General features: G+C 54.4%; 107 protein-coding genes (2 of these 107 only partly in view). 71 read left to right on the top strand and 36 right to left on the bottom strand.

Going from position 1 to position 114267, the window contains the following annotated elements; all coding sequences use genetic code 11:
- Together EHV07_RS21800 and EHV07_RS21795 are read right to left on the bottom strand one after the other, a co-directional pair.
- Positions 1-475, bottom strand: the 5' portion of a protein-coding gene (locus EHV07_RS21800) for a DcrB family lipoprotein (protein ID WP_147200697.1). It extends 83 nt beyond the left edge of the window; only the first 475 of its 558 coding nucleotides appear in the window; it begins with the start codon at positions 473-475; the stop codon falls past the left edge of the window.
- Positions 476-570: 95 nt separating this feature from the next.
- The gene (locus EHV07_RS21795) at positions 571-1236 is read right to left on the bottom strand and encodes a 7-cyano-7-deazaguanine/7-aminomethyl-7-deazaguanine transporter (protein WP_147200696.1); all 666 of its coding nucleotides are present in this window, start codon (positions 1234-1236) and stop codon (positions 571-573) included.
- 194 nt (positions 1237-1430) lie between these two features.
- Here EHV07_RS21795 and tusA point away from each other — a divergent pair, with 194 nt between their 5' ends.
- Positions 1431-1676 (top strand): sulfurtransferase TusA, encoded by a 246-nt coding sequence (gene tusA / locus EHV07_RS21790; protein WP_147200188.1) that lies wholly within the window; start codon positions 1431-1433, stop codon positions 1674-1676.
- A gap of 38 nt (positions 1677-1714) precedes the next feature.
- Here tusA and EHV07_RS21785 read toward each other — a convergent pair whose 3' ends face one another.
- Positions 1715-3988 (bottom strand): zinc/cadmium/mercury/lead-transporting ATPase, encoded by a 2274-nt coding sequence (locus EHV07_RS21785; RefSeq protein WP_147200187.1) that lies wholly within the window; start codon positions 3986-3988, stop codon positions 1715-1717.
- 89 nt (positions 3989-4077) lie between these two features.
- On the bottom strand, positions 4078-4704 hold the full coding sequence (locus tag EHV07_RS21780; protein WP_147200186.1) for a lysoplasmalogenase: 627 nt from the start codon (positions 4702-4704) through the stop codon (positions 4078-4080).
- Between the two features lie 148 nt (positions 4705-4852).
- Between EHV07_RS21780 and EHV07_RS21775 the strand changes: the two genes are divergently transcribed.
- The gene (locus EHV07_RS21775; RefSeq protein ID WP_147200185.1) at positions 4853-5206 is read left to right on the top strand and encodes a DUF2500 domain-containing protein; all 354 of its coding nucleotides are present in this window, start codon (positions 4853-4855) and stop codon (positions 5204-5206) included.
- A gap of 86 nt (positions 5207-5292) precedes the next feature.
- On the opposite strand, the gene EHV07_RS21770 is transcribed toward EHV07_RS21775, so the two are convergent.
- On the bottom strand, positions 5293-5562 hold the full coding sequence (locus tag EHV07_RS21770) for a DUF1145 family protein (protein WP_147200184.1): 270 nt from the start codon (positions 5560-5562) through the stop codon (positions 5293-5295).
- A complete protein-coding gene (gene rsmD, locus EHV07_RS21765) occupies positions 5552-6157 on the bottom strand; it encodes a 16S rRNA (guanine(966)-N(2))-methyltransferase (protein ID WP_147200183.1) in 606 nt (201 codons plus the stop codon). The genes EHV07_RS21770 and rsmD overlap by 11 nt, the downstream gene beginning before the upstream one ends.
- Positions 6158-6321: 164 nt before the next feature.
- Here rsmD and ftsY point away from each other — a divergent pair, with 164 nt between their 5' ends.
- The 4 genes from ftsY to rpoH all read left to right on the top strand — a co-directional run bounded on the left by ftsY (position 6322) and on the right by rpoH (position 10649).
- On the top strand, positions 6322-7893 hold the full coding sequence (gene ftsY, locus EHV07_RS21760; RefSeq protein WP_147200182.1) for a signal recognition particle-docking protein FtsY: 1572 nt from the start codon (positions 6322-6324) through the stop codon (positions 7891-7893).
- Between the two features lie 5 nt (positions 7894-7898).
- Positions 7899-8567, top strand: coding sequence for a cell division ATP-binding protein FtsE (ftsE, locus tag EHV07_RS21755; RefSeq protein ID WP_147200181.1), 669 nt, complete (start codon positions 7899-7901; stop codon positions 8565-8567).
- Positions 8557-9543, top strand: a complete 987-nt coding sequence (ftsX, locus tag EHV07_RS21750; protein ID WP_147200180.1) for a permease-like cell division protein FtsX — start codon at positions 8557-8559, stop codon at positions 9541-9543. Before ftsE ends, ftsX begins: the two co-directional genes overlap by 11 nt.
- Positions 9544-9794: 251 nt before the next feature.
- Positions 9795-10649: an RNA polymerase sigma factor RpoH gene (gene rpoH, locus EHV07_RS21745; protein ID WP_147200179.1), complete on the top strand. Its 855-nt coding sequence runs from the start codon at positions 9795-9797 to the stop codon at positions 10647-10649.
- Between the two features lie 212 nt (positions 10650-10861).
- Here rpoH and panM read toward each other — a convergent pair whose 3' ends face one another.
- Positions 10862-11257: an aspartate 1-decarboxylase autocleavage activator PanM gene (panM, locus tag EHV07_RS21740; RefSeq protein ID WP_147200178.1), complete on the bottom strand. Its 396-nt coding sequence runs from the start codon at positions 11255-11257 to the stop codon at positions 10862-10864.
- A gap of 126 nt (positions 11258-11383) precedes the next feature.
- Here panM and EHV07_RS21735 point away from each other — a divergent pair, with 126 nt between their 5' ends.
- The 11 genes from EHV07_RS21735 to ugpQ all read left to right on the top strand — a co-directional run bounded on the left by EHV07_RS21735 (position 11384) and on the right by ugpQ (position 21916).
- The gene (locus tag EHV07_RS21735) at positions 11384-11581 is read left to right on the top strand and encodes a hypothetical protein (protein WP_147200177.1); all 198 of its coding nucleotides are present in this window, start codon (positions 11384-11386) and stop codon (positions 11579-11581) included.
- Between the two features lie 60 nt (positions 11582-11641).
- Entirely contained in the window at positions 11642-12757 is a 1116-nt protein-coding gene (locus EHV07_RS21730) for a branched-chain amino acid ABC transporter substrate-binding protein (RefSeq protein WP_147200176.1), read from the top strand.
- 191 nt (positions 12758-12948) lie between these two features.
- Positions 12949-13875, top strand: coding sequence for a high-affinity branched-chain amino acid ABC transporter permease LivH (gene livH / locus EHV07_RS21725; RefSeq protein WP_147200175.1), 927 nt, complete (start codon positions 12949-12951; stop codon positions 13873-13875).
- Positions 13872-15146, top strand: a complete 1275-nt coding sequence (locus tag EHV07_RS21720) for a high-affinity branched-chain amino acid ABC transporter permease LivM (RefSeq protein WP_147200174.1) — start codon at positions 13872-13874, stop codon at positions 15144-15146. The genes livH and EHV07_RS21720 overlap by 4 nt, the downstream gene beginning before the upstream one ends.
- Positions 15143-15907, top strand: a complete 765-nt coding sequence (gene livG / locus EHV07_RS21715) for a high-affinity branched-chain amino acid ABC transporter ATP-binding protein LivG (RefSeq protein WP_147200173.1) — start codon at positions 15143-15145, stop codon at positions 15905-15907. Before EHV07_RS21720 ends, livG begins: the two co-directional genes overlap by 4 nt.
- A 1-nt stretch (position 15908) precedes the next feature.
- Positions 15909-16619 carry a high-affinity branched-chain amino acid ABC transporter ATP-binding protein LivF gene (gene livF, locus EHV07_RS21710; protein WP_168199658.1) on the top strand — a complete coding sequence of 237 codons (711 nt, stop codon included), beginning with the start codon at positions 15909-15911 and terminating at the stop codon, positions 16617-16619.
- Between the two features lie 200 nt (positions 16620-16819).
- Entirely contained in the window at positions 16820-18136 is a 1317-nt protein-coding gene (gene ugpB / locus EHV07_RS21705; protein WP_147200172.1) for a sn-glycerol-3-phosphate ABC transporter substrate-binding protein UgpB, read from the top strand.
- 238 nt (positions 18137-18374) lie between these two features.
- Positions 18375-19262, top strand: coding sequence for a sn-glycerol-3-phosphate ABC transporter permease UgpA (ugpA, locus tag EHV07_RS21700; protein WP_147200171.1), 888 nt, complete (start codon positions 18375-18377; stop codon positions 19260-19262).
- Positions 19259-20104 carry a sn-glycerol-3-phosphate ABC transporter permease UgpE gene (gene ugpE / locus EHV07_RS21695; RefSeq protein WP_147200170.1) on the top strand — a complete coding sequence of 282 codons (846 nt, stop codon included), beginning with the start codon at positions 19259-19261 and terminating at the stop codon, positions 20102-20104. The genes ugpA and ugpE overlap by 4 nt, the downstream gene beginning before the upstream one ends.
- A 1-nt stretch (position 20105) precedes the next feature.
- Positions 20106-21176 carry a sn-glycerol-3-phosphate import ATP-binding protein UgpC gene (locus tag EHV07_RS21690; protein WP_147200169.1) on the top strand — a complete coding sequence of 357 codons (1071 nt, stop codon included), beginning with the start codon at positions 20106-20108 and terminating at the stop codon, positions 21174-21176.
- Positions 21173-21916, top strand: a complete 744-nt coding sequence (ugpQ, locus tag EHV07_RS21685) for a glycerophosphodiester phosphodiesterase (protein WP_147200168.1) — start codon at positions 21173-21175, stop codon at positions 21914-21916. The genes EHV07_RS21690 and ugpQ overlap by 4 nt, the downstream gene beginning before the upstream one ends.
- Positions 21917-21971: 55 nt before the next feature.
- Here ugpQ and EHV07_RS21680 read toward each other — a convergent pair whose 3' ends face one another.
- Entirely contained in the window at positions 21972-22262 is a 291-nt protein-coding gene (locus EHV07_RS21680) for a DUF2756 domain-containing protein (protein WP_147200167.1), read from the bottom strand.
- Positions 22263-22462: 200 nt separating this feature from the next.
- Between EHV07_RS21680 and ggt the strand changes: the two genes are divergently transcribed.
- Positions 22463-24169 carry a gamma-glutamyltransferase gene (gene ggt, locus EHV07_RS21675; protein WP_147200166.1) on the top strand — a complete coding sequence of 569 codons (1707 nt, stop codon included), beginning with the start codon at positions 22463-22465 and terminating at the stop codon, positions 24167-24169.
- Positions 24170-24252: 83 nt separating this feature from the next.
- Here ggt and EHV07_RS21670 read toward each other — a convergent pair whose 3' ends face one another.
- Positions 24253-24813, bottom strand: a complete 561-nt coding sequence (locus EHV07_RS21670) for a GNAT family N-acetyltransferase (RefSeq protein ID WP_147200165.1) — start codon at positions 24811-24813, stop codon at positions 24253-24255.
- A 342-nt stretch (positions 24814-25155) separates the two neighbouring features.
- Between EHV07_RS21670 and EHV07_RS21665 the strand changes: the two genes are divergently transcribed.
- The 4 genes from EHV07_RS21665 to gntU all read left to right on the top strand — a co-directional run bounded on the left by EHV07_RS21665 (position 25156) and on the right by gntU (position 29063).
- Positions 25156-25851 (top strand): pirin family protein, encoded by a 696-nt coding sequence (locus tag EHV07_RS21665; RefSeq protein WP_147200164.1) that lies wholly within the window; start codon positions 25156-25158, stop codon positions 25849-25851.
- Positions 25852-25942: 91 nt separating this feature from the next.
- Positions 25943-26938, top strand: coding sequence for a gluconate operon transcriptional repressor GntR (gene gntR, locus EHV07_RS21660; protein ID WP_147200163.1), 996 nt, complete (start codon positions 25943-25945; stop codon positions 26936-26938).
- Positions 26939-27179: 241 nt separating this feature from the next.
- Positions 27180-27713 carry a gluconokinase gene (gntK, locus tag EHV07_RS21655; RefSeq protein WP_147200162.1) on the top strand — a complete coding sequence of 178 codons (534 nt, stop codon included), beginning with the start codon at positions 27180-27182 and terminating at the stop codon, positions 27711-27713.
- Positions 27714-27722: 9 nt separating this feature from the next.
- Positions 27723-29063, top strand: coding sequence for a gluconate transporter (gene gntU / locus EHV07_RS21650; RefSeq protein ID WP_147200161.1), 1341 nt, complete (start codon positions 27723-27725; stop codon positions 29061-29063).
- Positions 29064-29130: 67 nt separating this feature from the next.
- On the opposite strand, the gene EHV07_RS21645 is transcribed toward gntU, so the two are convergent.
- Positions 29131-29724, bottom strand: a complete 594-nt coding sequence (locus EHV07_RS21645) for a YhgN family NAAT transporter (RefSeq protein ID WP_147200160.1) — start codon at positions 29722-29724, stop codon at positions 29131-29133.
- A gap of 281 nt (positions 29725-30005) precedes the next feature.
- On the opposite strand from EHV07_RS21645, the gene asd reads away from it, so the two are divergent.
- Positions 30006-31115, top strand: a complete 1110-nt coding sequence (gene asd, locus EHV07_RS21640) for an aspartate-semialdehyde dehydrogenase (protein ID WP_147200159.1) — start codon at positions 30006-30008, stop codon at positions 31113-31115.
- A 195-nt stretch (positions 31116-31310) separates the two neighbouring features.
- Here the strand turns inward: asd and EHV07_RS21635 are convergent, their stop codons facing one another.
- Positions 31311-31520, bottom strand: coding sequence for a hypothetical protein (locus tag EHV07_RS21635; protein ID WP_147200158.1), 210 nt, complete (start codon positions 31518-31520; stop codon positions 31311-31313).
- A gap of 105 nt (positions 31521-31625) precedes the next feature.
- Here EHV07_RS21635 and glgB point away from each other — a divergent pair, with 105 nt between their 5' ends.
- From glgB to glgP, 5 genes are all read left to right on the top strand, one after another.
- On the top strand, positions 31626-33812 hold the full coding sequence (gene glgB, locus EHV07_RS21630) for a 1,4-alpha-glucan branching enzyme (RefSeq protein WP_147200157.1): 2187 nt from the start codon (positions 31626-31628) through the stop codon (positions 33810-33812).
- Positions 33809-35794 carry a glycogen debranching protein GlgX gene (gene glgX, locus EHV07_RS24715; protein ID WP_174822372.1) on the top strand — a complete coding sequence of 662 codons (1986 nt, stop codon included), beginning with the start codon at positions 33809-33811 and terminating at the stop codon, positions 35792-35794. Before glgB ends, glgX begins: the two co-directional genes overlap by 4 nt.
- 12 nt (positions 35795-35806) lie before the next feature.
- Positions 35807-37096, top strand: a complete 1290-nt coding sequence (gene glgC, locus EHV07_RS24710) for a glucose-1-phosphate adenylyltransferase (RefSeq protein WP_174822371.1) — start codon at positions 35807-35809, stop codon at positions 37094-37096.
- Positions 37097-37162: 66 nt separating this feature from the next.
- Positions 37163-38596 (top strand): glycogen synthase GlgA, encoded by a 1434-nt coding sequence (gene glgA / locus EHV07_RS21620; RefSeq protein WP_147200156.1) that lies wholly within the window; start codon positions 37163-37165, stop codon positions 38594-38596.
- 21 nt (positions 38597-38617) lie between these two features.
- Positions 38618-41065: a glycogen phosphorylase gene (gene glgP / locus EHV07_RS21615; protein ID WP_147200155.1), complete on the top strand. Its 2448-nt coding sequence runs from the start codon at positions 38618-38620 to the stop codon at positions 41063-41065.
- A 63-nt stretch (positions 41066-41128) separates the two neighbouring features.
- Here the strand turns inward: glgP and glpD are convergent, their stop codons facing one another.
- Positions 41129-42637 carry a glycerol-3-phosphate dehydrogenase gene (glpD, locus tag EHV07_RS21610; RefSeq protein ID WP_147200154.1) on the bottom strand — a complete coding sequence of 503 codons (1509 nt, stop codon included), beginning with the start codon at positions 42635-42637 and terminating at the stop codon, positions 41129-41131.
- A 226-nt stretch (positions 42638-42863) separates the two neighbouring features.
- Between glpD and glpE the strand changes: the two genes are divergently transcribed.
- The 5 genes from glpE (at position 42864) to malQ (ending at position 49704) form a co-directional block, all read left to right on the top strand.
- Positions 42864-43208: a thiosulfate sulfurtransferase GlpE gene (gene glpE / locus EHV07_RS21605; RefSeq protein WP_147200153.1), complete on the top strand. Its 345-nt coding sequence runs from the start codon at positions 42864-42866 to the stop codon at positions 43206-43208.
- A 28-nt stretch (positions 43209-43236) separates the two neighbouring features.
- Positions 43237-44055, top strand: a complete 819-nt coding sequence (glpG, locus tag EHV07_RS21600; protein ID WP_147200694.1) for a rhomboid family intramembrane serine protease GlpG — start codon at positions 43237-43239, stop codon at positions 44053-44055.
- A 36-nt stretch (positions 44056-44091) separates the two neighbouring features.
- Positions 44092-44850 carry a DeoR/GlpR family transcriptional regulator gene (locus EHV07_RS21595; protein WP_147200152.1) on the top strand — a complete coding sequence of 253 codons (759 nt, stop codon included), beginning with the start codon at positions 44092-44094 and terminating at the stop codon, positions 44848-44850.
- Positions 44851-45206: 356 nt separating this feature from the next.
- Positions 45207-47636, top strand: coding sequence for a maltodextrin phosphorylase (gene malP, locus EHV07_RS21590; protein WP_147200151.1), 2430 nt, complete (start codon positions 45207-45209; stop codon positions 47634-47636).
- On the top strand, positions 47620-49704 hold the full coding sequence (malQ, locus tag EHV07_RS21585; RefSeq protein ID WP_147200150.1) for a 4-alpha-glucanotransferase: 2085 nt from the start codon (positions 47620-47622) through the stop codon (positions 49702-49704). The genes malP and malQ overlap by 17 nt, the downstream gene beginning before the upstream one ends.
- 91 nt (positions 49705-49795) lie before the next feature.
- Here malQ and nfuA read toward each other — a convergent pair whose 3' ends face one another.
- Together nfuA and gntX are read right to left on the bottom strand one after the other, a co-directional pair.
- Complete coding sequence (gene nfuA / locus EHV07_RS21580) at positions 49796-50371, bottom strand: Fe-S biogenesis protein NfuA (protein ID WP_147200149.1); 576 nt, start codon at positions 50369-50371, stop codon at positions 49796-49798.
- Positions 50372-50430: 59 nt separating this feature from the next.
- Positions 50431-51114: a DNA utilization protein GntX gene (gene gntX, locus EHV07_RS21575; protein WP_147200148.1), complete on the bottom strand. Its 684-nt coding sequence runs from the start codon at positions 51112-51114 to the stop codon at positions 50431-50433.
- Between the two features lie 33 nt (positions 51115-51147).
- On the opposite strand from gntX, the gene bioH reads away from it, so the two are divergent.
- On the top strand, positions 51148-51924 hold the full coding sequence (gene bioH, locus EHV07_RS21570; RefSeq protein ID WP_147200147.1) for a pimeloyl-ACP methyl ester esterase BioH: 777 nt from the start codon (positions 51148-51150) through the stop codon (positions 51922-51924).
- Between the two features lie 170 nt (positions 51925-52094).
- The gene (locus tag EHV07_RS21565; RefSeq protein ID WP_147200146.1) at positions 52095-52364 is read left to right on the top strand and encodes a DUF1471 domain-containing protein; all 270 of its coding nucleotides are present in this window, start codon (positions 52095-52097) and stop codon (positions 52362-52364) included.
- A gap of 18 nt (positions 52365-52382) precedes the next feature.
- Here the strand turns inward: EHV07_RS21565 and EHV07_RS21560 are convergent, their stop codons facing one another.
- The 5 genes from EHV07_RS21560 to greB all read right to left on the bottom strand — a co-directional run bounded on the left by EHV07_RS21560 (position 52383) and on the right by greB (position 59934).
- The gene (locus EHV07_RS21560; protein WP_147200693.1) at positions 52383-54092 is read right to left on the bottom strand and encodes an alpha-amylase family glycosyl hydrolase; all 1710 of its coding nucleotides are present in this window, start codon (positions 54090-54092) and stop codon (positions 52383-52385) included.
- Positions 54093-54185: 93 nt separating this feature from the next.
- Positions 54186-56489 (bottom strand): Fe(2+) transporter permease subunit FeoB, encoded by a 2304-nt coding sequence (gene feoB / locus EHV07_RS21555; RefSeq protein WP_147200145.1) that lies wholly within the window; start codon positions 56487-56489, stop codon positions 54186-54188.
- A 10-nt stretch (positions 56490-56499) separates the two neighbouring features.
- On the bottom strand, positions 56500-56727 hold the full coding sequence (locus tag EHV07_RS21550) for a FeoA domain-containing protein (protein WP_147200144.1): 228 nt from the start codon (positions 56725-56727) through the stop codon (positions 56500-56502).
- A gap of 306 nt (positions 56728-57033) precedes the next feature.
- The gene (locus tag EHV07_RS21545; RefSeq protein WP_147200143.1) at positions 57034-59358 is read right to left on the bottom strand and encodes a Tex family protein; all 2325 of its coding nucleotides are present in this window, start codon (positions 59356-59358) and stop codon (positions 57034-57036) included.
- A 96-nt stretch (positions 59359-59454) separates the two neighbouring features.
- Positions 59455-59934 carry a transcription elongation factor GreB gene (greB, locus tag EHV07_RS21540; RefSeq protein ID WP_147200142.1) on the bottom strand — a complete coding sequence of 160 codons (480 nt, stop codon included), beginning with the start codon at positions 59932-59934 and terminating at the stop codon, positions 59455-59457.
- Between the two features lie 289 nt (positions 59935-60223).
- Here greB and ompR point away from each other — a divergent pair, with 289 nt between their 5' ends.
- Entirely contained in the window at positions 60224-60943 is a 720-nt protein-coding gene (gene ompR / locus EHV07_RS21535; RefSeq protein ID WP_001157751.1) for a two-component system response regulator OmpR, read from the top strand.
- Positions 60940-62292: a two-component system sensor histidine kinase EnvZ gene (envZ, locus tag EHV07_RS21530; protein WP_147200141.1), complete on the top strand. Its 1353-nt coding sequence runs from the start codon at positions 60940-60942 to the stop codon at positions 62290-62292. The genes ompR and envZ overlap by 4 nt, the downstream gene beginning before the upstream one ends.
- A gap of 49 nt (positions 62293-62341) precedes the next feature.
- Here envZ and pckA read toward each other — a convergent pair whose 3' ends face one another.
- The 4 genes from pckA to EHV07_RS21510 all read right to left on the bottom strand — a co-directional run bounded on the left by pckA (position 62342) and on the right by EHV07_RS21510 (position 67933).
- Positions 62342-63955 (bottom strand): phosphoenolpyruvate carboxykinase (ATP), encoded by a 1614-nt coding sequence (gene pckA / locus EHV07_RS21525; protein ID WP_147200140.1) that lies wholly within the window; start codon positions 63953-63955, stop codon positions 62342-62344.
- Positions 63956-64342: 387 nt separating this feature from the next.
- On the bottom strand, positions 64343-65221 hold the full coding sequence (gene hslO / locus EHV07_RS21520) for an Hsp33 family molecular chaperone HslO (protein WP_147200139.1): 879 nt from the start codon (positions 65219-65221) through the stop codon (positions 64343-64345).
- A 22-nt stretch (positions 65222-65243) separates the two neighbouring features.
- Complete coding sequence (hslR, locus tag EHV07_RS21515; RefSeq protein ID WP_147200138.1) at positions 65244-65645, bottom strand: ribosome-associated heat shock protein Hsp15; 402 nt, start codon at positions 65643-65645, stop codon at positions 65244-65246.
- Between the two features lie 149 nt (positions 65646-65794).
- Positions 65795-67933, bottom strand: a complete 2139-nt coding sequence (locus EHV07_RS21510; RefSeq protein ID WP_147200137.1) for an intracellular growth attenuator family protein — start codon at positions 67931-67933, stop codon at positions 65795-65797.
- A 411-nt stretch (positions 67934-68344) separates the two neighbouring features.
- Between EHV07_RS21510 and nudE the strand changes: the two genes are divergently transcribed.
- A complete protein-coding gene (gene nudE / locus EHV07_RS21505) occupies positions 68345-68911 on the top strand; it encodes an ADP compounds hydrolase NudE (RefSeq protein WP_147200136.1) in 567 nt (188 codons plus the stop codon).
- Positions 68912-69052: 141 nt separating this feature from the next.
- On the opposite strand, the gene mrcA is transcribed toward nudE, so the two are convergent.
- A complete protein-coding gene (gene mrcA, locus EHV07_RS21500; RefSeq protein WP_147200135.1) occupies positions 69053-71608 on the bottom strand; it encodes a peptidoglycan glycosyltransferase/peptidoglycan DD-transpeptidase MrcA in 2556 nt (851 codons plus the stop codon).
- Between the two features lie 117 nt (positions 71609-71725).
- On the opposite strand from mrcA, the gene pilM reads away from it, so the two are divergent.
- The 12 genes from pilM (at position 71726) to trpS (ending at position 81637) form a co-directional block, all read left to right on the top strand.
- Positions 71726-72556 carry a type IV pilus biogenesis protein PilM gene (pilM, locus tag EHV07_RS21495; protein WP_147200134.1) on the top strand — a complete coding sequence of 277 codons (831 nt, stop codon included), beginning with the start codon at positions 71726-71728 and terminating at the stop codon, positions 72554-72556.
- Positions 72543-73088 carry a PilN domain-containing protein gene (locus EHV07_RS21490; RefSeq protein ID WP_168199657.1) on the top strand — a complete coding sequence of 182 codons (546 nt, stop codon included), beginning with the start codon at positions 72543-72545 and terminating at the stop codon, positions 73086-73088. Before pilM ends, EHV07_RS21490 begins: the two co-directional genes overlap by 14 nt.
- Positions 73081-73575, top strand: coding sequence for a hypothetical protein (locus EHV07_RS21485; protein WP_147200132.1), 495 nt, complete (start codon positions 73081-73083; stop codon positions 73573-73575). Before EHV07_RS21490 ends, EHV07_RS21485 begins: the two co-directional genes overlap by 8 nt.
- Positions 73565-74002, top strand: a complete 438-nt coding sequence (locus EHV07_RS21480) for a HofP DNA utilization family protein (RefSeq protein WP_147200131.1) — start codon at positions 73565-73567, stop codon at positions 74000-74002. Before EHV07_RS21485 ends, EHV07_RS21480 begins: the two co-directional genes overlap by 11 nt.
- Positions 73905-75164, top strand: a complete 1260-nt coding sequence (hofQ, locus tag EHV07_RS21475; protein WP_147200130.1) for a DNA uptake porin HofQ — start codon at positions 73905-73907, stop codon at positions 75162-75164. Before EHV07_RS21480 ends, hofQ begins: the two co-directional genes overlap by 98 nt.
- A 389-nt stretch (positions 75165-75553) precedes the next feature.
- Positions 75554-76075 (top strand): shikimate kinase AroK, encoded by a 522-nt coding sequence (gene aroK / locus EHV07_RS21470; protein ID WP_004160692.1) that lies wholly within the window; start codon positions 75554-75556, stop codon positions 76073-76075.
- A gap of 51 nt (positions 76076-76126) precedes the next feature.
- A complete protein-coding gene (gene aroB, locus EHV07_RS21465) occupies positions 76127-77218 on the top strand; it encodes a 3-dehydroquinate synthase (protein ID WP_147200129.1) in 1092 nt (363 codons plus the stop codon).
- 68 nt (positions 77219-77286) lie between these two features.
- A complete protein-coding gene (locus tag EHV07_RS21460; protein ID WP_147200128.1) occupies positions 77287-78273 on the top strand; it encodes an SPOR domain-containing protein in 987 nt (328 codons plus the stop codon).
- Positions 78274-78395: 122 nt separating this feature from the next.
- A complete protein-coding gene (dam, locus tag EHV07_RS21455) occupies positions 78396-79217 on the top strand; it encodes an adenine-specific DNA-methyltransferase (protein WP_147200127.1) in 822 nt (273 codons plus the stop codon).
- Positions 79218-79269: 52 nt separating this feature from the next.
- Entirely contained in the window at positions 79270-79956 is a 687-nt protein-coding gene (gene rpe / locus EHV07_RS21450) for a ribulose-phosphate 3-epimerase (RefSeq protein WP_147200126.1), read from the top strand.
- Complete coding sequence (locus tag EHV07_RS21445; protein WP_147200125.1) at positions 79940-80617, top strand: phosphoglycolate phosphatase; 678 nt, start codon at positions 79940-79942, stop codon at positions 80615-80617. The genes rpe and EHV07_RS21445 overlap by 17 nt, the downstream gene beginning before the upstream one ends.
- An 18-nt stretch (positions 80618-80635) precedes the next feature.
- On the top strand, positions 80636-81637 hold the full coding sequence (gene trpS / locus EHV07_RS21440) for a tryptophan--tRNA ligase (RefSeq protein ID WP_147200124.1): 1002 nt from the start codon (positions 80636-80638) through the stop codon (positions 81635-81637).
- 166 nt (positions 81638-81803) lie between these two features.
- Here trpS and cysG read toward each other — a convergent pair whose 3' ends face one another.
- From cysG to nirB, 3 genes are all read right to left on the bottom strand, one after another.
- Positions 81804-83168, bottom strand: coding sequence for a siroheme synthase CysG (cysG, locus tag EHV07_RS21435; RefSeq protein WP_147200123.1), 1365 nt, complete (start codon positions 83166-83168; stop codon positions 81804-81806).
- An 80-nt stretch (positions 83169-83248) separates the two neighbouring features.
- A complete protein-coding gene (gene nirD / locus EHV07_RS21430; RefSeq protein ID WP_147200122.1) occupies positions 83249-83575 on the bottom strand; it encodes a nitrite reductase small subunit NirD in 327 nt (108 codons plus the stop codon).
- Positions 83572-86106 carry a nitrite reductase large subunit NirB gene (gene nirB / locus EHV07_RS21425; protein ID WP_147200121.1) on the bottom strand — a complete coding sequence of 845 codons (2535 nt, stop codon included), beginning with the start codon at positions 86104-86106 and terminating at the stop codon, positions 83572-83574. The genes nirD and nirB overlap by 4 nt, the downstream gene beginning before the upstream one ends.
- 260 nt (positions 86107-86366) lie before the next feature.
- Between nirB and EHV07_RS21420 the strand changes: the two genes are divergently transcribed.
- A complete protein-coding gene (locus EHV07_RS21420) occupies positions 86367-87632 on the top strand; it encodes a cytosine deaminase (RefSeq protein ID WP_371419706.1) in 1266 nt (421 codons plus the stop codon).
- A 211-nt stretch (positions 87633-87843) separates the two neighbouring features.
- Here EHV07_RS21420 and tsgA read toward each other — a convergent pair whose 3' ends face one another.
- Positions 87844-89028: an MFS transporter TsgA gene (gene tsgA, locus EHV07_RS21415; protein ID WP_147200119.1), complete on the bottom strand. Its 1185-nt coding sequence runs from the start codon at positions 89026-89028 to the stop codon at positions 87844-87846.
- A 270-nt stretch (positions 89029-89298) separates the two neighbouring features.
- On the opposite strand from tsgA, the gene ppiA reads away from it, so the two are divergent.
- The 4 genes from ppiA (at position 89299) to EHV07_RS21395 (ending at position 92412) form a co-directional block, all read left to right on the top strand.
- On the top strand, positions 89299-89871 hold the full coding sequence (ppiA, locus tag EHV07_RS21410) for a peptidylprolyl isomerase A (RefSeq protein WP_147200118.1): 573 nt from the start codon (positions 89299-89301) through the stop codon (positions 89869-89871).
- A gap of 74 nt (positions 89872-89945) precedes the next feature.
- Positions 89946-90506, top strand: a complete 561-nt coding sequence (locus EHV07_RS21405) for a putative adenosine monophosphate-protein transferase Fic (protein WP_147200117.1) — start codon at positions 89946-89948, stop codon at positions 90504-90506.
- Between the two features lie 32 nt (positions 90507-90538).
- Positions 90539-91114 carry an aminodeoxychorismate synthase component II gene (locus EHV07_RS21400; RefSeq protein ID WP_147200116.1) on the top strand — a complete coding sequence of 192 codons (576 nt, stop codon included), beginning with the start codon at positions 90539-90541 and terminating at the stop codon, positions 91112-91114.
- 80 nt (positions 91115-91194) lie between these two features.
- Positions 91195-92412: an aspartate aminotransferase family protein gene (locus tag EHV07_RS21395; protein ID WP_147200115.1), complete on the top strand. Its 1218-nt coding sequence runs from the start codon at positions 91195-91197 to the stop codon at positions 92410-92412.
- A 43-nt stretch (positions 92413-92455) separates the two neighbouring features.
- Here EHV07_RS21395 and EHV07_RS21390 read toward each other — a convergent pair whose 3' ends face one another.
- Positions 92456-94531 carry a YccS/YhfK family putative transporter gene (locus tag EHV07_RS21390; protein WP_147200114.1) on the bottom strand — a complete coding sequence of 692 codons (2076 nt, stop codon included), beginning with the start codon at positions 94529-94531 and terminating at the stop codon, positions 92456-92458.
- 58 nt (positions 94532-94589) lie between these two features.
- The gene (gene crp / locus EHV07_RS21385) at positions 94590-95222 is read right to left on the bottom strand and encodes a cAMP-activated global transcriptional regulator CRP (protein ID WP_017803012.1); all 633 of its coding nucleotides are present in this window, start codon (positions 95220-95222) and stop codon (positions 94590-94592) included.
- A gap of 309 nt (positions 95223-95531) precedes the next feature.
- On the opposite strand from crp, the gene EHV07_RS21380 reads away from it, so the two are divergent.
- Positions 95532-95936 carry an OsmC family protein gene (locus EHV07_RS21380; RefSeq protein WP_147200113.1) on the top strand — a complete coding sequence of 135 codons (405 nt, stop codon included), beginning with the start codon at positions 95532-95534 and terminating at the stop codon, positions 95934-95936.
- A 16-nt stretch (positions 95937-95952) separates the two neighbouring features.
- Here the strand turns inward: EHV07_RS21380 and EHV07_RS21375 are convergent, their stop codons facing one another.
- The 3 genes from EHV07_RS21375 to EHV07_RS21365 form a co-directional block, all read right to left on the bottom strand.
- The gene (locus EHV07_RS21375) at positions 95953-96822 is read right to left on the bottom strand and encodes a phosphoribulokinase (protein ID WP_147200112.1); all 870 of its coding nucleotides are present in this window, start codon (positions 96820-96822) and stop codon (positions 95953-95955) included.
- Between the two features lie 96 nt (positions 96823-96918).
- Entirely contained in the window at positions 96919-97137 is a 219-nt protein-coding gene (locus EHV07_RS21370; RefSeq protein WP_147200111.1) for a YheU family protein, read from the bottom strand.
- 1 nt (position 97138) lies between these two features.
- On the bottom strand, positions 97139-98131 hold the full coding sequence (locus tag EHV07_RS21365; RefSeq protein WP_147200110.1) for a hydrolase: 993 nt from the start codon (positions 98129-98131) through the stop codon (positions 97139-97141).
- Positions 98132-98215: 84 nt separating this feature from the next.
- Here EHV07_RS21365 and EHV07_RS21360 point away from each other — a divergent pair, with 84 nt between their 5' ends.
- The 7 genes from EHV07_RS21360 to tauD all read left to right on the top strand — a co-directional run bounded on the left by EHV07_RS21360 (position 98216) and on the right by tauD (position 103667).
- Complete coding sequence (locus EHV07_RS21360; protein ID WP_147200109.1) at positions 98216-98818, top strand: LysE family translocator; 603 nt, start codon at positions 98216-98218, stop codon at positions 98816-98818.
- Between the two features lie 202 nt (positions 98819-99020).
- Entirely contained in the window at positions 99021-99665 is a 645-nt protein-coding gene (locus tag EHV07_RS21355; RefSeq protein WP_147200108.1) for a pesticin C-terminus-like muramidase, read from the top strand.
- Positions 99655-100002 carry a hypothetical protein gene (locus tag EHV07_RS21350; RefSeq protein WP_147200107.1) on the top strand — a complete coding sequence of 116 codons (348 nt, stop codon included), beginning with the start codon at positions 99655-99657 and terminating at the stop codon, positions 100000-100002. The genes EHV07_RS21355 and EHV07_RS21350 overlap by 11 nt, the downstream gene beginning before the upstream one ends.
- A gap of 230 nt (positions 100003-100232) precedes the next feature.
- On the top strand, positions 100233-101210 hold the full coding sequence (gene tauA, locus EHV07_RS21345) for a taurine ABC transporter substrate-binding protein (protein ID WP_147200106.1): 978 nt from the start codon (positions 100233-100235) through the stop codon (positions 101208-101210).
- 8 nt (positions 101211-101218) lie between these two features.
- Positions 101219-101986 (top strand): taurine ABC transporter ATP-binding subunit, encoded by a 768-nt coding sequence (tauB, locus tag EHV07_RS21340; RefSeq protein WP_147200105.1) that lies wholly within the window; start codon positions 101219-101221, stop codon positions 101984-101986.
- Positions 101983-102813, top strand: a complete 831-nt coding sequence (tauC, locus tag EHV07_RS21335) for a taurine ABC transporter permease TauC (protein WP_147200104.1) — start codon at positions 101983-101985, stop codon at positions 102811-102813. Before tauB ends, tauC begins: the two co-directional genes overlap by 4 nt.
- Entirely contained in the window at positions 102810-103667 is an 858-nt protein-coding gene (gene tauD, locus EHV07_RS21330) for a taurine dioxygenase (RefSeq protein ID WP_147200103.1), read from the top strand. The genes tauC and tauD overlap by 4 nt, the downstream gene beginning before the upstream one ends.
- A 9-nt stretch (positions 103668-103676) precedes the next feature.
- Here tauD and EHV07_RS21325 read toward each other — a convergent pair whose 3' ends face one another.
- Positions 103677-104399, bottom strand: a complete 723-nt coding sequence (locus EHV07_RS21325; protein ID WP_147200102.1) for an NUDIX domain-containing protein — start codon at positions 104397-104399, stop codon at positions 103677-103679.
- A 216-nt stretch (positions 104400-104615) separates the two neighbouring features.
- Here EHV07_RS21325 and prs point away from each other — a divergent pair, with 216 nt between their 5' ends.
- On the top strand, positions 104616-105497 hold the full coding sequence (prs, locus tag EHV07_RS21320; RefSeq protein WP_147200101.1) for a ribose-phosphate diphosphokinase: 882 nt from the start codon (positions 104616-104618) through the stop codon (positions 105495-105497).
- Positions 105487-106971, top strand: coding sequence for a nicotinate phosphoribosyltransferase (locus EHV07_RS21315; RefSeq protein WP_147200100.1), 1485 nt, complete (start codon positions 105487-105489; stop codon positions 106969-106971). Before prs ends, EHV07_RS21315 begins: the two co-directional genes overlap by 11 nt.
- Before the next feature lie 23 nt (positions 106972-106994).
- Here EHV07_RS21315 and EHV07_RS21310 read toward each other — a convergent pair whose 3' ends face one another.
- Positions 106995-108896, bottom strand: coding sequence for an ABC transporter ATP-binding protein (locus EHV07_RS21310; RefSeq protein ID WP_147200099.1), 1902 nt, complete (start codon positions 108894-108896; stop codon positions 106995-106997).
- Positions 108897-109021: 125 nt separating this feature from the next.
- Here EHV07_RS21310 and kefG point away from each other — a divergent pair, with 125 nt between their 5' ends.
- From kefG to slyD, 4 genes are all read left to right on the top strand, one after another.
- The gene (kefG, locus tag EHV07_RS21305) at positions 109022-109573 is read left to right on the top strand and encodes a glutathione-regulated potassium-efflux system ancillary protein KefG (RefSeq protein ID WP_147200692.1); all 552 of its coding nucleotides are present in this window, start codon (positions 109022-109024) and stop codon (positions 109571-109573) included.
- Complete coding sequence (kefB, locus tag EHV07_RS21300; RefSeq protein WP_147200098.1) at positions 109573-111378, top strand: glutathione-regulated potassium-efflux system protein KefB; 1806 nt, start codon at positions 109573-109575, stop codon at positions 111376-111378. Before kefG ends, kefB begins: the two co-directional genes overlap by 1 nt.
- A 12-nt stretch (positions 111379-111390) precedes the next feature.
- The gene (locus EHV07_RS21295) at positions 111391-111585 is read left to right on the top strand and encodes a YheV family putative zinc ribbon protein (RefSeq protein WP_147200097.1); all 195 of its coding nucleotides are present in this window, start codon (positions 111391-111393) and stop codon (positions 111583-111585) included.
- 139 nt (positions 111586-111724) lie between these two features.
- Entirely contained in the window at positions 111725-112273 is a 549-nt protein-coding gene (gene slyD / locus EHV07_RS21290; protein ID WP_147200096.1) for a peptidylprolyl isomerase, read from the top strand.
- Positions 112274-112334: 61 nt separating this feature from the next.
- Here the strand turns inward: slyD and EHV07_RS21285 are convergent, their stop codons facing one another.
- A complete protein-coding gene (locus EHV07_RS21285; RefSeq protein ID WP_147200095.1) occupies positions 112335-112553 on the bottom strand; it encodes a protein SlyX in 219 nt (72 codons plus the stop codon).
- A gap of 288 nt (positions 112554-112841) precedes the next feature.
- Between EHV07_RS21285 and fkpA the strand changes: the two genes are divergently transcribed.
- Together fkpA and EHV07_RS21275 are read left to right on the top strand one after the other, a co-directional pair.
- Positions 112842-113684 (top strand): FKBP-type peptidyl-prolyl cis-trans isomerase, encoded by an 843-nt coding sequence (gene fkpA / locus EHV07_RS21280; protein WP_147200094.1) that lies wholly within the window; start codon positions 112842-112844, stop codon positions 113682-113684.
- Between the two features lie 194 nt (positions 113685-113878).
- Positions 113879-114267, top strand: partial view of a transcriptional regulator gene (locus tag EHV07_RS21275; protein ID WP_147200093.1) — the 5' portion only. The gene runs 334 nt beyond the window's last position; only the first 389 of its 723 coding nucleotides appear in the window; it begins with the start codon at positions 113879-113881; its stop codon lies beyond the right edge, outside the window.

Raw genomic sequence — 114267 nt, 5'->3', positions numbered from 1 at the left:
GCGTCAGCAGTTTGCCATCGACTTTCGCCAGTACCACGGATGACCATGAAGACTGGCTCTTCGCTGAAATTACAGTATCCAGCTGCTGCGCCTGCTGGCCTTTCAGTTCAATCGATTTATTGGTGACAACCTGCAACTGTGGATCGCGATTACGCTGCTGAGCTTCCAGGCGTTTAGCCATTACATCCAGGCCTTCAGTGGTTGCGTCGCCTTCAATGACAATAATCGCTTTCTGACCCGACGCGTCGGCGTAGACGTGCATATTATTAGCCTGAGTACCCAGCTTGCCGCTCTGATCGGACATGCCCGCTGGCAGCGAGAAGCTGAGTTTGCCATCCAGCAGGGTAACGGTCTGGCTGCTTTGACTGCTGCTGACGCCGTTATCATCGGCTGCGGCTTTTTCATCTTTGCCGTCGCAGGCGGTCAGACCGACCACCAGTAAGCCAATGCCGGCATATTTCAGTAAGTTACGCATCATGATCCCTTTTACGTTAAGTGTGCTCTGTTCAGCCACTCATACAATAGTAATCAGTTGGCAAAAGCAACCGACACTCTGTGACAGAATGCAGCTTAGCCGAAGTTAACCTGAGCGCCAGAGGATTTTTCCGTTAAGCGTTTGAGCGTGGCGTTTAACAGCACGCCATAGGCGGGCAGGAAGAAAACCATGCAGATAAGCACTTTAAAGCTGTAGTCGACCATCGCGATCTCGACCCAGTTTTGCGCCATAAACGCATCGGGGCTCTTATAGAAAGCGATAAAGAAGAACGCCAGCGTATCGCTGATATTACCGAGAAACATAGCGGAAGCCGGCGCTATCCACCACTGCGGCAGCTTGCGCAGGCGATTAAAGACCTGCACATCCAGAATCTGCCCAAGCGCGTAAGCCATAAAGCTGGCGCAGGCGATACGGGCGACAAACAGGTTAACTTTTTCCAGCGCGGCAAACCCTTGCCATTCCCCCTGATAAAACAGCGCAGAAACGCCATAGGAGATAAACAGGGCGGGGATCATCACCGCAAGGATGATGCGACGGGCCAGCGGCGCGCCAAAAATCCGTACGGTTAAATCGGTTGCCAGGAAAATAAAGGGAAAGCTAAACGCGCCCCAGGTGGTATGCAGGCCAAAAACAGAGATCGGTAGCTGCACCAGATAATTACTGGAGGTAATGACCAGCAAATGAAAGAGCGACAGCCAGATCAACGCATGCGTGCGTTGACGTGAAGAGAATAAAATCATCATCTTACCTTTTTGAATATTGGGGTGAGGGAACCCAAAAAAAGAGATCTCGCCAGAGCGATTGCGCGGCATCTTACCGAATCAATCTGCTATTGCAATGGTTAATTTTAGCGCAAACGATACCGGCAGGTTGCTTGCACATACTAACGCTACGGGTAAAATGGCAGTAGTTTTCCCGTCAGAATGAGAGTCCTATGAGCGAGCCGTTCGCTAATCCCGATCAAACCCTTGATGCGCTTGGCCTGCGTTGTCCCGAGCCGGTGATGATGGTACGTAAAGCCGTACGCCATATGCAGGAAGGCGAAACGTTGCTGATCATCGCTGATGATCCGGCGACCACCCGCGATATTCCCGGCTTTTGCCGTTTTATGGAACATACGCTGGTGGCGCAGGCGACCACAGAGTTACCTTATCGCTACCTGCTGAAAAAAGGTCTTTAGGCGCACTGGCTGTTGGTGCCAGCGCATCTCTTTTTGTTTCAGCGCTTGCTCAACAGCCGCAATGCGTTAGCGGTTACTAACGCCGTGGCCCCCGAATCCGCAAGTACCGCCAGCCATAAGCCGGTAATGCCAGCGAGGGTAGTAATCAGAAACAGACCTTTTAACCCCAACGCCAGAGCAATGTTTTGGCGAATATTGGCGTGGGTGGCACGTGCCAGCCGAATCATGGTTGCCAGACCTTGCAACCGGTTATGCGTTAGCGCGGCATCGGCCGTTTCAAGCGCCACATCGCTGCCGCTACCCATAGCAATGCCCACTGTCGCTGTCTTCATTGCCGGTGCGTCATTAATGCCGTCGCCGACCATCGCGACAGGTTGCTGCCGATTCATTTCGCTGATGGCTGCCACCTTGTCAGCCGGTAACAGACCTGCCCGGTAATCAATGGCCAGTTCGGCGGCAATCGCGGCGGCAGCCCTGGGATTATCACCGGTCAGCATCACCGTGCGGATATTCAGCGCCTGAAGTTCACGTAAGGCAGAAGCCGCATCCGCACGAAGCGTATCGCGCAATGCGAACAGCGCAACGGGTTGCTCATCCTGTAACATCACCACCACCGTATTACCTGCGGATTCAAGCTCTGCAATCTGCTCCTGGTGTAAGTGAATCAGATTGCTATCCAGCCTGCCTGGGGAAGAAAGAAGGAGTGAGTGATCACCAACCGTTGCCGTCACGCCGCTTCCTGCCAACGCTTGTTGATCGGCGGCTGGCGGGATGCTCAGCTGCCGTTTTTCCGCCAGTGCGACAATGGCCCGGGCCAGCGGATGAGAAGAACCGCTCTCAACAGCAGCGGCTTTTGCCAGCAGATCTCCTTCGCTTTCGGCAGTCAGCGCGACAATAGCCGTTACCTGCGGTTTGCCTTCCGTCAGCGTGCCGGTTTTATCAAAAGCAAAGGTACGGACTGCATTCAGGCTTTCCAGCGCCGCTCCTCCTTTAATCAATACGCCGTGCCGACTGGCCGCCGCCAGGCCAGAGGTAATGGCCGCAGGCGTGGAAATCACCAGTGCGCACGGGCAGCCAATCAGCAGCAGCGTAAGGCCTTTATAAATCCAGGTTTGCCAGTCGCCTGTAACCAACGGTGGAACAACGGCCACCAATAGCGCGAACGCCATAATCAGCGGCGTATAGATACGGCTGAAGCGATCGAGAAAACGTTCTACAGGCGCGCGGTGGCTGTCAGCTTCTTCAATTAAATGCAGAATACGGTCGATCGCACTGGCACCAGGTTCTGAGACGACCGACAGCCTCACCTGACGATCGACACTGAGGCTGCCCGCAGCGATAACCTCTCCCTGCTGATGCTCGACAGGAACCGACTCGCCGGTCAGCGCGCTTTCATCGAAGCTGGCAAAAGGGGAAACCAGACGCGCATCGGCTGGCAATCGGGCGCCGGGCGCGACCTCAATAATATCACCGGGTCGCAGCGCGCTCAGCGGCACCGTCTGGCGTTTATCGTTTTCAATGCGCAGCGCCTCTTCCGGTTTTAACGCCATCAGCGCCGTGACACCGCGTCGCGCGCGCCCGGCGGCATAGGATTCCAGCCGCTCACCCAGCATAAACAGCAGCAGTACCATGGCGGCTTCAGCCGTCGCACCGATAAATAACGCGCCGATGGCGGCCACGGTCATCAGCGTTTCAATCGCAAAAGGCGTTCCGCTACGCAGCAGGCGCAGTGCGGTGCGGGCAATCGGCCAGCATCCCACTAATGTGGTAAGGACAAAGGCGGCCTGTCCGGCGGGATGGCTGACGGACTCCAGCCCCCAGCTTATCAGCATCAGGGCGCACAGAAGCAGCAGAGTGCCGTTTTGCTTCAGGAAGCCAGGCGCGTTCTCGGCGGGCTGCATGTGGTCACTGCGTTTGAGGGTAAAGCCCGCTTTTCGCACCGCTTGTTCCACGCGCTCGCGAACGTCCTGGTGAGTATTCACTACCAGCTTTTCCGTAGCAAACATCACGCGAGCACGGGTAACTGCGTCAATCTGATTGACGGCATTTTCTATTTTCCGGGCGCAGGCCGGGCAATCCATTCCGCTTATCAGCCAGCTCCAGTCCGCTGCGGTGGCGGCTCTGTCGCTTTCCTCATCGGGAGAGCCGCCGGAACTGCATCCCGCTTCGCCACAGCAGCTCGCCTCCGTTTGAGCAGGCTGAACATGGAGAGAGGTAATTTTGCCAATAACCGGACGTGACGAGCTGCTACAGCCGTGCTGACCGATGGCGTGGCGATGGCCACAGGTGCATGAAGATGAGTGCTGATGCATGACGCCTCCAGATGAGAACGACGGGAAAGGCTCCCGTCGCTGCCATCTTACACTCTGGAGTGGACTCCAGAGTCAAGGCTGTTATGAGGTTAAAGGTAGAGCGAACGAACAATCATAAAGTGCCCGGCAAAGTAGCAGGCCGCCACGATGGCGCTGTCAGACGTAAAGCGACGGCGATAGTGACTGACGAACCAGACGATATTTGCCAGCAGCAGCAACGAGGTGCCGACCATCAGCGAAAAACCGTAATCGGTTGGGCGGAAGAAATATTGTTCGGTCGTCAGCCATACCATCAGCAGCGTCATGCCGATAAATGTGCAGATTGGCCAGCGCAGATCGTCCAGCTTTGACCAGATCGTAGCGATGAGCGCGACCCCAATCACCAGTACGACCAATGGGATTGGCCAGAAGAATGTCAGCGTCATGTGGCTGGCGAAGCAAATAGTATAGAGCAGGTGCGAAAGGAAAAAGGCACCAATAGCGTAGAGCATGCGCCGGTTAGGCAATAACGTCAGCGCATCGCCAATAAGCGTGGCAAGTAAGCCAAACAGGATCAGGTAGTCCGTGGTTTGCAATACCGGTGCCTGCCACGCCCACGCCAGTAATAACAGCAGGGTAACGGGTTTAAACACCCAGCGCTGCCACTGCGGACCCCGATAGGAAGCGTCAACGTACAGCCAGCCGGAGAAAAATACTGCCAGAAATGACCAAAGCATAATGTGTCCCTTTGTTTTAGATGCAAAATTCCACAATTCTGAATCTAGTCTAGGTCAGGACTTTGCGATGTGACAATGGGACGGCTCTGGTTGTATTCTTTTCGGTCGTAGAAATGAATAGCCTTGTCCGGAGCAAAGGGAGCAGCAAATCATGAAGCCACCACTGATCTTTTTTATCACGCTGGCGATTATCGCCGTTTTAGCCACACGCCAGTTTATTAAGCAGCGTCAGGAGGTGGCCGTGAACGATGCCTCGCCGGTACGCTGCCTGCCCGTACAGGTCAAAGCCAAACGGGCGTCTCCGGCTTCTAACCGGCGTTCACGCCAGCGCGAAACAATCCCGGTAGAAGAGATGAAATATGAAGCCTGGTTTCATCCTCTCAATGGCGCGGGCGATTTCAAACTGGTGTTAAAAGCGCAGGATTATCAGCAAATAGAGCAGGGCGAGAAGGGCAAACTGAAGCTTCAGGGAACGCGGTTTATCTCTTTCCAAACGTTATAAGCTCGCCGAAAAAGGGCGGCCAGTGGCTACGCTTTTTCGGCTGGCTTTAGTATCAGGCTGGCAGCGCTGATGCGCCTGCTTTCAGCTTACTGTTTTGGAAAGTTCTTCTTTTGCCAGGCCAGCAGCTCAAACACGCCAAAAAAGAAAATTTTGGTTTGCATCAGCGCGCTCAGTTTCGCGGCGCCTTTTGGCTGCGTGGCGCGCATCAGCACCAGCTGCAATCCGTGCATAATCACCATAAAGAACAGGGCAACGTTCACAAAATATTTCAGTGGCGCAGGGAATGGATGCACGACGTTGAGCAGTAAAAAGGCCCAGACGCCTACCATCAATAATCTTCCCAGATTAATCAGCATCGTTTTCTCTCTTATCAGCGGCATGACGATTATAAAGACGATAAGCGACCTGACCGGCAATTTTTTCCCGATGCAGCTGCCAGCTAACCGGCACGGGCGGCAGACCGTTTTCGACCTCGCTTTCCACGTAAATCAGCGCCTCATCGGCCAGCCAGCCCTGCGTTTCCAACAGCGTCAGCGTTTGCTCCAGCAGGCCTTTGCGAAACGGCGGATCGATAAAGACCAGGTCGTGCGGCGCGCCGGCCTGGGCCAGGAATTGCAAGGTGTTGGTATTCACCACCCGGCCAGATTTCGCACCGAGCGTCGCCAGGTTTTTTTCCAACTGTTGCGCAACGGGCCGTTCCAGCTCAAGCAGCGTGGCGGAACCCGCGTGTCGTGAAAGGGCTTCCAGGCCTAACGCACCGCTGCCGGCAAAGCAGTCCAGACATCGCGCGCCCTGAATATCAGGTGCCAGCCAGTTAAACAGTGTTTCACGTACGCGATCGGTTGTAGGACGAAGCCCGGTGCTGTCTGGCACCGGAAGTTTTCTGCCGCGCCACTGGCCGCCAATAATGCGGATTTGTCCAGCGCCGCCGCTGCGGGGTTTTTTATTCATGCAGCTTACTCTTCACAATTTGTTGCACAGTTTAACGCGCGATCCGGGCCGAGGAAACGTAAAAAGGGTGCTGTGTTGCGTTAGCAGGAAAGTGTTAGACTAGGGGATTAAGATGATTTTCAGAGACCTGACAGGTTTTTCCCCGCGAGGAGTGTGGTTGCACCATGGCAAAAAATAAAAAACGTGGCTTTTTTTCCTGGCTGGGATTAGGGCGTGAAGAAAAAACGCCTCAGGAAGAGGCCGAACCGTTACAGGAACAGCAAAGTGCTGCTGAATCGGATGCCGCCACGCCCGCTGAGCCAGAAACGCCTGCGGCAAAAGAGATCGTTGAGGTAACTGAAGCGGTTGCCCGTGAACAGGCCGTGCAACATCACGTTGCCGAGCCGGACGTCGTGCGTCCTGCTGAAACAGTGGATTTACCGCAGGATAATGCTGCATTTACGCCAGCGCCGGAAGAAGAGCTGCTGCCGGAAGAGGTGGCAGAAGTGAAGCCGGAACCGGAAGAAGAGCTGCTGCCGGAAGAAGTGGCAGAAGTGAAGCCGGAGCCGGAAGAAGAGCTGCTGCCGGAAGAGGTGGCAGAAGTGAAGCCGGAGCCGAAAGAAGAACTGCTGCCGGAAGACGTGGCAGAAGTGAAGCCGGAGCCGGAAGAAGAACTGCTGCCGGAAGAAATCCTGCCGGAAGAACTGGAAGCCCTGGCGCTCGCAGCGGATGCCAGCGAAGCTGAACAGATCGAAGAAGAAGAGTCTGTTGCCGCTGCGCTGGTGAAGGTCGATCAGGCGAATGCCTCAGCGCAGGCCGAGCAGGAGCGTCCAACGAAAGAAGGTTTCTTCGCTCGCCTGAAGCGCAGCCTGGTCAAAACCCGTCAGAATTTAGGTTCAGGATTTATCGGCCTGTTCCGCGGTAAGAAAATTGACGACGAGCTGTTTGAAGAGCTGGAAGAGCAGCTGCTGATAGCGGACGTCGGTGTGGAAACAACCCGTCGCATTATCAATAACCTGACCGCGCAGGCGAGCCGCAAACAGCTTCGCGACGCCGAGGCGTTGTACGGCCTGTTGAAGCAGGAAATGTCAGAGATTCTGGCCAACGTTGACGAGCCGCTGGACGTCACCGGCAAAACGCCGTTCGTCATCCTGATGGTAGGCGTCAACGGCGTAGGCAAAACCACCACTATCGGTAAGCTGGCTCGTCAGTATCAGGCCGAGGGCAAATCGGTGATGCTGGCGGCGGGCGACACGTTCCGTGCCGCGGCGGTCGAACAGCTTCAGGTTTGGGGCGAGCGCAACAACATCCCGGTGATTGCTCAGCATACCGGTGCGGATTCCGCCTCGGTAATTTTTGATGCGATTCAAGCTGCCAAAGCGCGCAACGTTGACGTGCTGATTGCCGATACGGCTGGTCGTTTGCAGAATAAATCGCATCTGATGGAAGAGCTGAAAAAAATCACCCGCGTGATGAAAAAGCTCGACGACCAGGCACCGCATGAAGTGATGCTGACTATCGATGCCAGCACCGGACAGAATGCCATCAGCCAGACTCATCTGTTCCACGAGGCCGTTGGCCTGACAGGAATTACGCTAACCAAGCTGGACGGTACGGCTAAGGGCGGCGTTATCTTCTCCGTCGCCGATCGGTTCGGTATTCCTATCCGTTACATCGGCGTAGGCGAAGGAATTGAAGATTTACGTCAATTCAAGGCTGACGATTTTATTGAGGCACTATTTGCCCGAGAGGACTAATTTGGATGATTCGCTTTGAAGAAGTCAGTAAGGCTTATCTCGGCGGTCGGCAAGCGCTGCAGGGGGTAGATTTTCATCTGCAACCGGGTGAAATGGCGTTCCTGACCGGCCATTCCGGAGCAGGGAAAAGTACCTTGCTGAAGCTGATTTGTGGCATTGAACGCCCGAGTGCCGGACATATCTGGTTCGGCGGGCACGACATCAGCCGTCTGAAAAGCCGGGAAGTGCCTTTCCTGCGTCGGCAGATCGGCATGATTTTCCAGGACCACCATCTGCTGATGGATCGCTCAGTCTACGACAACGTGGCGATCCCGCTGATTATTGCGGGTGCCAGCGGCGAAGATATCCGCCGTCGCGTTTCAGCGGCGCTGGATAAAGTTGGGCTGCTCGATAAAGCGAAAAGCTATCCTATCCAGCTGTCTGGCGGTGAGCAGCAGCGCGTTGGCATCGCTCGTGCGGTGGTCAACAAACCTGCGGTTCTGCTGGCGGATGAGCCTACCGGCAACCTGGATGATGCGCTGTCGGAAGATATCCTGCGGCTGTTTGAAGAGTTTAACCGGGTTGGCGTAACCGTTCTGATGGCGACGCACGATCGTGCGTTGATCTCTCGACGTAATTACCGCCTGATGACGTTGAATCAGGGGCGTTTGCACGGAGGCCTGGGTGGCGAATAAACGTAATACGCGGCCGACCAAAGCGGCAAAGCAGAAGCAGCCTTCTAAAAGCAAAGCGCTGCGTGGAGGCTGGCAGGAACAGTGGCGTTATGCGCTGCGCGGCACGCTTTCTGATATGTGGCGGCAACCGCTGGCAACGCTGCTGACGGTGATGGTAATCGCCATCTCTCTGACGCTGCCCAGCGTCTGCTTTATGGTTTGGAAAAACGTCAGTCATGCTGCGGAACAGTGGTATCCCGCGCCGCAGCTGACGGTCTATCTGAGCAAAACGCTGGATGACACCGCCGCAGAAAATGTGGTGGCACAGCTGAAGCAGGAAGATGGCGTGGAAAAGGTCAATTACCTGTCACGCGAAGAGGCGCTGGGCGAGTTCCGTAACTGGTCTGGTTTTGGCGGCGCGATGGATATGCTTGAGCAGAATCCCTTACCCGCTGTGGCAATCATCACCCCGAAACTGAATTTCCAAAGCTCAGATACGATGAGCAGCCTGCGCGATCGCGTGGCGAAGGTGCAGGGCATTGATGAAGTGAAAATGGATGACAGCTGGTTTGCCCGCCTCGCGGCGCTGGCGGGTCTGGTCGGTCAGGTGGCGACAATGATCGGGATTCTGATGATTGTTGCGGTGTTCCTGGTGATTGGTAACAGCGTGCGGCTAAGCATCTTTGCCCGTCGCGATACCATCAACGTGCAGAAGCTGATTGGCGCGACGGATGGTTTCATCCTGCGGCCTTTCCTGTACGGTGGTGCACTGCTTGGTTTTACCGGCGCGCTGCTGTCGCTGCTGCTTTCCGAGGTGCTGGTATTCCGTCTGGAATCCGTGGTGACACAGGTGGCTGCGGTATTTGGCACCACGTTTAGCCTGCGCGGCCTTGCATGGGATGAAAGCCTGCTGCTGCTGCTGATCTCGGCCATGATTGGCTGGGTTGCCGCCTGGCTGGCGACGGTCCAACATTTACGTCGTTTTACGCCGCAGTAACCTCTTCTCACTATTTTTGATATAATATTCCTCTGTTGCACGAGCGTTGTGCCGCAGAGGATATTCCCTCCCGGCCCAACTTCCCCTGCCCGAAAGCTGTGTGTATAATACACACCGCTGATACTGAACTTGTGGATAACTTTGCAGTCGAAGTAGCACAGATTGCTTTCCTTTCTCGTTGCCTTTCACGTAGTCTTGTGAATCGCGCAGGGAAATGCGCAGCAACATTGCTTAACACAGAGAGGGTTTGAATGACCAAAGAAATGCAAACTTTAGCTATTGCTCCTTTAGGCAACCTGGATTCCTATATCCGGGCGGCTAACGCCTGGCCTATGCTGACGGCAGAAGAGGAAAAAGCGCTGGCTGAACGGCTGCATTACCAGGGCGATCTGGAAGCAGCTAAGACGCTGATCCTGTCTCACCTGCGCTTTGTTGTTCATGTCGCTCGTAACTATTCGGGCTACGGACTGCCGCAGGCAGACCTGATCCAGGAAGGGAATATCGGCCTGATGAAAGCCGTGCGCCGCTTCAATCCAGAAGTGGGTGTGCGTCTGGTCTCTTTCGCCGTGCACTGGATCAAAGCCGAAATTCACGAATACGTGCTGCGTAACTGGCGTATCGTGAAGGTTGCTACAACCAAAGCTCAGCGCAAACTGTTCTTTAACCTGCGTAAAGCCAAGCAGCGTTTAGGCTGGTTTAATCAGGATGAAGTTGAAATGGTTGCCCGCGAGCTGGGCGTTTCCAGTAAGGACGTGCTGGAGATGGAGTCGCGTATGGCGGCTCAGGATATGACCTTTGACCCAACGCCTGATGACGAAGGCGAAGGTCGCTCAATGGCACCGATGCTCTATCTGCAGGATAAGTCTTCTGACTTTGCGGGTGGCATTGAAGAGGACAACTGGGATGCTCACGCTGCTGATAAGCTTAGCGATGCGATGCAGGGCCTTGATGAGCGTAGCCAGGACATTATTCGTGCCCGCTGGTTGGACGATGACAATAAAACCACCTTGCAGGAACTGGCCGATAAGTACGGCGTTTCCGCAGAGCGTGTACGTCAGTTAGAAAAAAATGCGATGAAAAAACTGCGTGTGGCGATTGAAGCGTAAATCACAGCAGTCATAAGAAAAGGCGACCTCGGGTCGCCTTTTCTGTTTCTGAAACCGGGCAAACGTTGCACGCCCAATCGCGCCGAGGTTCTGGCTTTCTCGCAACCGTTGCCGCTCAATCGCCCCAATGCTCTGTCTTCCACGCAATCGCTGACAACCCGCCAGCTCAGTTAATCTGTTTTCCTTGCCGTCGCGGGCAGCCCGCCAGCTCGTTATGGCTGTTGGTAAGCCCAACCGCCAGGTTGAGCAATAAAACGGTGTTTTTGCATAAAAATCGCCAGCGCCTGAGGATCTTTATCGCCGCTATCCGCCATCCACCAGTGCGTAATTGCCGCGTTTTGCGTCAGCACTTCTTCCAGTAAATAACTTCCCACGCCACGGCGTCTTGTCACTTCCCGCACCATAAACGCTTCCAGCTGCCCCTGCGTGCCATGCAGATGAACCTTTACCGCGGCCAGCAGGCGGTCATTGAATTTCGCTGCATACAGCTGGTGATGCTCATCCAGACTCTTTTCCAAAGCCGTTATATCGGCATCGGGCCAGATTTTTGCCAGATCGAGGCGATCCTGAGCGGTGAGGTGCTGCAATCGTAGGATGGTGAGTTTCATAAAGGCTACCGGACTGATGCGAAAGGCATATTGTAGCGAAATTACCCAGAAACGGCCGCAGAACTTTTTTGTTCGAAAACGAAGCAATCTGCCCAATCGACGATTAAAGTTAAAGATAAACACTGAATGGAGTGCAAAAAGGCAGCAGATCCCGCTGGCGAAGCGGTGAAAAAGACACCATTAATGCCAGTTGTTTATCCTGATTCGGGCGGTGATATCACAATGTGTCAGTTGATTTACAGAAGAAAATTCCTGTTTAATGGCATGAAAAATAAAGCCTTATTACTAAAAAAGGCTGTGGTACCCGCTAACCCATTATTCTGAATAGGTTTTATCCGGGGAGCACAGTATAAAAACGCAAACACAACTGATGGGGTAGTACGGATGAAAATGAGTAAAGGTAGCGCTTTCCTGGCAGGCTGCGTGGCATTAGCGTTGAGCCATGCCGCCCTGGCGAAAGAGATCAAGATTGCCATCGTCGGTGCGATGTCCGGCCCGGTTGCGCAATATGGCGATATGGAATTCACCGGCGCAAAACAGGCGATCGCCGATATCAATGCCAAAGGCGGCATCAATGGCGATAAGCTGGTTGGCGTCGAATACGATGATGCCTGCGATCCTAAACAGGCCGTGGCGGTAGCGAACAAAGTCATTAATGATGGCATCCGCTATGTGATTGGCCACCTCTGCTCCTCCTCAACCCAGCCCGCTTCAGATATTTATGAAGACGAAGGCGTACTGATGATCACCCCAGCGGCGACCAATGCCGATCTGACCACGCGTGGTTACAAGATGATCATGCGTACCACCGGCCTGGACTCCGATCAGGGGCCGACCGCCGCAAAATATATTCTTAGCAACATCAAACCTCAGCGTATTGCGGTCATCCATGACAAGCAACAGTACGGCGAAGGTCTGGCGCGTTCCGTGCAGGACAGCCTGAAAAAATCGGGTGGCAACGTTGTGCTGTTTGAGGGCGTCACCGCAGGTGATAAAGATTTCTCCACGCTGGTGGCCCGCCTGAAGAAAGAGAACGTCGATTTCGTCTATTTTGGCGGTTACTACCCGGAAATGGGGCAGATCCTGCGCCAGTCTCGTGCAGCAGGCCTGAAAACTGGCTTTATGGGGCCAGAAGGCGTAGGCAACTCATCGCTGTCTAACATTGCCGGTGCGGCTTCAGAAGGCATGCTGGTGACGCTGCCGAAGCGCTACGATCAGGTGCCGGCCAACAAACCGATTGTTGATGCGTTGAAGGCGAAAAAACTCGATCCGACCGGGCCTTTTGTCTGGACCACCTATGCTGCGTTGCAATCTTTGACCCTCGGTATGGAGCGCAGTAAAAGCGCAGAGCCGGAAGAGATTGTCAAAAACCTGAAAGAAGGCGCGCCGGTGCCAACGGTGATGGGCGATTTGAGCTGGGATGCCAAAGGCGATCTGAAAGGGTTTGAGTTTGGCATCTTCACCTGGCATGCCGACGGATCGTCCACCGCGGTAAAATAATCATTTTGCAGGTTTGTTCCGCTTAATCTTCGCGGGCCGGATGGATACGGCCCGGACCAGTGAAAGTGCGTGCCGGGCGAAATGCATTCTGCCCGGTTCGCTGACACCGGCCACCATGACGGAATTTATTCCGCCCGTGTTGATATTGCTAAGTTTTTCCGCCAGGGCGGAAAAGGGTAAGGTATCCCGTTATGTCAGAGCAGTTTCTCTATTTTCTGCAACAAATGTTCAACGGCGTGACGTTGGGCAGCACCTACGCGCTGATCGCCATTGGTTACACCATGGTCTACGGCATTATCGGCATGATCAACTTCGCCCACGGCGAGGTTTATATGATTGGCAGCTACGTCTCGTTTATCGTCATCGCCGCGCTGATGATGATGGGCATTGACGTTGGCTGGATGCTGATAGCCGCCGGCTTTATTGTTGCCATCGTGATCGCCAGCGCCTATGGCTGGAGTATCGAACGCGTGGCCTATCGTCCGGTGCGTTCTTCCAAGCGCCTGATTGCACTGATTTCCGCCATCGGCATGTCCATCTTCCTGCAAAACTACGTCAGTCTGACGCAGGGTTCGCGTGATTTAGCTTTACCGGGCCTGATTTCAGGCCAGTGGACGCTGGGCGTCAGCAACGGCTTTGCCGCCACGATTTCGACGATGCAAGTTGTTATCTGGGGGGTGACCTTCCTGTCGATGCTGGCACTGACGCTGTTTATTCGCTATTCCCGCATGGGGCGCGCCTGCCGTGCCTGTGCTGAAGACCTGAAAATGGCCAGCCTGCTGGGTATTAATACCGATCGCGTTATCTCGCTGACCTTTGTGATCGGCGCGGCAATGGCAGCGGTTGCAGGCGTGCTGCTGGGACAATTCTACGGCGTAATCAATCCCTACATTGGCTTTATGGCCGGGATGAAAGCCTTTACCGCGGCGGTACTTGGCGGTATCGGCAGCATTCCTGGTGCGATGCTGGGCGGCCTGATCCTGGGTATTGCCGAGGCATTGACGTCGGCATATCTGAGCACGGAATACAAAGATGTGGTCTCGTTTGCGCTGCTGATTGTCGTGCTGTTAGTCATGCCAACCGGCATCCTGGGGCGTCCGGAGGTTGAGAAAGTATGAAACATCTCAACCTGGTTAACGCGCTGGTCTCCGCGCTGATGTTAGTGGTGCTGGCGGCTTTCTTTATGGGCATGCGGCTGAATCTGGACGGTACGCATCTGGTGGTTAACAACGCCGGTAGCGTCCGCTGGAATTGGATCGCCGCAGGCTGCGTCGTGGTATTTTTCTTCCAGCTATTACGCCCGCTTTTCCAGCGCGGCCTGAAAAAGATCTCCGGCCCTGCGCTGATCCTGCCGGGCATTGATGGCTCCACGCCAAAGCAAAAACTCTTTCTGCTGTTGCTGATTGTCGCCGCCGCCGTCTGGCCATTTTTGGTGTCACGCGGCACGGTAGATATTGCCACGCTGACGCTGATTTACGTCATGCTCGGCCTCGGACTGAACGTGGTCGTTGGGCTTTCTGGCTTGCTGGTACTGGGCTACGGCGGCTTTTACGCCATCGGCGCCTATACCTTTGCGCTGCTGAATCACTACTTCGGTCTGGGCTTTTGGGAATGTTTGCCGCTGGCAGGTATCGTGGCGGCGATGTTTGGCCTGCTGCTGGGCTTCCCGGTACTGCGCCTGCGCGGTGATTATCTGGCGATCGTCACGCTGGGCTTTGGCGAAATCGTCCGTATTTTGCTGCTAAACAACACGGCCATCACCGGCGGACCGAACGGGATCAGTCAGATCCCGAAACCCTCGCTGTTCGGGTTGGAGTTTAACCGCAGCGTGCGGGAGGGGGGCTGGGATACCTTCAGCCACTTCTTTGGTCTGAAATACGATCCCAGCGATCGTATTATCTTCCTCTACATGGTGGCGCTGCTGCTGGTGGTGATTACGCTGTTTGTGATTAATCGTTTGCTGCGTATGCCGCTGGGCCGTGCGTGGGAAGCGCTTCGTGAAGATGAAATCGCCTGCCGTTCGCTCGGCCTCAGCCCAAGACGTATTAAGCTGACGGCTTTCACCATTAGCGCCGCCTTTGCGGGCTTTGCCGGTAGCCTGTTTGCCGCACGCCAGGGGTTTGTCAGTCCGGAATCCTTTACCTTTGCGGAGTCTGCCTTTGTGCTGGCAATCGTGGTGCTGGGCGGCATGGGATCGCAGTTTGCGGTCATCCTCGCCGCCGTATTGTTGGTTGTTTCACGCGAGCTGATGCGTGACCTGAATGAGTACAGCATGCTGGTGCTGGGAGGATTGATGGTGCTGATGATGATCTGGCGGCCTCAGGGACTGCTGCCGATGAAGCGTCCGCATTTGAAGTTGAAAAGCGTGCCAAAAGGAGAGCAGTCATGACGCCTTTACTCGCCGTAAACGGCCTGATGATGCGCTTTGGCGGGCTGCTTGCCGTAAACAACGTGGCGCTCGAACTGCATGAGCAGGAGATCGTTTCACTGATTGGTCCTAACGGTGCCGGAAAAACCACGGTGTTTAACTGCCTGACCGGCTTTTACCGTCCGACCGGCGGCAGCATCCAGCTGCGGGATCGGCAGCTTGCCGGTTTGCCAGGTCAGAAGATTGCGCGAATGGGCATTGTGCGGACCTTCCAGCACGTTCGTCTGTTCCGTGAGATGACGGTGATTGAAAACCTGCTGGTGGCGCAGCATCAGCATCTGAAAAGCGGCGTGTTTGCCGGTCTGTTAAAGACGCCGGGCTTCCGTAAAGCGGAAAGCGAAGCGCTGGACCGGGCCGCGGGCTGGCTGGAGCGCGTTGGCCTGCTTGAAATGGCCAACCGGCAGGCGGGCAACCTGGCCTACGGTCAGCAGCGGCGGCTTGAAATTGCCCGCTGTATGGTGACAAGGCCAGAAATCCTGATGCTCGATGAACCTGCCGCCGGGCTTAACCCAAAAGAAACGCAGGAGCTTGACGAGCTGATCGCCGAGCTACGAGGCCAGCACAAGGTCTCGGTACTGCTGATTGAGCATGATATGAAACTGGTAATGGGTATTTCTGACCGTATTTACGTGGTTAACCAGGGCACGCCGCTGGCCAGCGGGACGCCGGAAGAGATCCGTAATAACCCGGACGTGATCCGCGCTTATTTAGGAGAAGCCTAAGATGAACCCGATGCTTTCTCTGCAAAACGTCAGCGCGCATTACGGCAAGATTCAGGCGCTACACAACGTTAGCCTGCACATCAATCAGGGCGAGATTGTGACGCTGATTGGCGCGAACGGTGCCGGTAAAACCACTATTTTGGGCACGCTGTGTGGTGAACCCCGCGCCACTCAGGGAACCATTTCGTTTGATGGCAAAATCATTACCGACTGGCAAACCGCGCGCATTATGCGTGAAGCCATCGCCATTGTGCCGGAAGGGCGACGCGTATTCTCGCGCATGACGGTGGATGAGAATCTGGCAATGGGCGGCTTTTTTGCCGATCGCCAGCAGTTTCAAACGCGCATCAAGCGGGTGTACGCGCTTTTCCCGCGTCTCTATGAGCGCCGTGTTCAGCGTGCCGGGACAATGTCTGGCGGGGAACAACAGATGCTGGCGATAGGCCGTGCGCTGATGAGCCAGCCGCGCCTGTTGCTGCTGGATGAACCTTCGCTCGGCCTCGCGCCAATTATCATTCAGCAGATCTTTGACACAATCGAACAGCTGCGTCAGGAAGGGATGACCATATTCCTCGTGGAGCAGAACGCGAACCAGGCACTGAAACTGGCCGATCGTGGCTACGTGTTGGAAAACGGTCACGTGGTGTTAGAGGATACCGGCGAAGCGCTGTTGGCGAACGAAGCGGTACGAAGCGCCTATCTGGGAGGATAAGTTTTCGTGTCCGGGGCCGGTTTGTCATGGCCCCGGACAGCTTGCCAGCCAGTAAAAATTCATCATAAAACCCGCTTGTCACCCGCCTGTCATCATACCGTCTTCTAACCGTTATATTTCCGTCATTTTTACATGTCATGTTTCTTGCCGGACAACCTTGCGCGTTTTTACGCGAATTACACCAGGCACAGGAAACCGATATGTCATCGTTCTCACTTCGTCACACCGCAGTCGTACTGGGACTGGCTTTCAGCGGCCATGCGCTGGCGGCGACCGATATTCCGTTCTGGCACTCCATGGAGGGCGAGCTGGGCGTTGAGGTGAATTCTCTGGCCCAGCGCTTTAACGAATCGCATCCGGATTACAAAATCGTACCGACCTATAAAGGTAACTACGAGCAGAGCCTGGCGGCGGGGATTGCAGCCGTGCGTTCCGGCAAAGCGCCAGCCATTCTTCAGGTTTATGAAGTGGGAACGGCAACCATGATGGCTTCAAAAGCGATTGTGCCGGTGTATGACGTGTTTAAAACGGCGGGCATAGCTTTTGATGAAAAACAATTTGTTCCCACGGTTTCCGGCTACTACAGCGACTCCAAAACCGGCCACCTGATCTCTCAGCCTTTCAACAGCTCCACGCCGGTGCTTTATTACAACAAAGACGCCTTTAAAAAAGCCGGTCTGAACCCGGAGGAGCCGCCAAAAACCTGGCAGCAGCTGGAAAAAGACGCGGCGGCGCTGCGTAAAGCGGGCATGAAATGTGGCTATGCCAGCGGCTGGCAGGGCTGGATCCAGATTGAAAACTTCAGCGCCTGGCACGCTCTGCCCGTCGCGACCAAAAACAATGGCTTTGACGGCACCGATGCGGCGCTGGAATTCAATAAACCCACTCAGGTTGCGCACATTCAGATGCTGCAACAGATGAACCAGAAAGGCGATTTCACCTACTTTGGCCGCAAAGATGAATCTACAGCCAAGTTCTACAACGGGGACTGTGGTATCACGACCGCTTCTTCTGGCTCGCTGGCCGATATTCGTCACTATGCCAAATTTAACTATGGCGTAGGCATGATGCCTTATGACGCCAGCGTGCCGAACGCGCCGCAAAACGCCATGATCGGTGGCGCAAGCCTGTGGGTAATGAAGGGCAAAGATGCGGCGATTCATAAAGGCGTGGCGGAGTTTATGCAGTTCCTCGCCCAACCTGAAATTGCCGCCGAGTGGCACCAAAAAACGGGCTATCTGCCGATTACTACCGCCGCTTATGAGCTGACCCGCCAGCAGGGCTTTTACGATAAAAATCCGGGGGCTGATACGGCAACCCGCCAGATGCTAAACAAACCGCCGTTGCCGTTCACCAAAGGCATGCGGCTGGGCAATATGCCGCAGATCCGCACCATCATCGATGAAGAGCTGGAAGGCGTCTGGACCGGTAAAAAAACGCCGCAGGCGGCGCTGGACAGTGCCGTAACGCGAGGCAATGTATTGCTGCGTCGCTTTGAGCAGACGGCGAAGCAGTAAATGAGGAGATTGTTGACAACGTGCAGGCTCAGGGAGCCTGCACGCTCCGCAAAAATGCAAAAAGCGCCGTCCAGGGCAGCTCAGCATGGGCCGACCATGGCCCGTACTGCTTTGTGCCGGGCGTATGCTCCCTTCGCTTCGGTTTTGTCAGCAGTCTGAAAGAGAGCCGTCAGGCGGGGCCGTTGTTACTGTCCCGCTTTTCACCCCCTCAAACTTTTTGCAGGTTCAAAGCGATTTTATGTCTTCTTCACGTCCCGTTTTCCGCTCGCGTTGGCTGCCTTATGTACTGCTACTGCCGCAATTGCTGATTACCGCGGTCTTTTTCCTCTGGCCAGCAGGCGAAGCCTTGTGGTACTCGGTGCAGAGCGTCGATCCCTTCGGCCTCTCCAGCACCTTTGTCGGGCTGGAAAACTTCAGGCGGCTGGTGGGTGATGAGTATTATCTTGATTCCTTCTGGACCACGCTAATTTTTAGCGGGCTGGTCACGGTAATCGGCCTGGTGGTCTCGCTTTTTTTTGCCGCGCTGGTCGATTATGTGCTGCGGCTGAAGCGCTTTTACCAAACGCTGTTTTTACTGCCTTATGCCGTAGCACCCGCGGTGGCTGCCGTACTGTGGATGTTTTTGTTTAGTCCCGGCCTGGGTTTGATTACCCATTTCCTTGGCTGGATCGGCTACAGCTGGAACCATGCGCAAAACAGCGGCCAGGCGATGGTGCTGGTAGTCATCGCGTCCATTTGGCAACAGATGAGCTATAACTTTTTGTTTTTCTTCGCCGCACTGCAATCGATTCCTAAATCGCTGACCGAAGCCGCCGCAATCGACGGCGCAGGTCCGGTGCGACGTTTTTTCCAGCTGTCGCTGCCGCTGATTACCCCCGTCGGCTTCTTCCTTATGGTTGTTAACCTGGTATATGCCTTCTTCGATACCTTCCCGGTTATCGATGCGGCAACGGGCGGCGGGCCGGTGCAATCCACCACCACGCTAATTTATAAAATTTACCGTGAAGGCTTTGCCGGTCTGGATCTCTCGTCTTCCTCGGCACAGTCAGTGGTGCTGATGGTGCTGGTCATTATCCTGACGGTGATTCAGTTTCGCTACGTCGAAAAAAGGGTGCGCTACCAATGATCGAGAACCGACGCGGGCTGGATATTTTCAGTCATATCATGCTGGGTTTAGGCATTTTGACGGTACTGTTTCCGCTTTATGTCGCTTTTGTGGCCGCCACGCTGAATAACAGTGAAGTGTTTCAGGCTCCCATGACGCTGATCCCCGGCCATTCACTGTGGGACAATATTGCTACCATCTGGCAACACGGGGTGGCGCAGAACAGCGCACCTTTTGGCGTGATGCTGCTGAACAGTTTGATCATGGCGCTGAGCATTACGGTTGGAAAAATCTCGGTGTCGATCCTGTCGGCTTTCGCGCTGGTGTGGTTTCGTTTTCCGCTGCGCGGACTCTGCTTCTGGCTGATTTTTATCACCCTGATGCTGCCGGTTGAAGTGCGTATTTTCCCAACCGTTGAGGTGATTTCCACGCTGAATATGACCGACAGCTACAGTGGCCTGACGCTGCCGCTGATGGCTTCCGCCACCGCCACCTTCCTGTTTCGCCAGTTTTTTATGACGCTACCCGATGAGCTGATCGAAGCGGCACGTATCGATGGCGCCGGGCCGGTGCGTTTCTTTCGGGATATCGTGCTGCCGCTGTCGAAAACCAATCTGGCCGCGCTGTTTGTGATCACCTTTATCTACGGCTGGAATCAGTATTTATGGCCGCTGTTAATCATCAACGATACCGGGCTGGGCACCGCTGTGGCAGGCATTCGCAGCATGATTGGCAACGGTGACGGCTCCACGCAGTGGAATCTGGTTATGACGGCCATGCTGCTGACCATGCTGCCGCCGGTGGCCATCGTTTTAATTATGCAGCGCGCCTTTGTTCGCGGGCTGGTAGAGAGCGAGAAATAAAATGGCAGGCGTAAAATTTCAGGCGGTGAGTAAATCCTATGACGGCAAAAACCAGATCATTGCGCCACTGGATGTCGATATTCACGATGGCGAATTTATGGTGATGGTCGGGCCGTCGGGCTGCGGGAAATCCACGCTGTTGCGGATGGTTGCCGGGCTGGAGCAGGTCAGCGGCGGCGATATTTATATCGATAGCCAGCGTGTGACCGATCTGGAACCGAAAGATCGCGGCATCGCGATGGTCTTTCAAAATTACGCGCTCTATCCACACATGAGCGTAGAGCAGAATATGGCCTATGGCCTTAAAATTCGCGGTATGGGAAAAGCGCATATCCGCCAGCGGGTTCAGGAAGCGGCAAAAAGCCTTGAGCTGGAAGCGTTGCTGCATCGCCGCCCGCGTGAGCTTTCTGGTGGGCAACGCCAGCGAGTAGCAATGGGACGCGCGATTGTGCGGGAGCCCGCCGTCTTTCTGTTTGACGAGCCGCTTTCCAACCTTGATGCGCGACTACGCGTACAGATGCGCCTTGAATTGCAGCAGCTCCATCGCCGCCTGAAAACCACCAGCCTGTATGTGACGCATGACCAGGTCGAAGCGATGACGCTGGCGCAACGCGTAATGGTGATGAATAAGGGTATGCTGGAACAGTTAGGCACGCCTGTTGACATTTATGAGCGGCCCGCCACGCGTTTTGTTGCCAGTTTTATCGGCGCGCCCGCCATGAATTTGCTGGAAGGCGAGCTAAATAGTGACGGGACGCGTCTTGCACTGACGGATCGCTTCACGCTTCCATTGCCTCAGGCCAAACCGCACTGGGCCGGGCGAGCATTGACGCTTGGCATCCGCCCGGAGCATATTACGCTTTCTGCCCAGCCTGGCGCACTGCCGCTGGTGGTCGACACGCTGGAGATGCTGGGTGCGGACAACCTGGCTCACGGCAAGTGGGGCAATAGCGGCGTGGTGGTGCGCCTGCCCCATGTCGAACGACCGGCGATTGGCAGCACGCTGTGGCTGCATTTCCCCCCGGACTCGCTACACTTTTTTGATACCCATAACGGACAACGGCTCGAATGACTGATAACGCCTGGCCTTATCCCGCCATCGTCGCGCATCGCGGCGGCGGCAAACTGGCACCAGAAAATACGCTTGCTGGTATCGATACCGGCGCGGAACTGGGCCATAAAATGATTGAGTTTGACGTGAAGCTCTCCAGCGATGGCGAAATTTTCCTGCTGCACGACGATACGCTGGACAGGACCAGTAATGGCTGGGGGATTGCCGGTCTGCTGCCCTGGGAAAAACTGTTGCAGCTGGATGCAGGCGGCTGGTTCGGTAACGATTTTGCCGGTGAGCGACTGCCGCTGCTGTCACAGGTGGCCCAGCGCTGTGCTGGCTATTCGCTGATGGCGAACATTGAGATCAAGCCAACTACCGGGCTTGAAGCGGAAACGGGCCGCGTTGTGGCGCTGGCCGCCCGGGAACTTTGGCAAAACCAGCCTGCGCCGTTGCTGTCATCGTTCTCTGTTATCGCGCTGGAAGCGGCGATGCAGACCGCCCCTGAATTGCCGCGCGGCCTGTTACTGCACGAATGGCATGACGACTGGCAGCAGATGACCGATCGGCTCGGCTGCGTGTCGGTGCATTTTAATCATAAAGTATTGAATCAACAGCGGATCAGCCAGCTGAAAGCAGCCGGGTTGCGGATTCTGGTTTATACGGTAAACAGCCCGGCGCGGGCAAGGGAACTGCTGGCGTGGGGCGTTGATGCGATCTGTACCGATCGTATCGATATTATTGGCCCTGATTTTAGCTGACGTGGATAACGAAAAAGCGGCCTGCGGTAGCCGGGAAGCGCCGCAGGCCGTTTGATTAATTATTGTTTTGCTGGACCGGTGGCGTGCTGTTGCTGCCGGGCTGCGATTGCAATACGCGCGTTGAGGCGCTGTTGCGCTGCTCCTGAACTTTACGCTGTAAATCCTGGCTCTGCTGTTGCTGCTGTTGTTGCAGCTGCAGTTTCTGCTGGGTTTGTTGCGTCTGCATTTGCTGCTGCATCCGTTGCGTGCTCGGATTATAACCCGGCTGGTTTGCATCGTTATTATTCAACATCTTTGCCATGCCGCTCAGCGGCACCAGTACGGCACAAACGAGTAACCATTTCATAAATTATCCTCCATGTTGCTGTGACATAAGTGTATGCCAGCGCCACCTGTCCGGCTTTATCAGTAATCTGAAATTTGCTTAACATCTCGCCTTTTGTCTTATTTCGTACATAGTTAGATGCGGTAAACAAACGTAAATAATATTAATAAGAGGTGAACATGGCTGGACAGGTCAGGATAGGGCGGTTTGCAGGGTCGCTGATGGCAGGGCTGCTTTTATGGCAGGGAGCCACCGCAGCACCCACTGCGCCACCGATTTCGTATGGCGTAGGAGCGGATACTTTTCATCCGGTAAAAGAGCAGCATGGCATGGTTTCTTCCGTTGATGCGCTGGCCACTCAGGTTGGTGTCGACATTCTCAAGCAGGGCGGTAACGCGGTCGATGCGGCGATTGCCGTCGGCTACGCGCTGGCGGTGACACATCCGCAAGCCGGCAATCTGGGCGGCGGCGGCTTTATGATGATCCGCACCGCTTCCGGGCGCACTACCGCCATCGATTTCCGTGAGATGGCCCCAACCAAAGCCAGCCGCAATATGTTTCTGGATGCCGCAGGCAATGCCGACAGCAAAAAATCGCTGACTTCTCATTTGGCTTCCGGCGTGCCCGGCACCGTGGCCGGTTTTGCGCTGGCTAACAAAGAATACGGCACAATGCCGCCTGGCCAGCTGATCGCTCCCGCGCAGAAACTGGCAGAGAAAGGGATTGTGGTTAACGAAGCGCTGGCCGACGATCTGAGCGTTTACGGCAAGGAAGTGTTGGTCAATCATCCCAACAGCAAGGCCATTTTCTATAAGCAGGATGGCGCGCCCTATGCCCGGGGCGAAAAACTCGTACAGCGTAATCTGGCGCACAGCCTGAGCTTAATCGCCAGACAGGGACCGGATGCGTTTTACAAAGGGGAAATCGCCGATCAAATTGCGAAAGAGATGGCGGCAAACGGTGGTCTGATCGATAAAGCGGATCTGGCGAATTACAAAGCCGTAGAGCGTAAACCCGTTAGCGGAACCTATCGCGGCTATGAAGTCTTTTCCATGCCGCCGCCCTCCTCCGGCGGGATCCACATTGTGGAAATCCTTAATATCCTGGAAAACTTCGATCTGGCTAAAATGGGTTTCGGCAGCGCGGACGCGATGCAGGTGATGGCGGAAGCGGAAAAATATGCCTATGCCGACCGTTCTGAATATCTCGGCGATCCGGATTTTGTGAAGGTGCCGTCGCAGGCGCTGACCAGCAAAGCCTACGCCAAAACGCTGGCGCAGCAGATCGACGTCAATAAAGCACGCCCTTCCAGCGAAATTAAGCCGGGCAAGCTGGAGCCTTATGAAAGCAACCAGACCACGCATTTCTCGGTGGTGGATAAGCAGGGCAACGCGGTGGCTGTCACCTACACGCTGAACACCTATTTTGGCAGCGGTATTGTGGCCGGCAACAGCGGCATCCTGATGAACAACGAGATGGACGATTTCTCCGCCAAGCCCGGTACGCCAAATATTTATGGTCTGGTCGGCGGCGAAGCGAATGCGGTTCAGCCTTATAAGCGTCCGCTTTCCTCTATGTCACCGACCATCGTGGCGAAGGATGGCAAAACCTGGCTGGTGACGGGCAGTCCCGGCGGCAGCCGAATTATTACTACCGTGCTGCAAATGGTGGTTAACAGCATTGATTTCGGGATGAACGTCGCCGAAGCGACCAATGCACCCCGTTTCCATCACCAGTGGCTACCGGATCAGCTTCGCGTGGAGAAAGGCTTCAGTCCGGACACGTTGCAACGGCTGGAAGCAAAAGGTCAGCATGTGAAGGTTCTGCCAGCTATGGGCAGCACGCAGAGTATTATGATTGGCCCGGACGGCATGCTGTATGGCGCTTCAGATCCGCGTTCGATTGACGATCTGACGGCAGGGTATTAGTACGACGACAGCGCTAAATTAAGTCGTGACTAAAAGGCATTCCTTTTATCAGGAATGCCTTAGGCTATGATTGATATTTAGCGTTAGCCGCTGCTGGTACAAACTCCCGATCCTGCAGGGAATGGATTATTTCCGACGCTGTCAATCTGCGTTGCTCTCAGTCGCGCCATATACAGCGCATCAACTTTCCTGCCGTTACGTGTTGCAAACCCTTTTGCCAGGCCTTCGGTTTCAAAACCAAAACGCTGATAGAGCCGAATTGCGCGCTCGTTGTCGGCAAAAACCGTTAGCTCAATGCGTTCGACGCTTAGCCAGTTATCGCAAAGGTTAATCATCTCCTGCATCAATGCGGAAGCAACGCCGCGGCCGCGGTAGTTGCAATCTACGCACAGGCCAAATGTGGCGGTATGGCGGCGGCGTGCGCGATCGCTGACCTCCAGGTACATTTCGCCTACCATCTCTCCTTCAATGCAGGCAACCAGCCGCTGCCTGCCCGCAGACACGTTAGCAAAACGTTCCTGGAGGAGCGGGAGAGAGGGATGAGGGATTTGTAGCGTATCGGCATAGGTTTCCGGCTGGCTAAGGATCCGGTGCATGGCAGCGGCATCTTCCGGGACGGCATGACGTATCACTATTTCACTCATCTTTACTCTCCTGTTGATGGGAATCCTTCTTAAGATCATGGGCTTTTGTTGTAAAATCAAGCAAAAAAATGGCAGGAAAAACTTTACAAGTGAGAATGATAATGATTATTATTGTCATGCGTTTTCGACATGGGCTTCACGGACCAGACGAAAAAGCACGACATTGCTCACATTGCTTCCAGTATTATTTTAGCCAGCTCGGGTGCTGGCTTTTTTTTTGCCTGCGATTTCTATCCTGCCGTTTTGTCTGTCGAATAATTTGAACAGAGGAGACAGTTTTCTCCGCTATCTTCCCCCTCAGAACCGGTCCAGACTATGTGAAAACGTTGAGGAGGATTGAATATGATTTACTTACGCAAAGCACAAGATCGCGGTCATGCTAATCACGGCTGGCTGGACAGCTGGCATACGTTCTCCTTCGCTAACTACTACGACGCCAACTTTATGGGTTTTTCGGCGCTGCGAGTGATTAACGAAGATGTGATCGATGCAGGCCAGGGCTTCGGCACCCATCCCCATAAAGATATGGAAATTCTGACTTACGTGCTCTCCGGTACGGTGGAGCATGAGGACAGCATGGGAAACAAAGAGCAGATCCCGGCCGGTGAATTCCAGATTATGAGCGCCGGTACCGGTGTGCGTCACTCGGAATACAATGCCAGTAAAGAAGTGCCGCTGCACCTGTATCAGATCTGGATTATTCCAGAAAAAAATGGCATCACGCCGCGCTACGATCAGCGTCGTTTTGATGACGTTCAGGGTCGCCAGCTGGTGCTGTCGCCCGATGCCCGTGACGGATCGCTGAAAGTGTATCAGGACATGACGCTGTCTCGCTGGGCGCTGAAACCGGGCGAGCAGGGTGCAGTTGACGTGGACGCAGGCCGTCGGATCTGGATTCAGGTCGTGAAAGGCGACGTGACTGTCAACGGTGAGCAGGCTGGCACCAGCGATGCTTTTGCCATCTGGGATGAGGCAAAGCTGGATATTACTGCTGCCAGCGACAGCGAAATTCTGCTGTTTGATCTGCCGCCGGTTTAAGTGACTTCGGGTGCGGTTTTCCGCACCCTTCACCGTTTAGGCGTCATTTTTGTTACACTCTTCCCATCTCCCCTCATGACACTGTCAAACGATGAAGAAGAAAAGGCCGGTTTTACAGGATGTTGCCGATCGTGTGGGCATAACCAAAATGACCGTCAGCCGCTATCTGCGCAACCCCGATCAGGTCTCTGTAGCCCTACAGAGCCGTATCGCTGACGCGCTGGATGAGCTGGGTTACATTCCCAATCGTGCTCCCGATATTTTATCGAATGCGACCAGTCGCGCTATTGGCGTGCTGCTGCCCTCACTGACCAATCAGGTTTTTGCCGATGTGCTGCGAGGTATCGAAGCCGTTACCGATGCGGCGGGCTATCAAACCATGCTGGGCCATTTTGGCTACAGCGCCGAAAAAGAAGAGTTGCAGATGCGTTCGCTGCTGGGCTGGAACATTGATGGCCTGATCCTGACCGAACGGACCCATACGCCTGCCAGCCTGCGCATGATTGAAACCGCAGGTATCCCGGTGCTGGAAATGATGGACTGCGTTTCTCCTTGTCTGGATCTCGCCGTCGGCTTTAATAACGTCGAAGCCGCACGTCAGATGACCCATGCCATTTTGAAAAAAGGCCATCGGCGGACGGTCTATCTTGGCGCACGCCTTGATGAGCGTACTCTGTTGAAGCATCAGGGTTACGAGCAGGCGATGCGTGAAGCGAACCTGCAACCACGCAGCATTATGATGGAAGAAGCCTCGTCATTTTCAATGGGTGGCACGCTGCTGCAATTAGCGCTTGAGCGCTATCCCGACACCGACAGCCTGTTCTGTACCAACGATGACCTTGCCATCGGCGCGATGTTTGAGTGTCAGCGTCGGGGACTGCGGGTGCCGGATGACATCGCGATTGCTGGTTTCCACGGTCATGATATTACGCAGGTTGTGACGCCGGCGCTGGCAACGGTCTTGACGCCGCGTGAAAAAATGGGGCAGGTTTCCGCCACGCTTTTGTTGGCGAGGATTCGCGGAGAACAGACGGGATCGCAGCAGATCGACGTTGGGTTTACGATTTCCGAAGGCGGGAGCATCTGAATTTTTAGCGTTAGCGAGCTCGCATGACGGGTTCAGAGATAACGCACAACGCGGCTAATTTGACCCTTTGTGCCACTCGCACTCTGAATCTGTCATTTTTATGAACCACTTCACATTTACCAGCTTTTTCCTCGCCAGCTGTTGCCATACTCCATGGGCGTCCAGACAATGTTACCGATAACAACGTAACGCTAACAATGAAACGGGCACAATCAAAGCCTCTTCCGCCGGAGTGAATATCATGACTACATCTCTTCCGTCCAACCACGTTTTCGTGCTGATGGGCGTATCCGGCAGCGGCAAATCCGCCGTTGCTAATGCGGTAGCTTATCACTTAAAAGCCGCTTTCCTGGATGGCGATTTCCTCCACCCGCGAGCCAATATCAACAAAATGGCGGAAGGCCACCCGCTGAACGACGACGATCGTAAACCCTGGCTGAAAGCGATTAACGATGCCGCTTTTGCCATGCAGCGAACCAACCAGGTTTCGCTGATCGTCTGCTCCTCGCTGAAGCAGAGCTATCGCGACATTCTGCGCGAGGGCAACGATAACCTGTCATTTGTTTACCTGAAGGGTGATTTCGACACTATCGAGTCTCGTCTGCGCGCGCGCAAAGGGCACTTCTTCAAGCCGCAGATGTTGGTGACGCAGTTCGAAACGTTACAGGAACCGGGTAGTGACGAGGACGATGTGTTAGTCGTGGATATTAATCAGACGCTGGATGAGGTTGTGGCTGCCACCATCGCCACCATCGAAGGTGCGATAAAAAAATAAGTTGGGTGTATGGCTACTGCAACACTGGTATTAACCGCAGCAGGATCCGTATTACTGCTGCTGTTCCTTGTTATGAAAGCACGTATGCATGCCTTTCTGGCGCTGATGCTGGTTTCTGTCGGCGCCGGTATTTTCTCCGGCATGCCGCTCGATAAAATTGCTGACACCATGCAGAAAGGCATGGGCGGTACGCTGGGGTTTTTAGCCGTGGTGGTCGCGCTTGGCGCCATGTTCGGCAAAATCCTGCATGAGACCGGTGCGGTCGATCAGATTGCCATCAAGATGTTGAGAACTTTTGGTGAAAGCCGGGCGCATTACGCCATGGGCATCGCCGGTTTAATCTGCGCACTGCCGCTGTTTTTTGAAGTGGCCGTGGTTCTGCTGATCAGCATTGCTTTTGCCGTGGCACGCCGTACTGGCGACAATCTGGTGAAGCTGGTGATCCCCCTGTTTGCAGGCGTCGCGGCCGCGGCGGCTTTCCTGCTGCCGGGACCTGCGCCGATGCTGCTGGCTTCGCAGATGCATGTCGATTTTGGCTGGATGATCGTTCTCGGCCTGTGCGCGGCGATCCCAAGCATGCTGATTGCCGGTCCGCTGTTCGGTAACTTTATCAGCCGCCATGTCGAATTTACCCTGCCGACAGAAACCAATCATCCTGAGTTTGAGGAGAGCAAACTGCCGTCTTTTGGCTTCAGTCTGTCGCTGATCCTCTTCCCGCTGGTGCTGGTTGGGCTGAAAACCATCGGTGCGCGCTTTGCTACTGAAGGCACAACGCTGTACGAGTGGCTGGAGTTTATTGGCCATCCGTTTATTGCCATCCTGCTGGCCTGTCTGGTGGCTATCTATGGTCTGGCCTACCGTCAGGGAATGAATAAAGAGCGCGTAATGCAGATTTGCGGCAGCGCATTGCAGCCTGCGGGTATTATCCTGCTGGTTATCGGTGCGGGCGGGGTCTTTAAGCAGGTGCTGGTGGATTCTGGCGTGGGTCCGGCGTTGGGTCATGCGCTGACGGGCGCGGGCCTGCCGGTGGCGCTGGCGTGCTTTATCCTGGCCGGTGCCGTGCGCATCATTCAGGGTTCGGCCACGGTTGCCTGTCTGACCGCGGTTGGCCTGATTATGCCGGTTATTGAACCGCTGCATTATTCAGGCGCGCAGATGGCCGCGTTATCTATCTGTATCGCGGGCGGCTCGATTATCTTCAGTCATGTTAACGATGCGGGCTTCTGGCTGTTTGGCCGTTTTACCGGCGCAACGGAAGGGCAAACGCTGAAAACCTGGACGATGATGGAGACCATTCTCGGCACCACCGGTGCACTTGTCGGCATGGTAGCGTTTGAGCTGCTGTCTTAATGCGTTTGAGCCTGACGGGCAGATGACCTCTGCCCGTTTTTCTCTTTTAATCTTCTTTACTGACAACTTAAAACTTCAAATAAGCCCGGATCCCATCAAGGAACATCTGGGTCGCCAGCATAATCAAAATCAACCCCATCAGCCGCTCCAGCGCGTTGACGCCTTTCTCACCCAGCAGCCGCAGAAACAGACCGGAAAGCAGCAGGATGGTCACCGTTGCGCCCCAGGCAATCAGCAATGCGCCCACCAGATGGGTAAGTTGATCGGGATACTGATGCGACAGCAGCATTAAGGTGGCCAGCAGTGAAGGACCGGCGACCAGCGGAATGGCTAACGGCACCAGAAACGGTTCTTCTCCGGCGGGTAGTCCGCTGCTGCTGCTCTCCTGTGACGGAAAAATCATTTTTATCGCGATCAGGAACAGGATGATCCCACCGGAAATCGAGACGGTTTCAGTACGCAGGTTGAGGAAGGCAAGAATTTTTTCGCCCGCGAACAGAAAAAGCAGCATGATCACCAGCGCAATCAGCATTTCGCGGATCAGCACCACCCGGCGACGTTTCGGCTCCAGATGCTTCAAAACCGACATAAAAATCGGCAGATTGCCCAGTGGATCCATAATTAACAACAATAATACTGTGGCCGAGATCATTTCAGTCATGGTCAGGCTTCCCTGGTTGTGCGATTAACTGTCGGTTATAAGCAGCACTGCTAAAAAAGGGGCGGCAATCGATTTAATTCACTTGCCACTTTTGCAGCATTTTGTAAGGTGTTCATCAGATCTAATTCTTATCACTTTTATTTTAACAGGCCAGGCATAACTGCCCGCCGTTTCGCTTTCCCTGGCATGCCGCCATTGTAGCCTGGTTGAAACAGGTAAAAGCGGCGAGCGCTGGCAGAAAAACACGATGGCAAGGCAAAGTACCCTGGAGCAGGTGAAACATGAAATCAGTAGGCTTAATTGGTTGGCGTGGCATGGTCGGTTCTGTGCTGATGCAGCGCATGGTGGAAGAGCGTGATTTTGACGTAATCCGCCCGGTGTTTTTCTCTACCTCTCAGCACGGGCAGGCCGCTCCGGCGTTTGGCGGGCAGGCTTCCGGCGTGTTGCAGGATGCTTATAATATCGACGCCCTGAAAGCTCTTGATATCATTATCACCTGCCAGGGCGGCGATTATACCTCCGATATCTACCCTAAACTGCGTGCGGCAGGCTGGAAGGGCTACTGGATCGATGCGGCATCAACGCTGCGTATGCAGGATGACGCGCTGATCATCCTCGATCCGGTTAACCACCACGTCATCCACCAGGGGCTGAATAAAGGCATTAATACGTTTGTTGGCGGGAACTGTACCGTCAGCCTGATGCTGATGTCGCTGGGCGGCCTGTTTGCTCACGATCTGGTTGAATGGGCTTCCGTTGCCACCTATCAGGCGGCTTCCGGCGGCGGTGCTCGCCATATGCGTGAGCTGCTGGCACAAATGGGCATGCTGCACGATGGCGTGGCAAAAGAGCTGCAAAACCCGGCTTCAGCCATCCTGGACATTGAACGTAAGGTCACTGAAATGAGCCGTAGCGGCGTACTGCCGACGGACAACTTCGGCGTACCGCTGGCGGGCAGTCTGATCCCCTGGATCGATAAGCAGCTGGAAAACGGCCAGAGCCGTGAAGAGTGGAAAGGCCAGGCGGAAACCAACAAGATTCTGCAAACGGCTAACACCATCCCGGTTGATGGTTTGTGCGTGCGCGTGGGTGCGCTGCGCTGCCATAGCCAGGCCTTTACGCTGAAACTGAAAAAAGACGTGCCGCTAAACGAAATCGAACAGCTGCTGGCTTCACACAATGAGTGGGTCAACGTTGTGCCGAACGACCGCGAACTGACGATGCGTGAGCTGACGCCTGCGGCAGTAACCGGTACGCTGAAAACGCCGGTAGGGCGCCTGCGTAAGCTGAATATGGGGCCAGAGTATCTTTCTGCCTTCACCGTCGGCGACCAGCTGCTGTGGGGCGCTGCCGAACCGCTGCGCCGTATGCTGCGTCTGCTGGTAGATTAATGTTTTAGCTTTACACCGCTTCTGCTCAGGCAGGGGCGGTGAAGCTGTAGCCCGTCAATCCACAGCATCGATTTCCTTTATTTTGTAAGAAACAGATCGTTTCTCTTCCTTTTTTACCTTGCCTTATCGCCTCCAACAGAGAGCTTGTCCGCTTACCGCCGGGGCTGAACTCTTGCTGAAATATTCTGTTATTCCCTAATGTTGTTCAATAATTTGACCACTAAACCATGAAAGTTTGATCTGAAAACCATATTTTTCTTCATTCCGTGCTGGCTTTACTTGCGGCTTAGCTATGCTTACCCATATCGCCTGATCAGCAGGATCCCGGAATTCGGCTCCAATCCCGATCGAAAGCGTTTGAGTATCCAACTGAAGTTGTCGCACGCTGCGGCGGTTCTTTCGCACAGGATTGCTCCACCCGTCAGCGTGTTTTTGGCTCAATGAAGAGCAGTGCATTCCTCGATCGCAATATCGAGCGAATCGTCTGCCATTTATCACGGGAAGAGAGACATGCCTGAGCTTACGGATCGTCGGCTTATTAATGCGTTAATTTCCGGTCATTATGCAGACCCTTTTGCGCTCCTTGGTATGCACCAGACTGAAAACGGTCTTGAAGTGCGAGCGCTGTTACCAGATGCCACAGAAGTTTGGGTGATTGAAACCAATACCGGACGAAAATGTGCTCAACTGGAATGCTTTGATTCAAGGGGTTTTTTCCATGGCATTATTCCGCGCAGGAAGAATCCCTTTCGCTATCAGTTAGCCGTAACCTGGCATGGACAGCAAAACCTCATTGACGACGCCTATCGTTTTGGTCCGCTGCTGGCCGAACTGGATAGCTGGCTGCTGGCCGAAGGCACCCACTTACGCCCTTACGAATCAATGGGGGCGCACGCCGAAGTGATCGATGGCGTTATCGGCACCCGCTTTTCGGTGTGGGCACCGAATGCACGCCGTGTGTCGGTCGTAGGGGATTTCAACTTTTGGGATGGCCGCCGCCATCCAATGCGTCTGCGCCAGGAAAGCGGCGTATGGGAGCTGTTTGTGCCCGGCGCGGTAACGGGGCAGCTGTATAAATATGAAATTATTGACGCCAACGGCCTGCTGCGGCTGAAGTCCGACCCTTACGCTTTTGAAGCGCAAATGCGACCGGACAGCGCCTCAATGATTTGCGGCATCCCGCCCAAAACGACGATGTCAGAAGCGCGTCAGCGGGCCAACGATTTTGACGCCCCGATTTCCATTTACGAGGTACACCTCGGTTCCTGGCGACGTCATACCGATAACAACTATTGGTTAAGCTATAAAGAGCTGGCCGAGCAGCTGGTGCCCTATGCGAAAGAGATGGGCTTTACCCACCTCGAACTGATGCCGATTAACGAGCATCCGTTTGACGGCAGCTGGGGCTATCAGCCCACGGGTATGTATGCGCCGACGCGCCGCTTCGGTACGCGTGATGAGTTCCGCAACTTTATCGCTGTCGCCCATCAGGCTGGCCTGAACGTGCTGCTCGACTGGGTGCCTGGCCATTTCCCGGCCGATGACTTTGGCCTGGCAAAATTTGACGGAACCGAGCTTTACGAACATGGCGACCCGCGCGAAGGCTTTCATCAGGATTGGAACACGCTGATTTATAATTTTGGCCGTCGTGAAGTCAGTAACTACCTGACAGGCAATGCGCTGTACTGGATAGAGCGCTTCGGCATCGACGGCCTGCGCGTCGATGCCGTGGCGTCGATGATCTATCGCGATTACAGCCGCAAAGCAGGGGAATGGATACCTAACCATTTCGGCGGTCGGGAAAATCTCGAAGCCATTGCGTTCCTGCGCTATACCAACCGCACGCTGGGCAATGCCGCGCCCGGCACCATCACGGTTGCAGAGGAGTCCACCGACTTCCCGGGCGTATCACGTCCTTCAGAGACCGGCGGCCTGGGGTTCTGGTTTAAATGGAACCTGGGCTGGATGCACGACACGCTGGATTATATGAAGCTGGATCCGGTACACCGTAAGCATCATCACCATAACCTGACCTTCGGCATGCTCTACAACTCGACCGAGAATTTTGTGCTGCCGTTGTCGCACGATGAAGTGGTACACGGCAAGCGCTCAATTCTGGATCGTATGCCTGGCGATGCCTGGCAGAAGTTTGCCAATGTGCGCGCCTATTACGGCTGGCTGTTCGGTTTTCCCGGTAAAAAACTGCTGTTTATGGGCAATGAATTTGCCCAGGGCAAAGAGTGGAACCACGATATCAGTCTCGACTGGCATCTGCTGGAAGGCGAAGACAACTGGCATAACGGCGTACAGCGTCTGGTGCGCGACCTGAACCATACCTACCGTGACCAGCCGCCGCTGTATCAGCTGGATTTTGATCCGATGGGCTTTGAATGGCTGGTCGTTGATGACTATGAAAACTCCGTATTCGTCTTTGTGCGGCGCGATCGGGAAGGCAATGAGCTGATCGTGGCCAGTAACTTTACGCCGGTACCTCGCCATCATTATCGCTTTGGCGTGACGCAGCCGGGCAGCTGGCGCGAAGTGCTGAATACCGATTCTGCCCATTATCACGGCAGCAATCTGGGTAATCTGGGCGAAATCAAAAGTGAAGCGCTGCCCAGCCATAATCGTGAACACTCCGTCAGCATGACTCTGCCACCGCTGGCGACGGTCTGGCTGGTGAGGGAGGCGTCATGAGCCTTATGCAGCCCGGACAACCGACCCCATCCGGGGCGTCGTACGACGGCAAAGGCGTAAACTTTACGCTGTTTTCCCAGCATGCGGAGCGGGTAGAGCTATGCCTGTTTGACGAGTATGGTCGCGAGACGCGGATGACGTTACCGGGCCGCACCGAAGATATCTGGCATGGCTATCTGCCGGCGATTAAACCCGGGCAGCGCTACGGCTATCGTGTCCATGGTCCCTGGCAGCCTGAAGCGGGGCATCGCTTCAATCCCTACAAGCTGCTGGTCGATCCCTGCGCGCGAGAAGTACAGGGCGAAGTCACGGACGATCGGCGCTTCCAGTGCGGTGAAAAGATTATGGACACGACCGACAGCGCTGAGATCGCGCCGAAAAGCGTGGTGCTGGCCGATGATTTTGACTGGGAAGATGATAAGCCGCCGCGTGTACCGTGGGGCTCAACGGTTATCTACGAAGCCCACGTTCGTGGCCTGACTAAACGTCATCCGGGGATCCCGCCAGAGATTCAGGGCACCTATGCGGCGCTGGGTCATCCGGTGATGATTAGCTATTTCAAACGGTTAGGCATCACCAGCCTCGAACTGTTGCCGGTGGCGTATTTTGCGCATGAGCCACGCCTGTTACGGTTGGGGTTGAAGAATTACTGGGGGTATAACCCGCTGGCCACCTATGCGCTGGACGGGCGCTACGCTTCCGGCATGCACGGCCTGCATCCACGTGACGAATTTCAGCAGGCGGTTAAAGCGCTGCACGAGGCGGGCATCGAAGTGATTCTGGACGTGGTATTTAACCATACCGCCGAGCTGGATGAATGTGGCCCAACCCTGTGCAAACGCGGCGTAGACAACAAAAGCTTCTACTGGCTGGATGAAAAAGGCAAGTATGAGAACTGGACCGGCTGCGGTAACACCCTGAACATCAGCCATCCCAACGTACTTAACTGGACGCTGGAATGCCTGCGCTACTGGGTTGAAGTCTGTCATGTGGATGGTTTTCGCTTCGATCTTGCAACCGTGCTGGGTCGTACGCCGGAATACTATCCGCACGCGACGTTCTTTGAGCTGCTCGCGGCCGATCCTCTGCTTTCACAGTGCAAGATGATTGCCGAACCCTGGGATATTGGGCCAGATGGCTACCAGGTGGGAAATTTCCCCGAGCCGTTTGCCGAATGGAACGACCAGTATCGTGACGCTATGCGCCGCTACTGGCTGCACGGCGACATTTCCAACGGGCATTTTGCCAAACGTTTTGCCGGGTCCAGCGATATTTTCCAGCGCGGCGAACGACGGCCGTCGGCCACCATCAACCTGATCACTGCCCATGACGGTTTTACCCTGACCGACGTGGTGTGCTTTAACAAAAAACATAACGAAGCCAACGGCGAAGACAATCGCGACGGTCATAACAGCAATTTCAGCCATAACCATGGCGTGGAAGGCTTAAACGCGCCGCTGCTGATTGCGGAGCTGCGCCTGCGTAGCGTTCACGCGTTACTGACTACGCTGCTGCTGTCGCAGGGCACGCCGATGTTGCTGGCAGGTGATGAACATGGCCACAGCCAGCACGGCAACAACAATGCCTACTGTCAGGACAACGAACTGACCTGGCTCGACTGGGAAAAAAACAACAGCGGGCTGTTCGCTTTTACCGCCGCACTTATCCACCTGCGAAAACGTATTCCGGCCCTGGGACTGGATCGCTGGTGGGAAGTGGGCGATGGCAACGTGGAATGGCTTGGCCCGGACGGACAACTGATGACCGCCAGAGAGTGGCGACACGGTGAGCATCGTATGCAAATCCGTTTATCGCAGCACTGGCTGATTACGCTTAACGCCACCGAAGAAGTGTGTGAGATCAAGCTACCACCGGGGAAATGGCATGCCATTCCTCCTTTTGCCGGGGATGATAACCCGATTTTGTTAACTGTCTGGCATGGACCAGCCCACGGCGTGTGCGTGTTCCAAGAGCAATCATAACAGGAGTCAGACATGGCCTACTTAGATAAGAACGATCCCATGATGCTGGCGAGGCAACTGCCGGCACAAACTGTAGCCCTCATCCTGGCGGGTGGACGCGGTACGCGGCTGAAGGATCTTACCGCGAAACGTGCCAAGCCTGCCGTCCACTTTGGCGGGAAATTTCGCATTATCGATTTTGCTCTGTCGAATTGTCTGAACTCCGGGATCCGACGGATCGCTGTGATCACTCAGTATCAGTCGCATACGCTGGTGCAGCATATCCAGCGCGGCTGGTCGTTCCTCAATGAGGAAATGAACGAGTTTGTCGACCTGCTACCTGCGCAGCAACGGCAGGCGACGGAACACTGGTATCGCGGAACGGCTGATGCCGTGACGCAGAACCTCGACATCATTCGCCGCTACCAGGCGCAATATATCGTGATCCTTGCCGGTGACCATATCTACAAAATGGATTACTCACGCATGCTGTTGGAGCACGTTGAGAACGGGGCGAAATGCACGATCGCCTGTTTGCCGGTGCCGATTGAAGAAGCCAGCGCGTTTGGCGTGATGGCGGTGAATGATGACAATAAGGTCGTTGATTTCCTTGAAAAACCTGCCGATCCGCCGCATATGCCCGGCGACGAGACGCAGGCGCTGGCCAGCATGGGGATCTACGCATTTGATGCGGAATATCTCTATCAGCTGCTGGAAGATGACCTGAAAATTCCTGAATCGAATCACGATTTTGGCAAAGACATTTTGCCAAAAATTGTCGCGACGGGTGAAGCGCTGGCGCACTCCTTCAGCGTTTCCTGCGTGCAAAGCAATCCTGACGCGCCGCCTTACTGGCGCGATGTGGGAACGCTTGAGGCGTACTGGAAGGCGAATCTCGATTTGGCTTCCGTGACGCCAGAACTGGATATGTATGACCGTGAATGGCCCATCCGTACGCATATGGAGCCGCTGCCGCCGGCAAAATTTGTGCAGGATCGTTCGGGCAGTCACGGTATGACCATGAATTCACTGGTATCGGGAGGCTGCATTATTTCCGGTTCAGTGGTGGTGAACTCGGTGCTGTTTTCTCGCGTACGAATCAACTCTTTCTGCAATATCGAATCCTCTGTGTTGTCGCCGGACGTGGTGGTAGGACGCTCCTGTCGTCTGCGCCGCTGCGTTATTGATCGTGCGTGCGAACTGCCGGAAGGGACGGTAATCGGGGAGAACCCGGATGACGATGCGCGCCGTTTCTACCGTTCGGAAGAAGGGATTGTATTGGTAACTCGTTCCATGCTGGCAAAGCTGGGATGGCGCAGTTAGCCGTAAAACAGGGTCAGGCGTATCTGATGCGGAGGAACGCGTCAGAACACAGTTAAGGAGCCGATAATGCAGGTTTTACATGTCTGTTCAGAAATTTTCCCGCTGTTGAAAACCGGCGGGCTTGCTGATGTTGTTGGAGCATTACCGGCGGCGCAGATTGCAGAAGGTACTGACACCAGAGTTTTGATTCCGGCTTTTCCCGATCTGAAAAAGGGAATTCCTGAAACACAAGTTGTCGCCAGACTGCAAACCTTCGCGGGATATGTTGAGCTGCTTTACGGCAAGTTCAACGGGGTGGGGATTTACCTGATTGATGCGCCGGGCCTGTACGATCGGCCCGGCAGTCCGTATCACGACGAATCACAGTTCGCCTATACGGATAACTATCTTCGCTTTGCGCTGCTGGGCTGGATGGGGTGTGAAATCGCCTGTGGACTGGACACCTTCTGGCGGCCAGAAGTGGTGCACGCGCACGACTGGCACGCCGGACTGACCTGTGCCTATCTTGCCGCGCGCGGTCGTCCGGCAAAGTCAGTTTTTACCGTACACAATCTGGCGTACCAGGGACTTTTTTACGCGCATCACATGGAAGAAATCCAGCTGCCGTGGTCGTTTTTCAATATGCACGGGCTGGAGTTTTACGGACAGATCTCCTACCTCAAGGCCGGACTGTTCTATGCCGATCACATTACGGCGGTTAGCCCGACCTATGCGCGCGAAATCACGCTGCCGGAATTTGGCTACGGAATGGAAGATTTGCTCAAACAGCGTCAGCTGGAAGGGCGGCTTACCGGTATTCTGAACGGGGTTGATCCTGCCATCTGGGATCCGGCGGAAGACCTGTTGTTAACGGCCCGCTATAACCGCGACGTGCTGGACGCCAAGCAGGAGAATAAACGCCAGCTGCAAATTGCGATGGGGCTGAAGATTGATGACAAAGTGCCGGTCTTTGCCGTGGTCAGCCGCCTGACTAAGCAAAAAGGTCTCGATCTGGTGCTGGAAGCGCTGCCGGGTTTACTTGAGCAGGGCGGTCAGCTGGTGCTGTTGGGTGCCGGAGATGCGGTTCTCCAGCAGGGATTCCTGGCGGCGGCGGCGGAATATCCGGGGCAGGTAGGCGTGCAGATCGGTTATCACGAGGCGTTTTCGCACCGCATCATGGGCGGTGCCGACATTATCATGGTGCCCAGCCGCTTTGAGCCTTGCGGCCTGACGCAGTTGTATGGTCTGAAGTACGGCACGTTGCCGCTGGTCAGGCGTACCGGAGGGCTGGCCGATACGGTACACGACAGCTCGCTGGAAAACCTTGCCGATGGCATCGCCAGCGGTTTCGTCTTTGAAGACAGCAACGCCTGGTCACTGCTGAGGGCGATTCGTCGGGCCTTTGTGCTGTGGTCTCGTCCTTCACTGTGGCGCTACGTTCAGCGCCAGGCGATGGGGATGGACTTTAGCTGGCAGGTGGCCGCCGTGGCCTACCGCGATCTCTATCAACGACTGTTGTAATCAGAAATCGGGAAATTTGATATGAACGCACCTTTCATCTATACCGCCCCGACGCTCAGCGTCGAGGCGTTAAAGCATTCCATCGCTTATAAACTGATGTTCACCATTGGCAAAGATCCCTCGATTGCCAATAAGCATGAATGGCTGAACGCCACGCTGCTGGCGGTGCGTGACAGAATGGTCGAGCGCTGGCTGCGTTTTAACCGTGCGCAGCTGTCGCAGGATGTGCGTCAGGTCTATTACCTGTCGATGGAGTTCCTGGTTGGCCGCACCCTATCCAATGCGCTACTGGCGATGGGCATCTATGAAGATGCCCGCGCGGCGCTGGAAGAGATGGGTTTCGATCTGGAAGAGCTGATCGAGGAAGAGAGCGATCCGGGATTGGGGAACGGCGGCCTGGGTCGCCTCGCCGCCTGTTTCCTCGACTCGCTGGCAACGCTCGGCCTGCCGGGGCGCGGCTACGGTATCCGCTATGACTACGGCATGTTTAAGCAGAATATTGTCGATGGACGTCAGGCGGAATCCCCGGACTACTGGCTGGAATATGGCAATCCCTGGGAGTTCCAGCGCTTCAATACGCGCTATAAAGTGCGTTTTGGCGGACGTATTCAGGTGGAGGGTAACCGCTCCCGCTGGCTGGAAACCGAGGAGGTGTTGGCAACGGCCTATGATCAAATCATTCCAGGTTTCGATACCGATGCCACCAATACCTTACGTCTGTGGGGCGCGCAGGCCAGTAACGAAATCAATCTGGGGAAATTCAACCAGGGGGATTATTTTGCGGCGGTAGAAGACAAGAACCATTCGGAAAACGTGTCGCGCGTGCTCTACCCCGACGACTCCACCTATTCCGGACGTGAGCTGCGTCTGCGTCAGGAGTACTTCCTGGTATCGGCAACCGTGCAGGACATTCTTAACCGTCACTGGGCGATGCACCAAACGTTTGATAATCTTGCAGATAAAATTGCCATTCACCTGAATGATACGCATCCGGTGCTGGCGATCCCCGAGCTGATGCGGCTGCTGATCGATGAACATAAGTTTGGCTGGGACGATGCGTTCGAAGTGACCTGCCAGGTGTTCTCTTATACCAACCATACGCTGATGCAGGAGGCGCTGGAGACCTGGCCGGTCGATATGATCGGCAAGATCCTGCCGCGTCATTTGCAAATCATCTTCGACATCAATGACTACTTCCTGAAGACGATCCAGGATTACTACCCGGATGATTGGGATCTTCAGTCGCGCATCTCGATCATTGATGAAAACAATGGCCGACAGGTGCGCATGGCCTGGCTGGCCGTGGTCGTCAGTCATAAAGTTAACGGCGTTTCAGAACTGCACTCCAATTTGATGGTGCAGTCGCTGTTTGCTGACTTTGCCGCGCTGTTCCCGGGACGATTCTGCAATAAAACCAACGGCGTAACGCCTCGCCGTTGGGTTGCGCTGGCAAATCCGTCTCTTTCCGAAGTGCTGGATGAAACCATTGGTCGCAACTGGCGCACCGAGCTGAGCCAGCTGGACGAGCTGAAACAACATATCGATTATCCCGGCTTCCTGAAGCAAATTAGCGACTCCAAGCTGCTCAACAAAAAGCGGCTGGCCAGCTATATTGCCCAGAAAATGGATATTGTTATCGATCCTCATGCGCTGTTCGATGTGCAGATCAAACGTATTCACGAATACAAGCGTCAGCTGTTGAACGTGCTGCACGTTATCACTCGCTATAACCGGATCAAAGCCGATCCCGACGCTAACTGGGTGCCTCGTGTGAATATTTTTGCCGGTAAAGCCGCTTCGGCTTATTACATGGCAAAACACATTATCCACTTGATTAATGACGTGGCGACGGTGATCAACAACGATCCGCAGGTTAAAAACAAGCTGAAAGTGGTGTTTATCCCTAACTACAGCGTCAGCCTGGCACAGATCATCATTCCGGCAGCCGATCTTTCTGAACAGATCTCGCTGGCGGGAACCGAGGCTTCCGGCACCAGTAACATGAAGTTCGCACTGAACGGCGCACTGACCATTGGTACGCTGGACGGCGCGAACGTTGAGATGCTGGAGCATGTGGGAGAAGAGAATATCTTTATTTTCGGTAATACCACGCCACAGGTCGAGGCGCTACGTACCAGTGGCTATAACCCCCACAAATTCTACGAGCAGGATGCCGAGCTGCATCAGGCATTAACGCAGATCGCGACCGGCACATTCAGTCCGCAGGAGCCAGGTCGTTATCGCAATATCTTTGACTCGCTGGTGAATCTGGGTGATCACTATCAGCTGCTGGCGGATTACCGCAGCTATGTGGATACGCAGGATAAAGTGGATGAACTGTATCGACAGCCGGAAGAGTGGACGCGGCGAGCGCTGCTGAATATCGCCAATATGGGCTATTTCTCTTCGGACAGGACGATTCAGGAATACGCCGATGAGATTTGGGGAATTAAACCGATTCGGCTGTAGGCATAACCGCGAAGAACAAAAAAGCCGGCGCTAATGCCGGCTTTTCAGTTTTTACTGCATTGGTTACGACGCCAGCGACAGTGCAGGCTTCTTCGCATGCTGCGCCAGCCATTCACCTACACGGGCGCGCTGCGCATCATTCAGCCACATACCTTCTTTGGTGCGGCGCCACAGCGCATCATCCTGCTCGCGTACCCATTCGTTTTCAACCAGGTAACGCAGCTCCGCTTCATAGAAGTGATGACCAAACAGTTCGCCCAGGTCTTCCAGGCTTTTCGCCGACTTCAGGAACAGCTCGGTATTGCTACCGTAAGTACGCGCGTAGTGGCGCGCCATCACTTCGGTAATAAACGGATAACGACGACGCAGGCTTGCCGCATAGTCTTCACGCGTACCGGCAATGTCACCGCCCGGCAACACGCAGGTTTTGGTCCACGCCGGGCCGGCTTTTGGATAGTACTTAACCAGTTTTTCCATCGCCGCTTCGGCCAGCTTGCGATAGGTGGTCAATTTACCGCCAAAGACCGACAGAAGCGGTGCCTGGCCGTTGTCGTCACGCACATCCAGCGTGTAATCGCGGGTGATCGCCTGCGGTGAATCGGACTCATCATCACACAGCGGGCGCACGCCGGAGTAAGACCAGACAATGTCGCTTTTGCTCAGCGTCTTTTTGAAATGGCTGTTAAAGACTTTCAGCAGATATTCAGTCTCGTTATCGTCGATATGAACGTTTTTCGGATCGCCTTTGTACTCAACGTCGGTGGTGCCGATAATGGAAAACTCGTCCATCCACGGGATCACAAACACGATACGGTTATCTTCGTTTTGCAGAATATAGGCTTGCTTCTGTGTGTGAACGCGCGGAACCACAATATGGCTGCCTTTAATCAGGCGGATGCCGTAAGGGGATTTCAATTGCAGACCGTCATCGAACAGCTGCTTAACCCACGGGCCAGCGGCGTTGACCAGACCTTTCGCCTGCCAGGTTAGCGTTTTGCCGGAATCGATATCTTCCGCTTCCACCGTCCACAGGCCGTTCTCACGCCAGGCACGAGTCACTTTAGTGCGGGTGCGCACTTCGCCGCCGCGTTTCTCAACTTCCTGTGCGTTCAGCACAACCAGGCGCGCATCATCTACCCAGCAGTCGGAATATTCGAAACCGCGCGAAATTTCAGGTTTTAGTACTGAGTCTGAGCCGAAACGCAAACCTTTACTGCCTGGCAAGCTGGTGCGTTTACCCAGATGATCGTACATAAACAGACCCACGCGGATCATCCATGCCGGGCGCAGGTGCGGACGGTGCGGCAGGCGGAAACGCATTGGGAAAGCGATATGAGGGGCCATTTTCAGCAGCACCTCACGTTCGGCCAGCGCTTCGCTGACCAGACGGAATTCATAGTGTTCCAGGTAGCGCAAGCCACCGTGGATCAGTTTCGAGCTGGCGGAAGAGGTGGCGCAGGCCAAATCTTGCGCTTCCAGCATCAGCACAGACAGGCCGCGTCCTGCGGCGTCTGCCGCAATACCAGCGCCGTTGATGCCGCCGCCGATTACGATCAAATCTTTGGTTTCCACGTCATCTCCCCCGATGTTCGGAATAGTTCTTAAATGTTCGTTTTCGAGCATATAATAAGCGCAAAGCGACATTGACGCCAGTGTTAACCGAATAAAAACATTTATGCGTGATGTGGGTAACATAATTGAGGGGCAAAAAGGGCATTAACCTTTCGTTTTATTGGGTTATTGTCAGCATTGTTCACGATACAATAGCGGCCAACTTTCCTTATTTGAGATTCTGCCCATGGAACAATTTGAGTGCATCAGCGTACAGCAGGCGCAGTCACAGCTGGCCGATAACAAAGCGCTGCTGGTCGATATTCGCGATCGCCAAAGTTATGACGCAGCGCACGCGAGCGGCGCAATTCATTTGACGAACGAGACGCTGGCACCTTTGCTTGAGCAGGCTGATTTGTCGTTACCGGTACTGGTGATGTGCTATCACGGTATCAGCAGCAAAAGCGCCGCTCAGTATTTGCTTAGTCAGGGATTTGAACAGGCTTGCAGCATTGATGGCGGCTTTGAAGCCTGGCAGGCGACATTCCCGCAGCAGGTCGAATCATCCGCCCGCCAGACGGCCGTCTTTTAGCTCATTAACAGGGAATTTTCAGGCGATGATGCGCATTACCGATTTCTCCAATCCCCGCATAGCGCAGGCTTTTGTGGACTATATGGCTACACGCGGCATCAGTTTGCGGATTGAGCACGACAACCACTATACGCTGTGGCTGGATGACGATTCGAAAGTAAATCTGGTCGAAAACGAACTCAATCAGTTTCTCCGCGAGCCTGAACATCCTCGCTATCAGGCCGCCAGCTGGCATTCCGGCACCACGAACAGCGGTATCGAATACCAAAGTTCTTCATTAATGGCCAATATTCGCGAACGTGCAGGCCCGCTGACGCTGTCGGTGATGGCTGCCGCGGTTTTCGTGTTTCTCCTGATGCAGTTTGTCGGGGACCAAACCGTGATGAGCTGGCTCTCCTGGCCTGATGAAGATCAGCATTTTCAGGTTTGGCGCTGGTTCACGCATGCGTTGCTGCATTTTTCCGTGCTGCATATCGTGTTTAATCTGCTCTGGTGGTGGTATCTGGGCGGTGCAATTGAAAAACGCCTCGGCAGCGGTAAGCTGTTTGTTATTCTGCTGATTTCAGCGCTACTGAGCGGGTGGATGCAGGCTAAATTCAGTGGCGTTATGTTCGGCGGCCTCTCTGGCGCGGTCTATGCATTAATGGGATATGCCTGGCTCAGAGGTGAACGCGATCCCGAAAGCGGCATCTGGCTTGAACGTGGACTGATGGCATTTTCAGTGGTCTGGTTGGTTGTCGGCTATATGGGCTGGTTTGGCCTGTCAATTGCTAATGCTGCGCACGTCACCGGTCTGCTGGTCGGCCTGGCGATGGCGCTTGCCGATACCTGGCGGAAAAAAGCCTGAAACAGAAAGCAGGGAATTGATAAACAGGAGAGCTTTGTGAAGCAGACGCAACGTCACGACGCCATTATTGAACTGGTTCGTCGTCAGGGCTATGTCAGTACCGAGGAGCTGGTAGAACATTTTACCGTCAGCCCGCAAACCATCCGTCGCGATCTGAACGATCTGGCGGAGCAGAATAAAATTCAGCGTCATCACGGCGGCGCGGCGCTACCGTCAAGCTCGGAAAACACCGCCTGGCAGGATCGTAAAATGATGTGGTCGGCGGAGAAAGCCCGCATTGCCCAGCGTGTTGCCAGCCAGATACCCGACGGCGCTTCGCTGTTTATTGATATCGGTACCACGCCGGAAGCGGTGGCGCATGCCCTGTTGAATCACAGCAATTTGCGGGTCGTCACCAATAACCTCAATGTGGCGACGCTGCTGATGTCGAAGCCGGATTTCAGCCTGATTATTGCCGGTGGTGAAGTACGTACCCGCGATGGCGGGATTATTGGGGAAGCCACGCTCGACTATATTTCCCAGTTCCGGCTGGACTACGGCATTCTGGGGATCAGCGGCATTGATATGGACGGTTCGCTGCTGGATTTCGACTATCACGAAGTGCGCACCAAACGGGCGATCATAGAAAATTCGCGCTGCGTGATGCTGGTGGCTGACCATTCTAAGTTCGGTCGTAATGCCATGGTTAACCTGGGAAATATGAGCCTCATCGACTATCTGTTTACCGATGAAACCCCACCGCCAGGCGTACTGAAAACCATAGAAGAGCATGAAGTGCATCTGGAGCTGTGCTGACCTGTTAGCACGTTTTCGCAGCATGGACGCTGCAAACGTACCTTCTCGCGTCGCCTTCAGAAACCGTCAAAAAAATCGACAGCATCCTGAATGCGCTGGCGATATTGCCGAACATCGACCCCCTTGCCACGCCTGACGAACACCGGCCATCTCATGCGTCATGACCCGATATTGCTGGTTTTCAACGTCAGGAACCGGGCATAAGCGCTTTTTACCCTAACCACCCTGTTTCTCCTCAGCCCACTGATTATCCAATTTATTTGCTTCTCTTTTGAGCATTTTTTTCTGTTCGGGTCTTAACTGTAAGTGACTCAGCCCGTTTGCAAACTTCGTTCCCCCTTTCAGAAGGAAGCGGTATGTCGCAACAGAAATTCAATCAGGCCCGATTTGAGGCGGCTTTGACGCGCCAGTGGCAGCATCTTGGATTATCTTCAGCACGTGAAATGACCTCCCACCAATGGTGGCAGGCGGTGAGTGGTGCGCTGGCAGAAATGCTGGCTGCTGCGCCCCTCAATAAACCCGCAAAGAAGCAGCGCCACGTAAACTACATTTCGATGGAATTTTTAATCGGCAGGCTGACCGGTAATAATCTGTTGAATTTAGGATGGTATGACGAAGTGAAAGCGGTGCTGGCCGCGCACCAGTGCGATTTAAGCGAGCTGCTTGAGGAAGAAGTGGATCCTGCGCTGGGCAATGGCGGATTGGGCCGACTGGCCGCCTGTTTTCTCGACTCAATGGCGACAGTAGGGCAATCCGCGACCGGTTATGGACTGAATTATCAGTATGGCCTGTTCCGGCAATCCTTTCGGGACGGCCAGCAGATTGAATCTCCAGACGACTGGCATCGCAGCAGTTATCCGTGGTTTCGCCACAATGCCGCGCTGGATGTGAAGGTGGGACTCGGCGGCAAAGTGGAAAAAAATGCCCAGGGCGGTTTTATCTGGCATCCCGCTTTTACCCTGCGCGGTGAGGCCTGGGATTTGCCTGTGACCGGCTATCGCAATGGCATCGTGCAGCCGCTGCGGCTGTGGCAGGCGACGCATATTCATCCTTTCAACCTGACGCTATTCAACGACGGGAAATTTTTACAGGCGGAACAGCAGGGCATTGATGCGGCAAAGCTGACTAAGGTGCTCTATCCCAACGATAACCATCAGGAAGGCAAACGTCTTCGGCTAATGCAGCAATATTTTCAGTGTGCCTGCTCGGTAGCTGACATCCTGCGCCGTCATCATCTTGCCGGGCGGAAAATTGCCGAGCTGCCCGATTACGAAGTCATTCAGCTTAACGATACGCACCCAACCATCGCCATCCCGGAAATGCTGCGCGTCCTGCTGGATGAACACCAGCTGGCGTGGGATGACGCCTGGGCGATAACCAGCCGAACCTTTGCCTATACCAACCATACGCTGATGCCGGAAGCGCTGGAGCGGTGGGATCAGCGACTGGTGCGCACGCTGCTGCCGCGTCATTACATGATTGTTAAAGAGATTAACCGTCGATTCAAGAAAGTGGTTGATAAACACTGGCCCGGCGACGAAGCCGTATGGGAAAAGCTGGCCGTGTTGTACGACCACCAGCTACGAATGGCGAATCTGTGCGTGGTCAGCGGCTTCGCGGTCAACGGCGTGGCGGCGCTGCACTCGGAGCTGGTGGTAAAAGATCTGTTCCCGGAATATCACCAGCTGTGGCCGAAAAAATTCCATAACGTCACGAATGGGATAACGCCGCGCCGCTGGCTTAAGCAGTGTAATCCCGAGCTGGCGACGCTTATCGATCAAACGCTCAACGTCGAATGGGCTAACCATCTGGACGTATTGAAAGGGCTGGAGGCATGTGCGGACGATGCGGATTTCCGCAAGCGTTACCGACAAATCAAGCATAACAACAAGGTCCGTCTGGCGGACTATATCCATCGCCTGACCGGCATCAAGGTTAGCCCGGAGGCGATGTTCGATGTACAAATCAAACGTCTGCACGAGTACAAACGCCAGCATCTTGGCCTGCTGCATATCCTCTCCTGCTACAAGCAGCTGCGCGACAATCCGCAAATGGATTTTGTCCCGCGCGTTTTCCTGTTTGGGGCGAAAGCTGCGCCGGGCTACTACCTGGCGAAAAACATTATTTACGCCATCAACAAAGTAGCCGAGAAGATTAACAACGATCCGAAGATTGGCGACAAGCTGAAGGTCGTCTTTATCCCGGATTACCGCATTACGGCGGCTGAGCTAATGATCCCGGCGGCCGATCTCTCAGAACAAATTTCTACGGCGGGTTACGAGGCTTCCGGCACGGGCAACATGAAGCTGGCACTGAACGGTGCATTAACTATTGGCACGCTGGACGGCGCTAACGTGGAGATCGCGCAACAGGTAGGTGAAGAAAATATCTTTATCTTTGGTAACACCGTGGATGAAGTGAAAGCACTGAAAGCCAGCGGTTATGCGCCGCTAAAGCTGCGGAAAAAAGACAAGCATCTGGATGCCATTTTGAAAGAGCTGGAAAAGGGTTTTTTCAGCAATGGCGACAAGCACGCCTTCGATATGTTTCTCGACAGCCTGGGGAAATATGGCGATCCGTGGCTGGTTCTGGCAGATTTTGCCAGCTACTGCGCCGCGCAAAAACGCGTAGAAGCGCTCTGGCGCGATGAAGAAGCCTGGACTCGCACGGCCATTCTTAATACTGCCCGCTGCGGCATGTTCAGTTCCGATCGATCAATTCGCGATTATCAGCAACGTATCTGGCAGGCCAAACGGCCCGGGAGAGGCGATGGACAAGAAGTTTGAGCAGGCCGCTAAAGACGCGGGTATTGCGTCAGAATACATCAATGCCAAAGGGCAAAAAGAGCAGATAGATGTCGACATTCGCCGGCGTTTGCTGGCGGCGATGTCATCTGAAAAACGTAAAGCAAAGCCTGGCCCAATCCCGGGCTGTAAGGTGTTTCAGCACAAGCGCCTTTTGCAGCTGGAAGTTGGAGGAAAGGGCGCTTATCAATGGCAGCTGGTGACTGAGAACGGACGTGAATATCAGGGTGAGGTATCAGCAGGTGAAGCGATGACGTTGCCCGCCAACCTGGCGCTGGGCTACCACCAGCTGTGGCTGACGCAGGCCAAAAAAAGCTGGCAATGCCGGGTGATTGTGGCACCCAAACGCTGCTATGAACCGACATCGGTGCGGCAGGGCGATAAAATCTGGGGACTGAGCGTACAGCTCTATTCCGTGCGTTCAGAACAGAATTGGGGGATCGGCGACTTTGGCGATCTGAAACGAATGGTGACGGAAGTGGCCGAACGCGGCGGCGATTTTATTGGTCTGAATCCGATCCATTCGCTCTATCCCGCCAGTCCGGTCAGCGCCAGCCCCTATAGCCCTTCGTCACGGCGCTGGCTAAACGTGCTCTATATCGACGTGAGCGCCGTGCCTGAGTTTCAGCAAAGCGACGAGGCACAGCTGTGGCTAAGGGGGGAAAACATCCAGCGCCGGCTAAAGCAGGTTCGCGAAGGCGATTGGGTCGATTACGGCATCGTCGGCGAACTGAAAATGATTTCCCTGAGTCTGGCCTGGAAGACTTTCTGTCAGCATGGCGAGGATCATCCCAGGCAGCGGCATTTCGCCGATTTTATCGCTAAAGGTGGCGAAAGCCTTTACTGGCAGGCGGCTTTCGATGCCTTGCACGGGGCGATGATCAAGGAAAATGATAACTTCTGGGGCTGGCCGGTCTGGCCGGAAGCGCTGCGTGACGTTCATAGCGAAGCGGTACGGGAGTTTTGCGAGCAGCATCAGGAAGAAGTGCGTTTCTGGCTGTGGCTGCAATGGCTGGCGAATCGTCAGTTTGAAGAGTGCTGGCAACTCAGTCAGCAGCGAGGCATGGCGGTTGGATTGTATCGCGATCTTGCCGTAGGCGTCGCGGAAGGCGGCGCTGAAACCTGGTGTGACCGCGAGCTCTACTGCATGGACGTTTCGGTTGGCGCGCCGCCCGATATCCTTGGGCCGCTCGGACAAAACTGGGGCTTGCCGCCGATGGATCCGCACGTGATGGCGGCAAGAGGCTATCAGCCGTTTATCGATCTGCTGCGGGCAAATATGGCCAGCTGCGGCGCCTTGCGTATCGACCACGTCATGTCGCTGCTGCGGCTGTGGTGGATACCTTATGGTGAAACGGCCAACTATGGTGCCTATGTTTCTTATCCGGTCGACGATCTGATCGCGATCCTGGCGCTGGAAAGCCAGCGAAACCAGTGCATGGTGCTGGGCGAGGATTTGGGTACGGTGCCGCAGGAGATCGTCGCTAAGCTGCGCAACGCCGCGATTTACTCGTGGAAGGTGCTCTATTTCGAACAGGAAAAACATGAACGCTATCGTGCGCCCGCAGCCTGGCCGCGTCAGTCGGTGGCGAGCGCCACCACGCACGATCTGCCAACGCTACGAGGTTTCTGGAATGCGGTCGATTTAGAAATGGGCGAAGTGCTGGGACTCTATCCCGATAAAGTGGTGTTGCATGGCCTGTATCAGCAACGTGCGCGTCAAAAGCAGGCTTTACTGGAAGCCTTACATCAATATGGCTGCCTGCCGAAAAGCGCGGGCAAAAAAGCCAGCCTGATGAAAATGACCCCGGTTCTGAATCGCGGCATGCACCGTTTTATTGCCGACAGCGGCAGCGCTTTGCTGGGATTACAGCCGGAAGATCTGCTGGATATGGATAAGCCAGTCAACGTGCCGGGCACGGTCGATCAGTATCCCAACTGGCGACGCAAGCTAAGCGTCTCGCTGGAAACGATGTTTAATGATGCGCACGTTAATGCGTTGCTCAAAGATGTGCATCGCAGGCGCAAAGCGGGGAAAAAACAGGCGTAAAGGCCGAAAGCAGGGGCGAAGGCGCGTCGTCTTTTTCTGTCAGGATGCTATCCAACAGAACGTTACGGCAGCGCTATCGCCTGTCTGGCAATCAGTAGAAGGAGTGCTCGCCGCGCTGGTGCTCGGTCAGGTCACGCACGCCTTTCAGTTCCGGGAAGGCAACCAGCAGCTCTTTTTCGATCCCTTCCTTCAGCGTCACGTCGACCATTGAACAACCGTTACAGCCGCCGCCAAATTGCAGAATGGCAAAGCCGTCATCAGTGATTTCCATCAGTGAAACTTTACCGCCGTGACTGGCCAGCTGCGGGTTAATCGTTGCCTGGAGCTGATACTCAACGCGCTCAATCAGCGGCGCATCGTCGCTCACTTTACGCATTTTGGCGTTAGGCGCTTTTAGCGTTAGCTGGGAACCCAGGTTATCGGTGACGAAATCAATCTCGGCCTCTTCCAGATAAGGGGCGCTCAGTTCGTCAACGTATGCGGAAAGCTTTTCGAACTTCAGCTCGGTGTCGGTGGCTTCTACTGCGTCGGGTGGACAGTAGGAGACGCCGCATTCCGCGGTTGGCGTACCCGGATTGATCACGAATACGCGAATCTGGGTGCCCTCTTCTTGTTTTGACAGCAGTTTTGCGAAGTGCTCTTGCGCAGAATCAGTAATTCGGATCATGGCTATTGCTCAATAGTTGACTAAATTAGTGGGTTTATTTTACGCCGATCGTCGACGCTCTACAAGGTGCGGCACAGGCACCAGATCTGCACGCTGGCGGCACCTTCAGCCAGCAGTACGCGGCTAATTTCTTCGACCGTACTGCCCGTGGTAACAACATCATCCAGTAAGGCGATATGCCGTCCAGCCACCGCCGTTTCAACCCTGAACGCGCCGCGAAGATTCCTGCGGCGAGCGCTGGCCGGTAAACGATGCTGAATCCGGGTCTTGCGCCTGCGTGACAAGCCAGCCGCCTCATAAAAGCAGCCTGTCCAGCGAGCCAGACAGCGGGCCATATCATCCAGCTGATTATAACCGCGCTGCCAGGCCCGCTTTTTATGCAGCGGCACACACAGTAACAGGTCTGGCCGGTACAGGTGGCGATCGCGCCGCTCAGTTAACCAACTTAGCAAAAATAGCCGCGCAAGCATCACCGAGAGTGCTGTTGCCTGCAAAAACTTGAGACGCTGAACCAGTTCCCGCAGCGGCGGCTGCCAGTCAGTAACAAAAACGATGCGCTGCCAGGCGGGCGGGCGTAACTGACAGCGGCCGCATTCCCGGCGACTATGCAGCGCTGGTAAACCACAGCGCGGGCAGCATTCAGCCTGCATTGGCAGACGGCGCAAACAAAAGCAGCAGAGGCCGTGGTGGGGTAAAGCGAGTGGCATCTTGCATAGCCAACAGGCGGTGGGCATTGATAGCATAGCGTCCTCCATGACAAAAACAGGATTATAACGATGGCTCAGCTTTACTGGCAGACAACCGGCACGGGAGATCGCGATCTTGTGATGCTGCACGGCTGGGGACTGAATGCAGGCGTGTGGCAAAACATTATTGCGCGGCTCAGCCCGCATTTTCGGCTGCATCTGGTCGATCTGCCTGGCTATGGCCGCAGCGAAGGCTTTACAGCGATGAGCGTGGAAGAGATGGTGGCAAACCTGCTGCCTTTCGCGCCCGCTAACGCGCTCTGGTTGGGCTGGTCGCTGGGTGGGCTGGTGGCCAGTAAGATGGCGTTGCAGCATCCGGAACGGGTCAGCGCGCTGATTACCGTCGCCTCGTCGCCTTGTTTCACGGCTGATGAAAACTGGCCGGGTATTAAACCGGAAACGCTAAGCAATTTTCAGCAGCAGCTAAGTGAAAACTTTCAGCGTACCGTGGAGCGTTTTCTTGCGCTGCAAACCCTGGGCACGGAATCGGCCAGGCAGGATGCAAAACTGCTGAAAAGCGTGGTTCTGTCGTTACCGGCACCGGAAGTTGCGGTGTTAAACGGCGGACTGGAGATTTTACGCACGGTGGATCTGCGTGCTGAGATGGCCGCACTCAGCGTGCCGATGCTGCGTATTTACGGTGCGCTGGATGGCCTGGTTCCCCGTAAAATCGCGCCAATTCTCGATGAATGCTATCCCGGGAGTGGCTCAGTCGTGATGGACAAAGCCGCGCATGCCCCCTTCATTTCTCATCCCGATCTGTTCTGCGATCAACTGATTGATTTCGGTTCAAAAATCGTCCGCTAAATTTTTGCAAAAACTGGCGCTTTATTTATTACGGTTAATAATTATCAAGGTAAGCAAGGTCGCTTACCTTTTTACCTCTGAGTAGTCCAGGGAGTTGGGCATTTATGACCTCCCTGCATTCTCATCAAGCGACTGCTTATCCACTACAAAACAATGATGGAGTGTCTTTGATGAAAATTTTTAGAACTGTGGCGATTGCTCTTATGGTCGGTTCCGTCTCTTTTGCTGCTGTGGCTGCAAAAGAAGTGACTAAAGAGGAAGTGCAAAAGCTGAAGCTGGAAAAGATTGGCACGGTAAACACCACGGCGGAAACCACTTCTCCAATGGATGCCAAAGCGGTGTTGTCTAAACTGGCGGACGAAAAAGGCGGCAAATACTATCTGATCATTGCCGGGCGTGAGCACGGTAAATTCAGTGCGGTCGCTGAAGTGTATAAATAAAAACGCCAGCAGGCAGAGTTATTCTGCCTGCTGTTTCTCACTGCTGCTTTTCAGCCACAAAAAGTTCCACGGCGGCAGCGTGAGCGGATGGGCCTGGTCAAAAATACTGGTGCCGACAATATCCCGATAGAGCCTGTTATCCGGCAGGGTATAAGTTATCTCTTTGCTGCTTAAATTGAACAAACACAACACTTCATCATGCGATCTGGCCGATCTGCGCCGAAGAATAAACAGCGAATTCTCACTTTCCAGCACCTCCATCGGATTATCAGGATGGAAAGCGGGCTGGCGCGTTCTTAGCTGAATCAGCTTGCTGAGGGCATGGTAAACCTTGTGTCGCAGTGACTGCCTGTCGCTTAACGCGGCTTCAATCTGGCTGATAGCGTACTTCTCACGATTTATCGCCCGGTTATAGCCTGCCACTTTGACGCCTTCCGTATCGTTGCGCGACCCTAAAATACTTTGCACGTAGACCGCAGGCACGCCCGGAAAGGCCAGCAAGATGGCATGCGCCAGCATAAAACGTTGCAGACGAACCTCATCGTCATCCTCTTTTTTATTCAGCGCATCCATGTAGGTGACGTTGATTTCATAGGGACTGGTCGTCCCGTCGGGATTGTTCTTCCAGGAAACCAGCGCGCCTTCAGAAGTCAAATCCCTCACCAGCGAGACGATTTCCGTTTCTGGCAAAATACCGCGCAGTGGATTAAGGCCAATGCCGTCGTGAGACGCGAGAAAATTAAACCAGGTCGTCGTGCCTGCGCCGGGATCCAGTGAAGAGGCCCACTGCTTGAGCGCACGCGATGAACCATAATGGATGGCGTGCAGCACCAGCGGTGGCAGCGAGAACTGATAAACCATCTGCGCTTCGTCGTGCCCATCTCCCAGATAGCTGATGTTGTCTTTATGCGGCACGTTGGTCTCGGTAATAATCACCGTGCCGGGCGCGACAAGGTTGGCGATAGCGCGAAAAAGTTTGACCAGCTGATGGGTTTTCTCAAGGTGAATGCAGGCGGTGCCGGGCGTTTTCCACATGTAGCCAACGGCATCCAGACGCACGTAGTCGGCACCTTTCGCCAGATAGTCCAGCAGCACGTTTACCATGCTCAGTAAGACCTGAGGATTGGCAAAGTTCAGGTCGATTTGATCGGCGCTAAAGGTGGTCCAGATAAAGCGCGTGTCGCCGTTTGCCATTGCAAAGGGTGTTAGCAGCGGCGAGGTTCGTGGTCGGGTTACCGCACCTAAATCAGTTGAGGGCGGCATGCTGATAAAAAAATTATCCCAGGCGGGATCCTGTGCCAGATAGTGCTTAAACCAGGCGCTGTGGGCGGAAATGTGATTGCAGACGAAATCGAACATCAGCCGCGTGTGCTGGTGCAGCTCGGCAACGTCCGACCATTCACCGCAGATAGCACTGACCTGGTGATAGTCGATAACGGAAAAACCATCGTCGGACGAGTAGGGGAAAAAAGGCAGCAGGTGAACAAGGTTAAAACATTTCAGATGCTGCTGATAAAAGCGGGAGAAGGTTGACAGCGTGGGCGCTTCGCTTTCACGGAACTGATCGGCGTAGGTAATCAGCACCACATCTTTTTCATCCCAGTGCGCTTTACGCTGGTGAGTCAGCGTGCTTTGCGCCTGTGAAATGGCGTTTGCCAGCCTTTCCCGACAATCGGCAGGAAAAGTGCCCTCATAGATCTTATCGAGCAGGTTATTGATAATTTCCATTGCTATACAGTGAGCCACCGCATTGGTTACAGCCACGTTAGTTTTCACTGTAGACCGTTGAAGCAAATTCGCAACTTCAACGGCCTCCGTCAGTCAGTGGCAGCGGCCTTTTTTGCGACAGCCTGCGCAGCCTGTCGCTGTAAGGGTTCTCACTTCCAGACGCTGTGGCGACAGAGTGATATTTTTCAGCATCAGCCACAGAAGCAGGTTAAAGGCCACCACGGCGGTAATGATAATGGTGCTGGATTGAGGATGGCTGGCAAACGTGGCCAGTTGGAAAAACAACGCCGCCAGCGAGTAAGCCAGATTCAGCCCCCAAAAGTTGGAGAACAGCATCCAGCGCGTGCTGCTTTCGCGGGTGACGGCGCCCATTACCGACACGCAGGGGACATACAGCAGAACGAAAATCAGGTAGCTGTAAGCGGCAATATCGCTGCCAAACTTGCTGTGCATGACGCCCATCGCGCCGCCCGCCATTTCGCCATCGCCTTTGCTGGCGTCCAGCGGATGAAACAGGACGCTCAGGCGGAAGGTGCTTTTCACGCCATCCCAGGTTTCCGCCACCGCCGCTTTCAGCTCAGCCAACAGGCTGTAATTTTCCGCATCAAAAGTTTCCTGATGCAGCGCCTCTGCGGTGTAAAGCGTGTTGAGCGTACCGATAACCACTTCTTTCGCCATGGCGCCCGTGACCAGCCCGACCGTGGCCTGCCAGTTATCATTTTCCACGCCGATGGGATTCAGCAGCGGCGTCAACTGACGGCTGACGGTTGCCAGCGCTGAGTCGTTAATGGTGGAAACCGGCTGGCCGCTGAAGGAGAAGCTATTGAGCGCGCCAATCACCACGCTGACGATGACGATGACTTTACCGGCGCGCAGCACAAAACTTTTTAACCGCTGCCAGGTTTGCAGGAACAGACTTTTGAGATGAGGAACGTGCCAGCTCGGCATTTCCATCATGAACGGCGCGGCATCACCACGCAGCAAGGTTGATTTCAGGATCAGTCCGGTGGTGATAGCGGCGGCAATCCCCAAAAGGTAGAGGCTGAAAACGATCAGCGCACCGCTCTGCCCGAAAAAGGCGGAAGCAAACACCGCAAAAATTGCCAGCCTTGCACCGCAAGACATAAACGGTGCCATCAGCATGGTCATCAGGCGATCGCGTGGCGCATCGAGCGTACGCGTAGCCATGACGCCCGGCACGTTACAGCCAAAACCCACAATCAGCGGCACAAAGGATTTACCTGGCAGACCCAAGGTTTGCATCAGCCGATCTACCACAAAGGCAGCACGCGCCATGTAGCCGGAATCTTCCATAAAAGAAAGGAACAAATACATCAGGCCAATCTGTGGGATCAGCGGCATCACCGTGGTGATCCCGCCGCCAACGCCCTGGGCCAGGAACAGCGTCACTATAGCCGGCAGGTGTAGCTGGGCACCCAGCCACTGCATACCATCAATAAAGATTGCCGTTGAGCTGCCTTCGAACAGCGGCTGCAAGGCGCCACCAAGGTTGATGGCAAGGAAGAACATCAGGTACATCACCGCGAAGAAAATGGGAATGCCCAGCCAGCGGTTCAACACGATGGCATCCAGCCGGGCTGAAAGCCGATGCTGCGTGGTCTGCTGTGTGCGGGTGGTCGTTTCGCAAAGTGCTTCAATCGTCGCATAGCGAGCCAGGGTAATCGCCATTGCGCTGTCATCCCGCTGCGGTAATTGCAGCAGCAAATCTACCGCGTGGCCGGCCTGAGAACGGCAGTAAATATCACCTTCCAGCATTTGCAATGCCATCCAGCGGCGGCGGTGAGCGGCCAGTTCAGTGGGCATCGCGGCGGTAAGCCGGGCGGCATTATTTTCTATCGCTTGTGGATAAATGATATCGAATGCGTCAGGGACGCCGGAAAAATTGTCGATGGCGTTTCTCAGCTCGGCAAGGCCTTTTTTCCGAGTGGAAACCAGCGGAACAACCGGACAGCCAAGCGCGGCCGCCAGCGCGGTGATATCGATCTGAATATGCAAATTCTCAGCGATATCCAGCATATTCAGCGCGACGATGCAGGGAATGCCCAGTTCGCGCAATTGCAGCGTCAGGTAGAGATTGCGGGCCAGGTTGCTGGCATCCACAACGTTAATCAGCAGATCCGCTTCCCCGCTGAGAATGTAATGGCAGGCAATCTGTTCATCCAGCGAAGTCTGTTCAGAGAGGGTGGTCAGTGAGTAGGTGCCCGGCAGATCCACCAGCTGAACCTGATACTGCGCGGTGGTGAAACTGCCAGATTTACGTTCTACCGTTACGCCAGCCCAGTTGCCGACGCGCTGTCTGGCACCGGTCAGCTGGTTGAAAAGCGTGGTTTTACCTGCGTTAGGGTTGCCAATCAGCCCGATCGTACATGCTTTCATGAGTTCGCTCCTATCCGTTCAGGTCTTCGAGCTGGAGGTGAGAAAGATCCTGGCGGCGCAGCGCCAGCACGGCGTAGCGATTTTCGATTTTCACCGGTCCGCCAAAGGGCGCGGTGGCGGTAACGCGGAAGCTGGAGCCAGGTCGCAAACCCTGTAGCAGAAGTTTTTGTTGGAATTCGGGGCTGATAGTCGGCGAGAAACCGAGAATTTTGTACTGATTACGAAGCGCGATGTGCATATAACCACCCTGGTTGTGTGACTAACCGTGATAATTGATGGCGGCAATCATAGTGAGAATGATTCGTAATGCAGTTGACGTGGAACAAGTTTGCTTGCGGAGAAAGTATCTGGAAAGTAAACGAGAAAGATATAGCGAGATGATTCCAGTGCTGGCCAGAAAAATGAGGGGCAAAGCGCCCCTTGATCATGCTCCGGGTCGTTCGTTCCAGGCGTCGTGAGCTAGCAAGTTACCGTCTATGCCCGCTCCCGAGGCAGCAGGTGTTTTGATGAGGGAGCAGAGCGGGCATCAGCCCGCTCTGAATACCTATTTCTTGCCGAAAGCAGCAGCCAGCGCATCGCCCATGGCGCTGTTACCCGCAGGCTGTGCCGCCGGACGCGGACGCGATTTATTCTGCGCCGGTCGTGCATTTTCACGGCCGCTGGCAGCATTGCCACGGCGTGAGTTGGTTTCGCCTGGCTGTTCGTCCAGTCGCATGGTCAACGCGATACGCTTGCGTTGCAGATCCACTTCCATCACCTTCACTTTAACAATATCGCCCGCCTTGACCACCTTATGCGGGTCATCAACGAACTTATTGGCGAGGGAAGAGATATGCACCAGGCCATCCTGATGCACGCCGATATCGACGAAAGCGCCAAAATTGGTCACGTTGGTTACCGAGCCTTCCAGCACCATACCCGGCAGCAGATCGTTCATGGTCTCTATGCCTTCGGCAAACTGGGCGGTCTTAAACTCAGGACGCGGATCGCGGCCTGGCTTTTCCAGTTCTTTAAGAATATCGGTCACGGTCGGCACGCCGAACTTCTCATCGGTAAAATCTACCGCGCGCAGGTTGCGCAGCGCCGACGGATTGCCCATTAAATCGTTCAACGCCTGTTCTGTTGCTTTCAAAATACGTTCCACCACCGGATAGGTTTCCGGGTGAACGGTTGAGGCATCCAGCGGGTTTTCGCCCTGGTTAATGCGCAGGAAGCCCGCGCACTGTTCGAAGGCTTTCGGCCCCAGACGGCTAACTTTTAACAATTGCTGGCGGTTCTGGAAACGGCCGTTTTCATCACGCCAGCCAACGATATTCTGCGCCATCATCTTGCTCAGGCCCGCCACGCGGGTTAGCAAAGGCACGGAGGCGGTATTTAAATCGACGCCAACGCCGTTGACACAGTCTTCCACCACCGCATCCAGCTTTTTCGCCAGCTGGCTCTGACTAACGTCGTGCTGATACTGACCAACGCCAATGGATTTTGGATCGATCTTCACCAGCTCGGAAAGCGGATCTTGCAGGCGACGAGCGATCGAGACTGCGCCACGGATCGAGACGTCCAGATCCGGGAACTCCAGCGCGGCCAGCTCAGAAGCGGAATAGACCGAAGCGCCGGCTTCACTGACAATCACTTTCTGCGCGTTAACTTTTGGGAACTGCTTCTGCACATCCAGGAAGAAACGTTCGGTTTCACGTGAGGCGGTACCGTTGCCAATCGCCACCAGTTCGACCTGATGCTTTATACATAACGCAGCGACTGCGGCAGCCGCTTTAGCCGCCTGTCCGGTGTGAGGGTAGATGGTATCGGTAGCGACCAGTTTGCCGGTGGCATCAACAACCGCCACTTTTACGCCGGTACGCAGGCCTGGATCCAGCCCCATCGTGGCGCGCATGCCTGCCGGTGCCGCCATCAGCAGATCGTGCAGGTTGCGGGCAAAAACGTTAATCGCTTCGTCTTCAGCGCGTTCGCGCACCGTGCCCATCAGTTCGGTTTCAAGGTGCAGCAACACCTTAATCCGCCACGTCCAGCTGACCACGGCTTTACGCCAGCTGTCAGCCGGGGCGTTATTCAGGCGCAGATTCAGATGCTCAGCAATAATCTGCTCGCCGTGACTTTCACGTGGTGGCTCGTCGAACTGCGGATCGGCATTCAGCGCCAGCTGAAGCACGCCTTCATTACGGCCACGGAACATGGCCAGCGCACGGTGAGAAGGAACCGTTGAAAGGGCTTCATGATGATCGAAATAGTCGCGGAATTTCGCGCCTTCCTCTTCTTTGCCTTCAACAACGCGTGACACCAGATGCGCATTTTTCCACAGGTAATCACGCACTTTTGCCAGCAGCGTGGCATCCTCGGAAAAACGTTCCATCAGGATGTAGCGAGCGCCATCCAGTGCGGCTTTGGTATCGGCCACGCCGTTGTCGGCGTCAACGAAGCCTGCTGCTACCTGCTCCGGTTCCTGCGAGGGATCCTGCCACAGCGTATCGGCCAGCGGTTGCAGACCTGCTTCGATAGCAATCTGACCACGAGTGCGGCGTTTAGGCTTGTAAGGCAAATAGAGATCTTCAAGTTCGGTTTTGCTCAGGGTGTTGCTGATGGCGTGGTTTAGCTCATCGGTCAGCTTGCCCTGGTCGCCGATAGATTTCAGAATCGACTGGCGACGGTCTTCAAGTTCGCGCAGATAACCCAGGCGGGTTTCCAGCTGACGGAGCTGGGTGTCGTCCAGACCTCCGGTCACTTCCTTACGATAGCGTGCGATAAACGGCACGGTGTTCCCTTCATCCAGCAGACGGACAGCGGCATCAACCTGTTCTGCTCGCGCCTGCAGCTCACTTGCAATTATGCGGCTCAGCGATTCTTTCATTATCGGTTACTTTATGGCTCAAGATTTAGCGGACAGTTATACGGATTGCGCAGGGTAATTGCCAGCGTATGTCCCTGCTGGCGTACCAAATCCGCGTGATTAGGATTGTTTAACGTAGTCGATTTGATTGACGTACCAGCACGCTTCACCAACCGGCGTTTGCACGGTAGCTAAATCGCCCACTTCTTTTTTCAGCAATGCGCGGGCCATCGGCGAGTCGATAGAGATGTAATCGTTACGGCCAAAGATTTCGTCGTAGCCGACGATGCGAAAGCGTTTGATTTCACCGTCGTCGTTTTCTACCTCAACCCAGGCACCGAAAAAGACTTTGCCTTCCTGCTGCGGTGAATAATCGACAATGCGCAGCTGCTCAAGGCATTTGGTAAGATAGCGCACGCGGCGATCGATCTCGCGCAGACGCTTTTTGTTGTACTGATAGTCGGCGTTTTCGCTGCGGTCGCCCAGGCTGGCAGCCCAGGTCACTTTTTTGGTCACTTCTGGCCGATCTTCACGCCAGAGAAAGTCCAGCTCCTGCTTTAATTTGTCGTAACCTTCGCGGGTGATCAGTTTGGTTTTCATCTTAATCCAAATTTTTCTCGAAAATGCTTTATCCATTTTGTTGCGAGCTGGACAACGATGCAAATCCCATCTGCTTTTTTCTGCCTGACGTTACTGCTTGTTTGTCCTGGCAATTCGTCTGAAAGAGAGCTGAATATCCGCACATTTTTGCGGCGTAATTAAAGATAAGCTGCTGTTTAATATGCTTTGTAACAATTTCGGCTAGAATATAAACCATTATTGACTGTTACATTCAGGCATCTTTTTTAAGAATAATGACTCAGGCAATAGCGCCTTTGGGAGTATCGAAATGCAAGAAAACTACAAAATTCTGGTCGTAGATGATGACATGCGTTTGCGTGCGCTGCTGGAGCGTTATCTGACCGAACAGGGTTTCCAGGTGCGCAGCGTAGCAAATGCGGAACAAATGGACCGCCTGCTAACGCGTGAGTCCTTCCACCTGATGGTGCTGGACCTGATGCTGCCAGGTGAAGACGGCCTCTCTATCTGCCGCCGTTTGCGCAGCCAGAGCAACCCGATGCCGATCATTATGGTCACGGCGAAAGGGGAAGAAGTGGATCGTATCGTGGGTCTGGAAATCGGTGCGGATGACTATATTCCAAAACCGTTTAACCCGCGTGAGCTGCTGGCTCGTATCCGTGCCGTTCTGCGCCGTCAGGCGAACGAGCTGCCGGGGGCGCCGTCGCAGGAAGAAGCCGTTATCGCTTTCGGTAAGTTTAAGCTGAATCTGGGCACGCGCGAGATGTTCCGTGAAGACGAACCGATGCCGTTGACCAGCGGTGAATTCGCCGTGCTGAAAGCGCTTGTTAGCCATCCGCGTGAGCCACTTTCGCGCGATAAGCTGATGAATCTTGCCCGTGGGCGCGAGTACAGCGCGATGGAACGTTCTATCGACGTGCAAATTTCTCGTCTGCGCCGCATGGTGGAAGAAGATCCTGCTCATCCGCGCTATATCCAGACCGTTTGGGGCCTGGGCTACGTATTCGTGCCGGACGGCAGTAAAGCATGAGGCGAATCCGCTTCTCTCCCCGCAGTTCATTTGCCCGCACGCTGCTGCTGATTGTCACCCTGCTGTTTGTCAGTCTGGTGACGACGTATCTGGTGGTGTTGAACTTTGCTATTCTGCCGAGTTTACAGCAGTTTAATAAGGTGCTGGCGTACGAAGTGCGGATGCTGATGACCGATAAGCTGCAGCTGGAAGACGGCACGCAGCTTGAGGTGCCACCGGCATTTCGTCGTGAGATTTACCGCGAGCTGGGCATTTCGCTGTATACCAATGCGGCGGCGGAAGAGAGCGGATTACGCTGGGCGCAGCATTACGAGTTCCTCAGCCAGCAGATGGCGCAGCAGCTTGGCGGCCCGACCGACGTGCGCGTCGAGGTAAATAAAAACTCACCGGTGGTCTGGCTGAAAACCTGGCTGTCGCCAGATATCTGGGTGCGTGTTCCGTTAACCGAAATCCATCAGGGCGATTTTTCACCGCTGTTCCGCTATACGCTGGCGATTATGCTGCTGGCAATAGGCGGCGCGTGGCTGTTTATTCGTATTCAGAACCGGCCGCTGGTGGAGCTTGAACATGCGGCGCTACAGGTCGGCAAAGGGATTATTCCGCCGCCGCTGCGTGAATATGGCGCTTCTGAAGTGCGCTCGGTAACTCGAGCTTTTAATCAGATGGCGGCGGGTGTTAAACAGTTGGCCGACGATCGCACCTTGCTGATGGCTGGCGTCAGTCACGATCTGCGCACGCCGCTGACGCGTATTCGCCTGGCGACGGAAATGATGTCGCAGGAGGATGGCTATCTCTCTGAATCAATTAATAAAGACATTGAAGAGTGCAACGCAATCATCGAGCAGTTTATTGATTATCTGCGCACTGGTCAGGAGATGCAGACGGAACGAGCCGATCTGAACGGCGTGTTGGGCGAAGTCGTTGCGGCTGAAAGCGGCTACGAGCGCGAAATTGAAAACGCGGTAATGCCTGCTGAACTGATGCTGGATATCAATCCGCTGTCAATCAAGCGTGCGGTAGCTAACCTGGTGGTGAACGCGGCGCGTTATGGTAACGGGTGGATTAAGGTCAGCAGCGGCAGTGAACTTCAGCGTGCCTGGTTCCAGGTCGAAGATGATGGCCCGGGGATCCAGCCCGATCAGCTTAAGCATCTGTTCCAGCCTTTTGTACGCGGCGACAGCGCCCGCAGTACCAGCGGCACAGGTTTAGGGCTGGCCATCGTGCAGCGTATTATTGATGCCCATCAGGGCTCACTGGATATCGGCGAAAGTGAACGAGGCGGACTGCGTATTCGGGCTTATTTACCGTTACCGACCAGCGCGGTATTACCTGCGACCACCACAACCTGATGTGAATGTAAAAACTGCCTGATTCCAGGCAGTTTTTTTATCTGCACGATTACAGCTGTGGTCCCGCCGGAACCAGGGCTGCGCCGGCCGCCGTATCGGTATATTTATCAAAGTTAGCGATAAAGCGCTGTGCCAGATCCTGGGCTTTGGTTTCCCATTCAGCCGCATCGGCGTAGGTATTTCGCGGGTCGAGAATGCGGCTGTCGACGCCGGGCAGAGAGGTGGGCATCGCCAGATTGAAAACCGGCAGCGTGACGGTTTCAGCCGTCGAAATTTCGTCGCTGAGAATCGCGTTGATAATCGCCCGCGTGTCTTTTAACGAAATACGCTTGCCCGTCCCGTTCCAGCCGGTGTTGACCAGGTAAGCTTCTGCGCCCGCTGCCGCCATACGCTTGACCAGCACTTCTGCATACTGCGTTGGGTGCAGCGTCAAAAACGCCGCGCCGAAACAGGCGGAAAAGGTTGGCGTCGGTTCCGTTACGCCACGCTCGGTGCCGGCCAGCTTGGCCGTAAAGCCCGAGAGGAAATGATACTGAGTCTGGTCGGGGGTCAGGCGGGAAACCGGCGGCAGTACGCCAAAGGCATCCGCAGTCAGGAAGATTACCTTGCGTGCGTGACCCGCTTTCGATACCGGCTTAACAATATTGTCGATATGGTAGATCGGATAGGAAACGCGGGTATTCTCAGTTTTGCTTCCGTCATCGTAATCCACTGAACCGTCGGCGCGTACTACCACGTTTTCCAGCAGCGCATCACGGCGGATAGCCTGATAAATCTCCGGCTCAGCCTGCTCAGACAGCTTGATAGTTTTGGCGTAGCAGCCGCCTTCGAAATTGAACACGCCATCGTCATCCCAGCCATGTTCGTCATCGCCAATCAGCTGACGCTCAGGATCGGTAGAAAGCGTGGTTTTACCCGTTCCTGACAGGCCGAAGAATACCGCCACGTCACCTTTTTCGCCGACGTTAGCCGAACAGTGCATAGAGGCAACGCCTTTTAGCGGCAGCAGATAGTTCATAATGGCGAACAGACCTTTCTTCATTTCGCCACCGTACCAGGTGCCGCCAATCAGCTGCATGCGCTCGGTCAGGTTGAAGGCGACGAAGTTTTCGGAATGCAAACCCTGCTGCTGCCAGTTCGGATTGGTACATTTAGCCCCGTTCATCACCACAAAGTCAGGCACAAAGCTGGCCAGCGCTTCATCGTCGGGGCGGATAAACATGTTTTTAACGAAATGCGCCTGCCAGGCCACTTCGGTAATAAAACGTACGCAGAGGCGTGTATCAGGGTTAGCGCCGCACCAGGTATCGACAACAAACAGACGCTTACCGGAAAGCTGCTGGCCGACCAGCGATTTCAGCTGCTGCCAGGTATCGTTATTCAGTGGCTGATTATCATTTTTGCCTTTGCCCTGGTCATTCCACCACAGCGTGTCACGGGTGGTTTCATCGCGAACGATATATTTATCTTTCGGCGAGCGGCCGGTGAAAATGCCGGTATCAACGGCGATCGCGCCTGACTGCGTTTCAATTCCGCGCTCGAAGCCAGTCAGCTCTGGGCGAGTTTCTTCTTTATACAGTGTGTCGAAGTCGGGGTTGTGGATAATCTCAACCGTATCCGTGATGCCATAAGCGACGAGGTCCTGCGGGGTCAGGTCACGCATGTTACTGCTCCTTTGTCGGTTCAGTTTTACTTCAGAATGTTTAAACATAATGTTCCAGGACCGTGATATTTCGCAACGCCTTCATAACACGCTAATCACGATCGCGCGCAGTTTACACGGGTGAGGCGCGAGGAAAAGGGCCAATCCGCAGAAATGAGAGGCGACGCGTGAATCGTTCAATAACGCTTCGCCCGATTTCATTTCTTTACTTTCTTAAGTGTTTAATAAGGCATTTATGCGTAAATACGGAGGTGGGCACTATTTTAAATATTGGGAACTGGCAGGGTACGTAATGGTGGCGAAGGGTGTAAAAAGGTGTGAAAAAGCAGCAGAAGAATTGTGCAGCGGAAAGCGCCATCAGCCCACTGGACTCATGGCGCACAACAATCAGTGAACCCGATCGTTACCCGTAGTTGAATCGTTGCGGATCGCCGCGATATCAACAGCATCATAAATGTAGTGATTACCGCAATAGTCGCAGTGCATATCGATCTTGCCGTCTTCGGCCAGGATCTGGTCCACTTCGGCTTCCGGCAGGGTACGCAGGACTTCGCCACAGCGTTCATGAGAACAGGTGCAGTGGAAGCTCACGTCCTGTGGATCGTAAAGAGTCACTTCTTCCTGGTGGTACAAACGCCACAGCACTTCGTTTGCCGGCAGGCCAAGCAGCTCTTCGGTTTTGATCGTTTCAGTTAGCGTCGCCAGGTGCGTGAAATCATCCGGGTTAGCGTCCTGCGCAGGCAGTACCTGTAGCAAAATGCCGCCAGCGCCGGGCTGGCCTTCCGCTTCACCCGTGCGGATAAACAGGCGTGTCGGCAGCTGCTCTGAACGCATGAAGTAATCTTCCAGGCATTCCGCCAGCGTTTCACCTTCCAGACCGACCACGCCCTGATAGCGTTCACCTTGCGCAGGTGTGATGGTGATGATCAGATAGCCATTGCCTACCATCTCCTTCAGGCTGCTCTCAGGCGCGATATCGCCTTTAAGACGCGCTACGCCACGCATTTCCTGTCGGTTGTTGCCGTTGATAACCGCCAGATTCAGCGGGCCGTCACCTTGCAGCTGCACGGTAATATCGCCATCAAACTTCAGCGTGGCGGTCAGTAAGCTGGTCGCTACCAGCAGTTCACCCAGTACTTTCTGTACAGGCTGTGGATAGTCGTGACCGTCGATAATCTGCTTCCAGGTGTCGGAAACGGTAACCAGTTCGCCACGCACGGCGTAGTTTTCGAACAGGTAACGGTGCATTTGGTCTTGATGAGCCATAATTCTCTCTCGTTGTGGCGGCTTACTCGTCGCCAGAATTTTTAAATTTCATTAGGTCGCGCCGCTCTTTTTTGTCAGGGCGGCGATCGGGATGCGGCATAGTCAGCGCACTCATTTTGCGCGCCTGCGCGATCTTTTCCCTTTTCTCAATACTCTGTGGCGTTTCGGCATACATCTGCTGGGCTTCGGTTGCAGGCCCGCGCTTGTCGCTAACCGTCTGAACAATGACCGTCCGTTCGTCGTTACCCTGACGCAGCGTCAGTTCTGCATCAGGTTCCACAATTTTACTTGGCTTACTGCGCTGGCCGTTGTAGTGAACTTTGCCACCTTCAACCATCTCACGCGCTATCGCGCGGGTTTTATAAAAGCGAGCGGCCCACAGCCATTTATCGAGCCGAACCGCTTCTGCGGATTTCTCTTTCATCGCTGCTCCTGTGTGGGAACATCCCTATGTATGGGTTATACGTCAGAATTCAAGGTGCCGCTCCGGCGTGTGGCCGGAGCAGAGCATCAGAGGGTACCTGAGAGGTCAAAAGCCATGTCAGTGTTAAAAATAGCATAAAACTAACGGGCTCAGAACAGGGGACGAATGCCCTGTGGCGTGTTCAGCGCAGGGCTGAAACAGGTATCGTAATAGTTCTGGATAGCGGCGGTACGTACGCGATTGTGGTGGATACGTTTGATCGCCAGCAGAGCGTTGATAATAAAGCTTAAGGTGACCAGCAGCAGCAGCAGACTGGTGCCCAGGTAACGACCCAGCTTGATGGCGTCCGGTTCGCTATGCAGCGCGATATGACGCGTGCCGTTAGCGTCAGTACTGATATTGGTCACGATGCCGTAGGCGGAGAACGGCGTATGCAGCAGCATGCCCGCCAGCCGTTGCAGCTCCGGCCACTGATCGGGCGCGTTGTAGTCGAACAGCGAAACGGTCGGCGTTTGCTGATTAACTAACTGACGGCCTTCATCGCTGACAATCAGAAATCCGCCCGGTGGTGGGCTGTTCAACGCCTCAGAAGCCCGGCGGGTTTCACGATAGAAGAATGATGACGTGGCGGTATTCACCAGATTTTCCAGCGCTTCGGCACTGACCGGGCGTAACAGGACATTCATGCCGTTCAGCGAACCGGAATCCGCCCGGTGCACCAGCGTTTCCCAATCTTTCGCGTTGCCGAGATTAACCAGGGCATTTTTCAGCCTGACGCAATCCTGTTCCTGACTACAAAGATCCTGCGTTTTCAACACAATATCGGAAAAATCATCCAGCAGGATCATGCCGGATTTTTGGATGGCTGTTGCAAGCTGTGGATTCAGTTTGGGATCGGCGCTGCTTTGAGGATGCAGCTGATCGCTGGTGGTCGTCAGCAGGGCCATCGCTTTATCGATAATATCCGACTGCGGCTGGGGCAGGGGAGCCGCATTGTTCCAGTAAACGGCCGAACAGTCGAACGGCATAAAAGCATAGGTTCTGTTGCCCTGATAGGTGGCCGGAACAGAACACATCCCTTCGCCGCTCACTTTCAGGCTGTCGCCAACACGCAGAGGAATTTTTTCCAGATCGTTAACTGAAAACACCTGCACGCTTTCGGTGCCTTTCAGCCAGGCCATGCTGAGCTTTAGCGGCATGCTCAACGGTATCAACGCGATCAACAGAATAAGGACCAGCAGCGAACTGGCAGCCAGTACCAGATTTTTACGCCAGCGCTGAATCGGGAAATTACGCATTTCATCCTGAAGCGACAGGAAGCGGCCCTGACGCACCACATGACGACTCAGATAAATATCCACTTCCGTCGACTGACCCAGATCATGCGCGACATAGGGCTGCCAGTGCGAAGGATAAATTAAATCGATAATGCCCAGCGAGATATTGCTTACCTGACCCTGGTTCGATTCACCAAATAATCCCCAGCGTTTTGGCGCACCTCGCAGGCAGTGGATTTCGCGTAAATCTTTTTCCGAGGGGCGACGGTACAGCGACCAGCCGCTGACGCCGATGACGACAATGGCTGAAAACACCAGCCATGGCATCAGCACTACCGGGCTGATCAGGCTGAAGAAAAGCAGCAGCAGCGCTAAGCCAATCGCAACCGCTTCCCGTGTCCCGTCCGGGCGGCTAAGGGTGTATTCTTCAAGGGTTTCCTTACGCACACTGAGCAGCTCAATGTTTTCGCTTTCTTCTTTTCTGATCGAGGCGTTTTGACCCACCGGACGCGCAGACGCAGCCAGCGTAGGCTGCTCGTAAACGTAGTTCACCAGCGAATGGCCATTCAGGGAAATAACCAGCGGAATAGTTTGGGTTTTGATCAGCTCAACATAGTTTTCTTCCGCTATGTATTGCTCCCACAACGGCGGCAAATGCACTTCAACGGCGTCAAGATAGTAGCGCCATTTGTGGGGTTCGTCGGTAGAAAGTCCGTAACGGGTTATTGAGCGCGTCACCGGATAGACATTGCTGCTTTGTGAGGTCAGTACCAGGCGATCGTTTGTACTGCTGGCGCCGGTTGGCAGAGGGGTATTGCGATGTTTTTCAAGTGAGCTGACATAGCGCTCGACGGCTTTACGCTCATCGTCGCTAAGTTTACGAAAAGGAGGACTAATAAATGGCAGTGGTTTCGCCAACGGCGGACGATGCCGCATAGCGTACCAAAAAAAACAACCCGCCCCCATTGAACAGGCCAGCATTACAGCCAATATAATGACTATTGTGCTCATGCTTCCCTCATTCCTGCCACCCTGTTCCCGTCTTTATGCTGGAAATTACCTGACTGAATCATATCGAGTTCGACATTGTGACGGGTTCAGACGGCGCTGGCAATCCGCCTTTTCCACAAAAATAGCGCACAAAATCATAAAATTAGAATAATTGTAGATGAGTCCCAACTGTGATCGTAACAAGCAACGTTAATTTGCAACATCGGTATATTCCTATTTTATAGTGCACGGATTGACATTTTTTAAAACTTTTTAAATCGTTACCCGGCGCAATTGTTATAACAGTGTAAAATAATCCATGCGATGATTGGCATCCCCGCGTCGCTGCCGCACAATGGGGAAACTATCGGTTAATTTACCGTGACTGGCGAGCTATCAGGCTCAATTTTTTGGCTTTTCCCTGGGGCCACCATGACCAGACAACTGCAAAAACCCGAAATTCTTAATGTAGAGACCGTTGCCCGTTCACGGCTGTTCACCGTACAGGCCGTGGATTTGCTTTTCAGTAACGGCGCGCGGCGCGTCTATGAACGCATGAAACCTTCCAGCCATGAAGCGGTGATGATTGTGCCCATTATCGATAATCATCTTGTGTTGATCCGCGAATATGCTGTCGGGCTGGAAAGTTACGAGCTTGGTTTCCCTAAAGGATTAATCGATCCGGGCGAGACCCCTTTTGAGGCGGCGAATCGCGAGCTGAAAGAAGAGGCCGGATTTGGTGCTGAGAAACTGGAAGCGCTGGGGAAACTGACGCTGGCACCTTCTTATTTCTCCAGCAAAATGAATATTGTGGTGGCGGAAAATCTCTACGAAGAACAGCTGGAAGGAGATGAGCCTGAGCCACTGCCACAGGTGCGCTGGCCGCTGGATAATCTGCTGGGTCTGCTACAGGAACCTGATTTCTGTGAAGCTCGTAATGTGAGCGCACTGTTCCTGGTGCGGGAATGGTTGGTAAAGCAAGGGCGGCTTAGCTACTAGCCACTTTCTGGCTACCTTATCGGGTCACAACTGCTGCAAAAGCGGGGTGGCGCTGTCAGGTATTCGATAACAACGAAAAGGGTGGATGAGCCGCAGAAATCTCTCTTCTGCGGCTCATCCACCCTTTGTATCGGCCAGCGCTTAGAACAGCTCGTGGCTCTCGCCGTTATCCATTAACGTTGTGCCAACATCATGCACGGCATGCTCAGTTGGCTGCGTACCATTGATAAAGTACTCCTGGCGCGTGTTGCCACTGCCGTTCGCGAGCTTACCCGTCTGACGATCGATCGTTACCGTCACCACGCCATCTGGCGGTGTCAGAGGCTGAACGGGCACGCCGTCCAGCGCTACTTTCATGTAATCATCCCAGGCTGGCTGTGCGCTCTTCGCACCGCCTTCGTAGCCAGAAATCTGATCCTTGATGGCACCGGATGCGGTAGTCCGTCCCAGATCGCGACGGTGATCGTCAAAGCCGATCCATACGGAAGTCACCACGCCCGGACCGTAACCAGAGAACCAGGCATCTTTCGAGCTGTTGGTCGTCCCTGTTTTACCGCCAATGTCGTTACGCTTCAGATCGCGGCCCGCGCGCCAGCCGGTTCCCATCCAGCCCGGTTCCCCGAAAACATTGGAGTTGAGCGCGCTTTTAATCAGGAACGACAGCGGCGTGTTAATCACGTGCGGGGCATATTGCTGTTCGCCGTCAGCAGAGACCTGCTGCTTTGAAACCTGCTCCAGCTGCGGCTGCGGCACGGCAACGTTGTTACCCTGCTGCGAAACTGCCGGGTTCTCAACGCTGTCTTCGTTCATTGCCAGCGCCTTCTGAGTCTCCCCATAAATCACCGGCAGGTTACACTGCGGGCAGGCGATTTTTGGTTTCTGTTCAAAAAGCGTATTGCCGTTTTCATCTTCAATTTTACTGATGAAGTAAGGATCAACCAGGAAGCCGCCGTTGGCCATTACCGAATAGCCACGCACCATTTGTAACGGCGTGAAGGAGGCCGAGCCAAGCGCCAGCGATTCAGTATGCACAATGTTTTGTGCCGGGAAACCAAAGCGTTGCAGGTACTGAGCGGCGTAATCAACGCCCATTGCGCGCATTGCCCTTACCATCACCACGTTTTTAGATTGACCCAGGCCCTGACGCAAGCGGATCGGCCCGTCGTAGGTTGGCGGTGAGTTCTTCGGCCGCCAGTCGGAACCGGCACCCGCATCCCAACGTGAGATTGGCACGTCGTTCAAAATTGAGGCCAGCGTCAGCCCACGGTCCATCGCGGCGGTATAGAGGAAAGGTTTGATGTTAGAACCCACCTGCCGCAGCGCCTGAGTAGCACGGTTGAACTTGCTTTGGTTAAAGTCGAAACCACCGACCAGCGCACGAACGGCACCGTTCTGCGGATCAAGTGAAACCAGCGAGGAGTTCACGTCCGGAACCTGCGCCAGCCACCAGTCAGTATCCACCTGACGTACCCAAATCTGCTGGCCTGGCTGCACCACCTCGGTAACGGATTTCGGCGTGCTGCCCTGCTGGGTGTCAGAACGATAAGGACGCGCCCAACGCATACCGGCAAGATTCAGCGTAACGCTACTGCCGTCGCGCATTGTAGCCGTGGCCTGGTCACGGTTTGCCTCGGTGACAACCGCCGGGAAGAGAGGACCATAAACGGGTAACGATTTCAGCGTTTTCAGGATTTCAGTGCGATCCCACGCGTTCTGACCCACTTTCCACAACACGTTAGCCGGGCCGCGATAGCCGTGACGCATGTCATAGTTCAACACGTTGTCCTGCACGGATTTTTGCGCGCCCAGCTGAAGCTTACGCGTAATCGTGGTGGTGACTTTAAAGCCGTCGTTATAGGCATTGTCGCCATAGCGCTTCACCATCTCCTGACGCACCATTTCGGTCAGATAAGGGGCGGAGAATGCGATTTCTGGCGCATGGTAGTTAGCGTCCAGCGAAGCGCTGCGCGCCTCATCATATTGCGACTGGGTAATGTAGTTCTGATCCAGCATACGACCCAGTACGACATTACGACGCTGCAGGGCGCGTTTAGGCGAATAAAGCGGGTTAAACGTGGATGGCGCCTTCGGCAATCCGGCGATCATCGCCATTTCGCTCAGTGACAGTTGATCAACGTTCTTACCAAAGTAGACCTGAGCCGCGGCACCTACGCCGTAAGCGCGATAGCCCAGATAGATCTTGTTCAAATACAGCTCAAGGATCTCATCTTTCGTCATCATCTGTTCAATACGGATGGCGAGGAAAGCTTCCTTGATTTTACGCATCAGGGTGCGTTCAGGACTGAGGAAGAAGTTACGAGCCAGCTGCTGAGTAATAGTACTGGCGCCTTGCGAAGCATGTCCGGAGACCAGCGCAATACTCGCTGCACGAAAAATACCAATCGGATCAATGCCGTGGTGCTCGTAGAAACGGCTGTCTTCGGTGGCGATAAACGCCTTCACCATAACGGGAGGAATCTGCTGCAGCTTCAACGGGATGCGGCGCTTTTCACCATATTGAGCAATCAGCTCATTATCGGCACTGTAAACCTGCATCGGCGTCTGGAGCCGGACATCTTTCAGCGTAGCAACGTCGGGCAGCTGCGGTTCGATATACTGATATAAGCCATAAATCGAGCCTGCTCCCAGCAAAATGCAACACACTGCAAGGATCAATAAATACTTTACGAACTTCACCTGATATTTTCCATATTGAGTCGTCTGGACAGTTTATAAACAATCGCGCGGTAGTATAAAGGCAAGCCAGAAGCTTTGATACGTCATTTTAATCACTGACGATAGGGAGATCGCGCAATGGCATTTCAGACATGGCAAGTCGGCCTGGATATACAGAACGGGCAGATCTGCGCCCTGGCTATCCAACGCCGTCGGAACGGCTGGCAACTTCGCCACTGGTGGCGGCATGCGTTGCCGCACGATACGTTAACCAACGGCCTGGTGCAACGACCCGAACCGGTAATCGCACTGTTACAGCACTGGCGGCGGCAGCTGCCTTATCGCCTTTCTTTGCGGGTTGGTTTCCCGCCACAGCTGGTGTTACAGCGCTCGGTTGAGCTGCCGGGAACACAGCTGCGCGAGCCGGAACGAAGCAATTATATTACTGCTGCGGCGCGACGTTTTTTTCCCATCGAACCCGAAACCCTGGCGCTGGACTACCGCGCAGCGGAAGGAAACAACGGCCAGCTCTGGTTAACCGCAGCGCGACATGAAGCGGTGCAAAGCTGGCAACACTGTTTTCGACAGGCAAAATTGCAGCCAGATATTTTCGAACTCACACCGGCTGCATTACGCGCGCTGGCACAGGGCTTGCAGCTCAATCCCGCATCGGCGCTGGTTCATCGTTTAACCGATCACTGGCTGTGGTTTCCTGCCGGGCAGCAAACAGGATGGTGTGCTGTAGAGGAGGCACCGGACTTTGCAGCGCTGCGCTGTCGATATCTGCCTGATACAACCGATTTTTACTATAGCTCGGCCGTGGATACCGACTTGCCGGATAATACGAAACGGCTTAATCCACTGGATGCGTTCGCCTTTAAGCAACTGCCGCTGCCGTTATCCACCAGTGAGTTTGCGCTGGCAGCAGGATTGGCTTTGCGGCCAGGAGATAGTGATGGTTTGGGTTAATTTACTTCCCTGGCGTCACCGTCAGCTTAGGGCGAAGTGGCATCGTGACTGCCTGATAGCGTCGGTAATGAGTGCCGCCTGTCTATTTGCCCTGCTGCCGACGGCGGGTTTGCGGATGGAGAATGAACAACGAGGGAACCTTGTTCGCCGAACGCAGGAGGCGAACAGGCGGCTCGACGCGTTAAAAGCGCGTTCCGTTGCCCTGGCACTACAAAAACAGCAGCTTCAGCAGAAGCTGGCGAACTATGTCAGCCAGCGTGAACGGCTGCGGCAGTGGCATGACTTTACGCTGACATTACCGGATTTGATGCCAGAAAAGCTCTGGCTGAGCGGGCTGAGTAAAACGGCGGATGACCTGACTTTTTCGGGCTTTTGCCCGGAGATGGCCGAGATTGATGATTTCCGTTTACGTCTGGAGAGGCTGTCGCTGTTCCGGCGGGTGACAACGGGAAAGCTAAGCCGCAATCCTCAAGGCGTCATTCAGTTCAGCCTGCTGGCAACGTTGGTGAGTCAGGAGAAGCTTGATGAGTAACGCGTTACTCCGTTGGCTACAGCTTTCCCTGTGGCTGCGTCTGTTGGTGCTGACATTAATTGCTCTTGTTCTGGCGGTGGCCGTCTGGCAGCTCTGGCAGCCGCCGTTGCAGCAAAGCGTATCGATGCAGACTCAGCAGCAGCACCAGCTAAAGCGTTACCAGGCAACGCTACGAAGCTTACGGCACGGTCAGTCGCTGGATGAAAGAGAGGCCGAAATAGTGACGCTACGACAGGCGTTACAGTCTGAGGAACAGCCATTTTCTCTGGTACAGCTTACGGCTAGCGCTGGCAATGGCCTTAAACGCTGGCAGCCCGCTTCAGGCGGGGGAGAACTGACGCTGGAGCTGGACTGGTCGCACTTGCAGGATGTGCTGCGTTATCTAAGCGAACGACAACCTGTCGTCACTCTGCCTCAGTTCACCTTAAAACGCGTACAGGAACGCCTTCAATTCCAGTTTGTTTTGGTTGTGAATCATGAGCGTTAACTGGCTGCTGATATTGATGGCGGGAGGCGGACTGCTGCTCGGTTCAGCGGATACCTGTGCGTCTCGCGATCCCTTTACGCCGCCTGACTCGCTGAACTGCCAGGCTGCCGGTCACGCACGTCCGCTCTGGCGGCTACGTGGGATTATCGGTCATAAAGAGGATTACCGCGCTTTGATGGTTTCCGACCAGGGCAAAGGCAGGCTGCGCGGGCATAAAGAACGCCTGGATGAGTACTGGCAATTGCGGGAAGTTGATGCGCGTAGCGTTACGCTCGCGGCACAACAAGGATGCACGCCACCGTTAAGACTGGCGTTGAAAGGAAGCATTTATGAAAATTCAGCTCTTGAAAACGATGTTGCTGTTGCTGCTGTTACGCCTGCCGTTGCTCCATGGCAGCCCACAACCGCTCTCACTGGCGTTCGATGATGCGCCGGTCGGTCAGATATTGCAGGCGCTGGCCGATTACCAACAGCTAAACCTGCTGGTTGCGCCTGGGGTTGAAGGCAAACTCTCCGTCAGGTTACAGGAGATCCCCTGGCAACAGGCGCTAACGCTGGTGGCGCGAATGGCAAAAATCAGTATTGAAACAGAAGGCAACGTGTTGCTGGCATACCCGGAAAGCTGGCAGCGAGAGAAAGCGCTTGAACAGCAGCAAAAGCAGGAAGAGGCGGAAAAATCGCAGCCGCTGCAAACGCTGGCGTTAACGCTACAGTATGCGGATGCCAGCACCATTCATACCAGCCTGAAGGCCTTACGAAGCCAGCTAATGACGCCACGCGGCAGCGTTACGGTCGATACCCGTACCAATACTCTGCTGCTTCGTGATACGCATACCGCCCTGGAAGAGACGCGTCGCTGGGTCGCTACCCTGGACATCCCGCTGGAACAGGTAGAACTGGCCGCACATATCGTCACCATTAACGAAGAAAGCCTGCGGGAACTGGGCGTGCAGTGGGGCATGAGCAGCGAGGAACAGATCTCCCAGGCGCTAAGGGTCAGTCAGCTGCGGGTCGATCTGCCCGTTGCCACCCCGGCAATGACCGCAGGTTTTACCCTTGCCCGACTTAACGGCAAGCTGCTCGATTTGGAACTGAGCGCGCTGGAGCAGGAAAACAAAGTAGAAATTATTGCCAGCCCGAGACTGTTTACATCGCATCAGCAGCCCGCCAGCATCAAGCAGGGAACCGAAATCCCTTATGAGGTGGCCAGCGGCAGTAATGGCAGCACCACAATAGAGTTTAAAGAGGCGGTTTTAGGGATGGAGGTCACGCCGGTCATCCAGCCTAATGGGCGAATAATGCTGAAACTGCATCTCAGCCAGAATGTGCCTGGCAGCACAATGCGCAGCGGCGAAGGAGAATATATCGCTATTGATAAGCAGGAAATCGAAACACAGGTTACGCTCAAAGACGGGCAAACGCTGGCGCTCGGCGGCATTTTTCAGCAGCATAGTGCAAAGGGACAAAGCAAGGTGCCTGTGCTGGGCGATGTTCCTCTGTTGGGGGCGCTTTTTCGTCACACGACCACGGAGCAAAAACGGCGGGAGCTGGTCATCTTCATCACCCCAAGGCTGATTCGTGATGAATAATGCTTTTTTGTTACAAACTGAGGAGCCAGGCGCTTTTTTAACGCATTGCGGCCATATGCGTTTGACGCAAGAGCCGAATTAGCTTACAAGGTTTAGCGATTTTGATTTACAGGCCTTGTTTTGGCTGCGAAGAATACATTTAACCCGTTTTTTATCGTGCGCAACCGGCGTAGCCGATGCAGTGACATCGGAGTGATAAATGAAGCGGACTGAAACGCGCCAAAAAAGTGCGCAATGGGCAAGGTCAATTTAATCGGTTGCCAAAACACCTTCAGTGTTGAGATAATTTTCCTCTGACTCTCGCACTATCGCTCATGAGGTTTCAGTTCATGTCCTGTCCGCTGTAGGACGGGGTATCATTAACGAATTGTCTTAGTAATACCGAAAAAATGGCAGAGAAACGCAATATCTTTCTGGTTGGGCCTATGGGTGCCGGCAAAAGCACTATTGGGCGTCAGTTAGCTCAGCAACTCAATATGGAATTTTTCGATTCCGATCAAGAAATTGAGCGACGTACCGGAGCGGATGTGGGCTGGGTATTCGACGTCGAAGGCGAAGAAGGCTTCCGCGATCGCGAAGAAAAAATCATCAACGAACTTACCGAAAAGCAAGGCATCGTGCTGGCTACCGGTGGAGGTTCCGTTAAATCACGTGAAACGCGCAATCGTCTTTCTGCTCGCGGCGTCGTGGTGTATCTGGAAACAACCATTGAGAAGCAGCTGGCGCGTACGCAGCGTGATAAAAAGCGTCCTCTGTTGCAGGTGGAATCTCCGCCGCGCGAGGTGCTGGAAGCGCTGGCGGATGAACGTAATCCGCTTTATGAAGAGATTGCCGACGTGACGATCCGTACCGATGACCAGAGTGCTAAAGTGGTCGCGAATCAAATTATCAACATGTTGGAAAAGAGCTGATTCAGGCTCTTTCCCCGCCTGCGGGCCAAAGCAAAAAGGTGATAACGCTTCATGGAGAAGATTACCGTCACTTTGGGGGAACGCAGTTACCCCATTACCATTGCTGCCGGACTGTTTAACGATCCGGCTTCTTTTTGGCCGCTTAAGGCGGGCGATCGGGCCATGCTGGTGACAAACCAGACCCTGGCCCCCCTCTATCTTGAACCTTTGCGCCAGCAGCTGGAAAAAGCGGGTGTGGAGGTAGACCAGGTGATCCTGCCGGACGGCGAGCAGTATAAAACGCTGGCGGTAATGGATCAGGTCTTTACCGCGCTGCTGGAAAAACCTCACGGTCGCGACACGACCCTGATTGCCTTAGGTGGTGGGGTCATTGGCGATCTGACCGGTTTTGCCGCAGCGAGCTATCAACGTGGCGTGCGCTTTATCCAAGTGCCAACCACGCTCCTTTCTCAGGTGGATTCTTCGGTTGGAGGAAAAACCGCCGTGAATCATCCCCTGGGCAAGAACATGATTGGCGCGTTCTATCAGCCTGCTTCCGTTGTGATCGATATCGACTGCCTGAACACACTCCCTGCGCGCGAGCTGGCTTCGGGCCTGGCTGAAGTCATCAAGTACGGCATCATTCTTGACGGCGAGTTTTTTAGCTGGCTGGAAGAGAATATGGATGCGCTGCTGGCGCTTGACGGTAAAGCCCTGGCGTATTGCATCCGTCGATGCTGCGAGCTAAAAGCGGAAGTGGTTGCTGCCGATGAACGTGAAATGGGCCAGCGTGCGCTGCTGAACCTGGGCCACACCTATGGTCATGCGATCGAAGCGCATATGGGCTACGGTAACTGGCTGCATGGTGAGGCCGTTGCGGCCGGAATGGTCATGGCTGCGCGTACCGCTGAGCGGCTGGGCGAATTCTCCTCGCAGGATACCGACAGAATTATTACCTTGCTGAAGCGGGCAGGGTTGCCGGTAGCCGGTCCGGAGAGCATGGCAGCAGAAGACTATTTGCCGCATATGCTGCGCGATAAAAAAGTGCTTGCTGGCGAGCTGCGTCTGGTCTTGCCACTGGCTATAGGTCGCTCCTGTGTACGCAGCGGCGTTGGACACGATCGGGTTCTGGCGGCAATTAACGATTGCCAACAGTCGGTTTAAAACACTATTGACGTTACCGCTGCTCACAGGATGTGAAGCGGCGTTGCTGCTCTACTGGAGGAGGTTGAATGGACGAGTTTAAACCGGAAGATGAGTTAAAGCCTGACACCAGCGATCGCCGTCCTCAGCGATCCCGTAAAACGTCTTCTGCCCCCAAAGTCCCGGTTTCGCGCCAGCACATGATGATGGGCGTGGGCATCCTGGTTCTGCTGCTGATTGTGGTGGGTATTGGCTCCACGCTGACCTCCTCAGATAAGAAAGAGAGTCAGAATGCCGGGCAAACACCCGCAACCTCCGGCAGCGGCAACGATATCGATCTTTCAGGCTCCTCTTCAATGAGCGGTCAGTCTGGCACGCAAGCGCCAGCCGAAACCCCTGCGCCTGACGCCAGCAGCAACACGGCTGCGTCCAGCCCAGAGGAACTCAGCGCGCCGCCAATTTCTTCTACGCCAACGCAGGCTCAGCCGGTTCAGACGCCAGCGGGTCAGCAGCGTGTTGAATTACCGGGGGATCTTAACAATGCGCTGTCTAACCAGCAGAACCAGGTTGATGCCGCCGCGCAGGGTGCTGATAACACCAGTTCGCTGCCAACGGCGCCCGCGACGGTAACGGCGGGGAGTCGTCCAGTGGCGGCTCAGCCAGCGGCCCAGCCTGCTCCGCATCAGAATAAACCTGCTGTAACGCACAAAACGGTGACTAAGCCAGTTGCGAAAGAAAGCGTTCATAAAAATACGCCGGTAAAAGCATCGTCGCCAGCCGCATCCGCGCCTGCTTCGACGGCTTCTTCCGCTGTAACCGGCGGAAATTACACCTTGCAGTTGAGCAGCGCTTCCCGCTCCGATACGCTGAACGCCTGGGCGAAAAAACAGGGGCTTGGCAGCTACCACGTATATAAAACCACGCGCAACGGCGAAGCCTGGTATGTGCTGGTCAGTGGTTCTTACGCCACGCCAGCTGATGCGAAGCGTGCTGTAGCCTCGTTGCCAGCGGATGTTCGCGCAAAAAATCCGTGGGTTAAACCTGTAAGCCAGGTTAAGAAAGAGTCGGCTAACTGATAAACGGCGGGTACCCTCCGTCCAGTCTCCGTCAGGCCGCGTTAAGCGGCCTGACGATTTAAAGCGCAGATATGCTGTCGGTGTAACCGCAGCCAGAAGAGTAATTGTAATAAAACGACGGCATGAAAAAAAATCGCGCTTTTTTGAAATGGGCGGGTGGTAAATTCCCGCTTCTTGATGATATCCAACGTCATTTACCTGAAGGGGACTGTCTGATCGAGCCTTTTGTTGGCGCGGGATCCGTATTTCTGAATACCCATTTCCCACGCTACGTGCTGGCCGATATCAACAGTGACCTGATCAACCTCTACAACATCGTCAAAAATCGCGTCGACGAGTTCGTTGCCGATGCCCGCGAGTTGTTTACCAGCGAGGCAAACGAGGCTGAGTTTTACTACGCCCGTCGCTTTGAGTTTAATCGTTGCACCGATCCGTATCGTCGCGGCGTGCTGTTTCTGTACCTGAACCGCCACTGCTACAATGGACTTTGCCGCTACAATTTAAGCGGTGAATTTAACGTGCCTTTTGGTCGCTATCGTAAGCCCTATTTTCCTCAGGACGAACTTTACTGGTTCTCCGAGCGGGCGCAAAACGCCACCTTTGTCTGTGAATCATACGATGTTACCCTGAGCAGAGCGTCGCAAGGCTCGGTCGTTTATTGCGATCCACCCTATGCGCCGCTGTCGGCCACGGCGAATTTTACCGCCTACCACACCAACAGTTTCAGCCTGTTGCAGCAGCAGCATCTGGCCGAGCTGGCGGTAAAGCTGGCGCGTGAAAGCCGGATCCCGGTGTTGATTTCCAATCATGACACGCCGCTGACGCGCGAATGGTATCAGGCGGCACAGCAGCTGCATCAGATCAAGGCGCGACGTTCTATCAGTCGCAACGGTAGCGGACGAACCCAGGTTAATGAACTGCTGGCGCTGTTTACCGGCGACTGACCCTCAAATGCAGTACGTGCCTGTTGTCAGGCGCGCTAATTGGGAGAAATGGATGAAAAAGTTTTTGCTAGCCCCATCAATTTTGTCTGCAGATTTTGCCCGCCTGGGTGAAGACACGGCCAAAGCGCTGGCTGCCGGAGGCGATGTCGTACATTTCGACGTGATGGATAATCACTACGTTCCCAATCTGACCATGGGGCCGATGGTACTAAAAGCGCTGCGTGACTACGGCATTACCGCTCCCATTGATGTGCATCTGATGGTTAAACCCGTGGATCGTCTGATCCCTGACTTCGCCAAAGCGGGCGCCTCTTACATCACTTTTCATCCCGAAGCCTCTGAGCATGTTGACCGCACGCTACAGCTGATCAAAGAACACGGCTGTAAAGCCGGGCTGGTTTTCAATCCGGCAACCTCGCTTAGCTATCTTGAATATGTGATGGATAAAGTCGATGTGGTGCTGCTGATGTCGGTCAACCCAGGCTTTGGCGGACAGTCATTTATTCCAGGAACACTGGATAAATTGCGTCAGGTCCGGAAACTGATCGATCAAAGCGGCTACGATATCCGCCTTGAAGTGGACGGCGGCGTGAAAGTGGAAAATATTGGCGAAATCGCGGCGGCGGGTGCCGACATGTTTGTTGCAGGGTCGGCCATTTTTGGTCAGCCTGATTACAAAAAAGTGATTGATGATATGCGTACTGAACTGGAGAAATCGCGCCATGGCTCATTTCACTAATATTCGCGCGCTGGCCTTTGATCTGGACGGCACGCTGATTGACAGCGCGCCAGGTCTGGCGGGTGCCGTGGACGCGGCGCTGGGCGCATTAAACTTACCCGCTGCCGGTATTGAACGCGTATCAACCTGGATTGGTAACGGTGCCGATGTGTTGATTGAACGGGCGCTGACGTGGGCGCTGGGTCATCAGCCTTCCGGCGATCTGCTGCGGGATGCTCGCGTGCTGCTGGATAAGCATTATGCGATGACCGTGAAAGAGGGCAGCAAGCTGTTTCCGCAGGTGAAAGAAGGCCTGGCTCTGCTTGCAGCGAAAGGGCTGCCAATGGCGATTGTCACCAACAAACCAACGCCGTTTGTCGCTCCCTTGTTGCAGTCGCTTGGCATTGACAGCTATTTCTCGCTGATTATCGGCGGTGACGACGTGGCGGCGAAAAAACCGCATCCGGCACCGCTGTTTATGGTGCTGGGCAAGTTTGGCCTGCTGCCGTCAGAACTGCTGTTTATCGGCGATTCGCGTAATGATATTCAGGCCGCGCAGGCTGCGGGAACGCCCTGCGTGGGCCTGAGCTACGGCTATAACTACGGTGAGCCGATTGCCAACAGCAACCCCGATCTCGTACTCGACCATTTTAACGATTTGTTGCCCGCCACCGGGCTGTAATTACCAGGACGAAAAAAGATGAAACCCATCGTATTTAGCGGCGCACAGCCTTCCGGCGAACTGACCATCGGTAACTATATGGGTGCGCTGCGTCAGTGGGTCGGCATGCAGGATGATTACAACTGCATCTACTGTATTGTTGACCTGCATGCGATCACCGTGCGCCAGGACCCCACCGCGCTGCGTAAAGCGACGCTGGATACGCTGGCGCTTTATCTGGCCTGCGGCATCGATCCGCAAAAAAGCACCATCTTTGTTCAGTCTCACGTCCCTGAGCATGCGCAGCTTGGCTGGATCCTGAACTGCTATACCTACTTCGGCGAACTGAGCCGTATGACGCAGTTCAAGGATAAGTCCGCGCGTTATGAAGAGAATATTAATGCCGGTCTGTTCGACTACCCGGTGTTAATGGCGGCTGATATTCTGCTGTATCAAACCACTCAGGTACCGGTTGGGGAAGATCAGAAGCAGCATCTGGAGCTGAGCCGTGACGTGGCGGCGCGCTTTAATGCGCTGTACGGCGACGTGTTTAAAGTGCCGGAGCCGTTTATCCCTAAATCGGGCGCACGCGTGATGTCGCTGCTTGAGCCGACCAAAAAGATGTCCAAATCTGACGATAACCGTAACAACGTTATCGGCCTGCTGGAAGATCCTAAATCGGTAGTCAAAAAGATTAAGCGTGCGATGACCGACGGCGATGAGCCACCGGTGGTGCGTTATGACGTGAAGAATAAAGCGGGCGTTTCTAACCTGCTGGATATTCTTTCCGGCGTGACCGGCACCAGCATTCCTGAGCTGGAAAAGCAGTTCGAAGGCCAGATGTATGGCCATCTGAAAGGCGCGGTCGCCGAAGCCGTTTCCGGTATGCTGACCGAGCTGCAAGAGCGCTATCATCGCTATCGTAATGATGAAGCTTTCCTGGAGCAGGTAATGCGTGATGGCGCAACGAAAGCCCGTGCGCAGGCTCAGGAAACGCTGAAGAAAGTCTACGAGGCGGTCGGCTTCGTCGCACAGCCGTAAGGCACCAACCAGAAGCGAACCGGCTTCGCTTCTGGATTATTAACAAGGCTCAGTGGCATACACGCTCCGCAGAGACGCGAAAAGTGCCGTCCGTGGCCGCTCAGCACGGGGCGTCCATGGCCCGCGATGCTTTGCTCCGGGCTTGCTCAGGTTTGTCTGCGGCCCGTCAGAACCAGCGTAAACGATCGCGTAGCGCGACAACCCGTCCGACAATAATCAGTGCAGGGCTGTTCACCTGACTCGCCAGCGTTGTTAACTCAGCCAGCTCGCCGCTCACCACCCGCTGTTGTGTAGACGTTCCTCTTTCCACCAGCGCCACCGGCATCGCGCCATCCATACCGTTTAGCATTAGCTGATGCTGTATCTCTGCGGCCTGCGCCAGCCCCATATAAAATACCAGCGTCTGTTTTTCTGCTGCCAGGCTTTGCCAGTCAAGGCCGCCGCCACGCTGCACGTGCCCGGTCACTAAGCGCACGCTCTGCGCGTAATCACGATGCGTGAGCGGAATACCGCTGTAGGCAGAACAGCCCGATGCGGCAGTGATGCCAGGAACCACGGAAAAAGGAATATCGGCATCCAGTAGCGCTTCCAGCTCTTCTGCGCCACGCCCAAAAATAAAGGGATCGCCGCCTTTCAGCCGTACTACGCGTTTTCCCTGCTGTGCCTGCTCCAGCAATATCTGGTTGATTGCCTCCTGAGGCACACAGTGAAAACCGGCGCGTTTGCCGACAAAAATGCGTTCTGCATCTCTTCTGACCAGTTCCATGATCTCGTCGGAAACCAGCCGATCGTAAACCACCACGTCGGCCTGCTGAATTTGCTGTAGACCTTTCAGGGTCAGCAATCCGGCATCGCCGGGGCCGGCACCGACCAGTACCACTTCGCCCCGGTGTTCAGGCGGCTCGGCAAACAGCGCTTCCGTCAGTTTTTCAGCCTGGGCGGCATCTGCATTGGCAAGCGTTTGGGCCAGGCGATCGTGATGGAACACTTTTTCCCAAAAGCGTCTGCGCGAAGCCATATCACTAAACTGATTTTTTACCCGCTGACGAAGCGAGCCCGCCCAGGCGGCCATTTTCCCTAAATGCTGCGGTAGCAACGCTTCAATTTTCTCGCGCAACAGCCGGGCCATGACCGGCGCCGCGCCGCCGCTGGAAATCGCCACCATCAGTGGCGAGCGATCGACAATGGACGGCACGATCGCGCTGGCTCGTTCGGGGGCATCCACCAGGTTACAAAAAATCTGTCTGGATTCGCACTCTGCGCTGACCTGCTGATTGACAGCGTTATCGTCCGTTGCCGCCACAACCAGCCAGCAGCCTTGCAGCATTTCTGGCGAGAAAGTTTGCTCAATTAGCGAAAGCCGATCGGCCTGCTGCCATAAATAAAACTGCGATGAAAAGTGCGTGGCGCACACGCGTAGTTCTGCTCCGGCTTTCAGCAGCAGCCGGGCTTTACGCTCGGCAACGTCACCGCCACCAACCAGCAGCACCAGCCGGTGGCGAAGCTGACAAAAAAGGGGAAAGTAATGCATACGTTGCTCGCAGAAAGAGGAAAACCCTGCCAGCGCAGCGCTTGCAGGGTTAAAAACCGCATCATAGCGGACAGGCCGTGTCAGATAGCGACTTCAACGATGCCATTTTGCACTCTGGCCGGCCATGCCTGCACGGAATAGTGGGGATCTTCCATGCACAGGCCATCGCTGAGGCGAAAACGCTGCTTTTTCAACGGGCTGGCAACCCAAAGCGCCTGCTGATGCTCGGCGATAAGCCCACGTGACAGCACGCTGGCCTGAGCAAACGGATCGATATTGCTCAGGGCATAAACCACCTCGTCCGCAGCGGGGCGGAACAGCGCGACCTGCTGGTTTGCTATCAGCGCGCAAACGCCGGTGGCCGGGAGGATCTCCTCTAATGCACAAACGGAATGCCACTGGCTCATGATTGTTCCTCCAGTAACGTCACGGGAATGCGCTCATCAGGACGAGCGGGCCGGTGCTGCTCACGTTCAGCAATGTTCTGGACCAGCGGGTCGCGCTGCGGAGCATTAATGAAATGGGCAAAGCGCGCTTGCTGAGCGGGATCGTCAATCGTTGCCTGCCACTCGCACACAAATTTCTCGCGCAGCAGAGCAATATCCGCTTCCAGCTGATCGTTCAGCGCGAGCCTGTCGTCAATAATCACCTGCTTAAGATAATCAATGCCGCCTTCCAGACTTTCCAGCCAGAGGGAGGTGCGCTGTAGCTTATCGGCGGTGCGGATATAGAACATCATAAAGCGATCGAGGTAGCGGATTAGGGTGTCGAGGTCCAGATCCGCCGCCAGCAGGTCCGCGTGACGAGGTTTCATGCCGCCATTGCCACAGACGTACAGATTCCAGCCTTTTTCCGTCGCTATAATGCCAACATCTTTGCTCTGCGCCTCGGCACATTCTCGCGTGCAGCCAGAAACGCCGAACTTCATTTTATGCGGCGTACGGATGCCTTTATAACGGTTCTCCAGCGTTACGCCCAGCCCGGTACTGTCGCCTACGCCAAACCGGCACCAGCTGCTGCCGACACAGGTTTTTGCCATTCTCAGCGCTTTGGCATACGCGTGGCCGGTCTCAAATCCGGCTGCCAGCAGCGCCCGCCAGATTGCCGGCAGATCGTCTTTTTGCGCGCCGAACAGGCCAATGCGTTGAGAGCCGGTGATTTTGGTATAGAGGTGATAACGACGGCCGATTTCGCCGATGGCCATCAAACCTTCAGGGGTAATTTCACCGCCCGCCGAGCGCGGAATAACGGAGTAGGTGCCATCTTTTTGAATGTTGCCGAGAAAGTTGTCGTTACTGTCCTGCAATGCGGTGAGCTGTGGTTGCAGCACATATTCGTTCCAGCACGAAGCCAGCAGCGATCCGACTGTCGGTTTACAGACTTCGCAGCCGTAACCGTTGCCATATTTTTTCAGCAGCTGGTCGAAGGATTTGATCTCCTCCACGCGGATCAGGTGATAAAGTTCCTGCCGTGAATAGCTGAAGTGCTCGCAAAGGTGATGGTTAACTTCAATGCCCTGATGGCTGAGTTCAGCATTGAGTACCTGCGTCATCAGCGGCACGCAGCCGCCACAGCCCGTTCCGGCTTTGGTTTCCGCTTTCAGCGCGGCTACGGTATGACAACCGTTTCGTACTGCCAGCACCAAATCACCCTTGCTGACGTCAAAGCAGGAACAGATTTGCGCCGTGTCGGGCAGCGACTCCACGCCGAGCGCCGGCTTATTACCCGCATGCGCGGGCAGAATCAGCGAGTCAGGATTATCCGGCAGCTCGATGGCGTTCAGCATCAGCTGAAGCAGATTACCGTAGTCGCTGGTGTCGCCTACCAGCACCGCGCCCAACAGCGTTTTGTTATCAGCACTCACCACCAGACGTTTGTAAACGCCCTTATTTTCATCCAGATAACTGTAGCTGCGTGCGCCTGCCGTGCGGCCATGCGCATCGCCAATACTGCCAACGTCTACGCCCAGCAGTTTTAATTTGGCGCTCATGTCCGCGCCGGTAAAAGCGTTGTTATTACCGGTGAGACGATCCGCTACTACCTGAGCCATTTTGTAGCCCGGCGCAACCAGTCCGTAAACCCGGTTTTGCCATGCGGCACATTCGCCAATAGCGTAAATGTCTTTATCCGCCGTCTGGCAACCGTCGTCGACCAGCACCCCGCCGCGAGGTGCAACAGGCAGGTCTGCCTGTCTGGCGAGCATATCCTGTGGGCGAATGCCGGTGGAGAAAACGATAAAATCAACGTCCAGTTCGCTGTCGTCAGCAAACCGCAGCTTTTTCCCGCCCTCAGGCCGATCGCTGATGAGTTGAGTGTTTTTGCTGGTATGTACCCTGACGCCCATCTGCTCAATCTTGTTGCGCAGCTGCTGTCCGCCGGGCGGGTCGAGCTGTTCAGCCATCAGCACCGGCGCAAATTCAATAACGTGCGTTTCAATGCCGAGATTTTTCAGCGCCCCAGCGGCTTCCAGCCCCAGCAGACCGCCGCCAACGACCACGCCACGCTGGCTGTGTTTGGCGCAGGCTTCAATGGCGTCCAGATCTTCAATCGTGCGGTAAACGAAGCAGTCAGTACCCTCCGCACCACTGACAGGTGGTACCCACGGATAAGAACCCGTCGCCAGTACCAGCTTATCGTAATGAACTTCACGACCGGTGCTGGAGTGAACCACTTTCTTCTGACGGTCGATGCTGATGGCGCGTTCGCGGGTCAGGATCTCAATGTGATGCTGCTGATAGAAGCCCTCAGCGACCAGCGACAGCTCGTCAGCATTATGATGAGAGAAGTAAGCGGAAAGATGCACGCGATCGTAAGCCACGCGGGGTTCTTCACAAAATACGGTGATGGCAAACTGGCCGGGAGCCGCTTTGTCGACCAGCTCCTCGATCAGACGATGGCCCACCATGCCGTTGCCAATAATGACGAGTCGGGTGCTCATTTTTGCCTCACATTGCAAACTAATGCGGCTACAATAGCGTGACAAACTCAAGGGTTATTGATGTATATCAATCCGTTTTTCAAATACTCCTTTATGGGTAGGCCGTAAGCTCACGCGGTTTTTACTGTAAGCGTAAGATTTTATTCACTTTAACCTGAATCGGTTCAGCCAGGGCTGGCAAGGTATCCTGCAACAGAGGAAAACAATGATAGGGTTATAAGACCACTGACATTCGGGAGCGTGTTAAGCAGGCAATTCAAATAAAAAGAGTGAACCACGTACGGCTGCCCTGGCGTGAGGGGCTGTGGCAAATTGATATTCACGAAGGGCGGATTGCAGCGATCTCTCCGCAAACGCACAGCACGCCAGCTGCGGATTCGCTGGATGCGGAAGGCGGGCTGGCGCTACCGCCTTTCATTGAACCTCATATCCATCTTGATACGACCCAAACCGCCGGCGAACCGGCATGGAATGCCTCCGGCACGCTGTTTGAAGGCATTGAGCGCTGGGCGGAGCGCAAAGCGTTACTGAGTCATGACGATGTGAAAACGCGCGCCCGGCAAACGTTGAAATGGCAAATCGCTAACGGTATTCAGCATGTGAGAACGCACGTAGACGTCTCCGATCCGACGCTAACCGCGCTGCGGGCGATGCTGGAGGTCAAAGCAGAGATGTCGCCGTGGGTTGATATTCAGATTGTGGCGTTTCCTCAGGAAGGCATCCTTTCGTATCCCGATGGCGAAGCGTTGCTGGAAGAGGCATTGCGTCTGGGTGCTGATGTGGTTGGGGCTATCCCGCATTTTGAATTTACCCGTGAATATGGGGTGGAGTCACTGCATAAAACTTTTGCGCTGGCCCAGAAATATCAGCGAATGGTCGATGTGCATTGCGATGAGATCGACGATGAGCAGTCGCGTTTTGTGGAAACCGTCGCGGCGCTGGCGCTGCGCGAGAAGATGGGTGCACGCGTCACCGCCAGCCATACCACGGCGATGCATTCCTATAATGGCGCTTATACGTCTCGCCTGTTCCGGCTGCTAAAACTTTCTGAGATCAATTTCGTCGCTAACCCGCTGGTGAATATTCATTTGCAGGGGCGCTTTGACAGCTATCCGAAACGACGCGGCATTACCCGGGTGAAGGAGATGCTCGAGGCGGATATCAATGTCTGCTTTGGTCATGATGATGTTTTCGATCCCTGGTATCCGCTGGGCACCGCCAATATGTTACAGGTACTGCATATGGGGCTACACGTTTGCCAGCTGATGGGTTACAGCCAGCTGGACGAAGGCATCAGACTGATTACCGATAACAGCGCGAAAACGCTACAGCTGACGGATTATGGGATTAAGACCGGCAACAGTGCCAACCTGATTATTCTCCCTGCGGAAAACGGTTTTGATGCGCTGCGCCGTCAGGTGCCAACGCGCTACTCAATGCGTCAGGGAAGGGTGATAGCAGAAACGCAGCTCGCGCAGGCCACTATTCACCTGGACGAAAGCGAAGGGGTGGATTTTAAACGTTGAGGAACTCTTTTTCTGCCGATGCCGATGTATCTGGCCCGCAGACGACTCATAAGTAAAAGCGTGAGGGATACGGGCCGGTAATAAAGCGTCACGGGCCATGGACGGCCCGTGTCGAGCTGGCAGGGATGCCGTCTTTTGCGTCTTTATGGACGGCCCGTATCCCTCGCGCTGGCACGGCACCCCTTATCGAAGCAGGTACCGGCCTTATCGATCAATGCGAAGACATATGGCCGTGCAGCTTGTGTTTACTCACGAAGCCCAGCAGCAGACACATCACAAATACCACCGCATACAGCGCGTTTGAGGTCATCAGCGCCGCATGAGCGCCGCCTTTCTCAACGATCGGGCCAGTGACCACAAAGGTCAGCATGGTGCCTACCGTTCCGCAGGTCAGAATAAAGTTAACCAGCTTAGGCGAGGAAACCCTGGTTTGCAGCGAGCCGAGGGTGATGATAGTGGTATAGATAGCGCTGGAGCAGAAGCCAAGGCTAATCATGATCCACTTCAGCATTGAAGCATCGGTGCTGCTGACGAACCAGTACATCAGGCCAGTAGAGAGCAGCGCCAGCAGCGTCACAATTCGCTGAGGATCGAAGAAGCGCAAAATAGCGCTGAACGCCCACATGCCGATCATGTACGAAGTCCAGAAATTACCGACCAGACCCCCTGCCTGAATCAGATCCATCCCCATGCTTTTGGTGGCGTATTGCGGCACCCAACCAATAAAGCCAAGCTGTCCCAGAATGTAGCAGAGCGCCGCGACAGACAGGAACAGCACGCCAATGCCCCATTTTTCTTTTTCAACGGCCTGATGAGCGGCAGAATTTTTACCCAGTACCGGGAACTCAAAGCGTAGCGCCAGCACGAAAATGGCCAGATAGATGACGCCGATGCAGGCGTAAACCCAGTACCATGGCAGCGAGCGGGCGAGAAGCGCGGCAGCGATAATCGGGAAAATCGTGCCTGCCATGCTAAAGAACGAGTCGGTAAACAGCAGGCGTGAGCCGCGCTGGCGTCCCTCATACAGGTGCGTGATCAGGAAAGTACCAATCGACATAGTAATGCCGCTGACCACGCCGAGCACAAACATACAAAGTGAGAACACGCTTAACGAGTGACTGGTCATCAGCCCCAGAACCGACAGCAGCATCAGTACAAAGCCGAAAATCAGCTGGCGCCGCAGAGGGATAATTTCCATCAGCCAGGCATTTAAAAAGACCGCCACTAAAATACCGGCGTTGAGGAAGGTAAAGGTATTACTCATCTGCGCGACCGGCAGATGAAAATAGTCAGCAATATTTTCCAGTACCATACCGGTGACAATTACTACTGCGCCGGTTAACGCATAGGACAAAAAACTGATCCAGGTAAGCCCGATTCGATCGCGATTAGTCATAGTGGAAGCCTGTGAGTCTGAGAGATCGTGAAGCAGAACGCTCACGCTTAGCGCGGCCATTTTAGCGGGAATAGTGATCTGCTTAAATCAATAATGAAATTAATGCGCTCATGTTCATGAATTTCGTGATAAATGTCACTGTTTTTTCCTCTCCGAAAGCGATTGCGTCGCGGATAAACGCGTAAATAAAGGTAAAACGCTGGCGCCCGGTTAAGCGCCTCTTTACAATCAACTTTGTTTTTTTTGCTAGCCCTCAGTAAGGAATCTTTCATGTTAAAACGTACTTTGACAGCGGTTGCCACCGTGCTCGCGCTGTCCACGATCTCTGCTTCCGCGCTGGCTGCGAAAGGGGATACGCATGTGCTGCTGACCACTTCAGCTGGCAACATTGAGTTGGAACTCAATAATCAAAAAGCCCCAATTTCCACGAAAAACTTTGTTGATTACGTCAACAGCGGTTTTTATAACAACACGACGTTTCATCGCGTCATTCCTGGTTTTATGGTGCAGGGCGGTGGCTTTACCACTGACATGCAGCAAAAACCGACCAACGCGCCGATCAAAAACGAAGCCGATAATGGTCTGCTGAACAAGCGCGGCACCATTTCAATGGCGCGTACTGCCGATAAAGACAGCGCCACCAGCCAGTTCTTTATCAACGTGGCTGACAATGCTTTCCTCGACCACGGCCAGCGTGATTTTGGCTATGCCGTGTTCGGTAAAGTGGTAAAAGGCCAGGACGTTGCTGATAAGATCTCTCAGGTTCAGGCGCAAAACGTTGGCCCTTATCAGAACGTACCGGTCAAACCGGTGGTGATCCTTTCTGCAAAAGTCCTGCCTTAACCCTCCCGACGGGGGAATGCTGCTTATAATTAGTGAACATTTCACGCAGCCTTTACCCCGTCCATGGAGGTCGTATGTCCAGAAAACTCACCGACAAGCAAAAAAACAGCCTCTGGCAGCAGCGTCTGCCAGATAATTTCCTCGCGAGCTTTCTGCTAAGCGCCACGCTGCCTGAGCTGGGCGCCCGTAATCCCGGTTTACCTCATCTGCGTGCGCTCCATCGTGAGCTTTTTCAGGATGTTCTGGATGATGCAGGCGAGCTGCGGCAAATCGATATTCATATCGGTGAGACGCTGTGCTGCCATTTCGAATACATCGAAAAAGAAGGCAATGCGCTGATGCAGGCGCTGGAGGAAGAAAATGGCCTTGCCGATCTCCCTTATGAAGAACTGATCGAACGCCTGGCCTGGTACTACTGTGAGCTGACGGTGTTACATCCCTTCCTGCGCGGTAATGGCCGTGCTCAACGACTCTTTTTTGAGCAGCTGATTGTTCATGCCGGTTGGGATATTCAGTGGCGCCTGATCGATCGTGAAAGCTGGCAGGCGGCGATTCAGGCCAGCCTGGCGGGCGACCTGGCACCGCTGTCGGCCGCATTTGGCAAAGTGGTAAGCGAACGGGATGAAAGTGCGTAGAATAGCGGCGTCCCGATCTACCCGGAGTGCCCATGCTGTTGCTGATTGATAACTATGACTCTTTTACCTGGAATCTCTACCAATACTTTTGTGAACTGGGTGCCGATGTCCGGGTACACCGAAACGACGAATTGACGCTGGAAGAGATTGCTTCGCTTCAGCCTGAAAAACTGGTGATTTCACCGGGCCCCTGTACGCCAGACGATGCGGGCATCTCTCTGGCTGCTATCCGTGCGTTTGCCGGTAAGCTGCCGATTCTGGGCGTCTGCCTCGGTCATCAGGCTATCGCTCAGGCTTTTGGCGCGCGGGTGGTACGGGCGAGGGAAGTGATGCATGGCAAAACCTCCGCCATTGAACATAACGAAGGCGGCGTGTTTGCAGGACTAAATCATCCGCTAACGGTCACGCGTTATCACTCACTGATTGTTGAGAAGGATTCGCTGCCGCCGGACTTTACGGTGACGGCATGGTCACTGCGTGACGGGCAGCCGGATGAAATTATGGGATTCCGCCATCGCCAACTGCCGCTGGAAGGCGTGCAGTTTCATCCGGAAAGCATCCTCAGCGAACAGGGACATCAGCTGTTAAAAAATTTCCTCCGGCAATAGAGTTGCCTTTGAGTGATTTTTTATGCATATTTTATGATTATAATTTCACGTCTCTGTAACGTAAGAAAATGAGGTAGGCAATGGCAGCGGATAAATTAGCGGTAACGCGCTCAACGTTTGATGAAGTGATTTTGCCTGTTTATGCACCAGCGCAGTTTGTGCCGGTGAAAGGAAAAGGCAGCCGCGTCTGGGATCAGCAGGGCAAAGAATATATCGACTTCTCCGGTGGGATTGCCGTTACTGCGCTGGGTCATTGCCATCCTGCGCTGGTGGAAGCCCTGAAAACGCAGGGTGAAACGCTGTGGCATACCAGCAACGTATTCACTAACGAGCCTTCTCTGCGCCTGGCCAGCAAGCTGATTGCGGCGACCTTCGCTGAACGCGTGTTCTTTGCCAACTCCGGCGCGGAAGCGAACGAAGCCGCGTTTAAACTGGCTCGCTACTATGCTTCGAAGCGCCATTCGCCGTATAAAAGTAAAATCATCGCCTTCCATAATGCGTTCCACGGCCGCACTTTGTTTACCGTGTCCGTTGGTGGACAGCCTAAATACTCTGACGGTTTCGGCCCCAAACCGGCGGATATCGTCCATGTGCCGTTCAACGATCTGGCTGCGGTTAAAGCGGTAATTGATGATCACACCTGCGCCATCGTGGTTGAGCCAATCCAGGGCGAAGGCGGCATTGTGCCTGCGACGCCAGAGTTTATGCAGGGACTGCGTCAGCTGTGTGATGAACATCAGGCGCTGCTGGTACTGGATGAAGTGCAGAGCGGCATGGGCCGTAGCGGCAAGCTGTTTGCCTGTGAGCATTACGGCGTGAATCCAGACATTCTGACCACCGCTAAAGCGCTGGGCGGCGGCTTCCCGGTGAGTGCGATGCTGACCACCAATGAAATCGCCTCCGCGATGGCGCCGGGCGTTCACGGCACCACTTATGGCGGCAATCCGCTGGCCTGTGCCGTAGCCGAAGCCGCGCTGGATATTATCAACACGGAAGAAGTACTCAGCGGTGTTGAAACGCGGCGTGAGCTGTTCGTCACTGCATTAAAAGCGCTGGATGCGAAGCTGGATCTGTTCAGCGAAATTCGTGGCAAAGGACTGCTGATTGGTGCGGCGTTGAAACCTCAGCATGCGGGTAAAGCGCGCGATATCCTTAACGCCGCAGCGGCCGAAGGCGTCATGATCCTGAATGCGGGAACGGATGTTATCCGCTTTGCGCCATCGCTGGTTATTGAGCCTGCCGATATTGAAGAAGGCATGACGCGCTTCGCTGAGGCCGTGAAGAAAGTGCTGGCGTAAGCCAGAAGGCCGGAAGCCGTTAACACAGGCTTCCGGCTGCCCTTCAGGACTTACGCAGACGCCTCGACAGCCAGCGTCCATGATGCGGTCGGCTGCTCCAGGCCAGTGAAGAGAGGGTATGCATGACGCTCAGGTGTCCCAAAATCTGCTTCACATGCCTTTCCAGAATAGTGACCGGCCCCTGATTAGACTCCGTCTTATCGTCCAGCACGTTACTTCCCGAACTCGGGCCATCATACTCAAGCCGCTGCTGGCAGCGCTGCAAGGCTATTTCGCAGCTTTGCAGATAACGTTCCGCCAGCTGCGGCGTCAGCATGGTGTGCTCACGGGCCAGAATCGTCATCGCATTAATATGCTCCACGATAAACTGGCTGTGCGTTACCCACAGCTTCATATCTGACAGATAGCTGTTATCAAATCCCGGCTCCAGCATCGACTGATTCAGCGAATTGAACAGCGCGTTATGCGCCTGGTTAACCCGTATGCGCTGATAAGCAAGCTTCTCGGGCTTCTGCTCATCGCCCAGCAGCATCTGTAGCGCCTCCTGATAGGTTTCCAGCGCGTCATGCGCATTCTGCCGCAGCAGGCCGCTCTGCCACTGCGGCCACAGCCAGATCATCCCGCCGAAGGCAATCAGGCAGCCCATCAGCGTATCCAACAGGCGCGGCAGCAGGAAGTCCGCACCGTTCAGTGAGAGTAGCTGTAGCGAGTAAACCGCCGTCACCGTAAAACCAATCGTCGCCAGACCGTAAAATTTGCGGATAAACAGGTAGCTCACCAGCGTAATAATCAGCATTACCAACAGGACGGCAGATTGCGGAACCTGAAGGCGTAAGGCGACAGCCGCCACAATTAAGCCGCCCAGCGTGCCGAGCGCACGGTTTTGGATGCGCACCCGCGTGGCGCTGTAGCCGTTCTGACTGACCACCATCACCGTCATCAGGATCCAGTAAGGCTTGGGCAGGTTAAAAAACAGCGCCAGCGAGCTGGCAAAAGTGAGCATCACGGCAAAGCGGCCTGCGGTGCGTAGCGCAGTCGACTTGAGCGATAAATAGTTTTTGATTGCTGGCAGCAGCGGTAAGCGGCGCTGGCGATCGGCCATCAAGTCGCGTTGATAAAGGGGACGCTGCGTGCGCAGAACGCGAGCGATACGGCTGAAATGGTAAGAGCAGAACGTTCCAACCGGGTTATCAGGATGCTGGCGGGCAATTTTTTCTAATGCCCCAAGCTGCTTATCCATGGAGAAGCGCTCGGAGAGCTTGTGATAAAGAATGTCGTCGGCCAGCTGCCGCAACCGGGCCGCGATAGTCTGAGCATTCCAGCGGATCACCGCCTCGGCATGGCTTTTCTCCACCAGCTTTTGCACTTCTTCCGGCTGATGCAGACTCACGGAGATGTGCTCCTGCAAATCCAGCGCTACCTGAAAGGCGCGCGTCAATCGCTTGTGGTGATTATCGTTGCTGGCTGCCAGCATATGCATTTGCTGATAGCAGTTGGTAATCAGGTCGACCGCTTTTTGCTGGCGGGCCAGTAATGGCGGCAGCGATTTCTCCGGGTCGCTAAGGCGGGTCAGCAGGGTATATTTCGCTTCGCAGTAGCCCGCCAGCTCGCGGTATAACAGGCTGAGCGTTTCGCGCATCGGTTGCTCTTTCCACAGCCAGAACCAGAACCAGTTAAATGCGCCATACCAAACTGTGCCAAGGATATAGAGCAGCGGCGGTTCCCAAATGGGCATTCTTCCCGCCAGGCTGAGGGTAAAAATACCGGCAATCAGCGAGCTGGGGAGCAAACGACCATGCAGCGGGCTGATTTCGCCCGTCACGCCCAGCAGCAGAGCCATTGCAAACAGAATGGCAGGCAGGGGAATGGCATGATTGCCTAAATACTGGACCAGAAAACTGCTCAGTGCGAACAGGCCGCCGCCAACCATCAGCCGCTTGAAAAAGCGCTTATGCGGGGTATCGAGACCGGCAATGTTGCAGCAGGCCGGCACAAGAGAAAACAGCAGTCCTTTTTGCAGGTCACCCAGCAGCCATCCAATAGCGACCGGTAAACAGAGCACCAGCGTCTGACGCAGCGCGTAGTTGACCTCGGGATGATAGATAATTCGACGCCACATCACTGTATACCAATAAAAAAGGCGCAACAGAGGCGTTGCGCCGTGGATTCAGAGCCGGTTAGCGAGTGCCGTAAACTACGATGGTTTTACCATGCGCGGAGATCAGGTTCTGATCTTCCAGCATTTTCAGAATGCGACCTACGGTTTCACGCGAGCAGCCAACAATCTGGCCGATCTCCTGGCGGGTGATTTTAATCTGCATCCCGTCCGGGTGAGTCATGGCATCCGGCTGTTTAGCCAGGTTTAACAAGGTTTGCGCGATGCGACCTGTCACATCGAGGAAAGCTAAATTGCCGACTTTCTCAGACGTCACCTGCAGGCGGCGCGCCATCTGTGATGAAAGACGCATCAGGATGTCAGGGTTGACCTGAATCAGCTGGCGAAATTTTTTATAGGAAATTTCAGCCACTTCGCAGGCCGTTTTCGCTCGCACCCAGGCGCTGCGTTCCTGACCTTCTTCAAACAGGCCAAGCTCACCAATAAAATCGCCCTGATTGAGGTAAGAGAGGATCATCTCTTTACCTTCTTCATCCTTGATCAATACGGCTACCGCGCCTTTAACGATGTAGTAAAGCGTTTCCGCTTTTTCACCCTGATGAATCAGCGTGCTTTTGGATGGATACTTGTGAATATGGCAATGTGACAGGAACCATTCAAGTGTCGGGTCTGTTTGCGGTTTGCCGAGAACCATTCGCTGTTATCCTCTGTTGTTATCGTGCCTAAATACAGGGGCAGAGTTCCCTGTCAGGCGTTGAAATGGTCAAGCGTTTCCCATCAAGGAAATTTATTCGGGCTTCTGTTGAAAGCCTGGCTCGTTATGTCGTCCCTTTTCGTCTTGTATGTAGAGTACTGACGAAATTATTACAGCTTTGTTTGTAGCACAGCTTTGCATGGGTGTCTTCTGTTGTCTCGCTTCAGCATAGTGCTATTTATGTCGCATTGCCGTTTTTGTTGTCCGGACCTGAAGGTAAGATAACTGAATGAATTAGAGGAGTTTGTTATGCAGGCACGTATCAAATGGGTGGAAGGGCTGACCTTTTTGGGAGAATCCTCATCCGGTCATCAGGTTTTAATGGATGGTAACGCCGGTGATAAAGCACCCAGCCCAATGGAAATGTTGCTCATGGCGGCCGGAGGATGCAGCGCGATAGATGTCGTTTCTATTCTGCAAAAAGGACGTCACGACGTCAGGGATTGCGAGGTCAAACTGACGTCAGAGCGGCGTGAGGCGGCGCCGCGTATATTTACGCATATTAATCTGCATTTTATCGTTAGCGGAAAGGCGCTGGAGGAAAAAATCGTTGCTCGCGCGGTCCAGCTCTCCGCAGAAAAATATTGTCCGGTCGCGCTGATGCTGGGGAAGGGCGTGAAGCTGACCCACAGCTTTTCTATCGTTGCACAGTAGCGAGCGGGAAACGCCGCTACTCGATCTTTTTGCCCTCGATCAGTCGCTTCACCAGGGGTCCCATTATCAGTTCCATCGCCAGCCCCATTTTGCCGCCCGGCACCACCAGCGTGTTGATATGGGAAATGAAAGAGCCTTGCAGCATGCTCAGCAGATAGGGAAAGTCGATATCCTCCAGCGCCTGGAAATGAATAACCACAAAGCTTTCATCCAGCGAGGGAATGCCGCGAGCCGCAAAGGGATTTGAGGTATCAACAGTGGGTACGCGCTGAAAATTAATGTGGGTGCGGGAAAACTGCGGCGTAATAAAGTTGATGTAGTCTTCCATTGAGCGCACGACGGAATCCATGACCGCTTCGCGAGAGTGCCCACGCTCGCTGGTATCACGAACCAGCTTCTGTATCCATTCCAGGTTAACGATCGGCACCACGCCGACCAGCAGATCGACATTTTGCGCCACGTTATTCTGCGGCGTAACGACGCCGCCGTGCAGACCTTCGTAAAACAGGACGTCTGTCGGTTCGGGTAGCGGTTGCCAGGGGGTGAAGGTTCCCGGCACCTGGTTCCACGGCACCGCCTCATCATAAGTGTGCAGATATTTGCGCGATTTGCCGCTGCCGGTCAGCCCGTATTCAACGAAGGTATGTTCCAGCAGCGCAAAGTCATTGGCCTCGGGTCCAAAGTAGCTGATATGGCGGCCCATATCGCGTGCTTTACGGATTGCCATATCCATTTCCGGCCGGGTAAAGCGGTGAAAGCTGTCGCCTTCAACCTCCGCGGCGTGCAGGTTCAGCTGCTGAAAGATTTTGCGAAAGGCCAGGCTGGTGGTGGTGGTTCCTGCGCCGCTGGAGCCGGTGACGGCAATCACGGGATGTTTGGCTGACATACTTAGCGCTCTCTGAAAAGGTCATGGCGATCCCGCATTGGTATCACGTTTTGCGCATTTGTGTCACGTTCATGCGCAGAAGATAAGCACAGCGACCTACTCGCGGAACTGACCACGCGGCATGATGTTCACCGTTTCATGCAGTTCCGACCACACCAGAACCGCTTCACCGCTTTCAAGCTGACGCCTGACGTCGTTGACTTTCTGCTCCAGCGATCGCTCCTGTTCACCGTAATCGGTGCCTTCACGCAGCACGAAAGCTTCAATGAGGTTCGCGAGGGTTTCCGAATCGAGTTCTTTCCAGGGAATAATCATGTTAGTTGTCCAGCCAGGTTGAAAGCCATTGAGGGATGCGTTGTTCCAGCCACATCTGCGGCTTACGCAATGTTCCGCCGACAAATCCTACATGTCCGCCGTGTTGCGTAAGCTGATATTCAACATTGGCGGGTAGCATCGCTGCGGCGGGAATGACCTCACTGGTCATAAAGGGGTCGTCTTTCGCATGGATAATCAGTAACGGCTTAGTGACGCCAGGCAATAACGGCATCGCGCTGCAACGGCGATAATAGTCGGTGGCATCCTGAAAACCGTGTGCTCTGGCGGTGATGGCATCGTCGAAATCGCGCAGTTTCTTCAACGCTTTTAGCTGCGTTAAATCTACCGGCAGGGTGCCAGGCCACTTGTTCAGTTTTCGCGTTGCGTTTTGCTTCAGCAAGTTTAGCAGGTAGCGCTGATAAATCCGCGAAAAGCCTTGTTCCAGACGAAGGCTGCACGGCTCCAGCATCAGTGGCGCGGAGACAACCACGGCGGCATCCAGCAGGCAGCCGTCGCCCTGCTCCCCCAGCAGGCAGGCCAGCATATTGCCGCCAAGAGAAAATCCTACTGCGGCAGTCGGCACCGTGCCAAATTCATCCGTCAGCCATTGCAGAAAGTAGCTGGCGTCGCCCGTTTCGCCGGAATGGTAGATGCGTTCCAGCCGGTTCGGCTCGCCGCTACAGCCGCGAAAGTGCATGACCACGCCCAGCCAGCCGCGCTGCTGACAGGCTTGCAGCAGGCCGTGCGCATAAGGACTGTTAACGCTGCCTTCCAGGCCGTGAAACAGTACAACGCGCGGTTTGTGGCGGGCGAAGGTGGGGTCTTCGCTCCAGGCCAAATCAACAAAGTCGCTGTCCGGCAAGGTCAGACGCTGCCAGTGGGGCTTCAGCAAAATTCGCCGACGAACCAGGCGCGGCAAAACGGTCTGCAAATGCGCGTTACTCATACCGGTTATCGGTTGAAAGACGTTGCTCGTCAGGTGATCAAAATTCATGTTCAAAAGGCTTGTAGGATCTCTGTCACATTGCTAGCTTCGATGAGTTCGTTTCTGATCAGGGGTGAGGAGCACCCGTTTCATATGGAACTGAGTCTTTTTTTATCTATGTTGGGCTTTTTGTGGGTCGCTGCGATTACGCCCGGCCCTAATAATATGTTACTCACCGCCTCTGGCGCCAATTTTGGTTTCCTGCGTTCGCTGTGGTTGCTGATTGGCATCATGATTGGTATGCAGGTCATGCTGCTCATGGTGGCGTTTGGCATTGGTGGATTGATCCTGCTTTATCCTTCCCTGCACCTTTTCCTGAAAATAGCCGGCAGTGCTTATTTGCTGTGGCTGGCCTGGAAAATTGCCTCGGCGAAATATGAAAAACTGGAGACCGGCGACGGTCCGGCAACGCCTATGCCGTTCTGGCAAGGTGGATTGCTACAGCTTATCAACCCTAAAGCGTGGCTGATGGCGTTAGGCGCGGTCGCCAGCTTCAGCCTGGCAGGAGAAGCCTACCGCAGTTCGGTAATCGCTATCAGCTTCGCCATGGCGTTGGTGAACCTCGTTTCAGGCTTGATCTGGCTGGGCTTTGGCTCGCTGATAGGGCAAATCTTACGTAGCCGCCGTGCCTGGACAATCTTTAACGTAGCGATGGGGCTTTTGACCGCCGCCTGTGTACTGCTGATTTGGCACTGAGCAACTTAAAATAAATTTCATTTGTTCATTAAAAGCCATCGTGAAAATTGATGGCTTTTTAAAATGGCTATTTCCTGTTTGCATTGCATTATTAACCTGAGAATGAAAATTGAGCAGTCGCAGGCCTTTTTTAAACTATTGCGGCTATTTAATAATTGTGATATTTATTCTAAATGTTTTTATTTTGACAAGGAACTGTCAGATGTTAGAACCTAAGAAAGGATTACTGACATTTAGAGCCGAAGGGGACGATTTTAAGGGGGGGCGCAACTATTCCCGTAAAATCCATTGGCCCGGTGTGTTCAGCGGTTGTGCCAAAAATAATTCCGGGGTAACTATTGGAAGAGGTTTTGACTTGGGGGACAGGTCAAAGCAAGAAATAATAACGGAGTTAAGACGGGCTGGAATTCCAAATGATCAGGCAAGTAAAATTGCTGGAGCAGCGGGTTTGAAGGGGTGTTTAGCCGGAGATTACGTAAAAAATAATAAAGAAGATATTGGCGAGATCTCCGATTATCAGCAGCTAAAATTATTCGAAGTTACCTATAATGCTATAGAAAATGATGTGAAGAGGATATGCCAGAAGAGTGCTACGATAAAAGCTTATCACCCCAACCCAAAAGCTTTACTTGGGCAGGCATGGCAAGATATTCCTGATAAAATAAAAGAAGTACTTATAGATCTGCGTTACCGGGGGGACTACACGCCACATATAAGAAGTTTATTACAACGTCATGCTTATGCGGGAGATGTACCAGGTTTTGGCAGGATATTATCCAACAGAGATTTATGGCCTAAGGTTCCGCAGGAGAGATTTTTTCGAAGAGTGAGATTCTATGAAAATTAAAATTTTCTTATTCATTATTACGTTCTGCATTGCTGCCTGCGCTTGCTCTTCATCGGAAATTGAGCAGTCATCTGCAATTAATGAGAAATATTCAAGGCAAATGGAGCAAGCCAGAAATAAATTAGATTACGCAATAAAAAATCAAGTGGATAACAATCCGGAAAAAAAGGATTTAATCATTGCGTTAAAAGATGCCTGGGAAAGAACTAATTACTATAAATGCCAGCTTGAAAGCTTCGATTCATTAAAAACTCAGGCGGAGGGGGTTGAAGTAAACGATTGTTTGACGCATCAATATCTGATTGAGTCGCAATATTTTAATAACTTACTACCCTAAAACGTTGCCAAAAGGTGTCCAACATTCTGAACAGCTTCCGATCGCCTTTTTATCATTCCAGTGACGGCGAGCGCGGTACAGGTTGCAAAGTCATTTTCTGCCAATAGAATCCCACTTTTCTTCTAAGCAAATAAAGTTATAACCGATAATTTTTAATTACTTCTGCGCGCTTATCGCTCTCGGTTACAAAGGCGTTATTCACCTTATAACGATAACGACGGAGCAGGGCCATGGCGCGTAAATTCACTCTTTCTATTCTTGCAGCAGCACTTTCGCTTTCCGCGCTCAGCGCACAGGCGGTCGATGTAACTATTGCTTATCAGACCTCCGCTGAGCCTGCCAAAGTGGCGCAGGCCGACAACACATTTGCCAAAGAAAGTGGCGCGAAAGTGGACTGGCGCAAATTCGACAGCGGTTCCAGCGTGGTCAGAGCACTGGCTTCCGGCGACGTGCAAATCGGTAATATCGGCTCCAGCCCGCTGGCAGTAGCCGCCAGCCAACAGGTGCCGATTGAAGTCTTCCTGCTGGCTTCTCAGCTGGGCAATTCCGAGGCGCTGGTGGTCAAAAAGGGCATCAAAAATCCTCAGGATCTGATCGGCAAACGTATTGCCGTACCTTTCATTTCTACAACGCATTACAGCCTGCTTTCCGCGCTTAAGCACTGGGGCATCAAGCCCGATCAGGTACAAATTCTTAATCTCCAGCCGCCAGCGATTATTGCCGCCTGGCAGCGTGGCGATATTGATGGCGCCTACGTCTGGGCACCGGCAGTCAATGAACTGGAAAAGGAAGGCACCGTGCTGACCGACTCCGCGCAGGTAGGTAAATGGGGTTCGCCAACGCTGGATGTGTGGGTGGTACGTAAAGACTTTGCTGAACAGCATCCTGACGTGGTGACGGCTTTTGCCCGCAGCGCGATTAACGCCCAAAAAGGCTATCTTGATAATCCTGAGCAGTGGCTGAAAGAGAGCGGCAATCTGAGCAAGCTGTCACGTCTGAGCGGCGTGCCTTCGCTCCAGGTGCCAGGTCTGGTAAAAGGCAACACCTATCTGACCGCGCAGCAGCAGGTCGAACAGCTGGCGCAGCCGGTCAACAAAGCCATTATCGATACCGCTCAGTTCCTGAAAGAGCAGGGCAAAGTGCCGCAGGTCGCCAGTGACTACAGCGGCTTCGTTACCAACCGTTTTGTTAAAAATCTCAGCCAGTAGGAGTCGCTATGCTTTCGGTCTCGCATCTCACGGCTCGCTATGATGGCCATCTTGCGCTTGAAGATATCAATTTATCGATCGACCAGGGCGAACTGGTGGTGGTGCTTGGCCCGTCAGGCTGCGGCAAGACTACGCTGCTGAATCTGATTGCCGGTTTTCTGCCTGCGGAATCCGGCAGTATCACGCTGGACGGGAAAGCGGTGAACGGTCCCGGCGCCGAACGCGGCGTCGTGTTTCAGCACGAAGGGCTACTGCCGTGGCGCAACGTGCTGGACAACGTTGCATTCGGTTTGCAGCTGGCTGGCGTAGAGAAACAGCAGCGGCGCGAAATCGCCCGGCAAATGTTGAAAAAGGTTGGGTTACCTGATGCGGGGAAAAAGTTTATCTGGCAGCTTTCTGGCGGCATGCGTCAGCGGGTAGGCATTGCGCGTGCACTGGCAGCCGATCCTCAGCTGCTGCTGTTGGATGAACCTTTTGGCGCGCTGGATGCCTTTACCCGCGAGCAAATGCAGGAGCTGCTGCTGAATCTGTGGCGCGACAGCGGTAAACAGGTGCTGCTGATTACGCATGATATTGAAGAGGCCGTGTTTCTTGCCAGCGAGCTGATCCTTCTGTCGCCCGGCCCCGGAAAAATAATTGAACGGCTGCCGCTGGATTTTGGACGTCGCTACGCGGCGGGCGAGGCGTGCCGCAACATCAAATCCGATCCCGCTTTTATTGAGCGGCGTGAATATGTCTTGAGCCGGGTGTTCCAACAGCGTGAGGTGTTTTCATGAGTTTGCTGTCGACCGAAAAAACGTTGGCTCGCCGCCGTTCTGGCTGGCGCTGGCCGCTCAACCGGCAAATTACGCTGAGTCTGGCAACGATTCTGGCACTGCTGACCCTGTGGTGGGCCGTTACCGCACTCAAGCTGATTGCGCCGCTGTTTCTGCCCGCGCCGCAGCAGGTGTTTCATCAACTGCTGACGATTGCCAGTTCACAGGGTTTTATGGACGCGACCCTGTGGCAGCATCTCGCGGCGAGCCTGACCCGAATTGTGATTGCGCTGCTGGCAGCCGTGCTGATTGGCGTGCCCGTTGGCATCCTGATGGGGCTGAACGAAACCGCTCGCGGCATTCTTGATCCGCTGATTGAACTTTACCGTCCGGTGCCGCCGCTGGCCTATTTGCCGCTGATGGTGATCTGGTTTGGCATCGGCGAGACGTCAAAAATTTTACTGATTTACCTGGCCATTTTTGCCCCGGTTGCCATGTCGGCGCTGGCCGGCGTGAAAAGCGCTCAGCAGGTCAGGCTGAGAGCGGCGCGATCGCTGGGTGCGAATCGCTGGCAGGTGCTGTGGTACGTCGTTTTACCCGGCGCGCTGCCGGAAATCCTGACCGGGTTGCGCATTGGTCTTGGCGTCGGCTGGTCAACGCTGGTCGCTGCCGAGCTGATCGCCGCAACGCGTGGTTTGGGCTTTATGGTGCAGTCTGCCGGGGAGTTCCTCGCCACGGATGTCGTGCTGGCCGGCATTGCGGTTATCGCCCTGATCGCCTTTACCCTTGAGCTGGGGCTGCGAGCCTTGCAGCGCCGCTTAACCCCCTGGCATGGAGTACAATCATGAACGAACGTCTGACTATCAAAGCGCTGGGACCGTACATCGGTGCTCAGGTTTCCGATGTCGACCTCAGCCGCCCGCTGAGCGACGCCCAGTTTGAGCAGCTTTATCATGCGCTGATCCGCAATCAGGTGCTGTTTTTCCGTAATCAGCCGCTGACGCCTCAGCAACAGCGCGCTCTGGCCGCGCGTTTTGGCGATTTGCATATTCATCCGGTTTACCCGCATGCGCCAGATGTGGAAGAAATTATCGTACTGGATACGCATGACGATAATCCGCCAGACAATGATAACTGGCATACCGATGTGACTTTTATCGACACCCCGCCTGCTGGCGCAATTCTGGCGGCAAAACAGCTGCCCGAGACGGGCGGTGACACCTTATGGGCCAGTGGCATTGCGGCTTACGAGGCGCTGTCAGCCCCTTTTAAAGTGCTGCTGAATGGTTTGCAGGCCGAGCATGACTTCACCAAATCGTTTCAGGAATTTAAGTATCGAAAAAGTGAAGAGGAGCACGCGCGCTGGAAGCTGGCGGTAGAGAAAAATCCGCCGTTGCAGCACCCGGTCATTCGCACGCATCCGGTCAGCGGCAAGCAGGCGCTGTTTGTTAACGAAGGTTTTACCACACGCATTGTCGACCTCAGCCAGAAGGAAAGCGACGCGCTGCTCACTTTCCTGTTTGCCCACATCACCAAACCCGAGTTTCAGGTACGCTGGCGCTGGCAGGAAAACGACGTTGCTATCTGGGACAACCGGGTAACACAGCATTACGCCAACGCGGATTATCTGCCCGCGCGGCGGATTATGCATCGTGCCACGATTTTGGGTGATAAGCCGTTTTATCGGGCGAATGAGGCGTAGCGTTAAGCCTCAGTCGGTCATTAAGTTGCGCGAGAAATTGCGAATATCGGCACCCGCTTTTAATCGATACAGCTTTGCCTTACGCGCACCGGTGGCCACGCTGTCGCCGGTCTCTTCAAACATATCGGCCGCGTCGAAGCGGCGGATCAAACTCTTACGCTGTATCGGCCTGCCCAGAATGGTTTCGGTCACTTCCTGCAACTGGGTCAGGGTAAATGCCGTGGGCAGGCAATAAACTGGCAACAGGGAATAGAGCGTCTTCTGCCGCAGTCGTTGTAAAGCCGTAGCAATGATTTGCGGGTGATCGAAAGCCAGATCGTTACGCTGATGAAGTTCTGCTACTGGCTGCCACTGAACATCGCTCACATCTTCACTCTGCACATGGCAGCTTTCGGCGGCGATCAGCGCATACCATGCTGTTGTCAGACTCCAGCCGCGCGGATCGCGCTGAGCGCCTGAAAAGGTCTCCAGCTGTTCCAGCCACGGCGGTGTCACTCCGGTTTTTTCCTGCAATTTTCTCATTGCCGTCGCTTTGACGGAATCATCGTGCTGCAAGTCGATAAACCCTCCGGGTAATCCCCAGCGCCCCAGATGGGGATGATTGGCGCGCTTCACCAGTAAAACGCAAAGCTGCTGGTGATAGAGGGTAAAGAGCACGCTGTCGACGGTGACAATCGGCGTCGGATAACGCGAGGCATCGTAGTTTGCCAGATAGCTTTCTTCTGAACTCATTAGGGTTACCTGTAAGAAGTGTCGCACAGACACATTAGCAGCAGGCACCGTTCCTTTCAAGATGACTCCGCGCAGTGAAAATTTTTTATAAGAGATAAATCAAAAGCTTAGTCTTCTTTTTACGCGGCCAAAAATTTACCGCTTGCCAATAAGTGTCTCATGGACAATTATATAAATGTCCCTGTGACATTTAATGATGGCAATAAGGAATCGGTGATGATGAAACTGCAACTTACTTTAGATGGCGAGAACGCCGCGCTGGAAACCGGTCGTTTTCCTGATGGGGCAGTATGGGCGCGGTTGCTGCCTCCGCTGCGTCAGCAGGCAGAAACGCTGACGCTGCGTGCGACAGCGATGCGTAATATGAACGATCTTATGCTGCTGGCGCAGGTGATGGATGCCGTTCGCCAGCGTTATACCCTGCGGCTGACAACGTTAGAGCTGCCCTGGCTACCCTATGCCCGGCAGGATCGCAGCATGCGTGATGGCGACAGTTTTGCCCTGAAGGTCTTTGCCGGTTTCCTTAATCAACTACGCTTCGATCGGGTGACGGTGCTCGATCCGCACAGCGACGTTGTTGCAGGCGTGGTAAATAACTTATCGGTGGTTCCACAGCACCAGTGTCTGCAACACAGCGATAATCTGAGCCAAAAATTAGGTGATGGGCTGATGCTGATGGCACCGGATGCCGGCGCACTGAAAAAAACAGATTTGCTGGCCCGACATATTGGCGCCAGCGAGTACGGCATTCTTGGTAAACATCGCGATCTTGCCAGCGGAGCGCTTAGCGGTTTCGAACTGCTGAAAGGTAACGTCGCGGGCAGAGACGTCCTGATTGTCGACGACCTTTGCGATGCGGGCGGTACGTTTATCGGCTCGGCCGCCGTTCTGCGTCAGGCAGGCGCCCGTTCTGTCAGCTTATACGTGACGCATGGCCTGTTCAGTAAAGGGGTCGATCATCTTTTGACGCAGGGCATTGATTTTATCTGGACCACTGATTCCATCGCCGATCCTTCTGTTGCCTCTCAGCGCGTTGAGATTATCGATACTGAGACTATTTTTCGCAGTAAAAGCAAAGGAGCTGCCCATGCAATTTAATCCCATTTTAGCTATCGACGGTTACAAAACGTCCCACCGTGAACAGTACCCGCAGGGAACTAACCGGGTTTATTCCAATTTCACGCCGCGCGGAAATCGCTACTTCTCCTCACCCATTGCGGACGACCGGCTGGTATTTTTTGGCCTGCAGGGCTTTTTACAGTGGTTTATGGTGGATCTCTTCAATGAGAAGTTTTTCGCTCAGCCAGAGCATCAGGTTGTAGACGACTACCAGCAGCTAATGGATAGCTATCTCGGTAAGGGAGCGGTCAGCGTGGAACATATTCGTGCGCTGCACCGTCTTGGCTATTTGCCACTGGAAATCAAAAGTTTGGATGAAGGCAGTAAAGTCCCAATGAAAATTCCGGTGTTAACCATCACCAATACCCTGGATGAATTTTTCTGGCTGGTAAATTATCTCGAAAGCGTCATGTCGGCAGAGCTGTGGAAGTCCTCAACCAATGCAACGGTGGCGCATCACTATCGCCAGATTTGCCAGCGCTGGGCTGAACAGACGTGCGACGATGGTCAGCATATTGATTTCCAGTGTCACGATTTTTCCTTCCGCGGGATGTCGGGATTGCATGATGCCGCTCAGTCAGGCATGGGACACCTGTTAAGTTTTACCGGCACCGACAGCATTCCTTCAATTCTCTATGCCCGCCAGTATTACACGCCAGCGGAGGATTACTTTATTGCGGGTACTATCCCGGCGACTGAGCATAGCGTGATGTGTATGGGCGAAGAGCAGGGAGAAATCGCCACGTTTCGCCGTTTGCTAACCGAGCTGTATCCCCAGGGTTTTGTTTCCGTGGTTTCCGATACCTGGGATTACTGGAAAGTACTGACCGAATACAGTCGCGAGTTAAAAAGCGAAATTATGGCGCGGGAAGGTCGGCTGGTATTCCGGCCAGACAGCGGCGATCCGGTAGAAATTCTGTGCGGCACGGGGGACGATAGCGATCGGCATCCGTCACGGACGCCAGAACAAAAAGGCTCGGTGGAAGTCCTCTGGGATATCTTCGGGGGGACGGTAAATGCCAGGGGCTATAAGGTGCTCGATCCCCATGTCGGTCTGATTTATGGCGATTCTATTACCCTTGAGCGGGCGAACCAGATCCTCAGCCGCCTGGAAGCAAAAGGCTTTGCCAGCAGCAATGTGGTTTTCGGCGTAGGTTCATACACCTATCAGTACAATACCCGCGATACCTTCGGCTTTGCTATGAAAGCCACATGGGGAGAGGTAAACGGTGTTGGCCGGGCAATCTTCAAGCAGCCTAAAACCGACAGCGGCCTGAAAAAATCAGCGAAAGGTTTACTGCGGGTGGAGCGGAACGAGGCGGGCGAATATTACCTTTTGGATCAGCAGAGCTGGGCGCAGGAGAAAGGTGGAGAGCTGAAAACCCGCTTTCTGAATGGCAAACTCATGAACGTAGAAGATCTGTCGGTGCTGCGCCAGCGGTTAGCAGCGTAAACATGGGGATGTAACGTGCTGGCTCAGGGAGCCAGCATTGCCTCTAACTGTTCCTGCGCGTCGAGCCATGCCATCTCACACTCTTCCAGCGCGGACTTCGCTTCCGCCTGCTGTTTTAATGCGGCAGTGAGATCGGCCTTGCGGCTCTGTTCGTAAATTGCCGTATCACCCAGTTTTGCTTCAGCCTCGGCAAGCTGTGCGTTCAGCTTCTCCATCTGCTTTTCCAGCTTTTCAATCTGCTTGCGCAGTGGCTGAGTCTGGGTACGCAGCTCCGCTTCGCGCCGTTTCTGATCTTTTTTCGCCTGAGCGCTGTTGGTGTTGTCCTGTTTGGGTTCTGTGGTCACCGCGGTTTGCTTTTGCAGATCGCTCAGCCACTGCTGGTAATCTTCCAGATCGCCGTCAAAGGCTTCGACTTTGCCGTCGTGAACCAGATAGAGGTCGTCGGTCGTCGAGCGAATCAGATGGCGATCGTGCGACACCACCACCAGCGCGCCTTCAAAATCAATCAGCGCTTCGGTCAGTGCCTGGCGCATGTCGAGATCGAGGTGGTTGGTCGGTTCATCAAGCAGCAGCAGGTTAGGGCGCTGCCAGACGATTAATGCCAGCACCAGCCGCGCTTTTTCGCCGCCCGAGAAACGTTCGGTGTTTTCCGTGACCTTATCGCCCTGGAAGCCAAAGCCGCCCAGATAGTCCCGCAGCTGCTGCTCAAGTACCTTGGGTGCCAGACGAACCAGATGTTGCAGGGGTGATTCATCCGCGCGTAAAAACTCCAGCTGGTGCTGAGCGAAGTAGCCAAGTTTGATGCCTTTCGCCAGGCCAATATCGCCGCTCAGAGGCGTAAGCTCACCCGCCAGCAGCTTAATCAGCGTCGATTTGCCCGCGCCGTTGCGCCCGAGCAGACCAATGCGCGAACCGGGAACCAGGTTCAGTTTGATGGAGTTTAAGATAATGCGATCGCCGTAGCCGGCACTGACCTTCTCCATTTTCAGCAGTGGATTGGGCAAGCTTTCCGGTTCGCGGAAGCTGAAGGTAAACGGGTTATCGACGTGTGCTGGCGCGATCATTTCCATGCGCTCCAGCATCTTAATGCGACTCTGCGCCTGTTTGGCTTTGCTGGCCTTGGCCTTGAACCGGTCGATAAAGCTTTGCAGATGTGCCACTTTTTGCTGCTGGTTTTCGAACATGGACTGCTGCTGGGCAAGCTTGGTGGCGCGCTGGATTTCGAATGAGCTGTAGTTGCCGGTGTATTCAAACATCGACTGCTGTTCGATATGCAGAATTTTATCCACCACCGGATCGAGGAAGTCACGGTCATGGGAAATCAGGATCAGCGTGCCCTGATAGCTTTTCAACCAGCGCTCCAGCCAGATGACCGCATCCAAATCCAGGTGGTTAGTCGGTTCATCAAGCAGCAGCAGGTCTGAACGACAAAGCAGCGCCTGCGCCAGATTCAGACGCATGCGCCAGCCGCCGGAGAAATCGCTCACCGGGCGCTGTAGCTGCTCCTGAGAAAAGCCCAAACCGTTAAGCAGGCTGGCCGCGCGTGGCTGTATTGTCCATGCCTGAATCGCATCCAGCTTGCCGTGCAGCGTGGCGATGGCGTGGCCGTCGTTGATTTCGTTCGCTCTGGCCAGTTCGGCTTCAAGCTGGCGGAATTCGCGATCGCCGTCGATAACATAATCGATAGCCGGCACCGCAAGCGCGGGCGTCTCCTGGTTGACCCAGGCCAGCGACCAGTTGCCTGGCCAGGTGGCACTGCCGCCATCGGCGCTTATCTCGTTCTTAAGCAGCGACAGCAGCGTGGATTTACCGCAGCCGTTTTTCCCCACCAGACCCACTTTTTGCCCGGGGTTAATGGTGGCGGTGGCATTATCCAGCAGTACGCGGACACCGCGTCGTATTTGTAAAGAAGAGAAGACAATCATAAGCGCCGTAATAGTCAGAATATGTTAAATTAAGTCATCATAATTGCTTTTCGGAATCCAGAATTCCGTTGCGTCGAGCATGGTAGCGGAATTTCCCCGCCGTGACGACGATTTGGAGGGGAATGATGTCGCAGCCGCCCAAAGTTTTGCTGCTTTACGCCCACCCGGAATCACAAGACTCGATTGCCAATCGGGTGTTGTTGCAGCCGGCAAAAGACCTGCCAAACGTGACGGTGCACGACCTGTATGCGCACTATCCCGACTTTTTTATTGATATTCATTACGAACAACAGCTGCTGCGCGAGCATGAGATTATTGTGTTCCAGCATCCGCTGTATACCTACAGCTGTCCGGCATTGCTGAAGGAGTGGCTGGATCGCGTGCTGTCGCGCGGTTTTGCCAGTGGTCCTGGCGGTAACGTGCTGGAAGGAAAATACTGGCGCAGCGTGATCACCACCGGCGAGCCAGAAGCGGCTTACCATCAGGAAGGGCTTAACCGCTATCCGATGTCAGACATTATGCGGCCATTCGAACTGACCGCGCAGATGTGCAGTATGCACTGGCTGACGCCGATGATTATTTACTGGGCGCGGCGGCAGACGCCAGCAGTCATGAAAAACTATGCGCGAGCCTACAGCGACTGGCTGACGTCGCCTTTGCCTTATGGAGGCACTTAATGGAAGGACAAACCCTGCTTACGGCTGGCGTGGTCTATCTTTTTGCTGCGGTTATTGCTGTACCGATCGCCGCCCGTCTCGGCATTGGCGCAGTGCTGGGCTATCTGCTGGCCGGTATCGCCATTGGCCCCTGGGGGCTGGGCTTTATCAGCGACGTAGAAGAGATCCTGCATTTCTCTGAACTGGGCGTGGTGTTCCTGATGTTTATCATCGGGCTGGAACTGAATCCTTCAAAGCTCTGGGAGCTGCGCCGCTCTATCTTTGGCGTGGGCGCGGCACAGGTGATTTTTAGTGCGGCGATTTTGGGTGGCCTGCTCTGGCTAACCGATTTCTCCTGGCAGGCGGCGATCATCGGCGGCCTTGGCCTGGCGATGTCTTCAACCGCAATGGCGCTTCAGTTGATGAGCGACAAAGGTATGAAGCGCAACGAGTCCGGACAGCTCGGCTTTTCAGTGCTGCTGTTCCAGGATTTGGCCGTTATCCCGGCGCTGGCGCTGGTGCCGCTACTGGCGGGCGGCGACAGTGGCCATACCGACTGGATGAAAGTGGGCTTAAAGGTGCTGGCGTTTGCAGGCATGCTGATTGGTGGCCGCTATCTGCTCAGGCCGATTTTCCGCTATATCGCCGCTTCCGGCGTGCGCGAAGTCTTTACCGCAGCATCACTGCTGCTGGTGCTGGGTTCTGCACTGTTTATGGATGCACTCGGCCTGTCGATGGCGCTGGGCACGTTTATCGCCGGTATTCTGCTGGCAGAAAGTGAATATCGCCACGAGCTGGAAGTGGCCATCGAACCGTTCAAAGGCCTGTTGCTTGGGCTGTTTTTCATCTCCGTAGGGATGGCGCTCAACTTAGGCGTGCTTTATACCCATATCCTCGAGATTCTGGCAGGGGTGATTGTGCTGGTGGCGGTGAAAGCGGGCATGCTCTATCTGCTTTCTCGCATTTTCGGTCTGCGCAGCTCTGAGCGACTGCAATTTTCGGCGGTGCTGAGTCAGGGCGGTGAATTTGCTTTTGTGCTCTTTTCTGCGGCTTCGTCGGCCAGGCTGTTCAGTGGCGATCAGATGCCGCTACTGCTGGTGACGGTCACGCTGTCGATGATGACCACGCCGCTGTTGATGCAGGGCGTGGATAAAATTCTGGAAAAACGCTTTAACGATGGCGACGATAGCGACGAAAAACCGTTTGTCGAAGATGATAAGCCTGAAGTCATCGTGGTCGGTTTCGGCCGCTTTGGTCAGGTAGTAGCCCGTCTGCTGATGGCCAATGAAAAGCGCATTACCGTGCTGGAGCGAGATATCAGTGCGGTCAGCCTGATGCGCAATTACGGTTACAAAGTATACTATGGGGATGCAACCGAACTGGAGCTGCTGCGTGCGGCCGGGGCGGAAACGGCGCAGTCGATAGTGATAACCTGCAACGGCCCGGAAGATGCGATGGTAATCGTCAGGCTTTGCCAGCACCATTTCCCGCATTTGCAGATACTGGCAAGAGCGCGGGGACGTGTGGAAGCGCATGAACTTATTCAGGCGGGCGTTACCCAGTTCTCGCGTGAAACTTTCTCCAGTGCGCTGGAACTGGGTCGCAAAACGCTGATGACGCTGGGTATGCATCCTCATCAGGCATTCAGAGCCCAGCAGCATTTCCGTCGTCTGGATATGCGGATGCTGCGCGAGCTGATGCCGAATCATGCAGACAGCCAGCAAATTTCACGTGTGAAAGAAGCCCGGCGCGAGCTGGAAGACATTTTCCAGGCCGAGATGCAGCATGAGAAGCGTCAGATTGACGGTTGGGATGAATTTGAATAAAGCGGGAACATTATGCGTAAAAGATTTATTGCCGGCGCAACCTGTCCAAAATGTCAGGCGAAAGATACACTGGCGCTGTGGAAAGAGAATAATATCGATGTTGTAGAGTGTGTTAAGTGCGGCCATCAGATGCGCGAAGCGGATAAACACGTTCGTGATGAGGTTCGCACTAACGAGCAAGTGATCGGAATTTTTCATCCTGAGTAGCGTTATCGCTCAGCTTTTTTTAAGCTGTATCGTACAGCGGCGTTGAAATTCATTACAATCGACGCAATTTAGAGCCTTTCGCACTGGCAAATGGTCAGTGAAATAAGGGCTCAAAGCTCTCAAACGGTTAGGAGTAATCATGAAAGTAGCAAAAGACCTGGTGGTCAGCCTGGCATACCAGGTACGTACAGAAGACGGCGTGTTGGTTGATGAGTCTCCGGTGACCGCACCGTTGGACTATCTGCACGGTCATGGTTCCCTGATTTCTGGTCTGGAAAAAGCGCTGGAAAATCACGAAGCCGGCGACAAGTTCGAAGTGAACATCTCAGCTGACGACGCCTACGGCCAGTATGACGACAATCTGGTGCAGCGCGTACCGAAAGACGTATTCATGGGCGTTGACGAACTGCAGGTTGGCATGCGCTTCCTGGCAGAAACCGATCAGGGCCCGGTTCCGGTCGAAATCACTGAAGTGGAAGACGATCACGTCGTGGTTGATGGCAACCACATGCTGGCGGGTCAAAACCTGAACTTCAACGTTGAAGTGGTAGCGGTTCGTGAAGCCACTGAAGAAGAGCTGGCTCATGGCCACGTTCACGGCGAGCACGACCATCACCATGACCACGATCACGACCACGATCATGGTAAAGGCGGTTGCGGTACCGGCGGTTGTGGCTGCAGCCACTAAGCTTCAATGAAATATTTAAGGCCACCTTGACAGGTGGCCTTTTTGTTTCTGAGATAAACACTCAGTAATGCGGCGGCGGCGTCTCTTCCGACTGGGAAGCGATCATCGATGGCGCAGCCGACTTCAGTTTATCGGTCAGCAGACGCATCTGTTCACGCAGGCGTCCCATCTCCAGTTCATGATGAACCACCGTTTGGTTTAGCTCTTCAATGGTATGTTCCTGAAAAGCCAGTCGGCTTTCCAGCATCTCCATTCGCTGTTCAAACAAGGCTTGTTGCATACGTTTACCTCTTATGGCCGTGCAAGCCGCTATAATGGCCGGATTCCTCTGATTCTAACGGGAAAAACACCACTGAAACAGGCATAGTCATATTAATTTCCCGGCTGCGGTTGAAAAAATGCTTTCCAGTCTGCATCTCAGTGGTGAAACTTTCGGAAGGACGAGAGGTCGGAAGTTAACTTAGTTTTCATTGCGGGATTAGGTACTTTTCTCGCGCACGGTTTTATAGTACGGACTCTGGTCTGTAAACGATTTCCGAGGTGAGAGGCTTCGGTTTTGGAGAAATGGATGAAATCACTGTTTAAAGTCACACTGTTAGCCACCACCATGGCCGTTGCGCTGAACGCACCTCTGACAATGGCAGCCGAAACGACGGCCGCTGCTCCGGCCGCCGCGCCACAGCAGGCGCCGGCTCAGGCACCAAAGAATGCCGCATTTAAAACTGACGATCAGCAGTCTGCTTACGCGCTGGGCGCTTCGCTTGGCCGTTATATGGAAAACTCCCTGAAAGAGCAGGAGAAACTGGGCATTGCGCTGGACAAACAGCAGCTGATCTCCGGCGTTCAGGATGCTTTTGCAGGTAAAAGCAAGCTGTCTGACCAGGAAATTGAACAGACCCTGCAAGCGTTTGAAGGCCGCGTGAAAGGCGCAGCCCAGGCGAAAATGGAAAAAGACGCGAAAGAGAACACCGAAAAAGGTGATGCTTTTACCGCTAAATTCGCCAAAGAAAAAGGCGTGAAGAAAACCGAATCTGGCCTGCTTTATCAGGTAGAGAAAGAAGGTAATGGCGCTACGCCTACAGACAGCGATACCGTTGTCGTGAACTATAAAGGGACGCTGATCGACGGTACGGAGTTCGATAACTCTTATACTCGTGGCGAGCCGCTTTCTTTCCGTCTGGATGGCGTCATCCCAGGCTGGACTGAAGGTCTGAAGCACGTGAAGAAAGGCGGTAAGATCAAGCTGGTTATTCCACCACAGTTGGCTTACGGCAAAAATGGCGTGCCTGGTATCCCGGCTAACTCCACGCTGGTATTTGATGTGGAGCTGCTGGATATCAAGCCAGCGGCTAAAGCAGATGCCAATACGCCAGCGCCTGCCGAAGCACCGGCTGCAGCACCCGCTAAGTAATTCTGTCGCCGTCACACTCGCTGTGGCGGCGCTTTTTTCTGACCTTCCTCCCGCTTTTTCTAATCCCCTACAGATTTCATGACAAAGGTCAGGACAGATGTTTCTGGTTTTTGTTAAACTGATCGCCGTATGTTTTCTTCAAAACGAGCCTGTTCTGGCGCCGTATGACGGGCTCTTTTAAGGGTGGTGTCTTAATGTCTGGTTCAATTTTTACCGGTGATATGACCGATCTGGAATTACTGGAGCAGCATCCTTTCGGGCAAACCGATTACGCTATTCTTAAATCCTATGAAGCGGTGGTCGACGGGCTGGCGATGCTTATTGGCTCACATTGTGAAATTGTTTTGCACTCGCTGGAGGATTTAAATCGCTCCGCCGTGCGTATCGCGAATGGCGAGCATACCGGACGTAAGATCGGTTCACCTGTTAGCGATCTTGCTTTGCGCATGCTGCACGACATGCGCGATGCGGCAAGTAATGTCTCGAAGGCCTATTTCACCCGCGCTAAAAGCGGCGTGCTGATGAAATCCGTCACCATTGCGATCCGTAACGACAAGCAGCGTGTTATTGGCTTGCTGTGCAT

It is taken from the genome of Pantoea sp. CCBC3-3-1 (genome assembly GCF_007981265.1).
Lineage (GTDB): Bacteria > Pseudomonadota > Gammaproteobacteria > Enterobacterales > Enterobacteriaceae > Erwinia.
This window is presented reverse-complemented; position numbering and strand designations above follow the sequence as displayed.

What these genes read in the sequence shown, in the direction of transcription:
- EHV07_RS21795 (WP_147200696.1), bottom strand. Translation starts at nt 1,236, where the DNA reads ATGATTTTATTCTCTTCACGTCAACGCACGCATGCGTTGATCTGGCTG.
- tusA (WP_147200188.1), top strand. Translation starts at nt 1,431, where the DNA reads ATGAGCGAGCCGTTCGCTAATCCCGATCAAACCCTTGATGCGCTTGGC.
- EHV07_RS21785 (WP_147200187.1), bottom strand. Translation starts at nt 3,988, where the DNA reads ATGCATCAGCACTCATCTTCATGCACCTGTGGCCATCGCCACGCCATC.
- EHV07_RS21780 (WP_147200186.1), bottom strand. Translation starts at nt 4,704, where the DNA reads ATGCTTTGGTCATTTCTGGCAGTATTTTTCTCCGGCTGGCTGTACGTT.
- EHV07_RS21770 (WP_147200184.1), bottom strand. Translation starts at nt 5,562, where the DNA reads ATGCTGATTAATCTGGGAAGATTATTGATGGTAGGCGTCTGGGCCTTT.
- rsmD (WP_147200183.1), bottom strand. Translation starts at nt 6,157, where the DNA reads ATGAATAAAAAACCCCGCAGCGGCGGCGCTGGACAAATCCGCATTATT.
- ftsY (WP_147200182.1), top strand. Translation starts at nt 6,322, where the DNA reads ATGGCAAAAAATAAAAAACGTGGCTTTTTTTCCTGGCTGGGATTAGGG.
- ftsE (WP_147200181.1), top strand. Translation starts at nt 7,899, where the DNA reads ATGATTCGCTTTGAAGAAGTCAGTAAGGCTTATCTCGGCGGTCGGCAA.
- rpoH (WP_147200179.1), top strand. Translation starts at nt 9,795, where the DNA reads ATGACCAAAGAAATGCAAACTTTAGCTATTGCTCCTTTAGGCAACCTG.
- panM (WP_147200178.1), bottom strand. Translation starts at nt 11,257, where the DNA reads ATGAAACTCACCATCCTACGATTGCAGCACCTCACCGCTCAGGATCGC.
- EHV07_RS21735 (WP_147200177.1), top strand. Translation starts at nt 11,384, where the DNA reads ATGGAGTGCAAAAAGGCAGCAGATCCCGCTGGCGAAGCGGTGAAAAAG.
- EHV07_RS21730 (WP_147200176.1), top strand. Translation starts at nt 11,642, where the DNA reads ATGAAAATGAGTAAAGGTAGCGCTTTCCTGGCAGGCTGCGTGGCATTA.
- livH (WP_147200175.1), top strand. Translation starts at nt 12,949, where the DNA reads ATGTCAGAGCAGTTTCTCTATTTTCTGCAACAAATGTTCAACGGCGTG.
- EHV07_RS21720 (WP_147200174.1), top strand. Translation starts at nt 13,872, where the DNA reads ATGAAACATCTCAACCTGGTTAACGCGCTGGTCTCCGCGCTGATGTTA.
- livG (WP_147200173.1), top strand. Translation starts at nt 15,143, where the DNA reads ATGACGCCTTTACTCGCCGTAAACGGCCTGATGATGCGCTTTGGCGGG.
- livF (WP_168199658.1), top strand. Translation starts at nt 15,909, where the DNA reads ATGAACCCGATGCTTTCTCTGCAAAACGTCAGCGCGCATTACGGCAAG.
- ugpB (WP_147200172.1), top strand. Translation starts at nt 16,820, where the DNA reads ATGTCATCGTTCTCACTTCGTCACACCGCAGTCGTACTGGGACTGGCT.
- ugpA (WP_147200171.1), top strand. Translation starts at nt 18,375, where the DNA reads ATGTCTTCTTCACGTCCCGTTTTCCGCTCGCGTTGGCTGCCTTATGTA.
- ugpE (WP_147200170.1), top strand. Translation starts at nt 19,259, where the DNA reads ATGATCGAGAACCGACGCGGGCTGGATATTTTCAGTCATATCATGCTG.
- EHV07_RS21690 (WP_147200169.1), top strand. Translation starts at nt 20,106, where the DNA reads ATGGCAGGCGTAAAATTTCAGGCGGTGAGTAAATCCTATGACGGCAAA.
- ugpQ (WP_147200168.1), top strand. Translation starts at nt 21,173, where the DNA reads ATGACTGATAACGCCTGGCCTTATCCCGCCATCGTCGCGCATCGCGGC.
- EHV07_RS21680 (WP_147200167.1), bottom strand. Translation starts at nt 22,262, where the DNA reads ATGAAATGGTTACTCGTTTGTGCCGTACTGGTGCCGCTGAGCGGCATG.
- ggt (WP_147200166.1), top strand. Translation starts at nt 22,463, where the DNA reads ATGGCAGGGCTGCTTTTATGGCAGGGAGCCACCGCAGCACCCACTGCG.
- EHV07_RS21670 (WP_147200165.1), bottom strand. Translation starts at nt 24,813, where the DNA reads ATGAGTGAAATAGTGATACGTCATGCCGTCCCGGAAGATGCCGCTGCC.
- EHV07_RS21665 (WP_147200164.1), top strand. Translation starts at nt 25,156, where the DNA reads ATGATTTACTTACGCAAAGCACAAGATCGCGGTCATGCTAATCACGGC.
- gntR (WP_147200163.1), top strand. Translation starts at nt 25,943, where the DNA reads ATGAAGAAGAAAAGGCCGGTTTTACAGGATGTTGCCGATCGTGTGGGC.
- gntK (WP_147200162.1), top strand. Translation starts at nt 27,180, where the DNA reads ATGACTACATCTCTTCCGTCCAACCACGTTTTCGTGCTGATGGGCGTA.
- gntU (WP_147200161.1), top strand. Translation starts at nt 27,723, where the DNA reads ATGGCTACTGCAACACTGGTATTAACCGCAGCAGGATCCGTATTACTG.
- EHV07_RS21645 (WP_147200160.1), bottom strand. Translation starts at nt 29,724, where the DNA reads ATGACTGAAATGATCTCGGCCACAGTATTATTGTTGTTAATTATGGAT.
- asd (WP_147200159.1), top strand. Translation starts at nt 30,006, where the DNA reads ATGAAATCAGTAGGCTTAATTGGTTGGCGTGGCATGGTCGGTTCTGTG.
- glgB (WP_147200157.1), top strand. Translation starts at nt 31,626, where the DNA reads ATGCCTGAGCTTACGGATCGTCGGCTTATTAATGCGTTAATTTCCGGT.
- glgX (WP_174822372.1), top strand. Translation starts at nt 33,809, where the DNA reads ATGAGCCTTATGCAGCCCGGACAACCGACCCCATCCGGGGCGTCGTAC.
- glgC (WP_174822371.1), top strand. Translation starts at nt 35,807, where the DNA reads ATGGCCTACTTAGATAAGAACGATCCCATGATGCTGGCGAGGCAACTG.
- glgA (WP_147200156.1), top strand. Translation starts at nt 37,163, where the DNA reads ATGCAGGTTTTACATGTCTGTTCAGAAATTTTCCCGCTGTTGAAAACC.
- glgP (WP_147200155.1), top strand. Translation starts at nt 38,618, where the DNA reads ATGAACGCACCTTTCATCTATACCGCCCCGACGCTCAGCGTCGAGGCG.
- glpE (WP_147200153.1), top strand. Translation starts at nt 42,864, where the DNA reads ATGGAACAATTTGAGTGCATCAGCGTACAGCAGGCGCAGTCACAGCTG.
- glpG (WP_147200694.1), top strand. Translation starts at nt 43,237, where the DNA reads ATGCGCATTACCGATTTCTCCAATCCCCGCATAGCGCAGGCTTTTGTG.
- malP (WP_147200151.1), top strand. Translation starts at nt 45,207, where the DNA reads ATGTCGCAACAGAAATTCAATCAGGCCCGATTTGAGGCGGCTTTGACG.
- malQ (WP_147200150.1), top strand. Translation starts at nt 47,620, where the DNA reads ATGGACAAGAAGTTTGAGCAGGCCGCTAAAGACGCGGGTATTGCGTCA.
- nfuA (WP_147200149.1), bottom strand. Translation starts at nt 50,371, where the DNA reads ATGATCCGAATTACTGATTCTGCGCAAGAGCACTTCGCAAAACTGCTG.
- gntX (WP_147200148.1), bottom strand. Translation starts at nt 51,114, where the DNA reads ATGCTATCAATGCCCACCGCCTGTTGGCTATGCAAGATGCCACTCGCT.
- bioH (WP_147200147.1), top strand. Translation starts at nt 51,148, where the DNA reads ATGGCTCAGCTTTACTGGCAGACAACCGGCACGGGAGATCGCGATCTT.
- EHV07_RS21565 (WP_147200146.1), top strand. Translation starts at nt 52,095, where the DNA reads ATGAAAATTTTTAGAACTGTGGCGATTGCTCTTATGGTCGGTTCCGTC.
- EHV07_RS21560 (WP_147200693.1), bottom strand. Translation starts at nt 54,092, where the DNA reads ATGGAAATTATCAATAACCTGCTCGATAAGATCTATGAGGGCACTTTT.
- feoB (WP_147200145.1), bottom strand. Translation starts at nt 56,489, where the DNA reads ATGAAAGCATGTACGATCGGGCTGATTGGCAACCCTAACGCAGGTAAA.
- EHV07_RS21550 (WP_147200144.1), bottom strand. Translation starts at nt 56,727, where the DNA reads ATGCACATCGCGCTTCGTAATCAGTACAAAATTCTCGGTTTCTCGCCG.
- greB (WP_147200142.1), bottom strand. Translation starts at nt 59,934, where the DNA reads ATGAAAACCAAACTGATCACCCGCGAAGGTTACGACAAATTAAAGCAG.
- ompR (WP_001157751.1), top strand. Translation starts at nt 60,224, where the DNA reads ATGCAAGAAAACTACAAAATTCTGGTCGTAGATGATGACATGCGTTTG.
- envZ (WP_147200141.1), top strand. Translation starts at nt 60,940, where the DNA reads ATGAGGCGAATCCGCTTCTCTCCCCGCAGTTCATTTGCCCGCACGCTG.
- pckA (WP_147200140.1), bottom strand. Translation starts at nt 63,955, where the DNA reads ATGCGTGACCTGACCCCGCAGGACCTCGTCGCTTATGGCATCACGGAT.
- hslO (WP_147200139.1), bottom strand. Translation starts at nt 65,221, where the DNA reads ATGGCTCATCAAGACCAAATGCACCGTTACCTGTTCGAAAACTACGCC.
- hslR (WP_147200138.1), bottom strand. Translation starts at nt 65,645, where the DNA reads ATGAAAGAGAAATCCGCAGAAGCGGTTCGGCTCGATAAATGGCTGTGG.
- EHV07_RS21510 (WP_147200137.1), bottom strand. Translation starts at nt 67,933, where the DNA reads ATGAGCACAATAGTCATTATATTGGCTGTAATGCTGGCCTGTTCAATG.
- nudE (WP_147200136.1), top strand. Translation starts at nt 68,345, where the DNA reads ATGACCAGACAACTGCAAAAACCCGAAATTCTTAATGTAGAGACCGTT.
- pilM (WP_147200134.1), top strand. Translation starts at nt 71,726, where the DNA reads ATGGCATTTCAGACATGGCAAGTCGGCCTGGATATACAGAACGGGCAG.
- EHV07_RS21490 (WP_168199657.1), top strand. Translation starts at nt 72,543, where the DNA reads ATGGTTTGGGTTAATTTACTTCCCTGGCGTCACCGTCAGCTTAGGGCG.
- EHV07_RS21485 (WP_147200132.1), top strand. Translation starts at nt 73,081, where the DNA reads ATGAGTAACGCGTTACTCCGTTGGCTACAGCTTTCCCTGTGGCTGCGT.
- EHV07_RS21480 (WP_147200131.1), top strand. Translation starts at nt 73,565, where the DNA reads ATGAGCGTTAACTGGCTGCTGATATTGATGGCGGGAGGCGGACTGCTG.
- hofQ (WP_147200130.1), top strand. Translation starts at nt 73,905, where the DNA reads ATGAAAATTCAGCTCTTGAAAACGATGTTGCTGTTGCTGCTGTTACGC.
- aroK (WP_004160692.1), top strand. Translation starts at nt 75,554, where the DNA reads ATGGCAGAGAAACGCAATATCTTTCTGGTTGGGCCTATGGGTGCCGGC.
- aroB (WP_147200129.1), top strand. Translation starts at nt 76,127, where the DNA reads ATGGAGAAGATTACCGTCACTTTGGGGGAACGCAGTTACCCCATTACC.
- EHV07_RS21460 (WP_147200128.1), top strand. Translation starts at nt 77,287, where the DNA reads ATGGACGAGTTTAAACCGGAAGATGAGTTAAAGCCTGACACCAGCGAT.
- dam (WP_147200127.1), top strand. Translation starts at nt 78,396, where the DNA reads ATGAAAAAAAATCGCGCTTTTTTGAAATGGGCGGGTGGTAAATTCCCG.
- rpe (WP_147200126.1), top strand. Translation starts at nt 79,270, where the DNA reads ATGAAAAAGTTTTTGCTAGCCCCATCAATTTTGTCTGCAGATTTTGCC.
- EHV07_RS21445 (WP_147200125.1), top strand. Translation starts at nt 79,940, where the DNA reads ATGGCTCATTTCACTAATATTCGCGCGCTGGCCTTTGATCTGGACGGC.
- trpS (WP_147200124.1), top strand. Translation starts at nt 80,636, where the DNA reads ATGAAACCCATCGTATTTAGCGGCGCACAGCCTTCCGGCGAACTGACC.
- cysG (WP_147200123.1), bottom strand. Translation starts at nt 83,168, where the DNA reads ATGCATTACTTTCCCCTTTTTTGTCAGCTTCGCCACCGGCTGGTGCTG.
- nirD (WP_147200122.1), bottom strand. Translation starts at nt 83,575, where the DNA reads ATGAGCCAGTGGCATTCCGTTTGTGCATTAGAGGAGATCCTCCCGGCC.
- nirB (WP_147200121.1), bottom strand. Translation starts at nt 86,106, where the DNA reads ATGAGCACCCGACTCGTCATTATTGGCAACGGCATGGTGGGCCATCGT.
- tsgA (WP_147200119.1), bottom strand. Translation starts at nt 89,028, where the DNA reads ATGACTAATCGCGATCGAATCGGGCTTACCTGGATCAGTTTTTTGTCC.
- ppiA (WP_147200118.1), top strand. Translation starts at nt 89,299, where the DNA reads ATGTTAAAACGTACTTTGACAGCGGTTGCCACCGTGCTCGCGCTGTCC.
- EHV07_RS21405 (WP_147200117.1), top strand. Translation starts at nt 89,946, where the DNA reads ATGTCCAGAAAACTCACCGACAAGCAAAAAAACAGCCTCTGGCAGCAG.
- EHV07_RS21400 (WP_147200116.1), top strand. Translation starts at nt 90,539, where the DNA reads ATGCTGTTGCTGATTGATAACTATGACTCTTTTACCTGGAATCTCTAC.
- EHV07_RS21395 (WP_147200115.1), top strand. Translation starts at nt 91,195, where the DNA reads ATGGCAGCGGATAAATTAGCGGTAACGCGCTCAACGTTTGATGAAGTG.
- EHV07_RS21390 (WP_147200114.1), bottom strand. Translation starts at nt 94,531, where the DNA reads ATGTGGCGTCGAATTATCTATCATCCCGAGGTCAACTACGCGCTGCGT.
- crp (WP_017803012.1), bottom strand. Translation starts at nt 95,222, where the DNA reads ATGGTTCTCGGCAAACCGCAAACAGACCCGACACTTGAATGGTTCCTG.
- EHV07_RS21380 (WP_147200113.1), top strand. Translation starts at nt 95,532, where the DNA reads ATGCAGGCACGTATCAAATGGGTGGAAGGGCTGACCTTTTTGGGAGAA.
- EHV07_RS21375 (WP_147200112.1), bottom strand. Translation starts at nt 96,822, where the DNA reads ATGTCAGCCAAACATCCCGTGATTGCCGTCACCGGCTCCAGCGGCGCA.
- EHV07_RS21370 (WP_147200111.1), bottom strand. Translation starts at nt 97,137, where the DNA reads ATGATTATTCCCTGGAAAGAACTCGATTCGGAAACCCTCGCGAACCTC.
- EHV07_RS21365 (WP_147200110.1), bottom strand. Translation starts at nt 98,131, where the DNA reads ATGAATTTTGATCACCTGACGAGCAACGTCTTTCAACCGATAACCGGT.
- EHV07_RS21360 (WP_147200109.1), top strand. Translation starts at nt 98,216, where the DNA reads ATGGAACTGAGTCTTTTTTTATCTATGTTGGGCTTTTTGTGGGTCGCT.
- EHV07_RS21355 (WP_147200108.1), top strand. Translation starts at nt 99,021, where the DNA reads ATGTTAGAACCTAAGAAAGGATTACTGACATTTAGAGCCGAAGGGGAC.
- EHV07_RS21350 (WP_147200107.1), top strand. Translation starts at nt 99,655, where the DNA reads ATGAAAATTAAAATTTTCTTATTCATTATTACGTTCTGCATTGCTGCC.
- tauA (WP_147200106.1), top strand. Translation starts at nt 100,233, where the DNA reads ATGGCGCGTAAATTCACTCTTTCTATTCTTGCAGCAGCACTTTCGCTT.
- tauB (WP_147200105.1), top strand. Translation starts at nt 101,219, where the DNA reads ATGCTTTCGGTCTCGCATCTCACGGCTCGCTATGATGGCCATCTTGCG.
- tauC (WP_147200104.1), top strand. Translation starts at nt 101,983, where the DNA reads ATGAGTTTGCTGTCGACCGAAAAAACGTTGGCTCGCCGCCGTTCTGGC.
- tauD (WP_147200103.1), top strand. Translation starts at nt 102,810, where the DNA reads ATGAACGAACGTCTGACTATCAAAGCGCTGGGACCGTACATCGGTGCT.
- EHV07_RS21325 (WP_147200102.1), bottom strand. Translation starts at nt 104,399, where the DNA reads ATGAGTTCAGAAGAAAGCTATCTGGCAAACTACGATGCCTCGCGTTAT.
- prs (WP_147200101.1), top strand. Translation starts at nt 104,616, where the DNA reads ATGATGAAACTGCAACTTACTTTAGATGGCGAGAACGCCGCGCTGGAA.
- EHV07_RS21315 (WP_147200100.1), top strand. Translation starts at nt 105,487, where the DNA reads ATGCAATTTAATCCCATTTTAGCTATCGACGGTTACAAAACGTCCCAC.
- EHV07_RS21310 (WP_147200099.1), bottom strand. Translation starts at nt 108,896, where the DNA reads ATGATTGTCTTCTCTTCTTTACAAATACGACGCGGTGTCCGCGTACTG.
- kefG (WP_147200692.1), top strand. Translation starts at nt 109,022, where the DNA reads ATGTCGCAGCCGCCCAAAGTTTTGCTGCTTTACGCCCACCCGGAATCA.
- kefB (WP_147200098.1), top strand. Translation starts at nt 109,573, where the DNA reads ATGGAAGGACAAACCCTGCTTACGGCTGGCGTGGTCTATCTTTTTGCT.
- EHV07_RS21295 (WP_147200097.1), top strand. Translation starts at nt 111,391, where the DNA reads ATGCGTAAAAGATTTATTGCCGGCGCAACCTGTCCAAAATGTCAGGCG.
- slyD (WP_147200096.1), top strand. Translation starts at nt 111,725, where the DNA reads ATGAAAGTAGCAAAAGACCTGGTGGTCAGCCTGGCATACCAGGTACGT.
- EHV07_RS21285 (WP_147200095.1), bottom strand. Translation starts at nt 112,553, where the DNA reads ATGCAACAAGCCTTGTTTGAACAGCGAATGGAGATGCTGGAAAGCCGA.
- fkpA (WP_147200094.1), top strand. Translation starts at nt 112,842, where the DNA reads ATGAAATCACTGTTTAAAGTCACACTGTTAGCCACCACCATGGCCGTT.